Genomic DNA, 115343 nt, shown 5'->3' on the forward strand with positions numbered 1-115343 from the left:
AGCCGAACGCAGCCTCGCCGGGGCTCGACAGCTGCTACAAGCCGAACGCAGCCTCGCCGGGGCTCGACAGCTGCTACAAGCCGAACGCAGCCTCGCTGGAGCTCGACAGCTGCTACAAAGAGTGCGTCGCGGCTTAACTGGCTAGCGGTGGCTAAAACTGTGCAGGGCTTTTTCGATGCATTGCGCGGTTTTGCCGAACGCCTGCACGGTGATTTCCGAGAACGGCCCGCCGCCCTGATCCGCCACCACGATCATGATCACCCGACCATTGTTGACCAGGGAGCGCAGCAGCAGGTGTTCACCGCTGAACTGCGAACGCAGGCTGGCCGGCAACAGGGCCGAGAATTGGGCGTTGTTGGCCGGCGTCAGGCGCACCTGAGCCTGTTGTGCGAGCAGACGCTGCAGCACAGCACTCTGGCTGACCACCAGGTTCAGGCCGGCCACTTCTTTGGGCAGCCCGGCAATCTGGTGCACACGCAGACTGGCGTGTGTGCGATCGGCCATCAGGATCATCACTCGCCGCATACCACACGCCACCAAGGCATCTCGGGCCGATGTGGTCAAGTGCATGGCATTGGTAAACCGGCTCGGCTCCAGCAGCAACTCGGCACATTGTTTACGCCACTTCGCCAGGTCTTCGGCGGTCGGCGCCGGGGCCGGCAGCAAACCAGCGTGAACGCGGTTCATGCCCGCCGGCCAGATCAACGCTTCGGCCGGGTGCCAGAGGTCCGGCATGGCATGTTGCCGGGCGCTGTTGGCGGCCTGTTGGTGCAACTGTTGCTGCACTTCATCCATCGGCATTTGCAGATAAAGGCTGGTCAGGTACTGCCAGCGTTCACAGTGAGGACTGTCCCAGGCCTGTTGTGCCGACAACGCCAGACCATTGGCCAGCAGCACGGTGTTGGCGGGCTGGTTGAGCCAACGCCGTAGCGTCGGGTCGTCATCAAGACGATTCTGCTGGCGTAGCGGGTGATCATCGTCCCGTGCGATGCGCAGGACTTTCACCAGTTCGCGTTGTTCATTGAGCAGCAGCCGATAACCCTGCTGGACCCAGATCGGCAAACGCCAGATATCCACCAGCGCCAGACAGATTTCCAGCAGACGCACGCCGAACAATTGCTTTTCGACTTTGCGCGCCGACTCGCCTTTATGGATGACCCGCAGTTCCCATTCTTCAAGCATCTGCGGATGGGTCAACGCCATGGGCCACAGTGGCGAAAGAAACAGCAGGCTGCCCCAGTGGATGTCCTGCCACAACCGCGCCAGGCGACTGGCAAAAAAACCATTAGCCTGTTGAGTGGCGTGCTGACTGATCAGCTGAAGCTGGCGCAGGGCAACGGGGATCTGCGATTGGGGTTCGGCGTGCAAGCGCTCGAGCAATTCTTCGGTGCGTTTCAAACCGAGGCGATTAATTGCCACTTCAAGATTTTCAGCAGGCGTGGCCATGCTGCCATGAGTGTGGCGATTGGCTTCGCGAATCACACTCAAGGCCAGGGCCGGGCTGTCCTGCATCATTTCGGCAATGTCGCGCAGCGAGCTGCGGCTATCGCGGATGGCTTTGCAGACGCGGTCGTGACTGGCTTGCGGAACCGGCAGGCGCACACCATCGAGCAGCTTGACCCAGCCTTCGAGCGTGGTCGGTTTTGGCGTTGGGACGTTCGTTTCGTTAGCCATGTCTGGACGCTGCTTTACCTATCCCTGCGTGGGCCAAATTGGCTTTTCGCCTTAACTGGCTATAGTCTGGCGCAGTTTTGCCGATAAGGAGAAGAAGAGATTTTTTAACTTCCGAATATGACCTTGAACCCGACTCAGTAAGTGCTCTCCTACCTATGGCTAAAATTATCGGCATCATCGTCGTATTCGCGAGCGTGCTCGGCGGATACGTGCTTTCCCACGGCAAGATTGCCGCCCTCATTCAGCCTTTCGAGGTGATGATTATCGGTGGCGCGGCCCTTGGTGCATTCCTGCAAGCCAACCCCGGTCATATGACGATGCACGTGCTCAAGAAGTCTTTGGGCATGTTCAGTTCGCGTTTCAACCACACCTTCTACCTTGAAGTGTTGGGGCTGATTTACGAGATTCTTAACAAGAGCCGTCGCGAAGGCATGATGGCAATCGAAGGCGACATCGAAGATGCCGCCGCGAGCCCGATTTTCGCCAAGTACCCGGCAGTCCTGAAAGATGACCGCATGACTGCGTACATCTGCGATTACCTGCGCATCATGTCCTCCGGCAACATGGCTCCCCATGAGCTTGAAGGCTTGTTCGACATGGAACTGACCAGCCTCAAGGAAGACCTGGATCACCCCTCCCACGCAGTCAACGGCATCGCCGATGCCATGCCGGGTTTCGGTATCGTTGCGGCGGTATTGGGTATCGTGGTGACGATGGCTTCGCTGGGTGAAAGCGACCAGAAAATGATTGGCTTGCACGTAGGTGCGGCTCTGGTAGGTACCTTCTTCGGTATTCTCGCGGCCTATGGTTTCTTTGGCCCGCTGGCCCACGCTCTGGGCCACGATGCCAAGGAAGAACTGAACGTCTACGAAGCCATCAAGGCCTCGCTGGTGGCTTCGGCTTCCGGCATGCCGCCATCGCTGGCAGTGGAATTCGGTCGCAAGGTTCTGTACCCGGCGCACCGTCCTAGCTTCGCTGAGCTGGAACAAGCGGTTCGCGGTCGCTAAGTCATGGAAAATAACCAGCCGATAATCATCAAACGCGTCAAAAAGTACGCGGGCGGGCATCACGGGGGCTCCTGGAAAATCGCCTTCGCGGACTTCGCGACGGCGATGATGGCGTTCTTCCTGGTGTTGTGGCTGTTGTCCACGGCAACGCCGGAACAGAAGATCGCCATTGCCGGTTACTTCAAGGATCCGGTCGGTTTCAGCGAAAGCGGCACGCCATACATCATCGATCTGGGCGGCTCGCCGACCCTGGCACCGGAGAACACTCTCAACCCCGAGGTGAAATCCCAGCCTCAGCCGGACAAGGTGACTATCGATTCCGAACAGGTCGAAGGCATGGCCGAGCAGGTTGAGAAAGAGCGCCTGGAATTGCTGCTGCAAGAGTTGCAGAACAAGGTCGAAGAAAACCCGCAACTGCAGAAGTTCAAGGATCAGATCCTCTTCGAGATCACCCAGGACGGTTTGCGCATCCAGATTGTGGACGCCGAAAACCGCCCGATGTTCGACTCCGGCAGTGCGCGTCTGAAGCCGTATTTCGAAGACATTCTGCTGGCCATGGCCGACACCATCAAAGCGGTGCCGAACAAGATCAGCATCAGCGGCCACACCGATGCCAAGCCGTACTCGGGCACCGGCGACTTCGGCAACTGGGAACTCTCGGCCAACCGTGCGAACGCGGCTCGCCGTGCATTGATCGCCGGCAGCTATCCGGACGCTCAAGTAGCGCGAGTCGTGGGTTATGCCTCGTCGGCGCTGTTCGACCGGGAAAACCCGTTCAACCCGGTCAACCGCCGCATCGATATCATCGTGCTGACCAAGAAAGCCCAGCGTGCCATCGAAGGTTCGCAAGGTGCCGAACCTGCGCCAGTGCCGACGCAAGGGCAGGGCGGCCCGGGCGAAGTGCCTGCGCCGCCAGCCGATCCGAACGCATTGCCGGCGGATAAGGAGCCGCTGCCGGCACATGAGCTTCGGGAGCGTTTGAATCTGTTTGATGATCCGGTGCCGAAACCGGCAGCGTCAGCCAAGCAGTGATCACAAAAAGCCGACAGAGATGTCGGCTTTTTGTCTCTGCTGTCTCGTCCTGAATAAGGTTTACACCTTCCGACTTCTTATCAGGAAGTCGTTATGGGCCATCAATCCCGGCCACAGCTGCAATGGCGAAACCGCTGCAATGGATGCCGCTAATCATTTTCGTGGCGTCACGAAAATGATCGAGGTCGGCAAAGGCGACCAGCGATTGTCGATCTGGAACGCTGAGATTGCGTCAAACCCTCAAGGTTACAAAAGGGTGGATGGCCACCGCTTGATCAAGACCATTCAAGAAGCCTTTGGCCTCAATTAATTCATTTTTTTTTCGCACAGTATCACTAGCGTTGATAGCGCGCGTAAATCCTGTTTCTTGGCCGTTAGGAGGGCACTTAAGAGTCTCGTTTAAGTGAACAGCATTGCAATCATCGCGGCTTTTTTGCGCCTGTCAGAAACCGCGTCGGATGCGGCTCTTGAGTTGGTCGTGGAACAACTCGGCGTTGCCTCTGTAGGTGCGGTAAAGGGATTCATTGATCGAACCCAGCGTCATTGAGCGCTTGGTCGCCACTTCTTCACGATAGGCATCAATGAAAAACTCCAGATCCTTGTCGGTGCTGAGCTTTGGCCATTTATCGAGATACAGCGGCAGTTCCGCCGGTCCGGTCTTGAATGAGCATATCCGCCGGTTGCTGATGGTCGCTTCACCGATTTCGAACGGCACCCACCACGACAGCGCGGTCTTGTCCGAGACTATCGCCAGCAGATGCGTGCACTCGGTGATGTTGCGGGTGATGACCCCGGTGATGTCGTCAGTGGTCTGTGATTCCGGATCCAGCACGTCGAAGTAGGTCTTGATGTTGGCCCGAATCAGACGGGTGCTGATGGCGATGGCGTGGGACCGATCGGTATGGCGGTAACTGATAAACACAGGCATCAGAAATGTCCCTTGATCGCGAGTTCGCGGTAATAGGCGCCGAGGGCGGTAAGACGGCATCCGGTGGAGTGGATGGCGGCGTAGTACATGTGCTCGGCGTCCACCGGTTCGATCAGGCTGTGGCGATTGCACTTTTGCAGTTGGGCGAAGACTTCGCCGTGTTCCGGGTCGAACGTGGCTTCGGTAGGTTCGTAGCTCGGATCGAGGGCAAACATTGACTCCGCCTCTTCGAACCAATCAGGCAGTTTGCGCAGGATCTCTTTGGGTATTAGCGGCGAGACTTCTCGCAATGAAATGAACTGCGACACATTGGTCTTGAACACGGGGCGCTGTTCCCACGCGTCGAGAGCGTTGTCGACGAATGAATAGAGGCTGCCGGGGGTAATCTTTCCCAATATGTTTGCGGCGCCGCCGTGCAGTGCTTGCAGCAACAGCCCCGTGAAGACGCCGTGGTTGGCGCCTTCCATGGCCGGCTCTGCCTTTTTGCACGCGGTGAGGATGGTCATGCCTTCGCACACCATGCTGCTTTCGCTGCGTAGCGCCCGCACTTCGCCCGCCGAGCCCGCCTGGCAGCAGTCGAGAATAATCACTTTGTTTTTGATTTTTACCGCTTTGGTCGCCCAGTTCAGGATGTCGCTGATGCGAATTCCATCCTTGGCGGACTTGTAGTCCTGGGGGATCAGCATGCCTTCGTCCGTATCGACGTCGAAGTTGCCGTGACCGGCGAAGTACAACAGTGCAACGCTGCAATCGCCTGAAAACAACTCCTGGATATGCCCTTCGAGCTTTTCGCGGCTCAGATAATCTTCGGCGGAGGTCAGGACCAGGTTCTTGAAATTCGGATCGCCATTGGCGTCGGTTTTCAGCACCGAAGCCATGGCCATTGCGTCGTTGTTGCAACCACTCAATTGCGAAACATGGCTGTAGTTATTAATGCCGATGAACAATCCCTTGCGCATGGTTCAGCCCGCCGCGTGAGTGCGAATGGCATCGATGATGCTGTTGGTGTTCCACGCACACTCCGCGTGCGCCGCCCGGCGTACCACCGTGGAAATCCGTTCGGCGCCAAACGGCTTTATCGCAATGATGACCTTGCCCATTCGCCTGGCGATCTCGATTTCCTTGTTGATCCACTTGCTGTAGGTCGAATACATCCCCGCCATGATCAGCACTGCCGAGCAGAGCCGAATCTTGTTTTCGATGGCTTCTTCAAGTTGTTTGTCGGTTTGCGCGCCGATGATCGGGTTGTCCGGTGGCACCGAAAAATTCTTGAACGTGAAGCCGGGTTTGGCGTTGAGCAACCGCACGAGGTTGTCATGGGCGTGGGGGTAGTTCCACGAATGGCTGATGAACAGATGATAGGTTTGCATGGGTATCCCTCGGTATCGCCAAAATGCGAAGAGGGCTCGAATGTATGCACTTGCGTGGTCGCAACAAGACCTGCGCTGATAAAGAGAATTTGCCTACAAACAGGCGCGCAGAAGCCTTACAGAAGTTTCTGACGTTTAAAGGGTGAGGATATTTGTAGGATGCTACAAGCGGCGCGCCGCCCCGTCAGTGTCGAGGCAGCGGGCGCGTCTGTTTAGTAGCTGGTTTCGGGCAAACTGGCGATGATCGAGCGGTAGCTGTTCATCCGTTGCTGCTGCACGCGACCCTCTTCCAGGGCCTTGAGCAGGGCGCAACCCGGTTCGCGGTCGTGCTTGCAATCGCGGAAGCGGCAGGTGCCGATCAGGTCGTTGAACTCGATGAAACCTGCTTCGACGTCGGCACGGCTGACGTGACCCAGGCCGAATTCCCGAATACCCGGGGAGTCGATCAACTCACCGCCACCGGGGAAGTGGAACAACCGCGCGGTGGTGGTGGTGTGGGTGCCTTGGCCCGACAGCTCGGACAGTGGGCCGACGCGGGTGTCGACTTCCGGCAGCAGGCTGTTGACCAGCGACGACTTGCCGACGCCGGATTGGCCGACGAATACGCTGATGTGCCCGTCCAGCTGCTTTTGCAACTGTTCCATGCCATTGCCGTGGTGGGCCGACACTTCCAGCACCGGGTAACCCAGCGTGCGGTAAACCGCCAGCAAGGCATTCAGCGCCGGGGCGTTCTGCTCGTCGATCAGGTCGAATTTGTTCAACAGCAGTAACGGCCGAATACCGGCGTGTTCCGCAGCGACCAGATAACGGTCGATCAGGTTGGCGTGAGGCTCGGGCAGCGGCGCGAAGACGATCACGATCAAGTCGACGTTGGCCGCCACCGGCTTGAGCTGGCCACGGCTGTCGGGACGGCAGAGCTCGGTTTTGCGCGGCAGTTGCGCCACGATCACGCCGATGCCCTGGTTGCCGGCACGCCATACCACCTGATCGCCAGTCACCAGCGCTGGCAGGTTGGCGCGCAAATGGCAGCGGAACACCTGGCCGGCCAATTCGCCATCGAGGGCCTCGACTTCGACCTGCACACCGAAGTGCGCGATCACCAGGCCCGTCTGTTCCGGACCCAGGTCGCCGCCTTCGAGAGCCTCGACAGCCGAGGACTCGCGTTTGGCGGCGCGGGCAGCGCGCTCGCCCTGAATCTTTTCGATGCGCCAGTTTTGACGACGATTGAGTTGGCGTTTGGCCATGGGTGTTCCGTATCGAGAATGCAGCGATTAGGTAAAACGGCCGCGAGTTTAGCACGCCCGGTGGCCTCCCTAGGCTAAACTGCGCACCTACGCCGAGGAGCCGACTCATGCAAAACCCGCTGAACCTGATCTGGATCGACCTGGAAATGACCGGTCTGAACCCTGATACCGACGTCATCATCGAGATGGCCACCATCGTCACCGACAGTAATTTGAACACCTTGGCCGAAGGTCCGGTGATCGCCATTCATCACAGCGACGAGATCCTCGCCGGCATGGATGAGTGGAATACCCGTCAGCACGGCGGCTCCGGGCTGACACAACGGGTTCGCGACAGCCGCATCAGCATGGCCGAAGCCGAAGCCGAGACCATCGCTTTCCTGGAAAAATGGGTGCCGAAGGGCAAGTCGCCGATCTGTGGCAACAGCATCTGCCAGGACCGTCGCTTCCTTTATACCCACATGAAATCGCTGGAAAGCTACTTCCATTACCGCAACCTTGACGTGTCGACCCTCAAAGAGCTGGCCGCGCGCTGGGCACCGGACGTACGCGACAGCTTCAAGAAGGGCAGCACCCACCTGGCCCTGGACGACATCCGCGAATCGATCGCCGAGCTGCAGCACTACCGCAAGAATTTCATCAAGTTCTGATTGGGTGGTGTGTCTGTTCTGACGCCTTCGCAGGCAAGCCTCGCTCCTACGGGGCCTGCGTTGTACCTGTAGGAGCGAGGCTTGCCCGCGAAGAAGGCGACGCGGTCTATTTGAATGAGCGCCCCCTTTTGGTGCCGGCCCTAAATGGCTAGACTGCGCGCCTTTCTGCCAGGACCGCCACCATGTTGCTGATGCTCTATCTGATCGCCATCACTGCCGAAGCCATGACGGGCGCCCTGTCGGCGGGCCGTCGCGGCATGGACTGGTTTGGTGTGGTGCTGATCGCGTGCGTCACGGCGTTGGGCGGCGGTTCGGTACGCGACGTGCTGCTCGGCCACTACCCGCTGACTTGGGTCAAACACCCGGAATACCTGGTGCTGACCTCCGTCGCGGCGATGTTGACGATCTTCATCGCCCGCTGGATGCGTCATTTGCGTTCGCTGTTTCTGGTGCTCGACGCGGTGGGCCTGGTGGCGTTCACCCTGATCGGCTGCATGACTGCCCTGGAAATGGGCCACGGCATGCTAGTGGCCTCGGTCAGCGGCGTGATCACAGGGGTGTTCGGCGGCATCCTGCGGGACATCTTCTGCAACGACATCCCGCTGATATTCCGCCGCGAGCTCTACGCCAGCGTCTCGTTTGCCGCGGCGTGGTGCTATCTGCTCTGCATCTACCTGCAATTACCCGGCGAACAGTCGATCCTGATCACCCTGTTCGGCGGCTTCCTGCTGCGCTTGCTGGCGATCCGTTTCCACTGGGAAATGCCCAAGTTCGTTTACAACGACGAAGCTTGACACGGTCTCTGTAGCAGCTGCCGAAGGCTGCGTTCGAGGCCGCAGGACTCGCTTTGCGGAATGACGACTGCTGCGCAGCCGAACGCAGCCTTCGGCAGCTGCTACAGGAGTCCGTGTTGTTTCAAGGCCCATTCGACGTGTTCGCGCACCAGTTCCGACGGATAGTCCCGGCGAGCCTTGAGCGCTTCCAGCACCGGAATGCTTGACGGCGCATTACCCAGGCCGACCGCCAGATTGCGCAACCAGCGCTCGTAACCCGCGCGTCTGAGCGGTGAGCCTTCGGTGCTGCTGAGGAACTTCTCTTCGTCCCACATGAACAGTTCGGCCAGTTCGGCGTTGTCGAGGTTGTGCCTGGGTTTGAAGTCACTTTCGCCGGAAGGTCGGGCGAAGCGGTTCCACGGGCAGACGATCTGGCAGTCATCGCAACCGAACACCCGGTTACCGATCAATGGCCGCAAATCTTCAGGGATCGCACTCTTCAATTCGATGGTCAGGTACGAAATGCAGCGTCGGGCGTCCAGTACATACGGGCCGACAAAGGCGTTGGTCGGGCAGATGTCCAGACAGGCGGTGCAGCGACCGCAGTGTTCGGTGGCGTGAGGCGGGTCCACTGGCAGCGGCAGGTCGACGAACAGTTCGCTGAGGAAGAAGTAGCTGCCGGCCTTGCGATTCAAGACCAGGGTGTTTTTGCCGATCCAGCCTAGGCCAGCCTGTTCTGCGATGGCTTTTTCCAGTACCGGGGCGCTGTCGACAAAGGCGCGGTAGCCGAACGGGCCGATTACCGCCTGAATTTTTTCCGCCAGTTGTTGCACGCGTTTACGGATTAATTTGTGGTAATCGCGGCCCAAGGCATAACGCGACACGTAGGCTTTTTCCGGTTGGGCCAGGCGTTTGGCCATTTCGGTGTCGCCCGGCAGGTAGTCCATGCGCAGGGAAACGACTCGCAAGGTGCCAGGCACCAGTTCTTCCGGATGCGAACGTTTGCTGCCGTGGGCGCCCATATACTCCATTTCGCCGTGGTAGCCGGCCGCGAGCCAGCGCTCCAGGTGCTGCTCATGCTCGGCCAGGTCGAGGCCGCTGATGCCGACTTGCTGAAAGCCCAGCTCGCGGCCCCAGTCCTTGATGGATTGGGCGAGGGCGGGCAGGTCTGTGGTAATAGCGGGCATGAGACGAGAGAAACCGGAGCTGAGGTGCGTATAATTCTGCCAGACATCGGAGCCTGAAGACGCATGCCGCACACTAAAGATGAATTACCCGACGCGCTGTATAGCGCCGCGCAAGTCCGAGGGCTCGATGCGAGCCTGATTGCGGCCGGTACACCGGGCTTCGAATTGATGCAACGTGCGGCGCGGGCGACCTGGCGTGCGCTGGTCCGTCATTGGCCCACGGCCCACGAATTGAGCGTGGTGGCCGGCCACGGCAATAATGCCGGCGACGGTTACCTGGTGGCCGTGTTGGCCCGACGTGCCGGTTGGCACGTGCGGGTGCTGGCCGCCGGGGATCCCGGGCGTTTGCAGGGCGATGCCGCGTCGGCCCATGCCGAGGCAGTAGCCGAAGGCGTCGCCATTCAAAACTGGAATGCGCATTCAGAATTGCGTGGCATTGTGCTGGATGCCTTGCTCGGCACCGGCCTGACCGGTGAAGTGCGCGAGCCATACGCCAGCGTCATCGCCGCGATCAACGCCAGTGGGCTACCGGTTGCGGCGGTGGATATCCCCTCGGGGCTGTGCGCCGATACGGGGCGCCAGCTCGGCATTGCGGTTCGAGCGGACCTCACGGTGACGTTCATTGGCTTGAAGCTGGGCCTGTTCACCGGTGACGCTGCGGATGTGGTTGGCGATTTGGTCTTCAATGATCTGCTAGCCGCCCCCGAGACGTTTATCGGGGCCACGGTCAGCGCTCGTCGCCTGACGGCCGATAACGTGCCGCGTCTGACCGGTCGCGCTCCAACTTCCCACAAAGGCAAATTTGGCCACGTATTGCTGATCGGCGGTGATCGCGGTTTTGGTGGAGCCATCCTGCTCGGTGCACAAAGTGCTTTGCGCAGCGGTGCCGGCATGGTGTCTGTGGCCACCCGCAACGAACATGTTCCAGCCGCCTTGGCACGTTTGCCAGAAGCTATGGTGCTAGGCACTTCGTCGGCCAATCAATTGATGGGGCTGCTTGAGAAGGTCACGGTGCTGGTCGTCGGCCCAGGGCTGGGGCAGGCCGCTTGGGGGCGCAGTCTGCTGTCGGCCGCGGCCAATGCGCCGTTGCCGCAAGTCTGGGACGCCGATGCGTTGAACCTGTTGGCCGAAGGTGGCGTGAGCTTGCCCGCCCATTGTGTTATCACGCCGCACCCTGGCGAGGCGGCGCGATTGCTGGGGCTGTCGACGGCCGAAGTTCAGGCCGATCGTCCGGCCGCTGCCCATGCATTGAGCAGAAAATATACAGCGGTAGTGGTGCTCAAAGGCGCCGGCAGCCTGATCGCCAGCCCCGACGGGCGCCTGGCGTTGTGTCATCAAGGCCATCCGGCCATGGCATCTGCCGGTTTGGGCGATGTGCTGGCCGGGCTGGTCGGCGCCTTGCTCGCTCAGGGTATGGATGCGTATGACGCGGCATGCCTGGCGGTCTGGCTGCACGCCAATGCCGGCGAGCAACAAGGTAAATTCGGCCGCGGGCTGGCGGCCAGTGATCTGATTCCAGCCATTCGTCAGTTGTTGGAGGAGCAAGCACCGTGTCTGAAGTAACCCTGTACCTGGCTGATGAAGAGGCGATGACCGCGTTTGGTGCGCGCATTGCACAAACCACTGAAGGGCACGGTCTGATTTTTCTCGAGGGAGATCTGGGCGCCGGGAAAACCACGCTGTCCCGGGGCATTATTCGTGGCCTGGGGCATACGGGCGCGGTAAAAAGTCCGACCTTCACCCTGGTCGAGCCCTACGAGATCGGGGAGGTCCGCGCCTTCCATTTCGACCTGTATCGATTGGTCGATCCAGAGGAGCTGGAGTACCTCGGCATCCGCGACTATTTCGAAGACGACGCGTTGTGCCTGATCGAATGGCCCCGTAACGGTGCAGGCTTTTTGCCAAAGCCCGACCTGACCATTACCATTAGCCCGCAAGACAGCGGGCGTTCGCTGAAAATTTCGCCACAAGGCTCGCGTGGCGAGTCGTGGTGTGCCGCTTTGGCATTGGAATCCAAATAAATGATGGGGTTAGGTATGCGCTTTCGCGCGTTGGTTGCTGCCGTAGGATTGTTGTTTCTGGCGGTGACCGTCGACGCTGTGGCCGAGACAAAGGTCAACAGTGTTCGCCTGTGGCGGGCGCCGGACAACACGCGACTGGTGTTTGACCTGACAGGGTCTGTCCAGCACAGCGTTTTTACCCTGACCTCCCCGGATCGGCTGGTGATCGACATTAATGGTGCAACTCTCGGCGCACCACTGAACGTTAATACCTCGAACACCCCGATTACCGCGATGCGCTCGGCTCAGCGCACGCCGACCGACCTGCGGGTGGTCATCGACCTGAAAAAAGCCGTCACGCCAAAAAGCTTCACCCTGGCGCCAAACGCCCAATATGGCAATCGCCTGGTCGTCGACCTGTTCGACAATGCGGCCGATGCCGCGCCACCGCCTGCGCCAACGCCGTCCGTGGCGACGTTGCCTGCGGTCCCTGTCGCACCCTCCGAGCCCTCGATCAAATTGCCGCCCGCCCCAGCCGGCAAGCGCGACATCATTGTGGTGATCGATGCCGGCCACGGTGGTGAAGACCCGGGCGCCTCGGGCTCTCGCGGTCAGCGGGAAAAAGACGTGGTACTGGCCATCGCCCGTGAACTGCAGCGTCAGGTCAATGGCATGAAAGGCTTCCGCGCCGAACTGACTCGCACCGGCGACTACTTCATTCCGTTGCGCGGTCGTACCGAAATCGCTCGTAAGAAGGGTGCTGACCTGTTCGTTTCGATCCACGCTGACGCCGCACCTTCGGCTGCTGCGTTTGGTGCCTCGGTGTTCGCCTTGTCTGACCGTGGTGCGACGTCGGAGACTGCCCGTTGGCTGGCCGACAGCGAAAACCGTTCCGACTTGATCGGCGGTGCCGGCAACGTCAGCCTCGACGACAAGGACCGCATGCTGGCTGGCGTGCTGCTCGATTTGTCGATGACCGCTTCCCTGACGTCGAGCCTCAACGTTGGCCAGAAAGTCTTGAGCAACATCGGCCGCGTCACGCCGCTACACAAACAGCGCGTAGAGCAAGCCGGGTTCATGGTGCTGAAGTCGCCGGACATCCCGTCGATTCTGGTGGAAACCGGGTTTATCTCCAACGCCAATGAAGCGTCCAAGCTTGCCGCAGCGAACCACCAGCAAGCGCTGGCGCGTTCTATCAGCAGCGGCGTGCGGCAATTCTTTCAGCAGAATCCACCGCCGGGTACCTACATTGCCTGGCTGCGCGATTCCGGCAAAATCGCCCAGGGTCCACGTGACCATCGCGTGAATCCTGGCGAAACCCTGGCGATGATCGCCGTGCGTTATCAGGTGTCCCCGGCCACCTTGCGTAACGCAAACAACTTGAAAAGTGACGAGCTGAAGATTGGTCAGACTCTGACCATCCCTGGCACTGAACTGGCGGCCAAAGAATGAACCAGGTGCTGACCAACGCTGCGCGCATCGAACTGCTCAGCCCGCGGCTGGCGAACCAGATTGCCGCCGGTGAAGTGGTTGAGCGCCCGGCCTCGGTGATCAAGGAGTTGCTGGAAAACAGCCTCGACTCCGGTGCCAAACGCATTGACGTCGATGTGGAGCAGGGCGGCGTCAAGTTGCTGCGGGTGCGCGACGATGGCAGCGGCATTTCTGCCGATGACCTGCCCCTGGCCCTGGCCCGTCACGCCACCAGCAAGATTCGTAACCTGGAAGACCTTGAACAGGTGATGAGCCTGGGGTTTCGTGGTGAGGCGCTGGCGTCCATCAGCTCCGTGGCGCGTCTGACCCTGACGTCCCGCACTCGCGATGCCGATCAGGCCTGGCAAGTGGAAACCGAAGGCCGGGACATGGCGCCGCGGGTGCAGCCGGCCGCCCATCCGGTGGGCACTTCGGTGGAAGTGCGTGATTTGTTCTTCAATACGCCGGCGCGCCGCAAGTTTCTCAAGACCGAAAAAACCGAATTCGATCACCTGCAAGAAGTGATCAAACGTCTGGCGCTGGCGCGGTTCGACGTGGCGTTCCACCTGCGCCACAACGGCAAAACCATCCTCAGCCTGCACGAAGCCCACGATGACGCGGCCCGCGCCCGGCGTGTGGCGGCGATCTGCGGGGCGGGTTTCCTGGAGCAGGCGCTGCCGATCGAGATCGAGCGCAATGGCCTGCATTTGTGGGGTTGGGTCGGGTTGCCGACCTTTAATCGCAGCCAGGCGGACTTGCAGTATTTCTTTGTGAACGGCCGTGCCGTGCGCGACAAACTGGTGGCCCACGCGGTGCGCCAGGCTTATCGCGACGTGCTGTTCAACGGTCGGCACCCGACGTTCGTGCTGTTTTTCGAAGTCGATCCGGCGGGCGTCGACGTCAACGTGCACCCGACCAAGCACGAAGTACGCTTCCGTGACGGGCGCATGGTTCACGATTTCCTCTATGGCACTTTGCACCGCGCCCTCGGCGATGTGCGGCCGGAGGATCATCTGGCCGCACCTGTCGCGACCGCCATTGTCCGGCCCACCGGGCTCGACGCCGGTGAGTTCGGTCCGCAGGGCGAAATGCGTCTGGCGGCCAATGCGCTGCTGGAACAGCCTCAGGCACAACCGTCGTTCAACACGCCGGCTGGCTCGGGCGCTGGCGCCGGTTATCAGTATCAATACACGCCGCGGCCTCAGTCCGGCGTGCCCGTCGCCGAAGCTCAAGCGGCCTACCGTGAGTTCTTCGCGCCACTGCCCGAAGCCAACGCGGTCGCGCTGCCAGCCGGGCAGGACGACATTCCACCGCTGGGTTATGCGTTGGCGCAGCTCAAGGGCATCTATATTCTTTCGGAAAACGCCCAAGGCCTGGTGCTGGTGGACATGCACGCCGCCCACGAGCGGATCATGTACGAACGCCTGAAAATCGCCATGGCCAGCGAAGGCCTGAGTGGTCAGCCGCTGTTGGTGCCGGAGTCCCTGGCGGTCAGTCAGCGCGAAGCCGATTGCGCCGAAGAACACGTCGCGTGGTTCCAGCGGTTGGGCTTTGAGTTGCAGCGTCTTGGCCCGGAGTCGCTGGCGATCCGGCAAATCCCCGCGCTTCTGAAACAGGCGGAAGCCAATCGATTGGTCAGCGACGTTCTGGCGGATTTGATGGAATACGGCACCAGCGACCGGATTCAGGCACACCTGAACGAACTGCTCGGCACCATGGCCTGCCACGGCGCAATTCGCGCGAATCGGCGTCTGGCCTTGCCGGAAATGAACGGTCTGCTGCGGGACATGGAAAACACCGAACGCAGCGGTCAATGCAACCATGGCCGACCGACCTGGACCCAATTGGGCCTGGACGATCTGGACAAACTGTTTTTGCGCGGTCGTTGATGAGCCAGCTCCCTCCTGCGATTTTCCTGATGGGGCCGACGGCTGCCGGCAAGACCGACCTGGCCATCGAACTCACCAAAGTTTTGCCCTGCGAGCTGATCAGCGTCGATTCGGCGCTGGTTTACCGTGGCATGGACATTGGCACCGCCAAGCCTTCCAAAGAGTTGTTGGCCGAATTTCCGCATCGGTTGATCGATATTCTCGACCCGGCCGAGAGTTATTCCGCTGCGGATTTTCGTCGTGATGCGCTTGAGGCCATGGCAGAGATCACCGCTCGGGGCAAAATTCCGCTGCTGGTAGGCGGCACAATGCTCTACTACAAGGCTTTGCTCGAAGGTCTGGCCGACATGCCGGCGGCCGATCCGCAGGTGCGCGCGCAAATCGAAGAAGAGGCTGCACGCCTTGGCTGGCAAGCCCTGCACGATCAATTGGCGGTCATCGATCCGCAATCGGCCGCGCGAATTCATCCGAACGATCCGCAGCGCCTCAGTCGCGCGCTGGAAGTTTATCGCGTCAGTGGTCAGAGCATGACTGAGCTACGCTTGCGACAATCTGCGCAAAGTACTGAAGCAGCCGCTTCGGGACTGCAACAATTGCCCTATACTGTCGCGAACTTGGCTATCGCCCCGGCAAATCGCCAGGTACTGCACGAGCGTATTAAACAAAGATTCACAAATATGTTGGAACAGGGATTCATCGACGAGGTCGTAGCCCTGCGAGATAGAGGTGACCTGCATTCGGGGATGCCGTCTATACGTGCTGTAGGTTATCGACAAGTCTGGGATTACCTGGATGGCAAGCTGACGCAAGCCGAGATGCAGGAACGTGGAATCATTGCCACGCGCCAATTGGCAAAGCGCCAGTTCACCTGGCTACGCAGTTGGGCTGATTTACACTGGTTGGACAGCCTCGATTGCGACAATCTGCCGCGCGCCTTGAAATACCTTGGGACCATCTCCATATTGAGCTGAGTCCTTGCAATTGCCGTCTATCCTTGGGGGTGTGACGGCCCCAAGCCATCTGTTTACCTATTTTTTATATTGAATCCTTAAAGGAGTGCGGCACATGTCAAAAGGGCATTCGCTACAAGACCCTTACTTGAATACTTTACGTAAAGAGAAAGTGGGGGTTTCCATCTACCTGGTCAACGGGATCAAACTGCAAGGCACGATCGAGTCTTTCGACCAGTTCGTAATCCTGCTGAAAAACACCGTTAGCCAAATGGTTTACAAACACGCTATCTCTACAGTGGTGCCGGTTCGTCCAATTCGTCTGCCTAGCGCAACCGAATCCGAAGCAGGTGACGCTGAGCCAGGTAACGCCTGATAGGAGTCTCCTTTGTTCTTTGAGCGCCACGGTGGTGGTGAACGGGCAATTCTCGTTCACTTGGATGGTCAGGACCCTGAGGCGCGCGAAGATCCGCAGGAGTTTCAGGAGTTGGCAATTTCGGCTGGCGCCGAGACCGTCGCGTTTTTTAACGTGCCGCGTCATCGGCCAACCGCCAAAACCCTGATCAGCAGCGGCAAGGTCGAAGAGTTACGCGATCTGGTCAGCGCCGAACAGGTCGATCTGGTGATTTTCAATCACATCCTCACGCCCAGTCAGGAACGTAACCTCGAACGTATTTTCGAGTGCCGCGTGATTGACCGCACGGGTTTGATTCTCGATATCTTCGCCCAACGCGCCCGCACCCATGAAGGCAAGCTCCAGGTTGAACTGGCTCAGCTTGAACACATGAGTACGCGGCTGGTTCGTGGCTGGACTCACCTTGAGCGGCAGAAGGGCGGTATCGGTCTGCGCGGCCCGGGTGAAACCCAGCTGGAAACCGACCGGCGCCTGTTGCGGATTCGCCTGCGGCAGATCAAGGGGCGCCTGGAAAAGGTCCGCAGCCAACGCGAGCAATCTCGTCGCGGGCGCAAACGTGCTGACATTCCGACGGTTTCACTGGTGGGTTACACCAACGCCGGCAAATCGACGCTGTTCAACTCGGTCACCGATTCCGACGTCTTCGCCGCCGACCAGTTATTCGCTACCCTCGACCCGACCTTGCGCCGACTCGAACTCGACGACCTCGGGCCGATCGTGCTGGCCGACACCGTAGGCTTCATTCGCCACCTGCCGCACAAACTGGTCGAGGCATTTCGGGCTACGCTCGAAGAGTCGAGCAACTCCGACCTGCTGCTGCATGTGATCGATGCGCATGAGCCTGAGCGTATGGCCCAGATTGAACAGGTCATGGTGGTGCTCGGGGAGATCGGGGCACAAGACTTGCCGATCCTTGAGGTATACAACAAACTCGATTTGCTCGAGGGTGTCGAGCCGCAGATCCAGCGCGATGCCGAAGGCAAACCGCAGCGGGTCTGGTTATCGGCCAAGGATGGTACCGGTCTTGACCTGCTCAAGCAGGCCGTGGCCGAACTGTTAGGCAGTGATTTGTTTGTTGGCACCTTGCGCTTGCCGCAACGTTTTGCTCGACTGCGTGCGCAGTTTTTCGAACTGGGTGCGGTGCAAAAAGAAGAACACGACGAAGAAGGCATCAGCTTGCTGGCCGTTCGCTTGCCACGGATCGAACTGAATCGACTCGTGAGCCGCGAAGGTCTGCAACCGATGGAATTCATCGAGCAACACACTTTGCAATAAAAGCCTGAGAAAGCGGTTGTGCCGCGGTGACAGGCATTCTGTAGCATTGGTCGGCGCGCCGTGGGTGCGTCTTTGCTTTATCAGATGGAGAGCGCTATGGCTTGGAATGAGCCGGGTGGCAACTCGAATAATCAGGATCCTTGGGGTGGCAAGCGCCGCAATAACGGCGACCGCAAGGGACCACCGGATCTCGACGAGGCCTTCCGAAAGCTGCAGGAAAGCCTGAACGGGTTGTTCGGTGGTGGTAAAAAACGCGGTGACGAGGGCGGTCGCCCGGGCAAGAGTGGCGGCTTCGGCGGCCTGCTCGGCATCGGCCTGGTCGTGCTGGCGGCTGTGTGGCTGTACAGCGCTGTCTACGTGGTCGACGAGCAGGAGCAAGCCGTAGTGCTGCGCTTCGGCAAATACTATGAAACCGTCGGCCCGGGCCTGAACATCTATTTCCCGCCGATCGATCGCAAGTACATGGAAAACGTCACGCGTGAGCGTGCCTATACCAAGCAGGGTCAAATGCTGACTGAAGACGAAAACATCGTCGAAGTGCCGCTGACCGTGCAGTACAAGATCAGCAACCTGCAAGACTTCGTACTGAACGTCGATCAGCCGGAAATCAGCCTGCAGCATGCAACCGACAGTGCCTTGCGTCACGTGGTGGGTTCTACCGCCATGGATCAGGTGCTGACCGAAGGTCGTGAGTTGATGGCCAGCGAAATCAAGGAGCGTCTGCAACGCTTCCTCGATACCTACCGCACCGGTATCACCGTCACCCAGGTCAACGTACAGAGCGCAGCTGCACCGCGTGAAGTCCAGGAAGCCTTCGATGACGTGATCCGCGCCCGTGAAGACGAGCAGCGTTCGCGAAACCAGGCTGAAACCTACGCCAACGGTGTCGTGCCGGAAGCCCGTGGTCAGGCCCAGCGCATCCTCGAGGATGCCAACGGTTACCGCGACGAGACCGTCTCCCGCGCCAAGGGTGAGGCCGATCGCTTCACCAAGCTGGTGGCCGAGTATCGCAAGGCCCCTGAAGTCACCCGCCAGCGTCTGTATCTGGACACCATGCAGGAAATCTTCAGCAACACCAGCAAGGTTCTCGTGACCGGCAACAAGGATGGCCAGAACAATCTGCTCTACTTGCCGCTGGACAAGATGATCGACAGTGGTCGCAGTCCCGGCGCTCCGGTGACCGGTGCGGCAGCCAGCAGCAATGAAGTGAATGCGCGTGCGGCAGCTGATCTGCAGCAACAGCAAGCACGTACCAGGGAGAGTCGCTGATGAGCAATAAATCGCTGATCGCCCTTATTATCGGCGTCGTCGTGGCGATCGTTGCCTGGAACTGCTTCTACATCGTGGCTCAGACCGAGCGTGCGGTGTTGCTGCAGTTCGGTCGCGTGGTCCAGGCCGATGTTCAGCCGGGCCTGCATGTGAAAGTGCCTTACGTGAACAAGGTGCGCAAATTCGACGCGCGCCTGATGACACTGGATGCACCGACACAACGCTTCCTGACGCTGGAAAAGAAAGCCGTAATGGTCGATGCCTACGCCAAGTGGCGCGTGAAAGATGCCGAGCGCTTCTACACCGCGACTTCCGGCCTCAAGCAGATTGCCGACGAGCGTCTTTCCCGTCGTCTGGAATCGGGCCTGCGTGACCAGTTCGGTAAGCGCACCCTGCACGAAGTAGTGTCCGGTGAGCGTGATGCGCTGATGGCTGACATCACCAACTCGCTGAACAAGATGGCGGAAAAAGAGCTGGGCATCGAAGTTGTCGATGTCCGGGTCAAAACCATCGACCTGCCGAAGGAAGTGAACCGCAGCGTGTTCGAACGTATGAGCACCGAGCGTGAGCGTGAAGCTCGCGAGCACCGCGCCAAGGGTAACGAGCTGGCTGAAGGCATCCGTGCCGACGCCGACCGTCAACGCCGTGTGCTGCTGGCTGAAGCCTATCGTGAATCTGAAGAGGTTCGCGGTGACGGTGATGCCCAGGCTGCTGCGATCTACTCCAAGGCCTACGGTCAGGATCAGGAGTTCTACGCGTTCTACCGTAGCCTGCGTGCCTACCGTGAAAGCTTCGCGAACAAATCCGACGTCATGGTCCTGGACCCGGGCAGCGACTTCTTCCGTTACCTGGAAAAAGCCAAGCCTTGATACGGCGTTGACCTGAATCATCCCCCGCCTGGCGGCTAAAACCTCGGGCGGGGTGATCCTTTGGGAAAACGTGTGTATGATGCGGCAGCCGGGAAATTCCCGGCTTTTTTGCGTCTGCACGTTTGATTGCTGTTTTTATGCAGGCACCCGAGTTGAATGACTCGACAGGTTTTTCGAGGAAAGTGGTTGGCGAAGCCGGTTTAAGGCTTTTCGCCCCGTTGTCCATGCGCGCGGTTTGTGCGCATGGGCCGATCATTTTCTGCTTCACTCAAGGCTCGCCCAAAGGCTTGTCGCCCGGATCATAGGGGAATGGCGTAATGGCAACGGTAGACCGCTGGCTGCTGCCAGATGGCATCGAAGAAGTACTGCCACCAGAAGCTGCGCGCATCGAAATAGCGCGTCGCCAGGTGTTGGATCTGTTCCAGAGCTGGGGTTACGAGTTTGTCGTGACTCCCCATATCGAGTACCTGGAATCCCTGCTGACCGGCGCGGGTTCGGACCTCGATCTGCGTACCTTCAAGGTCATCGACCCGCAGTCGGGCCGGCAGATGGGTTTCCGTGCCGACATCACGCCGCAAGTGGCGCGCATCGATGCGCATACCCTGCGTCGCGAAGGGCCGAGCCGTCTGTGTTATGCCGGTAGCGTGCTGCATGCTCAGCCGCGTGCCTTGTCGTCCTCGCGTAGCCCGATTCAACTGGGCGCCGAGTTGTACGGCGATGCCAGCCCGAGCAGTGACGTGGAAGTCATCAGCCTGATGCTGGCCATGCTGCAACTGGCCGATGTGCCGGATGTGCACATGGACCTCGGCCATGTCGGCATCTATCGCGGCCTGGCCCGCGCCGCCGGTTTGTCCGGCGAAGTCGAGCAACAGTTGTTCGATGCATTGCAACGTAAAGCCATCGACGAGGTCATTACCTTGACCGAAGGCCTGCCTGCGGATCTGTCGGGCATGCTGCGAGCGCTGGTCGACCTGTGTGGCGGTCGTGAAGTGTTGAGCGCCGCGCGTGAGCGTCTGGCCAATGCGCCGGCGCCCGTGCTGGCGGCCCTGGACGATTTGCTGGCAATTGCCGAGCGTCTGTCCACGCGTTTCCCGGAATTACCGCTGTATTTCGACCTGGGCGAGTTGCGCGGCTACCACTACCACACCGGTGTAGTGTTCGCCGTGTTCGTACCGGGTGTTGGCCAGTCCATTGCTCAGGGCGGTCGTTACGACGACATCGGTGCCGACTTCGGTCGTGCCCGTCCGGCAACTGGTTTCTCTACCGATTTGAAAACCCTGGTGACCCTGGGGCGTGCTGAAATCGAGCTACCGTCTGGCGGTATCTGGATGCCTGACAGTACGGATGCAGCACTCTGGCAGCAGGTTTGCCAGTTGCGCAGTGAGGGTCAGCGTGTCGTTCAGGCATTGCCTGGGCAGCTTTTGGCCGCCGCCCGTGAAGCGGACTGCGACCGGCAATTGATTCAGCAGAACGGGCTTTGGCAAGTATTGCCGCTGGCTTCTTGAGTTTTCCTGCCGGCCGCCGCCGGCACCAAGTTTGCGCGAATGAGGACAAGTGTTATGGGTAAGAATGTCGTAGTCCTGGGCACCCAATGGGGTGATGAGGGCAAAGGCAAGATCGTTGATCTGCTGACCGAACATGCTGCCGCCGTAGTGCGCTACCAAGGTGGCCACAACGCTGGCCACACCCTGGTGATCGACGGCGAAAAAACCGTCTTGCACCTGATCCCGTCGGGCGTACTGCGCGAAGGCGTGCAGTGCCTGATCGGTAACGGCGTGGTGGTTGCACCCGACGCCCTGCTGCGGGAAATCATCAAGCTGGAAGAGAAAGGCGTACCGGTGCGTGAGCGCCTGCGTATCAGCCCGTCCTGCCCGCTGATCCTGTCTTACCACGTAGCGCTGGACCAGGCCCGTGAAAAGGCCCGTGGCGAGCTGAAGATCGGTACTACCGGTCGCGGCATCGGTCCGGCTTACGAGGACAAGGTTGCCCGTCGCGGTCTGCGTATCGGTGACCTGTTCCACCGCGAGCGTTTCGCCGCCAAGCTGGGCGAGTTGCTGGATTACCACAACTTCGTACTGGTCAATTACTACAAAGAGCCAGCAATCGATTTCCAGAAGACACTCGACGAGTGCATGGAATACGCCGAGCTGCTCAAGCCGATGATGGTCGACGTCACCGCTGAATTGCACGAGCTGCGTCGCGCAGGCAAAGACATCATGTTCGAAGGCGCCCAAGGCTCCCTGCTGGACATCGACCACGGTACTTACCCGTACGTCACCAGCTCCAACACCACCGCGGGCGGCATCGCCACCGGTTCGGGTTTTGGCCCGATGTACCTGGATTACATCCTCGGCATCACCAAGGCTTACACCACTCGTGTGGGTTCGGGTCCGTTCCCGACTGAGCTGTTTGACGACGTCGGTGCTTTCCTGGCCAAGCGTGGTCATGAGTTCGGCGCTACTACCGGCCGTGCCCGTCGTTGCGGCTGGTTCGACGCCGTCATCCTGCGTCGCGCCATCGACGTCAACAGCATTTCGGGCCTGTGCCTGACCAAGCTGGACGTACTGGACGGCCTGGAAACCATCAACATCTGCGTGGGCTACAAGAACCAGGACGGTGCAGTGATCGATGCACCGACGGACGCCGACAGCTACATTGGTCTGGAGCCGGTGTACGAGCAAATGCCAGGCTGGACCGAATCCACCGTCGGTGCCAAGACCCTGGAAGAGCTGCCTCAGGCTGCACGCAACTACATCAAACGCGTCGAAGAGTTGGTCGGTGCTCCGATCGACATTATTTCGACGGGCCCGGACCGCAACGAAACCATCGTTCTGCGTCACCCGTTCGCTTAATAAGTCGTTGATGTAAAACACAAAGGCCCCTTAATTGGGGCCTTTGTCGTTTATGCCTGTCGAACGGCATGACCTTTGCTGTGAACATTGAAAAAGCATCGTTTCTGACGTGCTATCAATTTGATGGCGTCAAAGCAGAGGGATTTTCAGTGTCGGCCGTTCTCTCACTGTTACAAAGCCGTCTCTTGCGGCCCGTGTTCGTTACCCTGGGTATCGCCCTTTTGGTGCAGGTGCTGGTAGCTGTCGCTCTGACCCGGAGCACAGTGACTGCGCTGGAAGCTGATTTGGGTATGCGGTTGGACGCCGATAGCCAAAAGCTCTCTGGTGAGCTTGAGCAGGCAGGGCGTGAAGTCACGTCGAGCCTGGATAGCCTGTCCACCAGTACCCGTCAGCGCCTGACGGCCGGGCTGTCTTCGCGTCTGAAGGACGAGCAAGCGCAACTGCGTGCGACGTTGGAGAAGGACCTGAAGGATTCGGCCAACGACATGGCGCAGCTTCTGGCCTCGGTCGCACCCCGCGCCATGTGGGACAGCGACATCCCCACCCTTTCCGAATTCGCTCGCCGTGCCCAGCGCAATCCCAATGTGTTGTTCGTGGTCTACGACGACGCCACGGGCCAGCACCTGACGCGCTACCTCAACCGGGAGAACCCGATCAACAAGGCGCTTCTGGAAAAAGGCCAGGGCGAGCGGGCGCTGGACAAGGTGCTGGATGCGGCGAAGAACGATCCGTCGGTCTACTACCTTGAAGCCTCGATCAATCCCAATGGGGTGGAGATCGGCAAGGTGTTGATGGGCGTCTCGACCGCCTCCGTGGAAACCGATGTGGCGGCGCTGGACAAGCGATTCTCGGCGCTGATCGCCAGCAGTGATCAACTGGTGGGTGACAGCCTCAAAGGCGCGGCGGCTGACAGCGCAGCGGCGATGCGCGGGCGCTTGCAATCGGCGCAATCTACCGCCACTGAAATGAAAGCCAATACCACCACTGCCGTGCAGGAAGCTGCGGGGACTTTACGCTGGCGCATCGGCATGGGCCTGGCGCTGGTAGGTTTTGGTGTGCTGCTGTTGCTGGCGGTGGTGCTGGGCCGTCGAGTGGTCAACCGCTTGAAGCTGCTGATCGCTGCCATGGATGACCTGGCGGCGGGTGAGGGCGATCTGACCAAGCGTGTGCAGATCAACAGCCAGGATGAGATTGGCGACATGGCCTCGGCGGTCAATCGCTTTGTGGATAAGTTGCAGCCGATCGTGCGGGAGGCAGGCGATGTGGCCCAGCGGACCGGCGTGGAAATCGGCGCCATGACCCTGCGCAATGCCGGCGCCGATGCCGCGGCGGGCATGCAGCGCGATGAAGTGGCCGAAAGCTTGCGCGCGTTGTCGCAAATGGCTGATGAAGCCCAGTCTGAAAGTCACGCCATGCAGGCCGCTTTGCAGCAGGTGGTGGGCATTCGTCAGGCTACGGATGAAAACACTCGGACCTCGGCGAAAGTTGGCAGTCTCATTGAGGCATTGGCCGGACAAGTCGACACCGGTGCGAAAGTCATCGAGCGCCTGGCGCAGCAGAGTGAGCAGATTGAAGTGGTGTTGACGGTGATTCACGGGATCGCCGAACAAACCAACTTGCTGGCGTTGAACGCGGCCATTGAGGCGGCGCGTGCCGGTGAGACCGGTCGCGGGTTTGCCGTGGTGGCGGATGAGGTGCGGGCACTGGCGAGCAAGACTCAGAGCTCAACCGGCGACATTCAGGCCCACATCGTTGCGTTGCAGCAGGGCGCGCGAGAGGCTGTTGCGGCAATCGGACAGGCCGGACGTCAGGCCAGCGAAGGTTTGCTGGTGTTGCGCGACAGTGCGCGGTTGCAGCAGTCGGTGCAGGTGTCGGTCGAGCAGGTGCATGCGGCGATCGGTCTGGCGACACAGGCTGCGGCGCATCAGGCGCAAGGTGCGCAGGCCGTGCGTGGGCGGGTTGAGACCATTCATGCTCAAGCTGAAAAGGCTGCTCAGGCGGTGGTGGAAACCACGGCCAGTGGCAAGGTGCTGGATGGTTTGGCGGCGCAATTGAAGGCGAGCCTGGGGCAGTTCAGGGCTTGATGGGATGTCAGGGATGGCCCCTTCGCGAGCAAGCCCGCTCCCACATTTGATCTCTGGTGTTCACCAATGGTGTGATCACGGCAGATCAAGTGTGGGAGCGGGCTTGCTCGCGAAGACTATCTCAGCGGCTCAAATACATCCGGGTCGTTAACAGGTAGACCGGCAACCCCGACACCAGTATCAACAGCGCCGCATAAGGCGCCGCCGCCGCAAACTCCACATTCGCAGTATGCGCCCAGACTTCCGTCGCCAGCGTATTGAGCCCGGTCGGACTCAGCAACAGCGTCGCCGTCAGCTCCTTCATCGCATCCAGAAACACCAGTGCAAAGGCTGCCCCCAAGGCGGGGAAGATGATCGGCAGCGTCACTCGACAAAACGCGCTGAAGGACGACGCTCCCAGCGTGCGTGCGGCCTCTTCCAGTTGTGGTGCTGCCTTGTTCAGCGCCGTACGAATCGGTGCCTGCGCCAGCGGCAGAAACAATAGCGCGTAAGCAATCAGCAGCAGCGCCGAGGTCTGGTACAGCACTGGCACATAATGCAGGGCGAAATACACCAGAGTCAGCGCAATCACCAATCCCGGCAGCGCATGCAGCAGATACGGCAGGCGCTCGGCCCAGATTGCCAGTCGGCCTTTATGGCGCACCACCAATAATCCCACCGGTACCGCCAGCACCAGGCACAGCGCCGCACCACCGAGAGACAGCGCCAGAGACGACAACAACGCCTCGCTGATCGCGGCGACCGGGAACGCCGCCGACGAACCCACCATCAGCCAGTACGCCAGCATCCCCAGCGGAATGCCGCTGCCGATGATCGCCAGCAGCAGGCAGTAAAGCTGTCCGACAGTCGTCCATGGCCCCAGGCGAACCTGTTGCGCCTGCCTCGCCGCGCCTTGGCCGGTGCGCACATGTCGGCCCTTGCCACGCACGCGTAGCTCCAGCCATAGCAGCACCAGACACAGCGCCAACAGCACCGCCGAGAGCATCGCTGCGTTAGCGTTGCTGAATTCCAGTTCGAACTGTTGGTAGATCGCTGTCGTGAAAGTCTGCAGCCCGATGATCGACAGCGCGCCGAACTCCACCAGCATGTGCAGCGCAATCAGCAGCGAACCGGCCAGCAGTGACGGCCAGAGCAAAGGCAGGGTGATTTTGAAGAACACGCCCCAGCGATTCTGCCCCAGGGTTCGTGCAGACTCCTCCAGGGACGGATCGAGATTGCGCAGGGTTGCCGCCACTGGCAGAAAAATCAGCGGGTATTTGGACAGGGTCATCACCAGAATCGCGCCGCCTAGCCCTTCGAAGTGAGCGCTCAGGGAGACCCAGGTGAAGCTGCTGACAAATGCCGGCACCGCGAACGGCAGGCACAGGATCACGCCCCATAGCCGTCGACCTGGCAGAGTGCTGCGTTCCAGTAACCAGGCGAGCGACAAGCCAATCACGCCGCAGGCCAGCGTGACGCCCACCATCAGCGCCAGCGTATTACGCAGCAGGCCAAGCACGTAAGGTCGCCACAACAGATGCAGCGCCTCGGCCAAGCCTGCTTGCCAGGTCTTGAGGCCAACATAAGCCAGTGGCAACAGGCTGAGCACCACCAGCAGCAAAACCGGCAGCAACAACCAGATCGACGGCCGCTTGCGCCGTGGCACGTAGCCCCCACGCAAGGCGGGGGCAGATAACGATGCGCTCATCAGTTCAGGCCAACGTCACGTTCCAGGTCCAGGGCTTCTTCGGCGTTGCCGAGATCGGCGGGCGTGACGTTCGGTGCTTGCAGTTCGCTGAACGGCTTGAGGCCGCGATCCGATTCCATGCCTTTGTGCAGCGGGTATTCGGCGGTGGTCTGGGTGATCACGCGCTGACCTTCTTCGCTGGCCATGTAGGCGAGGAATTGCTGGGCTTCTTCTGGATGTTTGCTGGATTTCAGTACGGCGGCGCTGGAAACAGTGATCAACCCGCCGACGTCGCCGCCGGTAAAGTAATGCAGTTTCGAATCGAGCTGGCCTTTTTCACGCTGCAAGGCGAACCAGTAGTAATTGTTCACCAGTACGGTGGCGACTTCGCCGTTTTCCACAGCCTTCAGCGCGACCATGTTGTTGCTGTAGGTCTTGCCGAATGCACGCAGGCCGGTGAGCCATTCTTCGGCGGCGTCCATGCCGTGGACTTTAATGATCGCCACGGCCTGTTCCTGGAATGCGCCGCTGGTGGGCACGAAGCCGACTTTGCCTTGCCATTTCGGATCGGAGAACTCCATTACCGACTTGGGCAGGTCTTTTTCATCGATCAACTTGGGGTTGAACGCAACCACGCGGACTCGCGCAGTGATACCGATCCAGGTGCCGTTGCCGGCGACGTAGTCCTTTGGCAGAACGGCGAGGGTGGTGGCGTCGGTTTTCGCCAGCAGGCCTTGTTCGCCGAGTTTGTTCAGTGGTGGGGATTCTTCGGTGTAGATCACATCGGCGGGGGATCGATCGCCTTCTTCGACGATCTGGCTGGCGAGCTGGTTGCTGCTGCCCTTGCGCACATTGACGTGAATCCCGGTCTTGGCTTCGAAGGCTTTGGCGACGGCATCGCCGACTTCCTTGTGTTGGCCGTTATAGAGTGTCAGGGAAACCGGATCGGCGGCTTGGGTGAGGGGAGTGGCGAGTGTCAGGCCGAGCAGGGTGATGGTCAGGCCGCGGCGCAGGGTATTTCGAAACATCATTCGCAGGGTTCCTCACTGTCGCATTGCAAAAACTTGTAACAATGATAAACGATATTGTTTCTCATGTGCGTCTTGCGGGTCTGAGGAGTGTTTGCTAGAAGGGCGGGGGCGAGTTTTGTGGCGAGGGAGCTTGCTCCCGCTCGGCTGCGAAGCAGTCGTAAACCCTGAGAGTGCGGTGTAACTGTTGGAATGATGAGGAGCGCTTCGCACTCCAGCGGGAGCAAGCTCCCTCGCCACAGGGAAGTATTGGCTTTGCAAAAACCCGCTTTCGCGGGTTTCTGTGAAATTCAAGATCGTGACCTTGAATTTGAATTGGTGCCCAGAAGAAGACTCGAACTTCCACGACCTTGCGGTCACCAGCACCTGAAGCTGGCGTGTCTACCAATTTCACCATCTGGGCATAATCGCAAGCGTTGCCGCTGTTGATGTGGCGCACTATACGGAGAGCATTTTGATCTGTAAACCCCTGATTTAATTTTAATAAACCGGAAGCCTTAAATGCAAAAACCCGCTTTCGCGGGTTTTTGTGTGAGCCCTGAAATTGATCTAATCTCAAGCTCGAAATTGGTGCCCAGAAGAAGACTCGAACTTCCACGACCTTGCGGTCACCAGCACCTGAAGCTGGCGTGTCTACCAATTTCACCATCTGGGCAGTATCGGCAGCGCGTGTGCGTCGTCGATGGCGCGCACTATACGGAGCGTCTTTTTAACTGTAAACCCCCGGCATCGAAAAAACCTGGAAAATTTCTCCAGTGGTATTCAAATCAGCTTTGCGATGTCGATAAAGGGCTTTAGATGGGCTGTCATAGCCTGAAATTTCCCGTTTCATTACGCCTATGCCAAACTAACCCGCATATAGACAAGGTGAAAACTCTCTAATGGCCGATTGGCAGTCCCTCGATCCCGAGGCCGCTCGTGAAGCGGAAAAATATGAAAACCCTATTCCTAGCCGCGAACTGATCCTTCAGCACCTTGCTGATCGAGGTTCGCCTGCTAACCGCGAGCAGCTGGTCGAAGAGTTTGGTCTGACCACAGAAGACCAGATCGAAGCCCTGCGTCGTCGCCTGCGCGCCATGGAGCGCGACGCTCAACTCATCTATACCCGTCGCGGCACTTATGCGCCGGTGGACAAGCTCGACCTGATCCTGGGCCGCATCAGCGGTCACCGTGACGGCTTCGGCTTTCTGGTCCCGGACGACGGCAGTGACGACCTGTTCATGAGTCCGGCGCAAATGCGTCTGGTGTTCGATGGCGACCGTGCCCTGGCGCGTGTTTCCGGCCTCGACCGTCGCGGTCGCCGTGAAGGCATGATCGTCGAAGTGGTGTCCCGTGCCCACGAGACCATCGTCGGTCGTTACTTCGAAGAGGGCGGTATCGGTTTCGTCGTCGCGGACAATCCGAAGATCCAGCAAGAAGTGCTGGTGACGCCGGGCCGTAACGCCAATGCCCAGATCGGTCAATTCGTCGAAGTGAAGATCACTCACTGGCCGACGCCACGCTTCCAGCCGCAAGGCGACGTGGTCGAAGTCGTGGGTAACTACATGGCGCCGGGCATGGAAATCGATGTCGCCCTGCGCACTTACGATATCCCTCACGTCTGGCCTGAAGCGGTGCTCAAGGAAGCCGCCAAGCTCAAGCCTGAAGTCGAAGAGAAAGACAAAGAGAAGCGCATCGACCTGCGCCATCTGCCGTTCGTGACCATCGACGGCGAAGATGCACGCGACTTCGATGACGCGGTCTACTGCGAAGCCAAACCGGGCAAGCTGCGCCTGTTCTCCGGTGGCTGGAAGTTGTATGTGGCGATCGCCGACGTTTCCAGCTACGTGAAAATCGGTTCGGCGCTGGATAACGAATCCCAGGTTCGTGGCAACTCGGTGTACTTCCCCGAGCGCGTCGTGCCAATGCTGCCTGAGCAGCTGTCCAACGGCCTGTGCTCGCTCAACCCGCACGTCGATCGCCTGGCCATGGTCTGCGAGATGACCATCTCCAAATCCGGCGAAATGACCGACTACTGCTTCTACGAAGCGGTGATTCACTCCCACGCCCGCCTGACCTATAACAAGGTCAGTGCCATGCTGGAGACGCCGAAAGCTACCGAAGCGCGTCAGCTTCGTGGTGAGTACACCGACGTCCTGCCGCACCTCAAGCAGTTGTATGCGCTGTACAAGGTTCTGCTGGCGGCCCGTCACGTGCGTGGCGCGATTGATTTCGAAACGCAGGAAACCCGGATCATCTTCGGCTCCGAGCGCAAAATCGCCGAAATCCGTCCGACCGTTCGCAACGACGCCCACAAGCTGATCGAGGAATGCATGCTGGCGGCCAACGTGGCCACTGCAGAGTTCCTGAAGAAGCACGAAATCCCTGCGCTGTATCGCGTCCACGACGGTCCGCCACCGGAGCGTCTGGAAAAACTGCGCGCCTTCCTTGGCGAGCTAGGTCTGTCCCTGCACAAAGGCAAGGATGGTCCGTCGCCGAAGGATTACCAGGCTTTGCTGGCAGGCATCAAGGACCGTCCGGATTTCCACCTGATCCAGACCGTCATGCTGCGTTCGTTGAGCCAAGCGGTGTACAGCGCTGATAATCAGGGCCACTTCGGCCTGAATTACGAAGCCTATACCCACTTCACTTCGCCGATTCGCCGCTACCCGGACTTGCTCACGCACCGGGCGATTCGCAGCGTCATCCATTCGAAAATGGACACCCCGCACGTTCGACGTGCCGGTGCTATGACCATTCCGAAAGCGCGCATCTATCCGTACGACGAAGCGATTCTGGAGCAGCTCGGCGAGCAGTGCTCGATGAGCGAGCGCCGGGCCGACGAAGCGACCCGCGATGTCGTGAACTGGCTCAAGTGCGAGTTCATGAAAGACCGCGTGGGCGAATCGTTCCCGGGTGTGATCACCGCCGTGACCGGTTTTGGTCTGTTCGTCGAACTGACCGATATCTACGTCGAAGGCCTGGTGCACGTCACCGCGCTGCCGGGCGATTACTACCACTTCGATCCTGTACACCACCGCCTCGCCGGTGAGCGTACCGGTCGCAGCTTCCGCCTTGGCGACACCGTTGAAGTTCGCGTCATGCGCGTCGACCTCGACGAGCGCAAGATCGACTTCGAGATGGCTGAAAAAACCATCAGCGCGCCGATCGGCCGCAAGAAGCGTGGGACTGAAACCGCTGCTCCGGCTGTCAAATCCGCCGCAGAACCGGCACCGGCGAAAACCGGCCGTCGTCCTGCCAAGGAAAAAGTCGTCGAGGCCTATCGCCCGAGCGATGCCGCGGCAAAAAATGCCGAGTTGCGCAAAAGTCGTGAATTGAAACAGGCGTTGCTGTCTGAAGCGAAAAGCGGCGGTAAAGCGGCGTCTGGGGGAAAGACCGGGCGGTCGGCGCCTGACAAGGCCTCCGGCGGCAAGCCAGCGAAACCGAGCAAACACCGTAAAGGCCCGCCAAAAGCGGGTTCCGCTCCAGCCGCCAGAAGCGGCGGGGCGCGCAAACCTAAGGCCAAGTCATGAGTCAGTTGGAAAAGATCTATGGCGTGCACGCGGTAGAAGCGTTGCTGCGTCACCACCCAAAACGCGTCAAGCAGATCTGGCTGGCCGAAGGCCGCAGTGATCCGCGGGTTCAGGCGCTGATCGAGTTGGCGAACGAAAATCGCGTGGCCGTCGGCAACGCCGAGCGTCGTGAGCTGGATGCCTGGGTTGAAGGCGTGCACCAGGGCGTGGTGGCGGAGGTGAGTCCGAGCCAGGTCTGGGGCGAGGCGATGCTCGACGAACTGCTTGATCGCACCGAAGGCGCGCCGCTGTTGCTGGTGCTCGACGGTGTGACCGATCCGCACAACCTCGGCGCTTGCCTGCGTTCGGCCGATGCGGCCGGCGCGCTGGCGGTGATCGTTCCAAAGGACAAGTCGGCGACGTTGACCCCGACGGTGCGTAAAGTGGCCTGCGGCGCGGCGGAAGTGATTCCGTTGGTTGCGGTGACCAATCTGGCGCGCACCCTGGAGAAGCTCAAGCAGCGTGGCTTGTGGGTTGTCGGTACGGCTGGCGAGGCTGAACAGAGTCTGTATCAGCAAGACATGACCGGCCCGACCATCCTGATCATGGGGGCTGAAGGCAGCGGCATGCGTCGCCTGACCCGCGATCTGTGCGACTACCTGGTGCACCTGCCGATGGCTGGTAGCGTCAGCAGTCTCAACGTTTCCGTGGCGACCGGCGTCTGTCTGTTTGAAGCCCGGCGCCAGCGCAGCGTCAAGGCTGTCAGCAAAAAGTCCTGATCCGACGCAGTTCTAATGTGGGAGCGGGCTTGCTCGCGAATACGGCCTGACATTCAACACTTGTGCTGAATGACACTCCGCTTTCGCGAGCAAGCCCGCTCCCACAATGATTTATGCCTGGCGAACATTGGTGGTTGTTCAAATAATCACCAATTGCCTTGCGCCTCTCTTGTCCCTTCTCTACAATTGCGCCCCTTGCTGTGACGGCAGGCACGCATGTGTCTATCGCAAGCAAGTCCATAAGTGTCATTCACTCCTTGTCTGACCGCTTTTGAGCGGCAGGCTACAACCCGTAAGGAGCATTCATGCGTCATTACGAAATCATCTTTTTGGTCCACCCGGATCAAAGCGAGCAAGTCGGCGGCATGGTTGAGCGTTACACCAAGCTGATCGAAGAAGACGGCGGCAAAATCCACCGTCTGGAAGATTGGGGCCGTCGTCAACTGGCCTACGCAATCAACAATGTTCACAAGGCTCACTACGTGATGCTGAACGTTGAGTGCACTGGCAAGGCCCTGGCCGAGCTGGAAGACAACTTCCGCTACAACGATGCAGTGATCCGTAACCTGGTCATCCGTCGCGAAGAAGCCGTTACCGGCCAATCCGAGATGCTCAAGGCTGAAGAAAACCGCAGTGAGCGCCGTGAGCGTCGCGACCGTCCTGAGCACTCCGACGCCGAAGGCGTTGATGGTGATGACAGCGACGCCAGCGATAACGCTGACGAGTAATCCACGGACCTTTTGAGGAGCCTATTACATGGCACGTTTCTTCCGTCGTCGTAAATTCTGCCGCTTCACCGCTGAAGACGTGAAAGAGATCGATTACAAAGATCTCAACACTCTGAAAGCTTACGTATCCGAGACCGGCAAAATCGTTCCAAGCCGCATCACCGGTACCAAAGCTCGTTATCAGCGTCAGCTGGCCACCGCTATCAAGCGCGCCCGCTTCCTGGCCCTGCTGGCCTACACCGACAGCCACGGCCGCTGAGACCGGGCAGTCGACACGTAGCAAAGGATTGAATGCATGCGCGCCTTAGCTGAGTTCATCATGCGCGGCCGTATGCAGGCCACTCTGGTAGTGGCCGGATGCGCAACGTTGCCGTTGTTGTATTGGTTGGGTGCTGCCGCAGGATGCCTTGTGCTCCTGCGGCGCGGATTGAAGGACGCCTTGGGCGTTCTTGCTCTGGGACTGCTGCCAGCGTTGATCTGGTGGCTTTATTCCGACGACCCACGGGCACTTCTGGTGCTGCTGGGGTCTTCGAGCCTTGCGTTGGTTTTGCGCGCAAGCGAGTCCTGGAACCGCGTGCTGCTGGTCAGCATAGCGATGGGATTGGTGTTTTCAGTGGTGCTGGGAGCGGCTTTTGCGCCCCAGATCGAGATGCTGGCGCAGGCTTTGATAAAAGTCATGCCGTCGCTACTCGGTGATGTCTACCAGCAATTGTCGGTAGACGAGCAAGCGCGTTTCGCGTCCCTGATTGCACCGGTCCTGACCGGCCTGATTGCGGCCTTGTTGCAAATCGTCAGTGTGCTGAGCCTGATTGTCGGGCGCTACTGGCAGGCGTTGTTGTACAACCCGGGTGGTTTTGGTCGCGAGTTTCGCGCCATCCGAATCCCGCTTTTACCGGCGATGTTGCTGCTGGTGTTGATGCTTCTGGGGCCTAACTTAGGCTCGCAGATGGCCATGTTGACACCGTTGTGCAGCGTACCGCTGGTGTTCGCCGGGCTGGCCCTGATTCACGGGCTGGTGGCGCAAAAGCGACTGGCCAAATTCTGGCTGGTGGGGTTGTACGTCACGCTGTTGCTGTTCATGCAACTGATCTATCCGTTGCTGGTGGTCTTGGCCATCGTCGACAGCCTGATTGATTTTCGCGGTCGTTCGGCACCGAAAGATGCCGATAACGCGAACGGTGAAGGTTAAAAGTTAAGAGGATTTTCACATGCAACTGATCCTTCTGGAAAAAGTCACCAACCTGGGCAACCTGGGTGACAAAGTGAACGTTAAGGCTGGTTACGGTCGTAACTACCTGCTGCCTTACGGCAAAGCTACCGCTGCGACCGCTGCCAACCTGGCTGCGTTCGAAGAGCGTCGCGCTGAGCTGGAAAAAGCCGCAGCAGACCGTAAAACTTCGGCTGAAAGCCGTGCCGCCCAACTGGCTGAGCTGGAAGTGACTATCACTGCCACCGCTGGTGACGAAGGCAAGCTGTTCGGTTCGATCGGCACCCACGACATCGCTGATGCACTGACCGCCTCTGGCGTTGAAGTTGCAAAAAGCGAAGTTCGTCTGCCGAACGGCACCATCCGCAACGTAGGCGAATTCGACGTAGCCGTGCACCTGCACGCCGAAGTTGAAGCCACCGTACGCGTTGTCGTGGTAGCAGCTTAAGCAGCACTTGTCGGCTGGCACCCTCGGGTGCTTGCCGGTAACATCGGGCACGATCCTGTTTACAGGTCGTGCCCTTTGTCTTTCTGCGGTTCCTGATTTTCTACAAACTAATTCCAAGTGGCCATGAACGATATTTCCGCTCCCGAGCAATACGATCTGCAAACCGCTGCCCTGAAGGTGCCGCCGCATTCCATCGAGGCCGAACAGGCTGTGCTCGGTGGTTTGATGCTGGACAACAACGCCTGGGAACGCGTGTTGGATCAAGTCTCCGACGGCGATTTCTATCGGCATGACCACCGCCTGATCTTCCGTGCGATCGCCAAGCTCGCCGACCAGAACTCCCCCATCGACGTCGTGACCCTCGCCGAGCAATTGGACAAGGAAGGTCAGACCTCGCAAGTCGGTGGTCTCGGCTACCTGGGTGAGCTGGCGAAAAACACGCCGTCCGTCGCCAACATCAAGGCCTATGCGCAAATCGTTCGTGCGCGGGCGACCTTACGGCAACTGATCGGCATCGCCACCGAAATTGCCGACAGCGCTTTCAATCCGGAAGGCCGCACGGCTGAAGAGATTCTCGACGAAGCTGAGCGGCAAATCTTCCAGATCGCCGAGGCCCGGCCAAAAACCGGCGGCCCGGTGAGTGTGAATGACCTGCTGACCAAGGCTATCGACCGCATCGATACCTTGTTCAACACCGACAACGCCATCACTGGCCTGTCCACCGGTTACACCGACCTCGACGAGAAGACCAGCGGCTTACAGCCTGCCGACCTGATCATCGTCGCCGGCCGTCCGTCCATGGGTAAAACCACCTTCGCAATGAACCTGGTGGAAAACGCCGTGTTGCGCAGCGACAAGTGCGTGCTGGTTTACTCGCTGGAGATGCCAGGCGAATCGCTGATCATGCGTATGCTGTCGTCCCTTGGGCGTATCGACCAGACCAAGGTCCGGGCCGGTCGGCTGGACGACGACGATTGGCCGCGCCTGACCTCGGCGGTCAACCTGCTGAACGATCGCAAGCTGTTCATCGACGACACGGCCGGTATCAGCCCGTCGGAGATGCGCGCGCGGACCCGGCGTCTGGTGCGTGAGCACGGCGACATCGCCCTGATCATGATCGACTACCTGCAGTTGATGCAGATTCCAGGTTCCGGTGGCGACAACCGGACCAACGAGATTTCCGAGATCTCCCGTTCCTTGAAAGCCCTCGCCAAGGAATTCAACTGCCCGGTGGTGGCGCTGTCCCAGCTCAACCGCTCCCTGGAGCAACGACCGAACAAACGCCCGATCAACTCCGACCTCCGGGAATCCGGAGCGATCGAGCAGGATGCTGACGTGATCATGTTCGTGTACCGGGATGAGGTCTATCACCCGGAAACCGAGCATAAAGGCATCGCCGAGATCATCATCGGCAAACAGCGGAACGGCCCGATCGGCACGTCACGACTGGCGTTCATCGGTAAGTACACCCGCTTCGAAAACCTGGCGCCGGGCAGCTACAATTTCGACGACGAATAAGTTGTGTTGCGCCTGAGAGGGCCCCATCGCGGGCAAGCCCGCTCCCACAAGGATCACACCGAACCTGTGGGAGGGGCTTGCCCGCGATGGGGTCGCCGTAATTTCCGACCATAGCCGTCGGAATTGGTCAAATTTTGTGCTATATTCCGCGCCCGCGAAATTCAATGAAAGCCAACACCGGTTATCGACATGCAAGCAGCCAAGCCGTTATTTGACTATCCCAAGTACTGGGCCGAATGTTTCGGGCCAGCGCCATTCCTGCCGATGAGCAGGGAGGAGATGGATCAGCTTGGCTGGGATTCCTGCGACATCATCATCGTTACCGGTGATGCCTACGTCGACCACCCGTCGTTCGGCATGGCGATCATCGGCCGACTGCTGGAGGCTCAGGGCTTCCGCGTCGGGATCATTGCCCAGCCTAACTGGCAGTCCAAAGACGACTTCATGAAGCTCGGCGAGCCGAACCTGTTCTTCGGTGTCGCGGCCGGCAACATGGACTCGATGATCAACCGCTACACCGCCGACAAAAAAATCCGTTCCGATGACGCCTACACCCCCGGTGGCCTGGCGGGCAAACGTCCGGATCGCGCGAGCCTGGTTTACAGCCAGCGCTGCAAGGAAGCCTACAAGCACGTGCCGATCGTTCTCGGTGGCATCGAAGCCTCCCTGCGCCGCATCGCCCACTACGATTACTGGCAGGACCGGGTGCGCAACTCGATCCTGATCGACGCCTGCGCCGACATCCTGCTCTACGGCAACGCCGAGCGTGCGATTGTCGAAGTCGCCCAGCGTCTGTCGTTCGGTCACAAGATCGAAGACATCACCGATGTGCGTGGTACCGCGTTCATTCGTCGTGACACGCCAAAAGACTGGTTCGAGATCGACTCCACGCGCATTGACCGTCCGGGCAAGGTCGACAAGATCATCAACCCATACGTGAACACCCAAGACACCCAGGCTTGTGCCATCGAGCAGGAAAAGGGGCCGGTTGAAGACCCGAACGAAGCGAAGGTCGTGCAATTGCTGCCGAACCCGCGCCTTACCCGCGAGAAAACGGTCATCCGTTTGCCATCGATGGAAAAAGTCCGTGGCGACTCGGTGCTCTACGCCCACGCCAACCGCGTGCTTCACCTGGAAACCAACCCGGGCAACGCCCGTGCGCTGGTGCAGAAGCATGGCGAAGTGGACGTCTGGTTCAACCCGCCTCCGATTCCCATGACCACCGAAGAAATGGACTACGTGTTCGGCATGCCTTACGCACGGGTTCCGCACCCGGCGTACGGCAAGGAAAAGATTCCTGCCTACGACATGATCCGCTTCTCGGTGAACATCATGCGCGGCTGCTTCGGCGGCTGTACGTTCTGCTCGATCACCGAGCACGAAGGCCGGATCATCCAGAACCGTTCCGAAGAGTCGATCATTCGCGAAATCGAAGAGATCCGCGACAAGGTGCCAGGCTTCACCGGAGTGATTTCCGACCTCGGCGGCCCGACCGCGAACATGTACCGCATCGCCTGCAAGAGCCCGGTCATCGAGTCCGCGTGCCGCAAGCCGTCCTGCGTGTTCCCGGGCATCTGTGAAAACCTCAACACCGATCACTCGTCGCTGATCCAGCTCTATCGCAGCGCCCGTGCCTTGCCGGGTGTGAAGAAGATCCTGATCGCGTCCGGCCTGCGTTACGACCTCGCGGTCGAGTCGCCGGAGTACGTCAAGGAACTGGTGACTCACCACGTCGGTGGTTACCTGAAGATCGCCCCGGAACACACCGAGGAAGGTCCGCTCAACCAGATGATGAAACCGGGCATCGGCAGCTATGACAAGTTCAAGCGCATGTTCGAGAAGTACACCAAGGAAGCCGGGAAAGAGCAGTACCTGATTCCGTACTTCATCGCCGCTCACCCGGGCACCACCGACGAAGACATGATGAACCTGGCCCTGTGGCTCAAGGGCAACGGTTTCCGTGCCGACCAGGTGCAGGCGTTCTACCCGTCGCCGATGGCTACCGCCACCGCGATGTACCATTCGGGCAAGAACCCGTTGCGCAAGGTCACTTACAAGAGTGACGGCGTGACCATCGTCAAGAGCGAAGAGCAGCGTCGTCTGCACAAGGCGTTCTTGCGTTATCACGACCCCAAAGGCTGGCCGATGCTGCGCGAAGCGCTGACCCGCATGGGCCGCGCCGACCTGATCGGGCCGGGCAAGAACCAGTTGATCCCGCTGCATCAGCCGGCGACCGACAGCTACCAGAGCGCCCGTCGCAAGAACTCGACACCGGCCGGCAGCCACAAAGTGGCCGGGGAAAAGACCACCAAAATCCTGACCCAGCACACCGGCCTGCCACCGCGTGCCAGTGATGGCGGTAACCCGTGGGACAAGCGTGAACAGGCCAAGGCTGCGGCATTCGCCCGCAACCAGCAGGCGGCCAAGGAGCGTAAGGACGCGGCCAAAGGCAAGGGACCCAAACCGGCCCGCAAGCCAGTCGTGCCGCGTTAAACTTCGCGCTCTATCGCAAAACGCCAGCCTCAGTGCTGGCGTTTTGTTTTCTAGCGAGGGTGTGGCCTGTTTGCTAAGGTGACGCGCACTTCAATGGCTGCCCGGGAAACTGATTTCCCTATACGACGCCAAACCCTGTGGGAGCCGGGCTCGCTCGTGATGATGGCGGCACAGGCAATAAAGATCTCTCCCCCCGATCTTCAAGGACGATTCACATGAGCAACCCCTTACCGGGCATCGGCATGGACTACAGCCCTTCCCGGTTCATGGCCCGCCAACGCATCGAAAGCCAGATCAACCTGCCACGCCTGTTTGCTGCCATCGACGCCGACCCCGGAATCGTCGGCGCGGGCGTGGTGTACATCGATGCCGAGTTCAACGTAGTGACCCTGCGCGAGTTCAAGCCGATTTGCAGTATCAAGCCCAAGCGAATCATTTTGCGCGAGGCGCAGAAGTACATTGCGCCTGCGCAATTCGCTGATCAGGTAAAGAACAACCCGCGTGAGTCTCGTTTAGTAGGGGAGGCGGTCAATACGACGTTATCCTGTGCCGGTGCCATTCTGGGCTGGATCGTGGTTTTCAGTGGCACGATTGCAGTTCCATTTACAGCAGGTGCCAGTTTGGTTGTAACAGCAATTGGAGCAACAGCTGCTGCCGCGAGTACTGCGCAGTGTGTGGTGGGAGGCATGAGGGCGTACAACGAACTCAACGACCCATCAGCCAATGATGATATGGACAGCGAGGACTGGTATCGCTATGCAATGCCGGTACTGGATGCCGCATCATTGCTGGGAGCCGGTGCGTCTACTTTAACCACCCTGAGGCTCTTGCAGGCCAGGAAGGTCTCGACCGGCAGGAGTTGGTACGAGCTTTCTAAAGGTCTGACACGCCAGCAAAGAAAGGCGTTGACCAAAGAATTGTTAACATTAAAAGACCCGAGCCTGACAAATAAATTGTTGAAGCTTCGCCAGCGTTCGGGGACGCTTGCAAAGCGTTATACGGCCACTCAAATCAACCACGCGACTGTCACTCAGATTCGCGACTCTCTGGGGGCGGCCATAGGTTTAACAGGAAGTAGCTTAGCCGGGAACCTCCGAACAATTGCTGTTGGTCTGTATGAGGAGATTGAGTAATGGATCGCAAGTATTCACTGAACGCTTTCCTTGCTCACTATTTTCCAATCTTTATCTGCGCCTTTTTTCTAGCTTGCTTTGCTCTTTCTGCTTCGATTTCATTAGTCTCAAGTACTTACTTTCGAGGAGATCCTGAACGGGGCAAGTATTCTTTTCTTCTGGCGCTGGTGTTGTCTTTGCTCTTGGCATTGAGCCATTTTGTCATGATCAGGGGACGGTCCTGGGGTGTGCGGGCCATCGTCGTGTTCTATTTGGTGTGTTTCCTCACAGTCCTTCCCACCTATGGTTATAAGCCGCATCCCGTCGCCTATGTGACTGGGTTGTTATTTCCGATGCTGGGTTTGCTACTGCTTAATAGCAAACGCCATCGAGAAATGCGCCAGAAGTTGCTTGAGTTACGTCATGAGCGTATCGCAGCAAAATCTGCCGTCGGGCTTCAGAAAAACAAGAAGGGACGCTAGATGGAGAACTATCCGTTTTTTCTCAATTTTATGAAGCGCTATTTCCCAACCTTTATCGCCGCGATCTTCGTGGCGAAAATATCGTGTTTGCTTGCTCTCTTTGCTCTTGTTGATAGCTTCTTTGTGAACGCTCCGCTGGCGGACGAAGCGAAATTTTTCGCCTTATGCACTGTGATTTGCACTGCGGTTCTGGTCCATAGCAACTTTATGGTCGTGCGCGGCAGACCTGGTTGGGTCTGGGTGTTCGCCGGGCTTTTTGTGGTCTGTCTGTTGTCTGTATTACCGACTATTGCCTATCGCCCAAATCGATTCGTTTACGCGGTAGGCCTCCTCTTTCCATTGCTAGGCCTGTTGCTACTCAACAGCAAACGCCACCGCGAAATGCGCACCCAACTGGTTGAAATCCGCCGCCAGCGAGAGTTGATCAGGCAAGCCTTCAAGGCATCGCGCCGCCGTTAAGTCGACTCGCCCATCGATCCGCCACATTTATGTGCGCCCCTGTGTGCACGAAAGCGAGCAATGCGCGCTTTTAGTGCTCTACTGCCTTGAGTAACCGAAGAAAGGGGCCGACCTGCCGGTATGGCATAAGTCTTGCGCCGCTTTCGATAACGTCCAGGCTCGCAGGAGGCACGCCGTGTCGATTCATGTCGCATTGCACCACGTCACGCATTACCGCTACGACCGCGCTGTCGAGCTCGGTCCGCAGATCGTTCGCCTGCGCCCGGCTGCCCATAGCCGCACGCGGATACTGTCCTATGCGCTGAAAGTCTCGCCCGAGCAGCATTTCATCAACTGGCAGCAGGATCCCCAGGGCAACTACCTGGCGCGGTTGGTGTTCCCGGAGAAAACCGATGAGCTGCGGATCGAGGTCGACTTGCTGGCGGAGATGGCGGTCTTCAATCCGTTCGACTTTTTCCTCGAGCCTTACGCCGAAAAGATCCCTTTCGTCTACGCCGCGGATGAGCGCAAAGAGCTGGCGCCATACCTGGAAACATTGCCCCTGACGCCGAAATTCAAGGCCTATCTGGACGGCATTGATCGCACGCCGCTACCGAGCGTGGATTTCCTGGTTGCGCTCAATCAGCGCCTCAGCGAAGACATCGGCTACCTGATTCGCATGGAACCGGGTGTACAGACCCCGGAATACACCATCGAACATGCCTCCGGCTCCTGTCGCGACTCCGCGTGGTTGCTGGTGCAATTGCTGCGCAATCTCGGCCTGGCGGCGCGTTTCGTGTCCGGTTACCTGATTCAGTTGACCGCCGATGTCAAAAGCCTCGACGGCCCCTCGGGCACCGAAGTGGACTTCACTGACCTGCACGCCTGGTGCGAGGTCTATTTGCCTGGTGCTGGCTGGATCGGCCTGGACGCAACCTCTGGGCTGTTTGCCGGTGAAGGGCACATTCCGTTGGCGTGTAGTCCTGATCCGTCCTCTGCGGCACCGATCAGTGGCTTGGTGGAACCGTGCGAGTGCGAATTTACCCACGAGATGTCCGTGGAACGGATTTGGGAAGCACCGCGGGTAACAAAACCCTACACCGAAGATCAATGGCTGGCGATTCAGGCATTGGGTCGGCAGATCGATGCCGACCTGCTCGAAGGCGATGTGCGCCTGACCATGGGCGGCGAGCCGACGTTCGTTTCCATCGATGATCCGGACGGCGCCGAATGGAATACCGCCGCGCTCGGCCCGAATAAACGTCGCCTGTCCGCCGAACTGTTCCAGCGCATGCGCAAGCATTACGCGCCCAAAGGCCTGGTGCATTTCGGTCAGGGCAAGTGGTACCCGGGCGAGCAACTGCCACGCTGGTCGCTGAACTGCTACTGGCGCCGCGATGGCGTACCGATCTGGCACAACAGCGCGCTGATCGCCGATGAGCAGGAAGACTACGGCGCCGATGGCGAGTTGGCCGGGCGTTTTCTGGCGAGTGTCGCCGAACGCTTGAAAATTCCGACACGCTTTGTGTTCCCAGCCTACGAAGACAATTTCTATTACCTCTGGCGCGAAGGCGCTTTGCCGCAGAACGTCAGCGCCGAAGACTCACGGCTGGAAGAACCTTTGGAGCGGGCGCGCCTGCGCAAAGTCTTCAGTCAGGGCCTGGACAAGGTGATCGGCCAGGTCCTGCCGCTGGCGCGCACAGCCAAGGGCGATCAGTGGCAGAGCGGTCGCTGGTATCTGCGGGAAGAGCATTGCCGATTGGTGCCGGGGGATTCGCCGCTGGGGTATCGCTTGCCACTCGGTTCGCAGCCCTGGGTGAAGGCAGCGGAGTATCCGTTCATTCATCCAGTCGACCCGAATCAGGATTTCCCTGAGCTGCCGGGCACCGACCAGCTACAGAATCACGCTCAACCGCAAACCGCCGACGAGCGTGCGCCAAAGATCGACGAGTCCGCCGACTGGCTGACCCGCACCGCCTTCTGCGCCGAAGCGCGAGAAGGCCGGTTGTACCTGTTCATGCCGCCATTGGAGCGGGTCGAGGACTATCTGGAACTGGTCGCGGCCATCGAAGCCACCGCCGAGGAGCTGCATTGCCCGGTGTTGCTGGAAGGCTATGAACCGCCGAGTGACCCGCGTCTGAGCAACTTTCGCATTACTCCAGACCCCGGCGTGATCGAGGTCAACGTCCAGCCGTCCGCCACCTGGGATGAATTGGTGGAGCGCACCGAGTTTCTTTACGAAGAGGCGCGCCAGACGCGACTGACCACCGAGAAGTTCATGATCGACGGCCGGCACACCGGGACCGGCGGCGGCAACCATTTCGTCTTGGGTGGTGCGACTCCGGCTGACTCACCATTTCTGCGCCGTCCCGATCTGCTGCGCAGCCTGATCAGTTACTGGCACAACCATCCGTCCTTGTCCTACCTGTTTTCCGGATTGTTCATCGGCCCGACGTCCCAGGCGCCGCGCGTCGATGAAGCGCGCAACGATTCGTTGTATGAGCTGGAAATCGCCTTCGCACAGATGCCGAAGCCGGGCGAGGAGTGTCCACCCTGGTTGGTGGATCGCTTGCTGCGCAATTTGCTGATCGACGTGACCGGCAACACCCACCGCGCCGAGTTTTGCATCGACAAACTCTATTCGCCGGACGGCGCCACCGGGCGCCTCGGATTACTGGAACTGCGAGCCTTTGAAATGCCGCCCCATGCGCGTATGAGCCTGGCTCAGCAATTGTTGCTGCGGGCGCTGGTGGCTCGGTTCTGGCGCGAGCCTTATGCGCCGCCGAAACTGGCGCGCTGGGGTACAGAGTTGCACGACCGGTTCCTGTTGCCGCACTTTATCGAGCAGGATTTTGCTGACGTCATCGTCGACCTCAATGCCGCCGGTTACCCCGTGCGGGCCGAGTGGTTCGCGGCGCATCTGGAATTCCGTTTCCCCAAGGTCGGCGACTACGCCGTCAGCGGCATCCAGCTGGAATTGCGTCAGGCGCTGGAGCCTTGGCATGTACTGGGCGAGGAAGGCGCTGCAGGTGGCACGGTGCGTTACGTGGATTCGTCGCTGGAGCGTTTGCAGGTCAAGCTCAGCGGTCTGCCGCCCCAGCGTTATCTACTGACCTGCAACGGCATCCCGGTGCCATTGCAACCCACGGGTCGGGTCGGTGAGTTCGTCGCCGGCGTACGCTTTCGGGCCTGGCAACCGGCCAATTGCCTGCAACCGACCATCCCGGTCCACGCGCCGCTGGTGTTCGACCTGCTCGACACCTGGATGGGGCGTTCGCTGGGCGGTTGTCAGTACCACGTCGCCCACCCGGGCGGGCGCAACTACGACAGCCTGCCGGTGAACGCCAATGAGGCCGAGAGCCGGCGGATGGCGCGTTTCTTCCGTCTCGGACACACGCCGGGGAAACTTCCTACACCGAATCTGGAAATTAACGACGAGCTGCCGATGACTCTCGATTTGCGACGTTTCTAAACCGTACGCGACGCTCGGATTTTTCGTATATCCGGGCGTCATGAGCCTGCGTTAGTCTGACCGTTCTTTGCTGTCTGCCGAGCTTTCCATGCCTGACCTGCTTGACCGCTACCCGCTGACCGCGGGCACTTACCACGAACTGCTCGACGACAGCGGCGCCGTGCGCCCGCACTGGCGGCGGCTGTTCGATCAATTGCAACGCAGCACGCCAGCGCAACTGGTGCAGCGTCAGGCGCTGCTGACCCGACAGATCCAGGAAAACGGCGTGACCTATAACGTCTACGCCGACCCCAAGGGCGCTGACCGACCATGGGAGCTGGACCTGCTGCCTCATGTGATTGACGCCGATGAGTGGGAACAGTTATCGGCCGGGATCGCCCAGCGGGCGCGCTTGCTCAATGCTGTGCTGGCGGATTTGTACGGCCCTCAGCGCTTGATCGCCGAAGGCCTGCTGCCGGCTGAGCTGGTGTTCGGTCACAACAACTTTCTCTGGCCCTGTCAGGGCATTTCGCCGCCCGACGGGGCCTTCCTGCATCTGTACGCCGTGGATCTGGCGCGCACGCCCGACGGTCGCTGGTGGGTGACGGCGGACCGGACTCAGGCGCCATCCGGTGCCGGTTACGCGCTGGAAAACCGCACCATCGTGTCCCGAGCCTTTCCCGAGTTGTACCGCGATTTGAAGGTGCAGCACCTGGCCGGATTCTTCCGCACACTTCAGGAAACTCTGGCCCGTCAGGCGCCGAGCGATGACGAAGCGCCACTGGTGGTGGTGCTGACGCCGGGGCGTTTCAACGAAAGCTATTTCGAACATCTGTACCTGGCTCGCCAGCTCGGTTATCCGTTGGTGGAGGGCGGCGACCTGACCGTGCGGGATGCCACGGTCTACCTGAAAACCTTGAGCGGCCTGCGTCGGGTTCACGCGATCATGCGCCGGCTCGATGATGATTTCTGCGACCCGCTGGAGCTGCGCACCGACTCGGCCCTCGGCGTGCCGGGGCTACTCGAAGCCGTTCGCCAGGGCCGGGTGCTGGTGGCCAACGCACTCGGCAGCGGCGTGCTGGAGTCGCCGGGTTTACTGGGCTTCCTGCCGAAGATTAATCAGTATCTGTTCGGTGAAGAGCTGATCCTGCCGTCCATCGCGACCTGGTGGTGCGGTGAAGCGCCGGTGTTGGCCCAGGCCTTGGAGAAGCTGCCGGAGCTGCTGATCAAACCGGCGTTCCCGTCGCAAAGCTTCGCCCCGGTGTTTGGTCGTGACTTGAGTGAAAAACAGCGCCAGGCACTGGCCGAGCGCATGCAGGCACGGCCTTACGCCTATGTTGCGCAAGAATTGGCGCAACTGTCTCAGGCGCCGATCTGGCAGGCCGAAGACGGCCAGTTGCAACCACGGGCCATTGGCATGCGCGTGTATGCGGTGGCCAGTCGGGATGGCTATCGGGTACTGCCCGGCGGGCTGACCCGGGTTGCCGCCGAAGCCGACGCCGAAGTGGTGTCGATGCAGCGCGGCGGTGCAAGCAAGGACACTTGGGTGTTGGGCGATCGCCCGCCCAGCGGCGAACAATGGAAAGCCCAGCGCAATATTGGCGTTCACGATCTGGTGCGACGCGATCCGTATCTGCCGTCGCGGGTGGTCGAGAACCTGTTCTGGTTCGGCCGTTACTGCGAGCGCTGCGATGACAGCGCGCGACTGCTGCGCATCATGCTCGCGCGCTATGTCGATGGCGATGATCCGCAAGCCCTGGAGGCGGCGGTCGATCTCGGTGAACGCTTGAATCTGTTGCCGGAGGAGGGCGAGTTACCGGAGCGGTTGCTGGCGGCGCTGCTCGGCGATGATTGGCCGTTCAGCCTGCGCTCCAACCTGCAACGCTTGCAGTGGGCGGCGTCGCAAGTACGCGGCAAGCTCTCGCGAGAGAACTGGCAAGCGCTGGTGGAATTGCAGCGCGAGGCCATGGAACTGGAAACCGAAGAGCCGGATTTCGGCGAGCTGCTGGATTTCCTCAACCGACTGGTGATGTCGCTGGCGGCGCTGTCCGGTTTTGCCCTCGACGACATGACCCGGGACGAAGGTTGGCGTTTCCTGATGATCGGTCGGCGGATCGAGCGGCTGCAATTTCTCAGCGGCAGTCTGGCGGCGTTTCTGCGTGGCGCCGGGACTTTCGATCAGGCCGGGCTGGAATGGCTGCTGGAGCTGGGCAACAGCAGCATCACTTACCGCTCGCGGTATCTGGCGGTGGCGCAATTGATCCCGGTGCTGGACCTGTTGTTGCTCGACGAGCAGAACCCTCACGCGGTGCTGTTCCAGTTGAAACTGGTGACCCGCACGTTGAAGCGCTTGAACGACGAGTTTGGCGCGCCGCGCGAAACAGGTCTGCCGCAGTTGGTGGAGCGGTTGGCGCGCTTCGATCTGGGTTGCCTGGAAAACTCACTGTTTGGCGAGGCCAGTGTTCGCGCCGCCATAGAGGGGTTAGCCGATCTGTTGCAGGAGATCGCCGATGCCAGCGGACAAGTATCGGATCGCCTGGCCTTGCGCCATTTCGCCCATGTCGATGATGTCAGCCAACGCACGGTGTCCGTCTGATGAATGCCCGTTACCAGATTTTCCACGACACCCATTATCACTATGACAGCCCGGTGTCCCTGGCCCAGCAACTGGCGCACCTGTGGCCGCGGGCTTGTGTTTGGCAGCGCTGCACCGATCAGCAATTGCAGATCAGTCCCGATCCGACCTCGCGCCGGGATGAGCTGGACGTGTTTGGTAATCCGCTGACCCGGTTGGCATTCGAGCGGCCGCACGATGAGTTGCTGGTCAATGCCAGCCTGACGGTCGAAGTGCTGGCCCGACCATCGCTGGACTTCAATCAATCGCCAGCCTGGGAAGCGACCTGCAACGCACTGACCTACAGCAGTCAGCCGCTCTCTCCTGAACTGCTGGAAGCCTGTCGTTACCGGTTCGAATCACCTTACGTGCACTTGAAGCGCAACTTCGTCGAGTTCTCCGAAAGTTGTTTTCCTCCTGGCCGGCCATTGCTGCTGGGGGTTCAGGCGTTGATGGAGAAGATTTTCAGCGAATTCACCTTCGACGCCGAAGCGACCCAAGTGGCAACGCCGCTGGTGGAAGTGCTGGAGAGGCGGCGCGGCGTTTGCCAGGACTTTGCGCATTTGATGCTCGCTTGTGTGCGCTCCCGGGGATTGGCGGCGCGGTACATCAGCGGTTACCTGCTGACCCAGCCACCACCGGGCCAGCCACGGCTGATCGGCGCCGATGCGTCTCATGCCTGGGTGTCGGTATTTTGCCCAGTGCTGGGTTGGGTGGATTTTGACCCGACCAATAATGTGCAGCCGGCGCTGGAGCACATCACCCTGGCCTGGGGCCGGGATTTTTCCGATGTGTCGCCGTTGCGTGGGGTGATTTTGGGCGGTGGCAGCCACGATCCGGAGGTTCGGGTCACAGTAATGCCATTGGAGTAACCGACATCCAGTGTGGGAGCGGGCTTGCTCGCGTAAACGGTTGAACATTCAATATTGACGTCGACTGACCCGCCGCTTTCGCGAGCAAGCCCGCTCCCACAGGGAATGTGCAATTTTTTTGGAGAGGGATTTCAGATGGGACTGTGAGGGTCAGCAACATCGTTGCTGACCCTGGACACAGATCCGGTGGGCCTGATCAGATCATCGGGCCCTGAGGGTCTCAGGCGTCGGGCGCCTGATCTTTCGGTGCTTCAGTTTCGTCTGTAGCCACTTCGCCTTCGGTATCCGGGTTCAGTGCTGCTGCTTCTTCTTCAGCTGTAGCTTTCTTGCGCTGAAGCTTTTCCTCTTTCTTCTGCTCCTTGGCCAAGTCTCTCTGACGTTTGGCGAAGGAATAATTAGGTTTAGCCATGGGCGATCCTCTGGGGTCGAAGGTGAGGTTGAGCGGCGCATATTCTGCCCTGTATCGGCACCGAGCCGTTAGCTGGGTTTTTGCTCGGTCCATTTTGGCGGTACCGAGGGTTGCCAGGCGTCCAGTGCATCGAGCAGGGTTTGCGGCGATTCGCTCATTTGCAGCATGTCACGGTGCGCTTCGCGAACGAAGCCTTCGCCGACGATATGATCAAGAAAAGTCGTCAACTTGCTATAGAAACCGTTCACTTCCAGCAAACCCAGCGGTTTTCCGTGATAGCCGAGCTGGCCCCAGGTCCAGACTTCGAACAGCTCTTCCAGCGTGCCCAGGCCGCCGGGCAGAGCGATGAAGGCATCGCTGAGCTCGGCCATTCGCGCCTTGCGCGCGTGCATGCCGTCCACCACTTCCAGGCGGGTCAGGCCGCTGTGGCCGATTTCCTTGTCTTTGAGGCTCTGCGGGATGATCCCGATCACTTCACCGCCGGCCGCCAGCGCGGCATCGGCAACGATCCCCATCAGCCCGACGGCGCCGCCGCCATAGACCAGGGTCAGCTTGCGCTCGGCCAATGCTCGCCCCAGGGCGACAGCCGCTTCACGATAAGCCGGGTTAGTGCCAGTGCTGGCACCGCAAAATACACAAACGGACGCTAAAGACATGCCTTACTCCATGGTCATCAGGGCCACAGAGTAAAGGCAGGCTTGCCTCGTTCCAAGGGTTAAACCTCGCGTTTTGGTGTTTCACAGGTGCCACTGGCGCCGCAGGCGTAGGCGGCGAGCAAACTGCACAACAAGCTGTTGAAAGGCATGACAGACGCTCCAGATGAGAGATGACGGCCCTGATGATAGGGCCGTGCCAGACGTCTGGCTGGTAGATTGTTTCGATGAGTGTCATAGCCCGAAAGTTGTATACAATTTTTGATTCAGGTCATAGGAACTTGCGAAGATTTCAGGCAGTCTTCTGTCCATTAGCACTTTTGTTAACCCTGCCTTGGAGATTCACCATGTTTGCCAAACTTGTTGCGGTATCCCTGCTGACACTGGCCAGCAGCCAATTGATGGCCGCCGAATGCAAGGTCACTGTCGACTCCACTGACCAGATGTCCTTCGATACCAAGGACATCACCATCGACAAGAGCTGCAAGACGTTCACCGTGGAACTGAAACATTCTGGCAGCCTGCCGAAAAACGTCATGGGTCATAACTGGGTGCTGAGCAAAGAAGCCGACATGCAGCCGATCGCCACTGACGGCCTGTCGGCTGGCATCGACAAGAACTACCTGAAAGACGGCGATACCCGCGTCATCGCCCACACCAAAGTCATCGGCGCGAAGGAAACCGACTCGGTAACTTTCGACGTGTCGAAGCTCAATGCTGCTGAAAAATACGGTTTCTTCTGCTCGTTCCCAGGCCACATCTCGATGATGAAAGGCACTGTTACCCTGAAGTGATTAAATTGCGTTCATAAAAAAAGCGTCCTGCGAGGGACGCTTTTTTTGTGCCTGACGATAGACCGAGTCATCGTTTTTCGCGGGCAAGCCTCGCTCCTACAGGATTTGCGTCGTGCCCATTACCGGGGGCCGACACAAAATCTGTGGGAGCGTGGCTTGCCCGCGAAGGCGTCGGTACAGACGCCGACGTCCTCAAGGCGCGAACGGCATCACGCGCTTGTGATGGGTCTTTTTGTACGTGTCGCAGATGATCTTGAACGCTTCCTCGCGGACCGACTCACCATGCAGGAAGGCGTCGATCTCGGCGTAGGTCACGCCGTGGGATGCTTCGTCCGGTTTGCCCGGTGACAGGTCTTCAAGGTCGGCGGTCGGGATTTTTTCCACCAGCGACTCCGGCGCGCCGAAGCTGCGGGCAATCGCCCGGACCTGATTTTTCACCAGGCCGCTCAGCGGTGCGAGGTCGCAGGCGCCGTCACCGAATTTGGTGAAGAAGCCCATCACCGCTTCTGCCGCGTGATCGGTGCCGATCACCAGGCCATGAGCCGCGCCAGCGATGGTGTATTGCGCGACCATGCGCATCCGCGCCTTGGTATTGCCCAACACGAAGTCCACCGAGACCGCGTGCTTGCCTTCGAAGGCCGCCACTTCACTGGCCAGGGATTTGACTGCAGGGCCGATGTTCACCGTGTGGCGCTCATCCGGGGCAATGAAGTCCACCGAAGCCTGGGCGTCGTGTTCATCGAACTGCGTTTCGTATGGCAGGCGCACGGCGATGAACTTGTAGTTGCTGTCCCCGGTGCGTTCGCGCAGTTCACGCATGGCACGCTGGGCAAGCAGGCCGGCGGTCAGGGAATCGACGCCACCGCTGATGCCGAGCACCAGGGTCTTGAGCCCGGAATCGACCAGGCAGTCCTGGATGAAGGTGATCCGCCGGGCGACTTCAGCCTCAAGGGCGAGTTGGTCCGCGAAGGGCGGCTGGACCTTGAGCTGTTCAGCAATCTCACGCTGTACGGCTTGCATGAATTCACTCCTTGCTTGATGTACTGGAAAGGGTGGCAGGTACTTGGAAAACATGTCGCAAGTAGGCGACGAAATTCGGGTCTTTGCAGTGAGTCTTGCCAGGCTCATCAGAAATCTTGGCCACCGGCTGGCCGTTGCAGGCCGTCATTTTAAGCACGATGCTCATCGGTTCGACACCCGCAATGTCACACGTCAGGTTGGTGCCGATACCGAAGCTGACATTGATCCGACCGCGCAATGCCCGAAAAATCTCCAGAGATTTGGGTAGCGTCAGGCTGTCGGAAAACACCAGGGTTTTGCTCATCGGGTCGATGCCAAGCTTGTGGTAGTGGGCAATGGCTTTTTCCGCCCACTGTACCGGGTCACCGGAGTCGTGGCGCAAGCCGTCGAAGAGCTTGGCAAAGAACAGGTCGAAATCGTTGAGGAAGGCATCGGAGGTGATGCAGTCGGTCAAGGCGATCCCCAGCAAACCCCGGTATTCGCGGACCCAACAGTCGAGGGCGGCAATCTGGCTGTCGATCAGCCGTGGACCGAGTTGCTGGTGGGCCATGATCCATTCGTGAGCCATGGTGCCCAGCGGCTTCATGTCCAGCTCCCGGGACAGGTGCACGTTGCTGGTACCGACGAAGCGACCGGGGAAGTCATGCTTGAGCACGTTCACCACTTCTTCCTGTACACGGTACGAAAAGCGACGGCGGGTGCCGAAATCGGCTACCTGCAACTCGGACAATTCGTCCGCGCTGGCGTTGGCGCTCAGCCAGTCGAACTTGCGATAGAGCTGTTCACGGGCCTGCTCCAGAATGATTTCCCGGTAGCGATAACGGTTGCGTACTTCGCTGACCATGGCCAGTAGCGGCACTTCGAAAAGAATCACGTGCAGCCACGGCCCGCGCAGACGGATGAACAACTCGCCGTTTTCAATGCCGGTATGGATATAGCGAAGATTGAAACGGAACAGACCGAGAAAACGCAGGAAGTCCGGTTTCAGGAAGCTGATGCGCTCCAGGAAACTCAATTGATCGGCACTCAGGCTCAACTCAGCCAGGCGCTCAATCTGGAAACGGATCTCCGCCAGGTATGGGCGCAGATCCTCACTGTTACGGCAACGAAACTCCCATTCGACTTCCACGTTCGGGTAGTTGTGCAGCACCGCCTGCATCATCGTCAGTTTGTAGAAGTCGGTGTCGAGCAGGTTCTGCACGATGCGATCGGCAAACACACTCTCGCTCATAACGGGGTTCTCCAGGCTGGCCGCGGCCCGTGGCAGCGACGTTGCAGCTGTTTCAATGAATGGGGCTAGTGGCGCATATCAGCGGTGAGGATTGCCAGCGATTTTTTAGATCTCAGCAGATCCCTGTGGGAGCGGGCTTGCTCGCGAAAGCGTAATGCCAGTCAACATTGATGTTGAATGTGCCGGCCCCTTCGCGAGCAAGCCCCCTCCCACAGGTATTGGGTGCAACCCTAAATTTGCGGTATGTCTGGATTATCGATCTGCTCCAGCATCCACTTCACAAAATCCCGCACCTTGGGCACTTCCGCCGAATGCTCCGGATACGCCAGGTAATAGGCGTCGGTGCTGGGCATCGCATGCTTCCAGGGAATGACCAGTTTGCCGTCGGCCAATTCCTCTTCCACCAGAAACTTCGGCAGCAGCGCCACGCCGCAGCCGACCTGCGCGGCGCGGATGCACATGTAGAAGGTTTCGAAACGCGGGCCGTGGTAGCTGTGTTCGGTGTGGTAGCCCTGACTGTCGAACCAGTCGTGCCAGGCTTGAGGCCGGGAAGCGTTTTGCAGCAGGACCAGGTCGGTGAGTTGCGTAGGGTCGGTGAACGGCGTATTCGGCAGGCTGCCCGGTGCGCAGACCGGCACCAGTTCCTCGCCGAACAGCTTCAGGCATTCGGTGCCGGGTCGAGAGCCCTGGCCAAAGTAGAACGCCAGGTCGCTGCGACCTTGTAGCAGATCATCCGCTTCCTGTTCGCTGCACAGGTCCAGATGGATGGAGGGATGGCGCAGGCGCCAGCCTTTCAGGCGCGGCACCAGCCAGCGTGCACCGAAGGTCGGAGGTGTCGAGACGCGCAAGACTTCGGTATCACCGCCGTAGGAGCGCAGGTAATGGGTCGACATTTCGACTTGGGTGAGAATTTTTCGCACTTCCACCAAGTACAAATCGCCGGCGGGGGTCATTTGCAGGCGTCGGCGCACCCGGCGGAACAACAAGTGTTGCAACAACTCTTCGAGTTGCGCGACCTGTTTGCTCACGGCGCTCTGCGTCAGGTTCAGCTCTTCGGCGGCACGGGTGAAGCTCAAATGCCGGGTCACGGCCTCGAAGCACTGCAACGCGGTGATCGACGGCAAGTAGCGTTTATTCAGCATGGGTGGTCCTTTTTCTTGTTTCTCTGTGCTCTTTTTTTACCGGCAGATTCGCAGCATGAATAAACGGAATGATATCTCTCTTAAAGGTCGTTTGTTGGGTAACCTCCGGGGAGCTAAAACTACAGGTCTGATCAGCCGAATAAATCCGGCTGCACGTTTTCTGTTTTTTGCTTGAGGAGTGACCCATGGTTGCCGCATTGCTTGATCGTCTTGGTGTGAACCCGGCCCTGTACCAGAACGGCAAAGTGCCGGTGCATTCGCCTGTCGATGGCAGCCGTATCGCTGCCGTGAACTGGGAAGGCGCCGCTGAAGTCGAGCAGCACATCAGTCGCGCAGATCATGCGTTCGAACTGTGGCGCAAGGTTCCGGCGCCGCGCCGTGGCGAATTGGTGCGCCAATTGGGCGACATCTTGCGCGAGTACAAGGCCGACCTCGGTGAGCTGGTTTCCTGGGAAGCTGGCAAGATCACTCAGGAAGGGTTGGGTGAAGTTCAGGAAATGATCGACATCTGCGACTTCGCGGTCGGTCTGTCCCGTCAGCTGTACGGTTTGACCATCGCCTCCGAGCGTCCTGGCCACCATATGCGCGAAACCTGGCACCCGCTGGGCATCGTTGGCGTGATCAGTGCGTTCAACTTCCCGGTCGCCGTTTGGGCCTGGAATGCCACGCTGGCGCTGGTCTGCGGTAACCCGGTGATCTGGAAACCGTCGGAGAAAACCCCGCTGACCGCGTTGGCCTGCCAGGCGTTGTTCGACCGCGTCCTGAAAAATTTCAGCGACGCACCACCGCACCTGAGCCAAGTGATTATCGGCGGCCGTGATGCCGGCGAAGCGCTGGTCGATGACCCACGTGTCGCGCTGGTCAGCGCCACCGGCAGCACCCGCATGGGCCGCGAAGTGGCGCCGAAAATCGCGGCACGTTTCGCGCGTAGCATTCTGGAGCTGGGCGGCAACAACGCGATGATCCTCGGCCCAAGCGCCGATCTGGACATGGCCGTACGGGCGATTCTGTTCAGCGCCGTCGGCACCGCCGGTCAGCGTTGCACCACGTTGCGTCGCCTGATCGCCCATGAATCGGTGAAGGAGGAAATCGTCACCCGCCTCAAAGCCGCTTACTCCAAGGTGCGCATCGGCCATCCGCTGGAAGGCAATCTGGTTGGTCCGCTGATCGACAAACACAGCTTCGAAAACATGCAGGACGCGCTGGAACAGGCCTTGAGCGAAGGCGGCCGGGTGTTCGGCGGCGAGCGTCAGCTGGAAGACAAATTCCCCAACGCTTACTACGTTTCGCCAGCCATCGTTGAAATGCCGGAGCAGAGCGATGTGGTGTGCAGCGAAACCTTCGCGCCGATTCTGTACGTGATCGGTTACAACGATTTCGAAGAGGCATTGCGCCTGAACAACGCCGTGCCACAAGGCCTGTCGTCGTGCATCTTCACCACCGACGTACGTGAAGCCGAGCGGTTCATGTCGGCGGTGGGCAGCGATTGCGGGATCGCCAACGTCAACATCGGCCCGAGCGGCGCGGAGATTGGCGGTGCGTTTGGCGGCGAGAAGGAGACGGGCGGTGGTCGTGAGTCCGGTTCGGATGCATGGCGCGGCTACATGCGCCGTCAGACCAATACCGTTAACTATTCGCTGGAGTTGCCGTTGGCTCAGGGGATTACGTTCGACTGAGATGAGCTCAGATCTTTGATCCAATGAAAATCCAATGTGGGAGCGGGCTTGCTCGCGAAAGCGGTCTTTCAGTCACATAGATACTGAATACACGGACGCCTTCGCGAGCAAGCCCGCTCCCACATTGAATGGTGTGTTGGTTAGGTTTCTGTTGGAGTCTGGCAATGCCGTTACGCGAAGAGTGTCTGTGGGAAAAACTGACGCCGCAAAGGCCCGACAACGCGGCCCTCAAGGGCGAGGTGACGGTGGATGTCTGCGTCATCGGTGCCGGTTTCACCGGTTTGTCGGCGGCGGTGCATCTGCTGGAACAAGGTAAAAGTGTCTGTGTGCTGGAAGCGCATCGCGCCGGTCATGGCGGTTCGGGGCGTAACGTCGGGCTGGTCAACGCCGGGATGTGGATTGCACCGGATGAAATCGAAGCCGGTTTCGGCGAGGCGGTCGGCAGTCAGCTCAACCGCATGCTGGGTGCGGCGCCATCGCTGGTATTCAGCCTGGTCGATAAATACAACATCGATTGCCAGTTACGCCGCGAAGGCACGCTGCACATGGCGCACAACGCGCGTGGCGAAGCGGATCTGCGCAGTCGCGAAGAACAATGGAAACGTCGTGGTGCACCGGTGGAACTGTTAACCGGTCAAGCCTGCGAACAAGCCACCGGCACAAAAAAGATCGCCGCCGCCTTGCTCGATCGGCGCGCCGGCACGATTAACCCGATGGCTTACACCACGGGGCTGGCCAACGCGGCCATCAGCCTCGGCGGTCAGCTGTTCGATCATTCCCCGGTCACCCGACTCGAACGTCAGGGCCAGCGTTGGTCGGTACAAACCGCCCAGGGGTCGGTGCTGGCCGAGCAGGTGGTCATCGCCTCCAACGCCTATACCGAAGGTGACTGGACGGAGCTGCGGCGCAATTTCTTCCCCGGTTATTACTATCAAGTGGCCTCGGTGCCGCTGACTGAAGACGCCGCGCAGCAGATTCTGCCCGGCGGCCAGGGTTCCTGGGATACCCGACAAGTGCTCAGCAGCATCCGTCGCGATGCCGAAGGGCGTTTGTTACTCGGCAGTCTCGGTAATGGCAACCAGAAACCGACCTGGTTCCTGAAAGCCTGGGCCGACCGGGTTCAGCAGCATTACTTTCCGTACTTGAAGCCGGTGGAGTGGGAGTGCACCTGGACCGGTTGTATCGCCTTCACTCCCGATCATTTGATGCGCCTGTTTGAGCCTGCACCGGGTCTGGTGGCCGTCACCGGCTACAACGGGCGAGGCGTGACCACCGGTACAGTCGTCGGCAAAGCCTTTGCCGATTATTTGTGTAATGGAAATCCTCAGGCCTTGCCGATTCCTTTCGCGCCCATGCAGCCATTGGCGGGTGTGGGGCTGCGAAGCTGCCTGTATGAGGCTGGATTTTCGCTGTATCACGCGGGCCAGTGCCTGCGGATCGTCATCTGATTGTTGAAATATGTTGCTGGAAGCGGCGCTTTTCAGCGAAGCGGCTAGCCTGTAATGGTGCGGGTTGTAGCAGTCCCCGCACCAGCAGTGTGCAGTTCGGTGACGCGGGCTGTTACAGGCTGGTTGCACATCGTTTGGCGCTGCGGTTGCAATGATGGCGCGTGCGGGTTGCGCCTTTAAAAATAAATGGTTTCACCTCCCGCGGTTTAGACGGTTGCACGCCCAATGAAAATGGGCCCGAAACAGTCGAAAAAACAATAAGGCAGCGACTTTTCCCAGAATAAAAAACCGATGGCACGGCCCTTGCTCTGAGCATTCAGTGAAGTCGCAGTGCCAACTAAAAAAAACCTTGGAGCACCACCTCATGTCCCAGACGTTTTACAAGAAAGGCTTTCTGGCCCTCGCAGTGGCAACTGCGTTGGGTGTTTCTGCGTTTGCTCAGGCTGACATCAAGATCGGCGTAGCGGGTCCAATGACGGGCGCCAACGCGGCATTTGGCGAGCAGTACATGAAGGGTGCGCAGGCAGCGGCTGATGCAGTCAACGCCGCTGGCGGTGTCAACGGGGAAAAAATCGTACTGGTCAAAGGCGATGACGCCTGCGAACCGAAACAGGCTGTGACGGTCGCCAAGGACCTGACCAACCAGAAAGTCGCTGGCGTAGTCGGTCACTTCTGCTCCTCGTCGACCATCCCGGCCTCCGAGATCTACGACGAAGCGGGCATCATCGCGATCACTCCAGGTTCCACTAACCCGGCTGTCACCGAACGCGGTCTGAGCGCCATGTTCCGTATGTGCGGGCGTGACGACCAGCAAGGCATCGTCGCCGGCGACTATATCGTTGACGTGCTCAAGGGTAAGAAAGTGGTGGTCTTGCACGACAAGGACACCTACGGTCAAGGTCTGGCGGATGCTACCAAGGCCCAGCTGGAGAAACGCGGCGTGAAGCCGGTGCTGTATGAAGGCCTGACCCGTGGCGAAAAAGATTTCAGCACCATCGTCACCAAAATCCGCGGCGCTGGCGCCGACGTCGTTTACTTCGGTGGCCTGCACCCGGAAGCCGGTCCTCTGGTTCGTCAACTGCGTGAGCAAGGCCTCAAGGACGTCAAGTTCATGTCCGACGACGGCATCGTAACCGACGAGCTGGTGACCACCGCTGGCGGTCCGCAATTCGTCGACGGCGTGCTGATGACCTTTGGCGCCGACCCACGCCTGCTGCCAGACAGCAAGACCGTGGTGGACGATTTCCGCAAGAAAGGCACCGAGCCTGAAGGCTACACCCTGTACGCCTATGCTTCGGTCCAGACCCTGGCTGCAGCCTTCAACGGCGCCAAGTCCAACAAGGGCGAAGAAGCGGCTGCATGGCTGAAGAAGAACCCGGTCAAGACCGTCATGGGCGAGAAGACCTGGGACAGCAAGGGCGACCTGAAAATCTCCGACTACGTGGTTTACCAGTGGGACAAGGATGGCAAATACCACCAGCTGGAAAAACAGAAGTGATATGACTTGCTGATTGCCCGGCGCCTTGTGCGCCGGGCAATCAAAAAACATGTCCGTGCAGTACCTGTCTTTTCTCGTAGAGCTGCATATCACCGTGTTGCGTCGGCGGCTGAACCCCGGTCCGGCGCACCCGGTTTTTGTGCAGTCTCTCAAATGCGTGAGATTGCGTTATGGATGGTATTTTCCTGCAGCAACTGGTCAACGGCCTGACCCTCGGGTCGGTCTATGGCCTGATCGCCATCGGCTACACAATGGTCTATGGCATCATCGGCATGATCAACTTCGCCCACGGCGAGGTTTACATGATTTCCGCTTACCTCGCGGCAATCAGTCTGGCTCTGCTGGCATACTTCGGTATTGAATCCTTCCCCCTGCTGATGCTTGGCACACTGGTCTTCACCATCATCGTCACGGCGGTGTATGGCTGGGTCATCGAGCGCGTCGCCTACAAACCGCTGCGCAACTCCACCCGACTGGCACCGCTGATCAGCGCCATCGGTATTTCGCTAATCCTGCAAAACTATGCACAGATTTCCCAAGGCGCCCGTCAACAGGGAGTACCGACGCTACTGACCGGTGCATGGCGAGTTGAAGTCGGGACCGGCTTCGTCCAGCTGACCTACACCAAGATCTTCATTCTGGTTGCCGCGTTCGTCGGGATGGCCCTGCTGACCTACGTCATCAAGTACACCAAGCTCGGTCGTATGTGCCGCGCCACCCAGCAAGACCGCAAGATGGCCTCGATCCTGGGGATCAACACCGATCGCGTCATTTCCTACGTGTTCATCATCGGTGCGGCGATGGCGGCCCTGGCCGGCGTGCTGATCACCATGAACTACGGCACATTCGACTTCTACGCGGGCTTCATCATTGGCATCAAGGCGTTCACCGCCGCGGTACTTGGCGGGATCGGCTCTCTGCCAGGGGCAATGCTTGGCGGGATCATTCTCGGGATCTCCGAGTCGCTGTTCTCCGGATTGGTCAACTCGGACTACAAAGACGTTTTCAGCTTCTCGCTGCTCGTTCTCGTTCTGGTCTTTCGGCCCCAAGGCCTGCTCGGCCGTCCTCTTGTGTCGAAGGTGTAAGCGATGTCTTCAACCACTAAAAAAACCATTGATCTCAAAAGAAGCCTGGTTGACGCGATTCTTGCCGGCCTGGTGGCCCTGATTGTGTTCGGCCCGATTGTTGGCGTGGTCCTCGACGGCTACGGCTTCAACCTGGAAGCGACCCGGGTGGCATGGATTGTCGCCATCGTCATGGCTGGCCGCTTTGCCTTGAGCCTGTTCCTGCAAACCCCCAAGGGCCTGAGAATTCTCGAAGGCTTTGAAAGCACTGGCTCCGGGGTTCATGTACTGCCACCTGATTACAAATCCCGCTTGCGCTGGATCATTCCGGTGATGATCGTCATCGCCGTGGTGTTCCCGTTTTTCTCCAACTCCTACCTGCTGGGCGTGGTCATTCTCGGGCTGATCTACGTTCTGTTGGGCCTGGGGCTGAACATCGTGGTCGGCCTGGCCGGCCTGCTCGACCTCGGTTATGTGGCGTTCTACGCCATTGGTGCCTACGGCCTGGCGCTCGGTTATCAATACCTGGGGCTGGGTTTCTGGACGGTGCTGCCGCTGGCGGCAATCACTGCCGGGTTAGCCGGTTGCATCCTGGGTTTTCCAGTACTGCGCCTGCACGGTGACTACCTGGCGATCGTGACGCTGGGGTTCGGTGAAATCATCCGGTTGATCCTCAATAACTGGCTGTCCCTGACCGGTGGCCCGAACGGTATGGCGGCTCCGTTGCCAACGTTCTTTGGCCTTGAGTTCGGCAAAAGGGCGAAAGAGGGTGGGGTGCCGTTCCATGAGTTTTTCGGCATCGCCTATAACCCGGACGTGAAGTATTACTTCATCTACGCGGTGTTGTTCCTGGTGGTACTGGCCGTGCTGCATATCAAGCACCGCTTGACCCGGATGCCGGTCGGCCGGGCGTGGGAAGCGTTGCGTGAAGACGAAATCGCCTGCCGTTCCATGGGCCTGAACCATGTACTGGTCAAGCTCTCGGCGTTCACTATCGGCGCATCGACTGCCGGTCTGGCGGGTGTGTTCTTTGCTACTTATCAGGGGTTCGTCAACCCGACCTCGTTCACCTTCTTCGAATCGGCCCTGATCCTCGCCATCGTCGTCCTCGGCGGCATGGGCTCGACCATCGGCGTGGTAATTGCCGCGTTCGTGCTGACTGTAGCCCCGGAACTGCTGCGCGGCTTCGCTGAGTATCGCGTGCTGCTGTTCGGCATCCTGATGGTATTGATGATGATCTGGCGACCGCGCGGCCTGATTCGGATCAGCCGCACCGGTGTGACCCCGCGTAAAGGAGTAGCGCCATGAGCGAAGTCGTACTCTCGGTAGACAAACTGATGATGCACTTTGGCGGCATCAAGGCTCTGAGCGATGTCAGCCTGAAGGTCAAGCGCAACTCGATCTTCGCCCTGATCGGCCCCAACGGCGCTGGCAAGACCACCGTGTTCAACTGCTTGACCGGGTTTTACAAAGCGTCCGGCGGGCATATCGAACTCAACACCCGCGGTGTGAAAACCGACGTCATCAAAATGCTCGGGGAACCGTTCAAGGCCGTCGATTTCGTTTCACCCAAAAGCTTTATCAACCGACTCCGCTACAAGATGTTCGGCGGCACGCACCTGATCAACCGTGCCGGTCTGGCGCGGACTTTCCAGAACATTCGCCTGTTCAGGGAAATGTCGGTGCTGGAAAACCTGCTGGTGGCCCAGCATATGTGGGTCAACCGCGGCATGCTGGCCGGCATCCTCAACACCAAGGGTTACCGCAAGGCCGAAAGCGATGCGCTGGACCATGCGTTCTACTGGCTGGAAGTGGTGGATCTGGTGGACTGCGCCAACCGCCTGGCCGGTGAGCTGTCCTACGGTCAGCAACGCCGTCTGGAGATCGCCCGGGCCATGTGTACACGGCCGCAGATCATCTGCCTCGACGAACCGGCCGCCGGCCTCAACCCTCAGGAAACCGAAGCGCTGAGCGCGATGATCCGGCTGCTGCGCGACGAGCACGATCTGACCGTGGTGCTGATCGAACACGACATGGGCATGGTAATGAGTATTTCCGACCACATCGTTGTACTGGACCACGGCGTTGTCATTGCCGAGGGCGGGCCTGAAGCGATTCGACACGATCCGAAAGTGATTGCCGCCTACCTGGGCGCCGAAGAAGAGGAAGTGGTATGAGTAAACCCATCCTCGAACTCAAGGATCTGGACGTGTTCTACGGGCCGATCCAGGCCTTGAAAAAAGTCTCGTTGCACATCAATGAAGGTGAAACCGTCAGCCTGATCGGCTCCAACGGTGCCGGCAAATCGACCCTGCTGATGTCGATCTTCGGCCAGCCGCGGGCGGCTGACGGGCAAATCGTCTATCAGGGTGTGGATATCACCCACAAGTCGTCCCACTACATTGCGTCCAACGGTATTGCTCAATCGCCGGAAGGCCGGCGGGTGTTCCCTGACATGACCGTCGAGGAAAACCTGTTGATGGGTACGATTCCAATCGGTGACAAGTACGCCAAGGAAGACATGCAGCGCATGTTCGAGTTGTTTCCACGGCTCGAAGAGCGGCGTACCCAACGCGCCATGACCATGTCTGGCGGCGAGCAGCAAATGCTCGCCATCGCCCGGGCGCTCATGAGCCGGCCAAAGCTGTTGCTGCTCGATGAGCCGAGCCTGGGGCTGGCGCCGATAGTGGTGAAACAGATCTTCGCGACCCTGCGGGAACTGGCCAGCACCGGTATGACCATCTTCCTGGTGGAGCAGAACGCCAACCACGCCCTCAAGCTGTCGGACCGGGCCTACGTGATGGTCAACGGCGAGATCCGCCTCAGCGGCACCGGCAAGGAGCTGCTGGTGAACGATGAGGTGCGTAACGCCTACCTCGGCGGCCACTGAGTTCTGCGTTGCAACAACGAGCCCCGACGAGCAATCGCCGGGGCTTTTTTCTATCCATAAAACACCACAAACCCTGTGGGAGCGGGCTTGCTCGCGAAGGCGGCGTTCCAGTCACTTTGATGCTGAATGTGCCACCGCTTTCGCGAGCAAGCCCGCTCCCACAAGGAGGGTGGGTTTTTTTTGGGGAATTGTGGAAAACAATATTCACGACCTCTCAAAGCGCGACATAAAGCCGCTGCAAATTGCTGTTTTATCAAGGTTTTGACTTGTCCCCGTTTGCTGTGGAGCTGGCTGTGAATAACGTGGGAGTAGCTGCCTGCAAGCCTTTTAATACGTGGCTTGCAGCGATGTGGTTGTTTTTTGATCAGGAGTTTTTGCTGGACCTCGAGCCGTCTTTGTCAACCTTTTTGTTAGGGGCAACCCAGGTATGAATCGAGGTGGACAAGCCTGTGGATAAGTCTGTGGTTAAACTCTGGAAAGAGTCGGCTGAGGGCCGTAGTTACTGGCTTGGAGCCATCGTCGGTTTGACCGCCCGGTCGTGCAAATTGCCCGGGGGTACACAGCAGGCACCTGAGGGTCAAGCAAAAAACTTTCTAATCTGCCCGCAAAGCCTTATAGGCAGCGGCTTGCAGCTTTTGCACTTGCCCCCGGAAACTGTGGACCGGCCTGTGGATAAGGTGCGCGTACATGGCTGCAAGCCACAGCCCATATGGCGTTGCCGGTGTTGATTGTTTTTTGTACGGTTTTTGCGATGGTTGCCGCTGTGGACAAGGCCGGGCATGCTGGCAACTGATTTTCTATTCCAAGGGCTGTCGATCAGCCGAAGCAAGGAGAACACGATGTCCAACACCCTGTTTATTACCGGCGCGACTTCCGGTTTTGGTGAAGCCTGCGCCCGTCGTTTTGCTGAAGCCGGCTGGAAACTGGTGCTGACAGGTCGTCGTGAAGAGCGCCTCAATGCCCTGTGCGCCGAGTTGTCGAAGCAGACCGAGGTTCATGGCCTGGTGCTCGACGTACGGGATCGCAAGGCCATGGAGGAGGCAATTGCCAACCTGCCGCCGTCCTTCGCCAAGCTGCGCGGGCTGATCAACAACGCCGGCCTGGCCTTGGGCGTGGACCCGGCTCCCAAGTGCGATCTCGATGATTGGGACACCATGGTCGACACCAACATCAAAGGCCTGATGTACAGCACTCGCCTGTTGTTGCCGCGTTTGATCGCTCACGGTCGTGGCGCCAGCATCGTCAACCTCGGTTCCATCGCCGGCAACTATCCGTACCCGGGCAGCCATGTGTATGGCGCAAGCAAGGCGTTCGTCAAACAGTTCTCCCTGAACCTGCGTTGCGACCTGCAAGGGACTGGCGTGCGGGTCAGCAACATCGAGCCGGGCCTGTGCGAGAGCGAGTTCTCGCTGGTGCGTTTCGCCGGTGACCAGGAGCGTTACAACGCCACTTACGCTGGCGCCGAGCCGATCCAGCCGCAAGACATCGCCGAGACCATCTTCTGGGTGCTCAACGCACCGGCCCACATCAACATCAACAGCCTTGAGCTGATGCCGGTGAGCCAGACCTGGAGCGGGTTTGCGATTGAGCGCAATACGAAGGCTTAAGACCGCGTAACGGCCATCGCGGGCAAGCCACGCTCCCACAGGGTTTGTGTTGAATCGCTATTTCGCGAACGACACAAACCCTGTGGGAGCGGGCTTGCCCGCGATAGCTATCTATCCTTCAGCGAAGATACTCGGCCAACCCGCGATAGCAGGTTGCCAAGTGATAAGGCGTGGTCGAAGGCATGTCCTTGCGGCTCACTTCGCCCTGCTCATCGCGACACTCATACCAGCCGCCCGCATGTAAAAAGCGCTGTTGCAGCGCCTGCAATTGGCGCTGCACAGAGGCGTCGCTGCCCGGGCGCAAGGTCAGGGCACGCAGGTATTCGGCCTGGGCCCAGATGCGTTGGGTCGCATCACGAGGATGGTCATCCAGTTCCAGCATCGCGCTCACAGCCCCGGTCTGCTGATCCACGCCCGCTTGTTCGGTGAACGTAAAGGCACGGTCCAGCGACGCATGCAGTCTGGAGCCGCGCAGCAAGGGTGAGGACTCCAGCAGGAAATACCATTCGAACTGATGGCCCGGCTCGAACCAGTTATCCACAGCCCCAAGCGGCTTTTCCATCAACACCGCATGTTGCGGATCGATGAAGCGCTTCTGCATGGCTGTGCATAACTCGACAAGCGCACTCTGCACAGCTACGTCCTCGCGCACCGAAAGGATGGCGAGGAAGGCTTCGGCCAAATGCATCAATGGATTCTGCAGCGGCCCGGAGTTGAGCGACGACCAATCACGGTCCAGGCTGGCTTCGTACAGGCCGTCGCCTGTGGCGAAGCGCTGCGCCAACACTTCCAGCGTGGCGTTGAGCACCGACTCCACCAATGGTTCGCGAACCTTGCCCCAGTAATGGGCGCAGGCGAACAGGATGAAGGCGTGGGTGTAGAGGTCTTTGCGCTGATCCAGCGGCTCACCTTGCGGGTCGATGCTGTAGAACCAGCCGCCATGCTCGGCATCGTGGAAATGCTGCTGCAAGGAGCGGAACAGCGCCGCCGCCCGTTCTTCGGCCTGAGGCACTTGGCCGATCAGGCTGGAAAACAGGTACAGCTGCCGCGCGCAAGCCATGGCCCGATAGCGCTGCGGTGGCAGCGGCTGATGCTCGGCGTCCAGCGCTTCATAAGGCAATGCCATGTCGGCATTCCAGCCGGGACCTTGCCAGAGCGGCACGATCACGTCCTGGAAGTGCTGTTGCACCGAGGCGAACAGGGCGGTCAATTCAGGCTGGGAAGCGGAGCGGGAAACAGAGGGCATTGGCTGGCGTCGTCACGGCAGGGGCGATTGCGCGACATGGTAGCAGAGAGGCAGGCCCTAGAGACGCGGTGTCTGTCAGGCCGTCTTCGCGAGCAAGCCCGCTCCCACACTCGATCTGGGTACGCAGGACGAGTGTGGGAGCGGGCTTGCTCGCGAAGAGGCCGGAACAGACGATAAAAAGGTCAGCCTGCCAGCAACCACACCCCAGTCGCCGCCGAAGCCGCCCCCGCCAACCGAACCAGTGGTGCGGCAGCCTGAGGCAAGACGCGAACCACCGCATAACCCGCTGCATGCAAAGCCGCCGTCGCCACCACAAACCCTGCGGCATACGCCCAAGGACTGGACATCTCCGGCAGCTCCAGGCCATGCGCCACGCCATGAAACAGCGCGAACAACGCAGTCGTACCCACCGCCACGCTCAACGGCGGACGCACCGCCAAAGCCACTGCCAGACCCAACGCCAATACCGATGCCGCAATCCCGCCCTCCAGCGCCGGCAGGTTCAACCCTTCAAAGCCCAGCAGCCCGCCGATCAGCATAGTGCCCACGAACGTGCAGGGCAGCGCCCAGCGCGCGGCACCTTTCTGCTGCGCAGCCCACAACCCCACGGCAACCATTGCCAGCAAGTGATCGAGGCCGCCGATCGGGTGGCTGATGCCGGCCATCAAGCCATTATCGCCGTGGCCCGGATGTGCAAAGGCGATGGCCGGGGTCAGCAGCAGGGCCATGGCGCCCAGAATGCGTTTCAGTGTCATGGATAAGCTTCCTTGTTGATAAATGTGATCAGGCCGCAGTCAGCAAGCCCTGGCGTTCGATGAAGGCGATGATTGCTTCCAGACCCTGGCCGGTTTTCTGGTTGCTGAAGACGAACGGTTTGCCGTTGCGCATGCGTTGGGTGTCGCTGTCCATCAGCTCTAGCGAGGCGCCTACCAGCGGCGCGAGGTCGATCTTGTTGATCACCAGCAAATCGGATTTGCAGATCCCCGGCCCGCCCTTGCGCGGCAGCTTGTCGCCGGCCGAGACGTCGATCACGTAAATGGTCAGGTCGGACAGTTCCGGGCTGAAGGTTGCCGAGAGGTTGTCGCCACCGGACTCCACCAGGATCAGGTCCAGCCCCGGGAAGCGCCGGTTCAACTGATCCACGGCTTCGAGGTTGATCGAGGCGTCTTCGCGGATCGCGGTGTGCGGGCAGCCGCCGGTTTCCACGCCGATGATCCGCTCGGGCGCCAGGGCTTCGTTGCGCACCAGGAAGTCGGCGTCTTCGCGGGTGTAGATGTCGTTGGTCACGACGGCCAGGTTGTAGCGGTCGCGCAGGGCCAGGCACAGGGCCAGGGTCAGGGCTGTTTTGCCGGAGCCGACCGGGCCGCCGATGCCGACGCGCAGAGGTTGTGTGTTCATGTGGTTCTCCAAAATAAAAGGCCCAAATAACAGGCCCTAGGAACGGAACAGACGGCTGTACTGGCGCTCATGGGCCATGCACGCCAGGGACAGGCCGAAAGCGGCGCTGCCAGAGTGTTCGGGGTTGATTCGGGTGGCGTCTTGCTGCGCCTGTTGCAACAGCGGCAGCAGTTCGCTGGTCAGGCGCTGGGCGGCTTGCTGGCCCAGAGGCAGGGTTTTCATCAGCACCGCCAATTGGTTTTCCAGCCAGCTCCAGAGCCAGGCGGCCAGCGCATCTTGCGGGCTGATCTGCCAGGCGCGGGCCGCCAGCGCCCAGCCAAGGGCCAGGTGTGGTTCAGGGCATTGGTCGAGAAAGGTCCGGGCCGGCGCATCCAGTTCCGGTAAACCGTTGAGCAGTTGCTTCAACGAATAGCCCATCTGCCGGCTTTCCTGATGCAGCTCACGGGTTTCCCGGCTGGCGCGATGTTCTTCGCAGCGTTGCAGCAGTTCGGCCCAGTTTTCTTCGGCCGCAGCGGTGCAATGGGCGAGCAGTAGCGGCGCTTCGAAACGCGCCAGGTTCAGCAGCAACTGATCGCTGATCCAGCGCCGCGCGCTGTCGGGATCGTCCACTCGGCCGTTATCCACAGCCATCTCCAAACCCTGGGAATAGCTGTAGCCGCCAATCGGCAGCTGCGGGCTGGCCAGACGCAGCAGCGCCCAGGCCGGGTTCATAAGCGCACGCCGAACTGGTGCAGTTTCGGCGGGTAGTTGAAATCCTCGTCACCGTGCCGCGAATGGTGATGGCCGCCGCCGTAGGCACCGTGTTCCGGCTGGAACGGCGCTTCGATGTTCTCGGCGTTGGCGCCCAGTTGCTCGAGCATGGCCTTGAGCACGTAATCGTCGAGCAGGCGCAACCAGCCATCGCCGACCTGCAGGGCCACATGGCGGTTGCCCAGGTGATAGGCGGCGCGGGTCAGTTCGAAAGCGTTGGCGCAGGTGACGTGCAGCAGTTGTTCGGGGCGAGCACAGACGCGCACTACGCGCCCGTCTTCGGCTTGTAGGCATTCGCCGTCATACAGCGGCGGCTGGCCGCGCTCCAAAAACAACCCGACGTCTTCACCCTCGGCACTGAAACAGCGCAAGCGGCTTTTGCTCCGGGCTTCGAAGGTCAGGTGCAACTCGGCGGCCCAGACGGGTTGAGGGTCGATTCTGCGATGAATCACCAGCATCGGAAGGCTTCCAGCAATGGACAATGCTCAGGGACAGAGCAAGGGGCTTGCCAATCGGGTGAGACGTGGGAAATGCCTGTCGGAGCGGAGTGGGAAGGGCGGGAAGCCGGATTAACTTGGTGCGAATTATTGTTGAGCGCACCAAATTGCAGCGAAGTAGAGGGTCCATGTGGGAGCGGGCTTGCTCGCGAAGGCAGTCTTCCAGTCACATAGATGCTGGATGTACCGACGCCTTCGCGAGCAAGCCCGCTCCCACAGGGATTACTCGGTGCTGCCCAAGCCCTGCCAATGCTTGAGACCAATAAAAATAAACCGCAGCTGCTGAGTGATTTTCGCTTGAGGCGTCAGATGATCCGGCAACGCCTGCGCCGGCGGATCGATAATGTCCGGCAAGGTGGCGAACACGCTTTTGACGATCAGATCAGCCATGACACTCAGGCCTGCGATGTCCAGATGCTGCAGTTTGGGCATCAGCGACAAGTCCGCCGCCAGGTCCGAGCTGATGTCTTCGCGCAAGCGGCCAATGGCCTGGCGCACCGGCAGTGAGCCGCCGTACTGCTCGCGGGCAAGAAACAGGAACTGCGAGCGATTGGCGGTGACCACGTCGAGAAAGATCCGCACCGAGGCGTCGATGATGCCGCCCATGACGAACTCGTTATGGCGCACCAGGCGGATGGTTTCACGAAAGGTCTGACCGACTTCGCTCACCAGCACCAGGCCCAGTTCATCCATGTCGGCGAAGTGCCGGTAGAAACCGGTGGGTACGATCCCGGCGGTTCTGGTCACTTCGCGCAGGCTCAGGCTGCCGAATCCTCGGCCGCTTTCCATCAAGTGGCGGGCAGCGTCCATCAGGGCGTTGCGGGTCTGTTGTTTCTGTTCGGCGCGGGGCAGCATCGCAAGGGTGTTTTCTGGACAAGACAGCGGCGCACTCTAGCAAATCGGCTTCGCTGGCGTCGAACGACTATCGGGAGATCACGCGGGGAAATGCAGCGTCTATAAAGTCAAAAGCCCAATCCGCAGATTGGGCTTTTTTTCGGGGCCGCCATGGGCTTAGCTCACAGCGCTGTTGCGTTCGATCACACGGTCACCACCACCTTCAGCAAGGGTTTGTCCTTGTGGAGTGCGATCGGAACCACCTTCAGCAAGAGTTTGGCCTTGTGGCGTGCGGTCGGAACCACCTTCAGCAAGGGTTTGACCTTGTGGCGTGCGATCGGAGCCACCTTCAGCCAGGGTTTGGCCTTGTGGAGTACGGTTGGAACCGTCAGCGGCCAGCGTTTGACCTTGTGGAGTGCGATCCGAGCCATCTTGAGTGATCAGGCCTTTTTCTTTCAGGCGATCATTACCACCTTCGGCCAGGGTCTGACCTTGTGGAGTGCGGTCGGAACCATCAGCGGCAACGGTCTGGCTGAACACCGAGTGGCTGTCTTTGACTTGTGGTGTGGCCTGATCAGCAGCCGGCAAAGCAAAAGCGGTGCTGGCTAACATTGAGAGGGTCAGGCTAAGCAGTAATTCGCGTTTCATGATGGGTTGCTCCTTGGGAGGGCGATAAAGTGGGTACGAGGGCAATGCTACTCTCGAGAAATCGATATAAAAGTTCATAAACGCAATGGTAATAATCAACAGAATTGATTGTTCGGCCGCAGCGCTCTAGAACGGTTGTTTCCGGCGAGCTTTTTTGCACTGAGGTGGGGGTTTTCGACCCACTCTCGCCTCGCAAAAGTGCGGGTGCGGTAACGCCGGATGAGGGGGCAGGATGTCCCCGGCCGATTATTTGAGTGTTAAGTGCCTATTCGGTTAAACCTGCGCGCCATTTCCCAGTCCTAGATTTCATGGCAGGCCGGTTCTGGCCTAACGTTTCATCAGTGCGTCGCTGTCGGGGCGCTGAGTCGTATTCAGGAGCCCTGTGCAATGACGCGCACTCGTAAAATTCTTGCCTGGACCTTCGCCAGCTTCGTCGTCCTGCTGGCCGTCCTGGTGCTGATCATCGCGTTCTTCGATTGGAACCGGATCAAACCGCCCCTGAACGCCAAAGTGTCCGAAGAGCTGCATCGTCCGTTCGCCATCAATGGCAACCTTGCGGTGGTCTGGCAGCGCGAGTCTGATGAGGGCGGCTGGCGGGCCTGGGTGCCGTGGCCGCATGTGGTGGCTGAGGACCTGACCCTGGGCAATCCGGACTGGTCGAAGCAACCGCAGATGGCCACCCTCAAACGCGTTGAACTGCGCATTTCGCCGCTGGCCCTGCTGGCGCAGCGGGTGGTGATCCCGCGTATTGACCTGAGCGAACCCAATGCAAATCTGCAGCGTCTGGCCGACGGTCGCGCCAACTGGACGTTCAAGTTCGACCCCAAAGACCCGAACGCCGAACCTTCGAACTGGGTGCTGGACATCGGGGCCATCGGCTTCGACAAGGGCCACGTCACGCTCGACGACCAGAAGCTGAAGACTCAGCTTGATCTGCTTATCGATCCGTTGGGCAAGCCGATTCCATTCAGCGACATTGTCGGAGACAAAGCGGCAAAAAAAGCGGTTGAAAAGGGTGGTTCACCTCAGGATTACGCCTTCGCACTGAAGGTCAAAGGCCAATACCACGGTCAGAATCTCGCGGGCGAGGGCAAGACCGGCGGTTTGCTGGCTTTACAGGACGCCTCCAAGCCGTTTCCGCTTCAGGCGCAAGCGAAGATCGCCGACACCAGCGTCGAGCTGGCCGGTACGCTCACCGATCCATTGCACCTCGGCGCCCTGGATCTGCGCCTGAAACTGGCCGGTGCCAGCCTGGGTAATCTCTATCCGCTGATCGGCGTAACCCTGCCGGATACTCCGCCTTACGCCACCGACGGACACTTGATTGCCAAGCTGCAAGAGCCGGGCGGGGCGGTGTACCGCTATGAGGCGTTCAACGGCAAGATCGGCGAGAGCGACATCCATGGCAACCTGACCTACGTGGCGAGCCAGCCGAGGCCCAAACTCAGTGGGGCGCTGGAGTCCAATCAACTGCTGTTTACCGACCTGGCCCCATTGATCGGTGCCGATTCCAACGCCAGGCAAGAGGCCCGCGGCGGTGAAAGCAAGCAGCCGGCGGACAAGCTGCTACCGGTCGAGGAGTTCAGGACTGAACGTTGGCGCGACATGGACGCTGATGTGGAATTCACCGGCAAACGCATCGTCCACAGCGCAAAACTGCCGTTCAACGATCTCTATACCCATGTGGTGCTGACCGATGGTGTGCTCAGCCTCGAGCCCCTGCGTTTCGGCGTGGCCGGTGGCAATCTGGATGCGCAGATTCGTCTGGACGGACGCGCCGAGCCCTTGGAAGGCCGGGCCAAGCTGACGGCGCGCAAGTTCAAGCTCAAGCAGCTATTCCCCACCCTGGAGCGGATGAAAACCAGTTTCGGTGAGCTTAATGGCGACGCCGATCTTGTCGGTCGGGGCAACTCGGTAGCCAAACTGCTGGGCACTGCCGACGGCAATTTGAAGATGCTGATCAATGACGGCGCGATCAGTCGTGAGTTGATGGAGTTGGCGGGGCTCAACGTCGGCAACTATGTGGTGGGCAAGATTTTTGGCGACAAGGAAGTGAAGATCAACTGCGCGGCGGCCGATTTCGAGATCAAGGCCGGTCTGGCGACCACGCGGCTGTTCGTCTTCGATACCGAGAATGCAATCGTCTATGTCGACGGCACGGCGAACATGGCGACCGAGCAACTGGACCTGACTATCAGCCCGGAATCGAAAGGCTGGCGCGTGATTTCATTGCGCTCGCCGCTGTACGTGCGGGGCAAATTCATCAAGCCGGATGCGGGGGTGAAACCTGTGCCGTTGATGCTGCGTGGCGCCGGGATGGTTGCGCTGGGTGTGATTGCCGCGCCGGCGGCGGGCTTGCTGGCGCTGATAGCGCCCAGCGCTGGCGAGCCGAATCAGTGTGCGCCGTTGCTGGAGCAGATGAAGGCCGGGAAGGCGCCGGTGACGGTCAAGCCCACCAAGTAATTGGGTGTCTGCGATGACGCCTTCGCGAGCAAGCCCGCTCCCACATTAGACCGCGTTCAGACAGGCAACGCGGTCTAATGTGGGAGCGGGCTTGCTCGCGAAAGCGCTCTGGCAGGCGCTGCCGCAGGCTGCGATCTTGGCAATAGACCAGACAACCTGGCTTCCTCCTGCAACCACGCAAAAAACGCACGCACCGGCGGGTGCCGTTCACGGCCCGGTACGCACAGCGCGCTGTATCCGGCCCCGTCGACCTGAATGTCCCCCCGATAAGGCAACAGCAAGCCGCTGGCCACACTTTCCGATACCAGAATGTTGCTCGCCAGCACCAGGCCTTGTCCGGCGATGGCGGCTTGCAGGGCGTAATGCTCTTCGTCGTACTCACGCACCGCCGGTTGTTCGGTCAGCCAGGTTTCGCCGGACTGCGCACACCAGACCTCCCAGCCATGGGCGTACAGCTTGGAGTTGTGCCAGTGCACGCTGATCAGGGTCGGTACCCGATTGGCCGCCAGAGCCACTTGTTCAGGCGAGCCATAGACCCCGAAGGATTCGTCGAACAGGCACAAACCATACAGGTTCGGGTAATCGTCGAGGCTGTAACGCAGCGCCAGATCGACGCTGGCGTCCTGATGCAAATCGATCACTTCGCAGTGAGTGTCCAGGCGCAGGCTGATGTTTGGATGGCGGGCGTAAAAACGTCCCAGCCGCGGTACCAGCCAGAGGGCGGCGAAGGCGGCTGTGGTGGAAATTGTCAGGTTCGTGCCGCTGCGTTGCGGGCGCAAGGTATCGACGCTTTGCGCCACTTCCAGCAGGGCGCCGTGCAGGCTGCGGAACAGCCGTTCGCCGCACTCGGTGAGGCGCACCTGCCGTGGCAGTCGCTCGAACAACGGCACGCCGAGCCAGCTTTCCAGGGAGCGGATCTGGTGCGAGACCGCCGTCGGCGTCACGGAGAGTTCTTCGGCGGCGGCTTTGAAGCTCAGCAGGCGCGAGGCGGATTCGAAGGCACGCAGGGCGGTCAGCGGCAACGAGGCAAACATTTTAGAACTCCATGGGTGAAATGGATTCATCCAGACTGATTTTTGTTCATTTGAAGATAGACAGCCACGCGCTTCAAGCTGCAAGCACAAGCCGTTTCAGTCTAGCCCTTCAAGGAGATTCAGATGAACAGAATTCTTGCCATTCACGCCAGCCCCCGTGGCGATCGTTCACATTCGCGGCGTCTGGCCGAGGTGTTTCTTTCCGCCTGGCAGGTCCGCAACCCACAGTCGCAATTGACCCGCCGTGAAGTCGGTCGGGCGTTGATCCCGGCCGTCAACGAAGCGTTTGTGGCGGCCGCTTTTCATCCGGAACCTGAAGCGCGACCGCTGTCGATGCAGGCCGACCTGGCACTGAGCGATGAATTGGTGGGGGAGTTGCTCGGCCATGATCTGTTGGTGATCTCCACCCCGATGTACAACTTCAGCGTGCCCAGCGGCCTCAAGGCCTGGGTCGACCAGATTGTGCGACTCGGGCTGACGTTCAATCACACCCTGGACAACGGCATCGCGCAGTACGAACCGCTGGTGCGGGGCAAGAAGGCGTTGATCGTCACCAGTCGCGGTGGGTTCGGCTTCGGGCCGGGTGGTGAACTTGAGGCGATGAACCATGCCGATCCGTTTTTGCGCACGGCACTGGGGTTCATTGGCATCACCAACGTCACGGTCGTTGCCGCCGAGGGCGAAGAGTCCGCCGAACGCACCTTCCAGGTGTCCGTGGCCGAGGCCGAGCAGCGATTGCTGGCGCTGGCCAGGGAGTTCTAGATGGCTTGGTTGTTCTTGCTGATCGCCGCCGGGTTCGAGGTCACTTTCGCCATGGGCATGAAGTACACCGAAGGCTTCACCCGGCTTTGGCCTTCAGTGATTACCGTAGTGGCGGCGGTGGGCGGGATTTATTTTCTGACGCTGGCCATGCGCGAATTGCCGGTGAGCATCGCCTACCCGATCTGGACCGCCATCGGTTCACTGGGCACGGTGTTTCTCGGCTTTGCGCTGCTTGGCGAAAGCCTGACCGCGCTCAAGCTGGTGTCGGTCGGGCTGATTGTGGCGGGTGTGGTGGGGTTGAAGTAAGCGATGTCATAGACTGGTCGTTGAGTTGTCATCTTGGGTGGCGATGCTTGGCTGATGCCTTGCATCCGGCCTTGCTTCATCTCACCGATCACAAGGATGTTCATCCATGTCGCAAGGTTCTGCCACGCGTTACCCCTTGGTGCTGGTCCCGGGAATGCTCGGTTTTATCCGTCTGCTGCTCTATCCCTATTGGTACGGAATCATTTCGGCGCTGCGCCGGGATGGGGCGACCGTAATCGCGGTGCAGGTCTCGCCGCTCAATTCAACCGAGGTGCGCGGTGAGCAATTGCTGGCGCGGATCGACGAGATTCTGCGCGACACCGGGGCCGAGAAAGTCAACCTGATCGGTCACAGCCAGGGCTCGCTGACCGCCCGTTACGCTGCGGCTAAACGCCCGGACCGGGTGGCTTCAGTCACTTCAGTAGCCGGGCCGAATCACGGCTCGGAGCTGGCGGACTATCTGCATACTCATTATCCGGCAGACAGCGCCAAGGGCCGGCTCCTGAGCTTTTTACTGTGGCTGATCAGCGCGCTGATGTGCCTGCTGGAAACCGGCTATCGCGGGCCGAGACTGCCGGTGGATATCCCGGCGTCGCACCAATCGCTGACCACGGCAGGCGTGGCGCTGTTCAATCAGCGTTATCCACAGGGGCTGCCTGAAACCTGGGGCGGGCACGGCCCGGAAGTGGTCAATGGCGTGCGGTATTACTCCTGGTCCGGGACTTTACAACCGGGCAAGACCGATCGCGGGTGCAACCTGTTCGACGGGACCAATCGCAGTTGCCGGTTGTTTGCCAGGACCTTCGTGCGTGAGGCGGGGCATTGCGACGGGATGGTCGGGCGTTACAGCTCGCATTTGGGGACGGTGATCGGTGATGAATACCCGATGGATCACTTCGATATCGTCAACCAATCGCTGGGGTTGGTGGGCAAGGGTGCAGAGCCGGTGCGGTTGTTTGTCGAGCATGCGGCGCGGTTGAAAGCGGCGGGAGTTTAGACCGCGTTATCGTTCTTCGCGGGCAAGCCACGCTCCCACAGGTTTGGCGTCGTGCTCATTGCCGGCGTCCGACACAAAACCTGTGGGAGCGTGGCTTGCCCGCGAAGGCGTCATATCAGGCAACGCAGATATTACGGCCCAACACAGTGGTCCAGCGCTCTGAAAGAATCACCCCACCCAACGTCAACACCCCACCCACCAGGTGATACAGCGCCAACTGCTCATGCAGCACCACCGCCGCAATCAGCGCGGTGATCAACGGCAGCAGATTGAAAAACAGCGTGGTCCGGCTTGGTCCCAGGCGCACCACGGCCTGCATCCACGCCAGCGGCGCAAGCATCGAGGCCAGCAGGCAAGCGTAGAGCACCAGCGGAATGTTGTGCAGGGTCGGGCCGATTTTCGGTGAGGCGAGGAACAGCGGAAACAGCACCACCACCGCGACCAACACCTGCAAATACAACAACACCAGCGGCGGCAAACGCAGCTGCCATTTTTTCAGCAGGGTGCTGTAAATCGCATACGCCAGCGTGGCGATCAGCATCATCGCATCACCCAGGTTCACCCCGTGTTCCAGCAATGCACCAAGGCTGCCGGACGACACCACCACCAAAACACCGGCAAACGACAACACCGCACCGGCCAGTGCTCCGGCGGTCAGGCGTTGGCCGAGGCTGACAATCGCCATGGCCAGCGACATCAACGGCATCAGCGACAGAATGATCCCCATGTTGGTGGCTGAGGTCAGCGTCGCAGCGAAGTAGGCCAGGCTTTGATAAACCGCCATACCGAGTACGCCGAGGATGAAAATCCTGCCCAGATTCGGGCGGATCAACGGCCAGTGAGCGATCACCGGTTTAAGCATGAAAGGCGTGAACAGCATTGCGGCCAGCAACCAGCGGTAGAAGCCGATTTCGGCGGGAAAGATCGCGCCGACCGCGAGTTTATTGATCACGGTGTTGCCGGCCCAAATGAAAATGGCCAGCAGGGGATAAGCGTATTGCATCGGGAAAAACCAGAACGTTAATGAAGGGTGATTATCCGCTTGTCTGAATCAATGCCTATACTTCGATCCAGACAACCTGCCTCTGATTCCGGACAGCATGAACAGCAAACACATCGACCTGCTGGATTTCAGCGAGCTGCCGGCCCCGGTCTATTTCCGTTATGCCGATTTCAACACCCATGAATACGCCTCGGCCCACCATCACCCTTGGGGCACTCTCGAGTACTCGGCCAATGGGGTCTTGCACATGGAAATCGGCAGCCGCCGCTTCATGTCGCCGCCGCAATACGCAGTGTGGGTGCCGCCCGGGACCGAGCACAGTTTCTATAGCAATCAGCCGATCAACTATCGCGCGGTCTGCCTTGCGCCGGCGCTGTGCCGTGATCTGCCGCAGCAGGCTTGCACCCTGGCGATCAGCGACATCCTCAAGGCGATCCTGAAAGACTTCGCCGCCCGCGATGTGAAAATTCCCGAGCACGATGCTGACAAGCGTCTGGCTCAAGTGCTGGTGGACCAACTGCAACAGGCGCCGATGCATGAATGTTATTTGCCTTACGCCAGCAGTCCCGGGTTGCTTGGAATTCTTGAGGCCTTGCAGGCCGAGCCTGGGGATAACCGACCATTGGCGCACTGGGCCGCGCAAATTCACGTCAGCGAACGCACGTTGGCCCGGCAGTTTGTCCGCGAGTTGGGCATGAGTTTCGGGGAGTGGCGGCAACGGTTGCGGTTTCTGGCGGCGATCGAAGCGCTCGATAGCCAGCGCAGCATTCAGGAAATCGCCTTCGACATGGGGTACAGCACCGGCTCGGCATTCATCGCGATGTTTCAGCGTCAGGCCGGGTGCACACCTGAGCAATATCGACGCAGCCACCTCGATAGCAGGTGAACGTGTAACAGGCTTTGTCTACACTCCGAAACAAGGCCGCATCCATCGGTGCGGTAACAAGGAGAACACTCCATGAAGATGTTGCGTGCCCCGTTGTTGATGGTCGGTTTGCTGCTCTGCTCCCAGGGTTTCGCCGCCACTGCCCAGCAGAACAAAATGACCACCTGCAATGCCGACGCTACCGCAAAAAGCCTCAAGGGCGACGAGCGCAAAGCCTTCATGAGCACCTGCCTCAAAGCCGCGCCGGCCGCCGATGCCGCCAAGCCCATGACCCCTCAACAAGAAAAGATGAAAACCTGCAACGCCACCGCCACCACCCAGGCCCTCACGGGTGATGCACGCAAAACCTTCATGAGCGATTGCCTGAAGAAAAAATAAACAGCGCGGTCAGCTCGGGAGGCTTTGTGGCGGTTGTGCTGGCCCCTTCGCGAGCAAGCCCGCTCCCACATTTATTCTCAGGCGTGCACAGATGGTGTGTTCACAGGAGATCCAGTGTGGGAGCGGGCTTGCTCGCGAAGGGGCCGGTAAGGTCGACCGACACAATCCCTAGTGCTCGCCCCGGATCGCTGGCAGACTGCCAATCCTTTTACGTCGTTCGTTTTGAGGCTGTATGTCAGCGTTTTCTCAGCGTCAGGTCTTGTTGCTTATCAGCTGGGTCATCATTTTTGGTGGTTTGCTGCTGGTGCTCCCTCTGCGATTACTGCCCAGCCTGCTGGCCGGGTTGTTGGTGTTCGAACTGGTCAACATGCTCACGCCGCAATTGCAGCGGCTGATCGAAGGCCGCCGTGCGCGCTGGCTGGCGGTGGCGTTGCTGGGGACATTAGTCGTCAGCGTGCTGGCGCTGATCTTTGCCGGTGCGATCAGTTTTCTGCTGCACGAGGCGGAAAACCCTGGTGCTTCTCTCGACAAATTCATGGTCGTGGTCGACCGCGCACGCGGGCAGTTGCCGCCGTTCATCGACGCTTATTTGCCGGCCAGTGCCGCCGAGTTTCGCGTGGCCATCGGTCAGTGGATGAGCAAGCACCTCAGTGATTTGCAACTGGTGGGCAAGGACGCGGCGCACATGTTCGTGACGCTGCTGATCGGCATGGTGCTGGGGGCGATCATTGCCTTGCAGCGAGCGCCGGATGTGACCAAGCGCAGACCGTTGGCCGCGGCGCTGTTCGACCGTTTGCACCTGTTGGTCCAGGCGTTTCGCAACATCGTTTTCGCCCAGATCAAGATTTCCCTGCTCAACACCTTCTTCACCGGGATTTTCCTCGCGGTGGTCTTGCCGATGTTCGGGATCAAGCTGCCGCTGACCAAAACCCTGATCGTGCTGACCTTCCTGCTCGGCCTGCTGCCGGTGATCGGCAACCTGATCTCCAACACCTTGATCACCATCGTCGGCTTGTCGCTGTCGATCTGGGTGGCGGTGGCGGCGCTGGGTTACCTGATCGTTATCCACAAGCTCGAATACTTCCTCAACGCGCGCATCGTAGGCGGGCAGATCAGTGCCAAGTCGTGGGAGTTGCTGCTGGCAATGCTGGTGTTCGAAGCCGCATTCGGCCTGCCGGGGGTGGTGGCGGGGCCGATTTATTACGCGTATCTGAAGAGTGAGTTGAAGCAGGTGGGGATGGTTTGATCAGGTCGATATGCATTGCCTGATCTGACGCCTTCGCGAGCAAGCCCGCTCCCACATTCGACCGGGTTCCTCCAGATGGAATGCGGTCGAGTGTGGGAGCGGGCTTGCTCGCGAAGCAGGCGCCGCGGTCTTTCAGGTCAATCCATCGGGCCGTAACGCTTGGCCGCCTCAATCGCCAACCCACTGCCGATGCTGCCGAAGATGTTCCCTTCCACATGCCGCGCATTCGGCAACATCGCCGAGACGCTGTTGCGCAGCGCCGGGATTCCGCTCGAACCGCCGGTGAAGAACACGGTGTCCACCTGATCGACCCGCACATTGGCGTCTGCCAGCAATTGGGTCACGCTGTTGCGCACCCGCTCCAGCAGATTGTCGATGGCCGATTCGAACAGTACCCGGCTCAGTTCCACGCTCAAACCCGGCTCGATCCGATCCAGTGGCACATGGCGGCTGTCGGCGTGGGTCAATTGAATCTTGGTTTCTTCCACTTCCATGGCCAGCCAATGCCCGGCGCGCTGGTCGATCAGCTTGAACAGGCGATCGATGCCGCCGGTGTCTTCGATGTCGTAACGCATGCTGCCCAGGGCCAGGGTCGACTTCTGCGAGTACACCGAGTTGATGGTGTGCCAGGTCGCCAGGTTCATGTGGTGGCTGGTCGGCATATAGGCGCCGCTCTTCATCCGGCTGCCGTAGCCAAACAGCGGCATCAGGCCTTGCAGGCTCAGCTGCTTGTCGAAATCGGTCCCGCCGATATGCACGCCACCGGTGGCGAGAATGTCGTCGTGACGGTTGTCGTGGTTGCGGCGCTCAGGCGACAGGCGCACCAGCGAGAAGTCCGAGGTACCACCGCCGATGTCGACGATCAGTACCAGCTCTTCCTTTTCGATGGTCGACTCGTAGTCGAATGCCGCCGCAATCGGTTCGTACTGGAACGAGACGTCCTTGAAACCAATGGCGCGGGCCACATCCACCAGGGTGTTTTCCGCTTCCTGGTCGGCCATTTCATCGTCATCGACAAAGAACACCGGCCGGCCCAGCACCACTTCCTCGAATTCCCGACCGGCAGCGGCTTCGGCACGCTTCTTCAACTGGCCGATGAACAGGCCGAGCAGGTCCTTGAACGGCATCGCCGTGCCGAGGACGCTAGTATCGTGCTTGATCAGTTTGGAACCCAGCAGGCTCTTGAGCGAGCGCATCAGCCGGCCTTCGTAGCCTTCCAGGTACTCGTGCAGCGCCAGCCGACCGTACACCGGGCGGCGTTCTTCCATATTGAAGAAGACCACCGAGGGCAGGGTGATCTTGTCGTCCTCCAGCGCGATCAGCGTTTCCATGCCGGGGCGCAGCCAGCCGACGGTGGAGTTGGATGTGCCGAAGTCGATACCACAGGCACGGGCTGGAGATGCGTTTTTCATGTCTTTCAAGTTCCGGTTAAAAAACGGCCGCGCAGTGTATGTCAGTGCGGCGAAGATTCGTAGGCCGACTATCCGTTAAATCGCAGTGCTCAGCGCTTGAAAGATGCCCAATCACCCCCAAACTTCCCTGCATAGACTTGGCAACCCCTGGGGCGACTGCAAGAACCGCGCCCTGCTGCCGATAAACTTCTGATGCGCTGCCCGGTCACAACCTTGAGATCGGTCAATCCAAACGCTGCAAACAAGAGCATGCTGTGCCTGGCTGCGCGATTTCGATAATGGATGGTGATTCCCTCGATGGACTTCAAAGACTATTACAAGATTCTCGGTGTGGAGCCGACCGCGGACGATAAGGCGATCAAGGCCGCCTATCGAAAGCTGGCGCGCAAATACCACCCCGACGTCAGCAAGGAAAAGGACGCCGAGGCCAAATTCAAGGACGCTTCGGAAGCCTATGAAGCGCTGAAAAGCGCCGACAAGCGCGCCGAATACGACGACTTGCGCAAATACGGCCACCACGGTCAGCCCTTTCAGGGCCCACCGGGTTGGCAGAGCCGCGGTGGTTTCGGGGGTGGTGGTCAGGACACGGGCGATTTCTCGGACTTTTTCAGTTCGATCTTCGGCAACCGTGGTCCGGGTTTCGGTGGTGGTGGACGGTCGGGCCATAGCGCCGGGCGTCGAGGGCAAGACGTGGAAATGGAATTACCGGTTTTTCTGGAAGAAACCCTCTCGACCGAATCGAAGAAGGTCAGCTTCCAGGTGCCGCATTACAACGCTGCCGGCCAGCATGTCAGCAACACCAGTAAAAGCCTGAACGTGAAGATCCCCGCTGGCGTGACCGACGGTGAGCGCATCCGCCTCAAGGGCCAGGGTGCTCCGGGCATCGGTGGCGGAGCCAATGGCGACTTGTACCTGACCATCCGTTTTGCGCCGCACCCCAAATTCGACGTCGAAGGCGAGAACCTGATCATCACCTTGCCGCTGGCTCCGTGGGAGCTGGCGCTGGGGACCGAAGTCGCGGTGCCGACCCTGACCGGCAAGATCAACCTCAAGGTTCCGGCCGGCAGCCAGAATGGCCAGCGCATGCGCGCCAAGGGCCACGGCCTGCTGCACAAGCATGGTCACCGCGGCTACCTGTTCGTGCAGCTCAAGGCAGTGATGCCGAAAAAACTCGACCATGACGTCAAAGAATTGTGGGAGGAGCTGGCGAAAAAAGCCGCTTTCGATCCGCGAGAGAACTTTTGATTTTGAGATAAGGAGTAGCCAATCATGAGCGAGCCCGTGATCGTTCTATTGGACCTGGCGGAATTCTGCGAGGCGACCGAACTGTCGGACGTGCATGTGATCGAGATCGTCGAACACGGCATCCTCGAACCTCAGGGAGCACAGCCCAAGGATTGGCGTTTCACCGATTATGAACTGGCACTGGGCAAGCGCGCCGCCAAGCTGCGGCGCGACCTGGAGCTGGAATGGGAAGGCGTCGCCCTGGCGCTGGACCTGCTGGAAGAAGTCCAGCAACTGCGGGCCGAGAACCGCATGCTCAAGCAGCGGTTGGGGCGGTTGGTGGTTGAGTAGTCGTTCTGGTGTTTTTGTGTTGCCCTAGAGGACGCTTTCGCGAGCAAGCCCGCTCCCACAGGGGATTTGCGGCGTACACAAATCAAATGTGGGAGCGGGCTTGCTCGCGAAGAACGATAACGCGGTCTACCGCCGTCAGAGCTTTCTTGGCAACACCACGGTAAACATCGTGCCATCAGCCTCATTGGAGCTGACGTCGATCGTCCCTTGATGGGCCTTGACCACTTCCTTGACGATGAACAGTCCCAGACCAAGGCTGGTGGTTGGCCCGTTAAGCGCTTCGTCGGCATTGCGTACCAGCGGATCGAAGATCGTGGGGAGCACCTCGGGTGGAATCGGCGCACCGTCGTTGTGCACGGTGAGCCGAACGCTGTCCGCTTCGCCCCTGAGGGTGAGCTTGACCGCGCTGTTGTTCGAACCGTGTTGCAAGGCATTGCCGATCAGGTTCTGCAGCATCTGATCCAGCCTTCGGCCATCCCACACACCTTGGGTATCGCCTTCGACGCTCAACGTCAGATCGCATTGCGGCTGAGCGGCGCAGGCCTGGGCAATCGCTTCACGCGCCGTATCGGCCAGATCCATGGGCGCCGGTTCGATCGGCAGGCTCTTGCCCAGGCGACTGCGGACCAGCTCCAGCAAATCGCCGACCATCACCGCCATGTGGCGGGTGCCACGCTTGATGTGGAGCGCGCAGGTCAATGCGTCGCCCTCAAGGTTGGTTTTACGCATCAGTATTTCGGTGGACATGCTTACCGCTTGCAGCGGTGCGCGCAGGTCATGGCCAAGAATTGCCAGAAAAATGTCCCGGGAATGATTGACCTGCTCGGCATAGGCCGCCGTAGATTCGGCCAGGGCTTCGTCGATGGCTTCGTTGAAACGGATCATGTCCTGGAAATAGGCGATGTCGGGGGTGTCCAGGCTGTTGACCCACAAGCGGATCACGCAGGCGCGCAGATGGCGGAACTCGCTGGTCATCTGTACCAGGTCAAACCCCACGGTATGCCGCAGCTCGCCATGGCTGGCGCCGGCTTCGTCCAGGCTCGGGGTCTTTTCCGGGCCTTCGCCACGGGCTTTGGCCAGCTGCTCGCTGGCGCTCTGGGGCTTGGTCATGTCCCGCGCAGCCGCCAGCAGGATCGACCTTGAATGGTCACGCAGTGCGGTGCGGTCCATGGATTCGGCGGCAGGGGTGATGGTTTTGGCGAATTGCTCCCATTCATCGACGATGCGGTCAACGTGTAACACGATGAATTCGGAAAGGCGCATGGCGGTTACCTGAGTGCGAGACAGCGAGTCGCATAGTAGCGCTTTTGATTGCGAAAAGAAGACCGCTCACCGGTTGGCATAGGCCCGCGGCTGCGTGGTGGTATCTGTGTATTTTCGGCCACATGATTTTCGAAGGTTCCAGTGCCTTTTCAAGGAGGGCTTACCCGATATTTCGTCTTTTGTTTTTGCCGAGGGTGAATAAAGCTGTTGATTCCCAACCTGACAGCAAGGTGATTGAACAGTGGCTGATTTGCATGGAAGCAATTCGCTGGAAACGTCTGAAGCGTCTCAAATCGAAAACAACGGCAGGCACTACAGTCGCGTACTCGGTGTTATCCCGGACTCGATCAAGCGTGCATCGGCGCCAAGGTTGAAAGCCCTTACGGAACTGGATCCACAGATTCCCGATTGGTATGGCGACGCGCGAGCCATTGACCGCCAACAGCTTAAAGCACTGATTGAACGACGCTGGCGCTTGCAGGCCGTGCTGGACAAGACGCTGGCTAATTTGCAACAGGAGATAAAGGCATTCGCCGAGCCTCTGCTCGGTGCGTTATTAAAAGCAAACTTTAATGTGGTCGAAAACGTTGATGATTGGGTCGTGCAACTTGAAGTGCCGAGCAAGATTATCTTTGGCATCGATACCGGTGCCAGTCGCGTCCGCTCATCTACCTTGTTGGAGGCGGCATTACATAATTTCGAAACGTCTGAAACCGGGCAAGATGCATGGCGCAGCAGCTCGGGTATCTATCGCAAGGATGCCCGTGGCGTTCTTATGCGGGTCCCGCAGATCACGTTGCCAAGGTTTGCGTCGTTATGCCGACGTCTGAATATTGGTGAGCAGTACCAGCAACACATCAAATCCATCCTGTTGCCCGCAACACCCATAGCGCAGCGAACCTTGCAGCAAGATTCAATCGCCAGCGAGAAGGCAGCCTTTCAGGTGGCGGCGCTGGTTGCCCGATTGAAGGGCGATATCAGCGATCACGCCTACGCCAAACTGTGCGATGTCTGTGAGAACCGCGCGGGTATCACGTTGTACGACCGCCCGTTGCACGCTCATCGTTTATCGCTGATGGGTTTCAGGTTGACCGGCATCGTGTTGTTCAGCGCGGTCAGCGAACCGTCGCAGATCAAACGCGCCATCGATGCCCTGACCCCCGTCACCTTGAAGTTCTGGCTGGACTGGTCGCAGCGCATTCCAGTGTTGCAAGGGCGAGAATACGAGCAATACAAACTGTTGCAGGCGTTCTTTGCCAATGGTGCGCAGGGTGTGGACGATGAACTGTTGCGCAGAGAAGATATTTACCGGCAGAGCCGTTTATCCGGTCCGCTGATCGCTTATGTGCCAGAGGATCCGCAACAGCCGTTGAAGGAATACCCATCGCTGGCCGCGTTCATGACAACCCTGCTCGGGCAGTTGCGAGATACCGGGTACCAGACCTTTTTCAGCCGATTTGTGGCACACAAAGATAAAGGGCCCTTTTTTGCCCGGGTCAACGAGCGCCTCACGACCTTCACCTGGCAGCAGCGCGAACCTCTCGACATGGGCCCGTGGTGGCGCGAAACGGCGGTCGAGAACCCCAACGCAGAACCATTCACCAATCTCATTACCGGTGAGTTGTGGCAGACACTGTTTCTCGAACGCCGCGACAAGGCCATTGCCGATGCGCGATGCATCGCCGTGCCGACCGACGACGAAGACGCCACCGCCCGCTTCAAACGCTTGACCAGCTATCTGTCGGTTGGCTGGAACCTCTTCAATTTCACCGCGATGCTGGTGCCCGGTCTTGGCGAAGCCATGCTGGGAATCATGGTCGCGCAAATGCTCGCGGAACTGGCCGAGGGCATCGAAGACTGGAGTAAGGGTGATAAGGCGCAGGCCTCGGCGTACATCAACGGCGTGTTGATCAACTTTGCGCAGTTGGCGCTCATGGGCGCCGGGCACGTTTTGCCCAGCGGCAGGCTGGCCCCGATCAACATCTCGCCATTTGTCGAAGATCTCAAACCGGTGGAGGTGGCCGGCAAGGAGCGGTTGTGGAACCCGGACCTGAAACCCTATGAACAAGCGATGGTCTTGCCGGTGGATGCACCGGTCAGCGAAGAGGGCCTGTTGCGGTATCAAGAACAGGACCTGCTGCGGCTCGACGACAAATGCTATGCGTTGATGCAGGATCCGGAGACCGGGCAGCATCGCCTCCAGCATCCGAGCCGGCCCGATGCTTATCAGCCGCTGCTGGAGCACAACGGCGCCGGCAGCTGGAAGACCGAACTCGATCAACCGCTTGAATGGGACAAGAGCCGGTTGCTCCGGCGTCTGGGGGCTTCAGTGGATAGGTTCTCCGATGAAACCCTGGAACACATATCGGTCGTCAGCGGCGTGCATGAGGATATGCTGCGCTGGCTCCACGTGGAGCACGAAACGCCGCCCGCCTCATTACGCGACACGCTCAAGCGCTTTAACGCGTATGCCGATGCCGAGGATTGCGCAGGACGAATTCTCGGCAACCGGATCGATGACGAATGGGCTGAGCTTGTACCGCGGTTCATGACTGAGGTGCGGGGCTGGCCCGAGGGCAAGGCCATCGAGGTTTTCGACGCAGCGAATCTGTCAGGCTCGTCGATCAAGGAGGGTTTTGCCAGTGCGTTACCGGCGCATACATTGCGCATGAGCCGACAAGAGCTTGTCGCCGGCATGTTACCTGAGCGGGTTGTCGAGTTCCTTGATGAGCATGAGCTTCGTGAACTCCTTGGCGAATGGCTGGGCGGTGACCGCCAGGCGCGTATCAAGGCCACCCGAGAGCTGCTTGGCAGGCAGGCGCGACAATCGCAAAGACGACTTTTCGATTACCTGTATTCGCGTCGCGAACGCTCGGACAATCTGTTGGTGCGACGGCTCAAAAGCGACTATCCGGATCTCTCGATCAGCATGGCCGAGGATCTGTTGCGTCATGCAGATCCCGCGGACTTGCAACATTTGAACGAGAAACAACGCACACCCCTGAACCTGGCGCAACAGGCCCGACACGCGGAGCAGCAAATACGCTTGGCTCGCGCTTATGAAGGGCTATACCTCAAAGAACTGTACAGCACCGACACGACCCGGCTGGCCTTGCACTCGCTTGAGACCCTGCCAGGCTGGCCGAGTGATCTGCGGCTGGAAATTCGCGAATACTCGGCTCAAGGCCGGTTATTCGACAGTATCGGCCCGGTGGACGCACCGATGCGCAAGCTGTTGATTCTCGGGGAAGGCGGCCAATACCAGGCACGGGATGCGCTCGATCAGCACCTGCATGGTGACGACACACTGTATGCCGCGGTGCTGCACGCGTTACCCGATACCCAGCGCACGACCCTGGGCTTTGATATCCACGAGGCGCAACGGCTGGAAAACAGGATCCAGACACATCCGCTGGTGCGCGACCAATTTGAGCCTGTATTGCTGGAAAACCCTGTTCTCAAGCCTTTTTATGATCCGTCCATCATGCGTCTTCGTGGCGGTATGCGAAGTTACGCACAGCAAGCACCGCACGGTTTGGGGTTGCGTCGTCGAGCCTGTTCGCTATATCCGGGGTTCACACAAGAGCAGGTCGAGACCTTGCTGGCGGGGTTCACTCAGAATGGCGGCTCGGCGCATGAGCGTCTTGCAGCGCTGGAGGCTGAGTTCAATCAGTTGAACCGGGCGCTGCAACGCTGGCTGAAATCGCCCACCGCCTCGTTTCGATTCAGCTCGGCGGGTCTGGCTGAGGGGCGGTCGCGAAACCTGCTCTATAAAACGATCAGGCAGTGCTGGCGCCGAGCCGGGCTACCGGGACCCGAGGCAGCGGGTGTGGTCCTGCCCCAGGCATTGCTGCTGGATAACATTCCAATGATGGGTCGCCACCTGGCGACCCTGCCGAAGCTGGAAGCCAACTTTGACCATGTCACCATGCTGAGCCTGAGCAATGGCGAGCTCACTGCGCAGGCTGAGCCTTTTTTGGAGGCGTTCCATCGGGTCAGGCAGCTCAACCTGCAAGGCAATCGGCTGACCACCATTCCTCAGGCGGTCAGTGACATGAGCCATCTCACCGATCTGTACCTCAATGACAACCGCATCGAACTGGATGTGCTGGCGGTCGCACGTCTGAAGAGGTTGACCCGCCTGAGGTCTTTAGACTTGAGCGGCAACCCGTTGAAGCTCAACCCTGACGTCAGTCGGATGCCAGGCCTGCAGACACTGTTGCTAAGCGAGACGGGTCTGGACAGTTGGCCTGTGGGTCTGTTTTCTCACCCGCGCCCACACAATATTCATCTGGATTTGCGCTATAACCCGATCACTCGGGTACCGGATGTCGCTCCCGGCTCATTTCGCGCCGAATTGTTGGCGCGCACTTTGATCAGTCAAGAGCCGCGCTGGATCTCGCCGGACAACCTGAACACCCTCAGGTTATACATCGAGTCGGTCGGCCTGGACCCCGAACGTCTGTATCCGCCCCGAGGCACGCTGGACAGTTTGGAGTGGTCTCAGGGGCTGACGGAGTCGCAATGGCTGGCCGGGCAGGAAGTCTGGTACGACGTTGAGGATGAGTTCGACTCGCTACCGTTCTTCAATGAAATCCGCAGGCTCACCCAGTCCGCCGACTTCACGGCCGGCGGCGCCTATCGGGTGGACTTGACCGCCAAGGTCTGGCGGATGCTCGAGGCCATGGCACAGAACAGCGAACTGCGGGTCAGGTTATTCGCCGAAGCCGCCGCGCCCACCGAATGCGTGGACGGTGGGACGCAACTGTTCAACGCCATGGGGGTGCAGGTGTTGATCCATGAGGCCTATGCCCTGGGTCGTCTGGACCTGATCGAACCACAATTGCTGGAACTGGCGCTGGGCAAATCTCGCCTCGATGAGATCGGCGCCATCGCCCGTCACCGAGTCGCCGCGCGGGTGGCGGCAGGCGAGCAGTTCCGACGGGTTGACGAACATGGCGATGTCACCGGCACGATCGATGAAGTGGAAGTCCACTTGGCCTACATGACCGACCTGGCCGAGCGTCTGTCTCTGCCATGGCAGGCCCGGGGCATGCAGTTTCGCAAGATCGCCGGGGTGACCCGGCAGATGATCGACGCGGCGTTCGAGCGGATCGTGGCGCTGGAGGAAGGTGATCTGCTGCCGGATCGGTTGCTTGAGCAACCTGTCTGGAAAACCTGGCTGGAGACTTCGTACTCTGATGAACTGAATGGCTTGAAACGACGGATTGACGCCATCACCGAATTACAGGAGGCGTTGATACGTCGGGCCGAGGCGGTTACCCCGAAGGCGAAGTCTGCCCTGGATGTGCAGGTCAACCAGCTGTGTCGCGAGTTGGGCAACGACGAAAACGACTTCGCCGAGGGTCAGCTCATGAGTGACGATGACTACACCCAGGCGCTGGAGGACATCGATCAGCAAATCAGGCAACGGTTGAGAATACTTACCCGGCAAGCGATGGATCGGGCCCACTTAGCGCTGCTTGGGGTTGCACACCGTTAGCAATGCGGGCAAAACCAAAGGCCTCGACACAGATGTTCGAGGCCTTTGCTTGTGACGTATCAGCGACTCAAAACAGGAAGTAGCGCTGAGCCATCGGCAGGGTTTCTGCCGGTTCACACCACAGCAACACCCCATCGGCCTTGACCTGATAGGTCTGCGGATCGACATCGATGTTTGGCAGGTAATCGTTGTGGATCAGATCGGTTTTCTGCACGTCACGGCAACCTTTGACCACCGCGATTTTCTTTTTCAGGCCCAACGTTTCGGGCAAACCGGCTTCCTGCGCCGCCTGGCTGATAAACGTCAGGCTTGTGGCGTGCAGCGAGCCGCCGTAGCTGGCGAACATCGGGCGGTAGTGCACCGGTTGCGGCGTCGGGATCGAAGCGTTGGCGTCACCCATCAGGCTTGCCGCAATCGCACCGCCCTTGAGGATCAGCGTCGGTTTTACGCCAAAGAACGCCGGGCGCCACAGCACCAGATCCGCCCATTTACCCACTTCCACCGAGCCCACTTCATGGCTGATGCCGTGGGTGATCGCCGGGTTGATGGTGTACTTGGCGATGTAGCGTTTGGCGCGGAAGTTGTCGTTGCCTTCGCCATCTTGAGGCAGCGGGCCGCGCTGCTTTTTCATTTTGTCGGCGGTCTGCCAGGTGCGCGTGATGACTTCACCGACCCGGCCCATGGCCTGGCTATCGGAGCTGATCATCGAGAAGGCGCCGAGGTCGTGAAGGATGTCTTCGGCGGCAATGGTTTCGCGGCGAATGCGGCTTTCGGCGAAGGCCACGTCTTCGGCAATGCTCGGGTCCAGGTGGTGACAGACCATCAGCATGTCGAGGTGTTCGTCGATGGTGTTGCGGGTGAACGGCCGGGTCGGGTTGGTCGAGCTCGGCAATACGTTGGCGAAACCACAGGCCTTGATGATGTCCGGGGCATGGCCGCCGCCGGCACCTTCGGTGTGGTAGGTATGAATGGTGCGGCCCTTGAAGGCGGCGAGGGTGGTTTCGACGAAGCCCGACTCGTTGAGGGTGTCGGTGTGGATCGCCACTTGAACGTCGTACTGGTCGGCGACGTTCAGGCAGTTGTCGATGCTCGCCGGGGTGGTGCCCCAGTCTTCGTGCAGCTTGAGGCCAATGGCGCCGGCCTTGACCTGCTCGATCAGCGGTTCCGGCAGGCTGGCGTTGCCCTTGCCGGTGAGGCCGATGTTCATAGGGAATGCATCGGCGGCCTGAAGCATGCGCGCCAGGTGCCATGGACCGGAAGTGCAAGTGGTGGCATTGGTGCCGGTGGCCGGGCCAGTGCCGCCGCCGATCATGGTGGTGACGCCGCTCATCAATGCTTCTTCGATCTGCTGCGGGCAGATGAAGTGGATATGCGTGTCGATGCCGCCGGCGGTGAGGATCATGCCTTCACCGGCAATGACTTCGGTGCTGGCGCCGACGGCGATGGTGACGTTCGGCTGGATGTCCGGGTTGCCGGCCTTGCCGATGGCGGCGATGCGCCCGTCCTTGAGGCCGACGTCGGCCTTGACGATGCCCCAGTGGTCGATGATCAGGGCGTTGGTGATCAGGGTGTCAACGACCTCTGCGGCCAATAACTGGCTCTGGCCCTGGCCGTCGCGAATGACTTTGCCGCCGCCGAATTTCACTTCTTCGCCGTAGGTGGTGAAGTCCTGTTCCACTTCGATCCACAGCTCGGTGTCGGCCAGACGGACCTTGTCACCGACGGTGGGGCCGAACATGTCGGCGTAGGCTTGTCTTGAGATTTTCATGCGCTTGCCTTGGGATTCAATTGTGTTTGAGACCGCTCGCGTCGCTCGCTATCGCAGCCTCGCTCCGCTCGACAGCTCCTACAGGGGAATCGTGTTTCCCCGTATATCGCGTTTTCCTGTAGGAGCTGTCGAGCGAAGCGAGGCTGCGATCTTTTGATCTTCAATCGAGGTCGCCCATGACCCGCCCGGCAAACCCGAACACCCGGCGATGCCCGGCCAGGTCCACCAACTCGACCTCGCGGCTCTGCCCCGGCTCGAAGCGCACGGCGGTGCCGGCGGGGATGTTCAGGCGCATGCCGCGGCTGGCGGCGCGGTCGAAGGTCAGGGCGTCGTTGGTTTCGAAAAAATGATAATGCGAGCCGACCTGGATCGGCCGGTCACCGCTGTTGGCCACCTTCAGGCTGAGGGTGCGGCGGCCGACGTTGAGTTCGATGTCGCCGGGCTGGACCTGGTATTCGCCGGGAATCATCAATGGGCTCCTTGGAGAATCTTGTAATAGAGGGCGGTCGGTTTGTAGCGGCCATTCGGGTCGCAGGCGTAGTCGGGGATTTCGCCGGCGCGGGTGTAACCCAAAGCCTTGTAGAAGTCTTCGGCGGGGGAGCCGGCTTCGGTGTCGAGGTAGAGCATGCCGCGTTTGTGTTGGCGGGCCGCGAGCTCAACGGCATGCATCATCTGTTGGCCCAGGCCACGACGACGGGCGTGTTCACGCACCAGCAGTTTCTGCACTTCGGCGCGGTTCAGCCCATTGGCTTTCTGGCACAACGTCAGTTGCACGCTGGCCTGTACCTGTTCGTCCTTGACCACCACCCAGAGCAGCACGTTGCCTTTGTTCAGGTTCTCCTGGACTTCATCGAAATAAGCTCGGGCCTGGGTCGCATCCAGATCCGCCATGAACCCGACGCTGGCGCCATAGCCGACGGCGTCGAGCAGCAAATCAATCAAACCCTGACGATAGTGCGCAAAGCTTTCAACGTTGACGCGGCGCAGTTGGGCGGCGTTCATGGGGCATCACTCCTTGTGGGGACCGGGCGGCATTGCGCCCGGGTCGAGAATCAGTTGCATGAAGGTCAGGTCCAGCCAGCGGCCGAACTTGGTGCCCACCTGCGGCATTTGGCCGGTGACGACAAAACCGGCCCGGTCGTGCAGCCGGATCGAGGCGCCGTTACCGCTTTCAATGGCGGCGACCATCACGTGTTTGTTGCAGCCTTTGGCGCGTTCGATCAGTGCTTCCATCAGTCGCGGCCCGAGGCCATTGCCCCGCTGGTCGTTGCGCACGTACACCGAGTGCTCGACCGTGTGGCGGAACCCGTCGAACGGGCGCCAGTCACCGAATGAAGCGTAGCCGAGTACGCTGTTGTCGCCGTCGACGATCACCAGGATCGGATAGCCCTGATCTTGCCGGGCGCTGAACCAGGCCTGGCGGTTGCCCAGGTCCACGGCCTGTTCGTTCCAGATCGCCGTGGTGTTGAGCACGGCGTCGTTGTAGATGTCGCGGATCGCTGGCAGGTCGGCGAGCAGCGCATCGCGGATGTGGTAAGTCATGGCGCGGCCTCAGGCGATCGGTTGGTGAACGGTGACCAGTTTGGTGCCGTCGGGAAACGTCGCTTCGACCTGGATCTCCGGGATCATTTCCGGGATGCCTTCCATCACTTGTTCGCGGCTGAGCAGGGTGGTGCCGAAATGCATCAGCTCGGCCACGGTCTGGCCGTCACGCGCGCCTTCGAGCAACGCCGCGGAAATGTAGGCCATGGCCTCCGGGTAATTGAGCTTCACGCCGCGAGCCAAACGCCGCTCGGCCACGAGGCCGGCGGTGAAGATCAGCAGCTTGTCTTTTTCGCGTGGGGTCAGGTCCATCGTTTGGAATCCATCTGGGCAGATAAAAAGGTATTCGGATTTGTGAATAAAAAACCTGTGGGAGCGCACTTGCTCGCGAAGGCGGCGGGTCAGTCAGCATCATTGTCGAATGCCACACCGCTTTCGCGAGCAAGCCCGCTCCCACATTGAATCGCATTTCAGGTACTCCAGATTCGCGGTGGTATGGCTTCGCGGCCTAATAGCGCCGGGCGCAACAACCGCCACAAATCGATCAGCCAACCACGAGCCAACAGCGCTTCACTGGCCAGGCAACGAGCCACCAAAAGCCCCGGCAACTGCGACAGATCCCCGCGCACGTCATTGCTCAGCGAGCGGCACTTCTCCAGCAATTCGCTATCAATGTCGCCCGTCACCAGCAACGTCGCAAACACCGGTTGGCCATCCAGCCCTATCGGCGAATCCAGCAAACCATCATTGCCGACAATGCGCTGGCGTTCGTGCCAGAGCAACTGGCCGTCGCGCCGGATATCCAGATGCGCCTGAAAATGTCCGAGATCGAAACGCTCGCCACTGGCCGGGCGACCCAGCGCCACCACGTCCCAGTAGAACAACCGCGCATCGCCCTCAAGGTCGATGCGGGTGCTGAGTTCCGCCTGAGCGTCGCTGAAGATAATCGTCTCTTGCGGCAGCCACTCCAACGTAGCACCGGCGGCCACGCGCAGGTCGAGTTTCTGATAAGCCGGCCCGGCCGCGCGATACCACTTGGCGGCGCCGGGGCTGGTGATTTGCGCCCAGGCATGCGTGCCGACGCTGGCCGAGATGTCCAGCCGATCACCCCCGGCAATCCCGCCCGGCGGGTGGACGATGATGTGCTGACACACCTCGGGGCCTTCGGCGTACAGATGCTTCTGCACCCGCAGCGGGCCTTTGTGGCGACGCTGCACCGGGCGTGTGCTGTCGCCGAAACGGGCGTAGCCGAGTTCCAGCTCGGCATGCCAGCTGGGGGTGAACAGCGTGATGGGGGCAGGTAAATTCATGATTTCTAATGATCGTCAGGAGGTTGCAGGTTAGATCGTAACCAGACCACGGACACCTTCGGCTTCCATATTTTCGCCGCGCCCTTGTTGCACGATCTCGCCTCGGGACATGACCAGGTACTGATCGGCCAGTTCGGCGGCGAAATCATAGAACTGCTCCACCAGCAGAATCGCCATGTCACCGCGAGCCGCGAGCTGCTTGATCACCGCGCCGATTTCCTTGATCACCGACGGCTGGATGCCTTCGGTGGGTTCGTCGAGAATCAGCAAGCGTGGACGACTGGCCAATGCTCTGCCGATGGCAAGCTGCTGTTGTTGACCACCAGACAAGTCACCGCCGCGCCGTTGTTTCATTTGCAGCAATACCGGGAACAGCTCGTAGATGAACGCCGGGACTTCCTTGGCTTCGGAGCCGGGAAAGCGCGACAGGCCCATCAGCAGGTTTTCTTCCACGGTCAGCCGGCCGAAGATTTCCCGGCCCTGAGGCACGTAAGCGATGCCGGCATGTACCCGTTGGTGCGGCTTGAACGTGGTGATCGGTTTGCCTTCCCAGTTCACCGCGCCTTCTTTGGCTGGCAGCAAACCCATCAGGCATTTGAGCAGGGTGGTCTTGCCCACACCGTTGCGCCCGAGCAGGCAGGTGACTTCGCCGACCTTCACCTCAAACGTCAGGCCCCGCAGGATATGGCTACCGCCGTAGTACTGGTGCAGCTTGTCGACTTGCAGCATTCTCAAATTCCCCTCAATCCCCTGTGGGAGCAGGCTTGCTCGCGAAGACGGATTCATATTCAACATTTGAGTCGCCTGACATACCGCCTTCGCGAGCAAGCCCGCTCCCACATTGGAATGTGTTTGCAATTTACCGACCGAGGTACACCTCGATCACCCGCTCGTTATCCTGCACCTGTTCCAGCGACCCTTCGGCCAGCACGCTGCCTTGGTGCAACACGGTGACGTGGTCGGCGATCGAGCCGACGAAGCCCATGTCGTGTTCCACCACCATCAGCGAATGCTTGCCCGCCAGGCTCTTGAACAGTTCGGCAGTGAATTCGGTTTCGGCGTCGGTCATGCCCGCCACCGGTTCGTCGAGCAGCAGCAGTTGCGGGTCTTGCATCAGCAGCATGCCGATTTCCAGAAACTGCTTCTGACCGTGGGACAACAAACCCGCCGGGCGATTGACCGAGGCGGTCAGGCGAATGGTTTCCAGCACCTCGCTAATGCGATCTTTCTGCTCGCCACTGAGACGAGCCCGCAGGCTGGCCCATACCGACTTGTCGGTTTTCTGCGCCAGTTCCAGGTTTTCAAACACGCTCAAGGCCTCGAACACCGTCGGCTTCTGGAATTTTCGACCGATGCCGGCCTGGGCAATCTGCACTTCACTCATCTGCGTCAGATCGAGGGTTTCACCGAACCAGGCTTTGCCATGACTTGGGCGAGTCTTGCCGGTGATCACGTCCATCAGCGTGGTCTTGCCCGCGCCGTTGGGGCCGATGATGCAGCGCAATTCGCCGACGCCGATGTACAGGTTCAGATCGTTCAGCGCCTTGAAACCATCGAAGCTGACGCTGATGTCTTCCAGGGTCAGGATGGTGCCGTGACGGGTATTCAGGCCGGGACCGACGCGTTGGCCGAGGCCGATGGCGTCGCGGCTGCTACCCGCATCTTTGTTGGGCTCTACGGGGAAAAACGCCGGTTCGAGCATGAATTCAGCCGTTGCAGTCACTCTCATTGCTCACCCCTTTTTTTCAGCAACCCGATCACGCCTTTGGGCAGGTACAACGTCACGACGATGAACAGCGCGCCGAGGAAAAACAGCCAGTACTCCGGAAACGCCACGGTGAACCAGCTCTTCATCCCGTTGACCACACCAGCGCCGAGCAGCGGGCCGATCAGCGTGCCGCGACCACCCAGCGCCACCCACACGGCGGCTTCGATGGAGTTGGTCGGCGACATTTCACTCGGGTTGATAATCCCGACTTGCGGCACATACAGCGCACCGGCCAAGCCGCACAGCACCGCACTCAACACCCAGACGAACAGCTTGAAACCGCGCGGGTCGTAGCCGCAGAACATCAGGCGATTTTCCGCATCGCGCAACGCGGTCAGCACCCGGCCAAACTTGCTTTGCGCCAGCCGCCAACCGATGAACAGGCTCGCCACCAGCAGCAACACCGTGGCGAAAAACAACACCGCACGCGTCCCCGGTTCAGTGATGCCAAACCCGAGAATGGTGCGGAAGTTGGTGAAGCCGTTGTTGCCGCCAAACCCGGTTTCGTTGCGGAAAAACAGCAGCATCCCGGCGAAGGTCAGGGCCTGGGTCATGATCGAGAAATACACGCCTTTGATCCGCGAGCGGAAGGCGAAGAAACCGAACACCAGCGCCAGCAGGCCCGGCGCCAACACCACCAGACACATGGCCCAGAGGAAGCTGCTGGTGCCGGTCCAGTACCACGGCAATTCGGTCCACGAGAGGAAGGTCATGAACGCCGGCAAGCCATCGCCCGAGGCCTGACGCATCAGGTACATGCCCATCGCGTAACCGCCGAGGGCGAAGAACAGACCGTGGCCCAGCGACAACAGGCCGGCGTAACCCCAGACCAGATCGAGCGCCAGGGCGACGATGGCGTAGCAAAGGATCTTTCCCACCAAGGTCAGCGTATAAGCCGAGACATGAAAAGTGCTGTCCGCCGGCAACAACGACAGCAATGGCAACGCCATCAGCAGAACGAGGATTACCGCACCGACAGCAATCGTGACTTTGGGGCCGGCCTTTTGTGTGGCCGTGAGCATCAGAGGCTGGTTCATCAGTCGATCACCCGTCCTTTCAGTGCGAAGAGGCCTTGCGGACGTTTCTGAATGAACAGAATGATCAGCGCGAGGATCAGGATTTTGCCCAGCACCGCACCGATCTGCGGTTCGAGAATTTTGTTGGCGATGCCCAGACCGAAGGCAGCCAGCACGCTACCGGCCAATTGACCGACACCGCCGAGCACGACCACCAGGAACGAGTCGATGATGTAACTCTGACCGAGGTCCGGGCCGACGTTGCCGATCTGGCTCAGCGCCACGCCACCGAGGCCGGCGATGCCAGAGCCGAGGCCGAAGGCGAGCATGTCCACACGCCCGGTCGGTACGCCGCAGCACGCGGCCATGTTGCGGTTTTGGGTGACGGCGCGCACGTTGAGGCCCAGTCGCGTCTTGTTCAGCAGCAGCCAGGTCAGCACCACCACAAACAAGGCGAACGCGATGATCACGATGCGGTTGTACGGCAGCACCAGATTCGGCAACACCTGAATCCCGCCCGACAACCACGCCGGGTTGGCCACTTCAACGTTCTGCGCGCCGAACACCAGGCGCACCAACTGAATCAGCATCAGGCTGATGCCCCACGTGGCGAGCAGGGTTTCCAATGGGCGGCCGTAGAGGTGACGAATCACCGTGCGTTCCAGTGCCATGCCGATCCCGGCGGTGACGAAAAACGCCACCGGCAAGGCAATCAGCGGGTAGAACTCAATGGCTTGCGGGGCGAAGCGCTGGAACATCAGCTGCACCACGTAAGTCGAGTAGGCACCGAGCATCAGCACCTCGCCGTGGGCCATGTTGATCACGCCGAGCAGGCCGAAGGTGATCGCCAGTCCTAGCGCCGCGAGTAGCAGGATCGAACCGAGGGACATACCACTGAACGCCTGCCCGAGCATCTCGCCGATCAGCAATTTGCGTTTGACCTGAGCCAGGCTGGTTTCGGCGGCGGTGCGCACGTTGGCATCGGCTTCGACGCCGGGTTCGAGCAACCCTTCGAGGCGGGTACGGGCCAGCGGGTCGCCGGTTTCACCGAGCAAGCGCACAGCGGCGAGGCGCACGGCGGGATCGGTGTCGACCAGTTGCAGATTGGCCAACGCCAGGCTCAGGGCGGCGTGAACGGTTTCATCTTTTTCGCCAGCCAGTTGCTGGTCGAGGAATTTCAACTGCGCCGGTTTGGCGCTTTTCTGCAATTGCTGCGCGGCGGCCAAGCGGATTTTGGCGTCGGCGGCGAGCAATTGGTGGCTGGCCAGCGCGGTATCGATCAGACCGCGCAGGCGATTGTTCAGGCGCAGGGTTTTTGGTTGGCCATCGATGGTCAACTCACCTTGTTGCAGGGCGTTGATCAATTCGATACGAACCGGATCGGGCTGCGCGGCCCAGGTTTCCAGGAGTTTGGCTTGCTGCACGGGATTGGCCGCGACGAAGTCTTCGGCGTCGCCGGCGTGGGTGGCCATCGGCAATAACAGCGCGAGGGCGAGGATCAAGCGGTAAAGGGCAGTGGGCATAGAGAGTCGCCTTGACGCGGACATTGTGGGAGCGGGCTTGCTCGCGAATGCGGACTCACATTCAACATGTCAGTCGCCTGGCACACCGCTTTCGCGAGCAAGCCCGCTCCCACAGGGGATTTTGCCTGGCCGGAGAGTTAATCCGGCCCGACATCCAGTGGCTTAGTTGCTCTTCACCGCATAGTCCGGCTTCTTGTCGTTACCCTGAATGAACGGGCTCCACGGCTGGGCGCGGATCGGTCCTTCGGTCTGCCACACAACGTTGAACTGACCGTCGGCCTGAATCTCGCCGATCATCACCGGTTTGTGCAGGTGGTGGTTGGTCTTGTCCATGGTCAGGGTGTAGCCGGACGGCGCGGCAAAAGTCTGGCCGGCCAGGGCTTCGCGGACTTTGTTGACGTCGGTGGACTTGGCTTTCTCCGCCGCTTGCGCCCACATATGGATACCGACATAGGTGGCTTCCATCGGGTCGTTGGTCACCGCTTTGTCGGCGCCCGGCAGGTTGTGTTTCTTGGCGTAGGCCTTCCAGTCGGCGACGAATTTCTTGTTCTGCGGGTTCTCGACCGACTCGAAGTAGTTCCACGCCGCGAGGTTGCCCACCAGCGGTTTGGTGTCGATGCCGCGCAGTTCTTCTTCACCCACGGAGAACGCCACGACCGGAACGTCGGTGGCTTTCAGGCCCTGGTTGGCCAGCTCTTTATAGAACGGCACGTTGGAGTCGCCGTTGACCGTGGAGATGACCGCCGTCTTGCCACCGGCGGAGAATTTTTTGATGTTGGCGACGATGGTTTGATAGTCGCTGTGACCGAACGGGGTGTAGACCTCTTCGATGTCCTTGTCCGCCACACCTTTGGAGTGCAGGAACGAGCGCAGAATCTTGTTGGTGGTGCGCGGGTACACGTAGTCGGTGCCGAGCAGGAAGTAACGCTTGGCGCTGCCGCCTTCTTCGCTCATCAGGTATTCCACCGCCGGGATCGCCTGCTGGTTCGGCGCGGCGCCGGTGTAGAACACGTTCGGCGACATTTCTTCGCCTTCGTACTGCACCGGGTAGAACAGCAGGCCGTTGAGCTCTTCGAACACCGGCAATACCGATTTACGCGACACCGACGTCCAGCAACCGAACACTACGGCGACTTTGTCCTGCGTCAGCAACTGCCGGCCCTTTTCGGCGAACAGCGGCCAGTTCGATGCCGGGTCTACCACCACCGGTTCAAGCATCTTGCCGTTGACGCCGCCCTTGGCGTTGATTTCGTCGATGGTCATCAACGCCATGTCTTTGAGCGAGGTTTCGGAAATCGCCATGGTGCCGGACAACGAATGCAGAATACCGACCTTGATGGTCTCGGCGGCCTGGACCGTCCAGGCCATGCCCATCGCGGCAATGCTTGCCGATAGTGTGAAAGCCTTGATCAAACTGCGACGCTTCATTGTGCGATCTCCATGAACGTTAAAGTTTTTTATGGTTGGCAGATGCGGACGACTGAAGGGTCTTTAGCAAGGGCTGTGCCCGGTCGGGGAAGGGCAAGGAAATGTCGTATTAGAGCGGTTGCGGGGTGTGGGCGACGCACCATGAAGGATCGCGTCTGGCGCGTTGGTGCGAGAAGATGCGCCACATTGGGGCGCAAGCATTACGGACGCCGCAGATCAAATGTGGGAGCGGGCTTGCTCGCGAAGGCGGTGTGTCAGTCACAGTGATGTTGGATGTGCCGCCGTCTTCGCGAGCAAGCCCGCTCCCACAGTAGATGTATGTCGTGCGCGGAGTCTGTGAATGACGTTGAACCCATGTGGGAGCGGGCTTGCTCGCGAAAGCGGTGTGTAAGTCACAGTGATGTTGGATGTGCTGCCGTCTTCGCGAGCAAGCCCGCTCCCACAGGGATTACGTCGGATCGACGTTGTCCAGCGCTCGGTTCACCGCCAGTTCCGCCAGCATGATGACCTGTTGGATTGCCATCGCCGTATGGCGCTGCGGGCCGATCAGATTGTTGGCGAAATCGCTGGCCAGGACACTCGCTGAGGCCAACGATTCACAGGCGTGGGCCAGCAGGCTTTCGGTGCCGACATCCGGGGCAACCAGGAACAGGGTGCTGGGGCGGCGGGGTTTTTCGGTGTATTGCGTCGGGGGATCGAGGTAGTAGTCGAGGGCGCGTTTTATGGCTTCGCGGTCTTTGAGCAGGTCGTCGTCGCGCGTTTTTTCTGCTTCGGCAGTGGTGATATCGATGGGTGGGTCGGGAACTATCTTCTTGCTCATCGGGGGTTGTCTCTCAATTGGTGCCATCCTTTGTCGTTCTCACGCGACGAAGGGGTGGCAGCTATGTGCGGAGTGAGAAACCGGTCAACACCCAAACCCGGCCGGACCGAAGTCCGCCCGCACACAGCCGCCATAGTGCATTGCAGACAGCGGATAAGCTGGTGGCAATTATGGTGGTACTGATGTTGGATTAACAGGGCTACCGGGTTCTCACACCCGATCGCTGAGTTGTCAGCGACAGCCCAAGACTAGAGGGCTCGCTTCCGACGAACAACCTGAAAAAGGCGTGGGAAAGTTCCCTGTTTTGACACATCCGTTAAACATTCAAAAGCAGCATTCAGCCCCCAATCCCACGTCTGACACCGAATGCTCGTCTGACTCGGATTACCGTAGGAGCTGTCGAGTGAAACGAGGCTGCGATCTTTTGATCTTAAAAAATCAAAATCAAAAGATCGCAGCCTCGTTTCACTCGGCAGCTCCTACAGGGGGCTGTGCACATCTGGTAGAGAAGGGGTCAGCGGCGGCGCATCAGGCCGATGAAGAACAATCCGCCAATCGCGGCGGTGGCGACGCCGATGGGCAGGTCTTCGGGGGCGATCAGGGTGCGGGCGGCGACGTCGACCCAGACGAGGAATAGACTGCCAAGCAACACGCACACCGGCAGCAGTCGCCGATGCTCGGCCCCGACCAGTCGCCGCGCAATGTGCGGCACCATCAGCCCGACAAAACCAATCGAGCCACTGATCGACACCAACACCCCAGTCATCAACGACGCAATCAGAAACACCCGCAACCGCACGGTGCGAGCATTCAAGCCAAGCGTCACAGCAGTCTGCTCACCCGCCATCAACGCGTTCAACGGCCGGGCCATCCCCAGTAACAACACCAACCCAAGCAGCACACTCGCCGCCGGCACCGCGAGCAATTCCCAACGCGCCAATCCGAGCCCGCCAAGCATCCAGAACATCACCGCCGAACTGGCGCGATGGTCGCCCAGAAACAGCAGCAGGTTGGCAATCGCCATCATCACGAACGACACTGCCACGCCGCACAGTAACAGCCGATCACTGTCCAGCCGCCCATGACGGTTAGCGATCATCAGCACAATCAACATGCTCAACAACGCGCCAATAAATGCCGCAATCGGCAAGGTCAGCAGCCCGACGATTTCACCGACATGCAGCACCACAATCACCGCGCCGAGGGTGGCGCCGGAGGTCACCCCGAGCAGGTGCGGATCCGCCAACGGATTGCGCGTCACCGCTTGCAGCACCGCACCGATCAACGCCAGGCCGGCGCCCACCAGCGCGCCGAGCAACATGCGCGGCACGCGAATCAGCCAGACGATGTGTTCCTGCCCGGCGCTCCAGTTCTGCTCGCCGATACCGAACGCCTTGTGCAGCAGAATCTGCCACCCCACGTCCACCGGCACCCGCGCCGGGCCGAAGCCCAGCGACACTACGCACGACACCAGCAACAGCGCGCCGAGGACGGTCAGCAACAAGGCATAGCGACGATCGATCATTCGCCGTGGAAACCCTTGGCCAGGGTTTCGACCGCCAGCACGTTATCGATCCCCGGCGTGGCCTGCACGTAAGGGATGACGATGAAACGCTGGTTCTTGATCGCATCCACCGATTGCAGCGCCTGGTTATTGAGCAGGAATTGCTCTTTCTGCTCCGCGGTAACTTCGCCGTAATCAACGATCACGATCACCTGCGGATTGCGCTCGACCACGTTCTCCCAATTGACCCGCGTCCAACTCGCCTCGACATCATCGAGAATATTACGCCCGCCCGCCGCGTCGATCAGCGCCTGCGGCATGCCGAGTCGCCCGGAAGTCATGGCCCGATCTTCACCACTGTCGTAGAGAAACACCCGAGGTTTGTCCGTCGGCAGATCCTTGCGCACCTCGGCGACTTGCGCCTGCATCTGGGCAATCACGGCATTGGCGCGATCCTGCACGTCGAAGATTTCCCCAAGGTTGCGCAGGTCGTTGTAGGTATCTTCCAGGCTGGCCGGTGGACGCTTCATCACAAACGCGCAGGACTCGGTCAACTCGTAGACGTTGATGCCCAGCGGTTGCAGGGTTTGCGGCGTGAGATCGCCGCCGACGCGCATGCCGTAATCCCAACCGGCGAAGAAGAAATCGACGTTGGCGTTGAGCAGGGTTTCCACCGACGGGTACTTGGCCGCCAGTTCCGGCAGGCCATCGAGGATGGTCTGCATCTCGGGCGTCACTGACTTCCAGCCGGTCACGCCGCTGTAGCCGGCCATCTGTGGTTTGAGGCCAAGGGCGAGCATCATCTGGGTCATGTTGATGTCATGGCTGACTGCATGTTTAGGCGCTTGCTTGAACGTCACTTCGCGGTTGCAGCTCTGGACGGTCAGCGGGTATTTCGTGGCCTCGGCGAAAGCTTGGGCACTGCCCAGCAACAGAGTGAGACACAGCAGGGAACGCAAAGTCATGGTTGGGTTATCCAGGTGATTCGTGGGTAGCCGTGCAAGGGATGGTCGTCGATCAGGGCGTCGACGCCGAACACGTTGTGCAAAAGTTGCGCGGTCAGGACTTCTTTGGGTGGACCGCTGGCGACGATGCGCCCGTGATTGATCACGTACAGCCGGTCGCAAAAAGCTGCCGCCAGATTGAGATCGTGAATGCTCGCCAGCGTGCCGATCTGCAGACGCTTGACCAGTTGCAACAGCTCCAGCTGATAGCGCGGGTCGAGGTGATTGGTCGGTTCGTCGAGGATCAGCAATTGCGGTTGCTGGGCCAGGGCGCGGGCGAGGATTACCCGCTGTTTTTCACCGCCGGAGAGGGTGGCGAAGGCGTGGTCTTCGAAGCCCTTGAGGCCGACCGATTCGAGGGCGTGGGTCGCGAGTTTTCGGTCTTCAAGGGTGTCGCCATCAAACAACCCTTTGTGCGGCGTGCGGCCCATGGCGACCACTTCATCCACGGTCAGGCCGAAGGCGTCGGGGAACTCCTGCAACACCACGGCGATGCGTTGCGCGCACCAGCGTGAGGATTGCTTCCAGACGTTGTTGTGGTCGAGTTTGACCTCACCGCTTTCCGGTTTGCTGAAACGATAGGCGCAACGCAGCAGGCTGGTCTTGCCGCTGCCATTGGGGCCGATCAACCCGACGAACTCGCCAGCAGCCACGTGCAACGATGCGTCACGCAGCTGGAACTGGTGATGGCAATGGCCGTGGCCCAGGGGTGTCCAGGCGAGGTTGGTGAGGTTCAGCGAGGTCATTTCATTCCTGATGATCGTTCAAGTCAGCACACACCTGTGGCGAGGGAGCTTACTCCCGCTCGGCTGCGCAGCAGTCGCAAAACCAGACAATGCGCAGTGTCAGAGAAAACCGGGGCGCCTGGTTTTGGGGTCGCTTCGCAACCCAGCGGGAGCAAGCTCCCTCGCCACAAGAGCTTGGCGGTTTGCCAAGGATTCCACTGCCGGCCGTCATTGTATTGGCTTTACGCGTATGCGTATCTCGCCTGTTTCATGTTGAAGGTGAGGTGGATTCAGTTTGTCTCTGTGGATGCCTTTTAATCGCAAGAGCGCATCGGGGAACTATCAGTTATGAGAGTAGGCAGCCTCACTGAACAACGTTACCGTGACATATCCAGATGCAAAGGACTGCCCCTATGCTCAGGTTCATGTCGCTGATGGTTTCGGTGACAATTATTGCCAGTGTGCAATGCGCTCGCGCTCTGGCAGAGGAGCAATCCTGCTCATCTGCCTGGGAGCAAAGCGCTGCCCGTGCCAGTTGCAAGCCTCTAAAGACGGCGTCGTTGCCAGAGACACCACCAATGGCCGTATCCGAACCGCAAGGATGCCGGATCAGGGTCATCTGCCGGAACCAATTCGGAGGTGGTTCACCGGTCGATTATCCCAACCTTGATCGTCTCAGCGTCCAACGCCTGCATAACTGCTATGGCGAGCTGAAGATCGATGGCTGCCAATGATGAGGGGCTGACCCAGGCCAGCCCCCGCACATTCTGAGTCAAGCCGCCGGGCCGGTTTCAGCCAGGCCATTCAGGCGAGAAAGCAGCACTCGATCCAACACCCACACCACAATCAACGAAGCCCCCACCAACGGAAACATCACCGCCAGCCCGAACATGATGACCATCGCGGTTTTCCATTTCGGCAGGTCGTGGCGCAACGGCGGTACACCGAACTTGCCCTGTGGCCGGCGCTTCCACCAGATCACTACACCGCTGACGGCGCTGAGCAGAATCATCAGGCAGATCAGCAGCACGATGATCTGATTGAACGGGCCGAACATCTTGCCTTCGTGCAGCATCACGCCGACTTCCGTGGCCCGGGCGACATTGCTGTAATGCGTCCAGCGCACGTCGGCGAGGACGTCGCCGGTGTACTGATCCACATGCAGGGTGGCGTCGTTGCGCGGGTCGTCGGCGAACAAGGCGATGGTGAACACGCCCGTCGCGGTGGTCGGGAAGGTGATGCTGTAGCCGGGCTTGACCTTGCGCTGCACGGCGATGTTTTGCACGTCTTGCAGGCTGATGGTCGGCGCTGCCGGGCCGGCTTTAGTGCCGGTGTGCGCCATGTGTTCGGCGTGGTCGCCGGACATCGGCATCGGCGTGTTTTCCATGGCCCACGGCACGGTCTGGCGCGTGGCGCTGTTGAGGCTGCGGGCCTCGACGTCGGATTTGGGCACCTCATTCCACATGGCTACCGGGAAGCGGTTCCAGAGGTCGGCATATTGCTTGCCCCAGAACCCGGTCCAGGTCATGCCGCTGAGCAGCATCACCAGCAGCAATGCCGCGCCCCAGAACCCGGTCACCGCGTGCAGGTCACGCCAGAGTACCCGGCCGCGACTGTTCAAGCGTGGCCAGAGAATCCCGGCGGACTGTCCGCGCGGCCACCACAAAAATACCCCGGAGACCACCAGCACCACGCCCCAACCGGCGGCCAATTCAACCAGCCGATCACCGACGGTGCCGATCATCAACTCGCCGTGAATCGAGCGAGCAATCGCTTGCAGATTCTTCTTCGCGTCTTGCTCGCCAAGGATGTCGCCGTGGTATGGATCGATGAACACATTCAGTTCATGACCCTTATCGATGACGACAAACTGCGCACTGCGTTCGGCGTTGGCCGGTGGCAGGTATTGTTTGATCTGGCCTTGTGGGTATGCCTCTTTCACCCGTTTGAGCAGGTCATCGGCGGAGACTTTGTGATGAGCGGCCGGGACGTTCAGCAGGCTGCCGTACATCAACGGATCGAGTTGCGGTTTGAACAGGTAGATGATGCCGGTCAGGGCCAGCATCACCATGAATGGCGCGACGAACAGGCCGGCATAGAAATGCCAGCGCCAGGCCAGGTTGTAGAAATTCGGTTTGGGCTGTTTCATTCGAGTGCTCCGCTAGGCTTGGGTCTTTTAATTGTTTGGTAATTGATCGCAGTCAAGGGGGTGAACACCGGAACCCCTGTGGGAGCGGGCTTGCTCGCGAAAGCGGTGAGTCAGTCGACATCATTGTTGAATGTCAGTCTGCCTTCGCGAGCAAGCCCGCTCCCACATGGCCGGTGTTGAACCTGCCCGCGAAGCTCTTAAAAGCTCATATCCACCTTGGTCCAGAGCGTGCGCCCCGGTTCGTTGATGGCTTGCGGATCATTGGCCGGGAAGCCAAAACCGGCGTTGCCCGCCAGGTTCAAGTGCTCGGCGTAAGCCTTGCCGAACAAATTGTCGACGCCGCTGCTGACCTTCCAGTTCTTGTTGATCCGGTACGCGCCGTTGAGCGAGAACACGCCGAACCCAGAGCTCGTGTCGAAGTCTTTGCCAACCACGTTGCCCTTGTTCTGGTCGATACGGTTTTGCGCCGCAACCAGCCGCCACAAGGCGCCAGCGCTCCAGTTGTCTTCGCTGTAGGTCAGGCCGAAACGGGCATCCAGCGGTGGCATTTGCGGCAGGGCGCTGCCGTCGCTGCTGTTCTTGCCCCAGGCGTAGGCCAGGGTCGCGTCGGCTTTCCAGTTGGCCGTCAGCTTGTAGGCCGCCCCGAGTTCGCCGCCCATGATTCGCGCGTCGATGTTCTCGGCTTGCGAGGTCATGCCCATCATCCCCGGCGTGTAGTTGAACAGGATGTAGTCGCGCACCTGTCCGACATAACCTGAGGCCCAGGCTTCGAGGTCTTCGGTCTTGTATTGCAGGCCGAAGTCGAGCTGGGTGGTTTTCTCCGGTTTGATCGAATCGAATGCATTCACCGAACCGGCGGGGCCGGACTTGGGCGAAAACAGCTCCCAGTAATCCGGGAAACGTTGGGAGTGACCGAGGCCTGCGTACAACGTGGTCGGGCTGTCAGCCAGGTCATGTTCGTAACGGACGAAACCGCTGGGCAAGGTGTCGGCGCGGGTGTCGTCGGCCGTCGGGTTCGGGCGGGCCATCATCCCGGAGCCAATGGTCTGCCGATAATCCTTGGCCGACGCGCGATCCAGTCGTGCACCGGTGATCAACCGATCATGGTCGGCGGCGTACCAGGTCAGTTCGCTGAACACGCCGTAGTTGTGGAAGTCGGCGTCCTTGTTGCGCGGCACATCCTTGTAGGCGTCGACGCCCATTGCGCTACGTTGGCGATGTTCGTTGGTCTGCGCATCCAGGCCGCTGATCAGTTGCACATCGGCCCAGCGCCAGGTGGCTTTGATCCGCGCGCCGAGGGTCCGGCGGTCAACGTTGGAGGCCATGGGGCCGGCCATCATCCCGGTGCCGGACGGCGTGCGCAGGGTGTAGTTGTCCATCACGTGGTCGGCGTAGTTGTAGTAGACCTGCGCCTCGACCTTATCCAGCACCTCACCGATATTTGACTGTTCGAAACGCAGGCCCAGGCTTTCGCGCAAGAACTGCGAACCGTCCATGCCGCGCCCGGCGTAACGGGCTTCGCCATCGCCCTTGCCGGCGGTCAGTTCCAGCAGCGTATCGGCGCTCGGGGTCCAGCCGACAGCGACGTCGCCGTTCCACTTGTCATAGCGCGAGGGCACGGTGTCATTGTTGCCGTCCTTGTAGTCGTCGGAATGGGCGGTGTTGCCGATCACGCGCACGTAGCCCAGCGGCCCGCCGGCAGCGGCGTCCACCACTTTGTCGAAGCGCCCGTTGGAACCGGCCAGTACGCTGGCGTTCACCCGGGTGCCGAGTTCGCCGAAGCTCTCCGGCTCACGGTCGAACAGGACGGTGCCGGCCGATGCGCCGGGGCCCCAGAGTACGGTTTGCGGGCCTTTGATCACGGTGAGTTTGTCGTAGGTTTCCGGCGAGATGTATGAGGTTGGCGCATCCATGCGGCCGGGGCAGGCGCCGAGCATCATGCTGCCGTTGGTGAGGATATTCAGTCGCGAGCCGAACATGCCGCGCAGCACCGGATCGCCGTTGGTGCCACCGTTGCGTACCAGGGCGAAGCCGGGGATGGTTTTCAGATAGTCGCCACCGTCGCTGGCCGGCACTGGTTGGCGCGGATCCTTGGGGTTGGTGACGATGGTCAGCGGCGAACTCGGCGCGATGGCGGTGATCACCGTCGGGCTCAGTTCTTCGGTGTGCTCGGCGTGTTCATCGGCCAGCACCATCGGTGTCAGCAGCAAGCCACAAAGAACGGCGGTGGCGTGCCTGAAGCGAACGCGAGATTCGTTCAGGGCAAAAGAAGCCTGGGCAGCGCCCAAACGTGTGTCAGCAGAAAACCTGGACATGACAATTTCCATCGAACAGTCGTAAACGACACGGCCGGCAGCCTGCGCAAATCTCTGTGGGAGCGAGTTCCTGTGGCGAGGGGGCTCGCCCCCGTTGGGCCGCGAAGCGGCCCCAAAACCTGCGATCGCCGTGTATCAGGTACACGGCGTGCAACGTTTTACGACTGCTACGCAGCCGAACGGGGGCAAGCCCCCTCACCACACAGCTCGCTCCCACAGGTTGCGGCCATCTTGCGGACCGTGTGAGATCGGAGGTGGGTGTTTACGCGACGATGGGCGGGGCGCGGGTGCGGGCACCGGGGAAGAAGGTTTGCCGGGCGTGGCCCAGGCGGGTGGCGGGAGTACTAAAAGTAGTTGTCTGTGGACTGTCGAAGGCGACGAAGGACTGACCGCCAGTGAGCGCCGGGCAATTGAACAGCAGGCTGCAATAGCCGCATTTTTCCCAGAGTGCGTGATGGTCGGCTTTGGGTGGGCAGTGCTCGGCGGCGGGTTGCGCGCCATGCTCCATGGCCGACATGTCCATGGGCATGTCCATCGACATGCTCATGGATACTTTCATCAAAGCCGAGGCGCGTTGATCCATCGGCATCGACTGAGAAATCAGCGGGCCGATAAAGATCATCAGCATGGCGAACAGGCTGATCCAGCTGCCGCGCGTCAGGCTCATTGGCTGACGGCGGTGCACGGATGGCCGGGTGCCAAGCGGGCGCATGGGCGTTTTCAACGTGGGCGATTACTGAGCGTGCATATGCTCTTGCATGCCGTCAGGCGCCTTTTTCTGCACCGCGACCTCGACCGTCACATCGCCGGCTTTTTCGAAGTGCATCGTCAGCGGGAAGCGCTTGCCGTCGCTCAACAGGCTGCGGTCCTTCAGCTCCAGCAGCATTACGTGATAGGCCATCGGTGCGAAGGTGACTTCGCCGCCAGCCGGAATCTCGACGCTCGGCACTTGCTGCATTTTCATCAGGTCATTTTGCTTCACGTGCTCGTGCAATTCGGCCTTTCCCGAAATTGGCGAGTCAACGCTCAGCAGTCGGTCAGCCGTTTTGCCCTTGTTGTGAATCACGAAATACGCTGCGACGGTGGGCGCGTTGGGCGGCAACTCTTGGGACCACGGATGGGCGATCTCAAGCTCGCCAGCCTTGTATTCGTGAGCATTGGCAAAACAGGCAGGCAGCAGCAATACAGCCAGAACGATGAGTTTGTTCAACATGGCAGTTCTCCAGAACGATTCAAAACGCAGGTCGATTGCGAGAAGGAATCACACCAGAGGGGATGCGCGGGGGTTGAGACTCGGCCATTGCTGGCGCGGTGTCGGAGTGTCGAGCGCGGCAGGCGGCAGGCTTCGATTGGCCTCGAAACGCGCGTAATACAACTGCGGAGCATGCCCTGGCAACGCCACCAATGGCGCAGAACCCGAGCAGCACCAGCAATGCTGCATGTTGGAATGATCGTCGCTCTGCGGAGCTTTCTGCTCGATATCGCCCAGGGAAATCGCCACCAGCCTGGTGCCGTTGGAAGAGCAGAAACTGCCCCACAGCAACTGTTCGGCCGGCGATTTCGCCGTCTGCCCCATCGCTCCGGACATCGGCATGGCGAGCATGTTGAACAGCACTGCAAAGCAGGCGATCCAGGCAAATGCGAGCCGTTGTCGGGACATGAGGGCAGATCCGGTTGAGTGGGCAATCAGGCGCGGCTATTTAGCCTGATCAGGGGCGATAAGTAAAAAGGCCGCGTGCGGTGTGGTGTCGCAGTGCTTCAGTCAGCAGATCGAGTAGCCGATGTGCGAGTTCAGCCTCGCCGTTTTGAAAGAGTGTAGCGACTTCGACTCTTAATGCCTGAGCGAATTGAGGATCGCTTTGGATTCTTGCCCGGATTGTGTGTTTGACATCTCTGAACGCCACACGATTGAGGCACCCATCGCCTGGGTCTTCCTCTTCGCAGGCCTTGATGTAGTTCCACAAGTCGGCAGGTGTCAGGAGAAACTCAGTGATATCGAAGCGTGTGAATTTTTCAGACATCGGGGCCTCTGAGCGAAGCGTTAGCGGATGCTCAGGAATATAGGCTTGGAATTCGGGCTCAACCAGTCAGCCACTTTTGAGGGTGACGTGAGTTCGGTCTGCTCAACTTGTAGGAATTAGTTCGTCACCGAGATCCTTCCAGTGTGTTCGCTATCGCCAAGATCGCAGCCTTCGGCAGCTCCTACAGTTGGAATGCGTACTCCTGTAGGAGCTGCCGAAGGCTGCGATCTTTTGGGGCCAGTAAAAGTTAATTACTTCAGCGCTTCCAATACCTGTACGACCGAACAAAACTCCCGCTCAACCCCCGGCAACACCGGCCGCTTCAACACCAGCACCGGTACTCCACGTTCCCGCGCCACTTCCAGCTTCGGCTCGGTGGCGGTGCTGCCGCTGTTCTTGCTGATCAGTACGTCGATCTGCCGACGCTCGAACAGTTCACGTTCATCCTCGATCAGAAACGGCCCGCGCGCGCCAATGACTTCGCAGCGTTCGTTGCCGGGATAAACGTCCAGTGCACGCAACGTCCAGAATTGCTCCGGCGGGATTTCGTGCAGGTGCTGCAGCGGTTCGCGACCGAGGGTGAACAGCGGTCGGCGGAACGGTTTCAACGCTTCGATCAACTCGGCCCAATCGCTGACCTCGCGCCAGTCATCCCCGGCTTGTGGTTGCCAGGCCGGACGCCGCAAAGCCCAGCACGCAATGCCGTTCAACTTCGCGGCGGTGGCAGCGTTCTGGCTGATTTGCGCTGCGTAGGGATGGGTCGCATCCAGCAGCAGGTCGATGCCTTCATCCCGAATGAACTGCGCCAGACCTTCAGCGCCGCCATAGCCGCCAACCCGAACCTGGCAGTTCAGATCCGTCGGCACGCGACCGACACCGGCCAGGCTATAGATGTGTTCCGGTCCCAGGGTTCGGGCGATGGCCAGGGCCTCAGTGACGCCGCCGAGCAACAACACGCGCTTCATTGAAAAACTCCTGCATGGCCGACAATCCCGCCCTGGCGATCGATGGCGAACACTTCGATCTGAACCTGCGCTGGCGCCACGCTGCGGGCAAAGTCCAGAGCGTGCTGACACACCGCGTCGCCGAGGGCGATCCCGGCAGCACTGGCCATGGCCAATGCCTGTTGACTGGTATTGGCTTGGCGGATCGCCTGTTGCAACGTCTCATCGGCGCCGACCGCTGCTGCCCATTCGGCCAGTTGCGGCAGGTCGATGCTTGAGTGCCGACTGTGCAAATCCATGTGCCCGGCCGCCAGTTTGCTGATTTTGCCGAAACCGCCGCACAGGCTGAGTTTATCCACAGGCACTTTGCGCAAGTGCTTGAGTACCGCGCCGACGAAGTCGCCCATTTCGATCAGGGCGATTTCCGGCAAGTCGTAGACCCGGCGCATGGTGTCTTCGCTGGCGTTGCCGGTGCACGCGGCGATATGCAGGTAGCCATTGGTTTTGGCGACGTCGATGCCTTGGTGGATCGAGGCGATGTAGGCCGCGCAGGAGAAGGGCCGGACGATGCCGCTGGTGCCGAGGATCGACAGACCGCCGAGAATTCCCAGTCGCGGGTTCATGGTTTTCAGTGCCAGGGCTTCGCCGTCTTCGACGTTCACCGTGACCTCGAAGCCGCCCTGATAATCCAGTTCTTCGGCCAGCAGCGTCAGGTGCTCGCTGATCATCTTGCGCGGCACCGGGTTGATCGCCGGTTCGCCGACGTTCAGCACCAGCCCAGGCCGTGTGACGGTGCCCACCCCACGACCGGCGCTGAAGCGAATGCCCGGCTCACTGTGCAGGCGCACCTGGGAGAAGAGCAGGGCGCCGTGGGTCACGTCCGGGTCGTCGCCGGCGTCCTTGATCGTTCCGGCTTCGGCGCCGTCGTTCATCATCCGACAGAATTCCAGGCGCATTTGCACCCGTTTGCCTTTGGGCAGAATGATCTCGACGGCGTCTGCTTCCACGCCACTGAGCAGCAGGCGTGCCGCCGCAAGGCTGGTGGCGGTGGCGCAGCTGCCGGTGGTCAGGCCGCTGCGCAGCGGGGCGGGTTGTTCGGCGGTTTCGTCACGCATCGAGGGGCTTCGTCACGTCCAGCAAAGTAATCGGCAGCGCCTGACGCCAGGTATCGAACTCACCCAGCGGCTGCGCCTGAGCGACATGGATGCGGGTCAATTCACCGCCATGCCGTTCGCGCCAGGCCATCAGGGTCACTTCGCTTTGCAGGGTGACGGCGTTGGCGATTAGCCGACCACCGGGTTTGAGTTGCGCCCAGCAAGTATCGAGTATGCCTTCGCGGGTGACGCCGCCACCGATGAAAATCGCGTCCGGGCGTTCCAGCCCATCCAGGGCTTGGGGCGCGCTGCCGCGAATCAATTGCAGGCCGGGGACGCCCAAGGCATCGCGGTTGTGTTCGATCAACAACTGCCGACCTTCATCCGCTTCGATGGCCAGCGCCCGGCAGCTCGGATGAGCGCGCATCCACTCTATGCCGATCGAACCGCTGCCAGCGCCGACGTCCCACAGCAGTTCACCGGGAATCGGGGCCAGGCGCGCGAGGGTAATGGCACGCACATCTCGCTTGGTCAGTTGGCCGTCATGCTTGAAGGCAGAGTCTGGCAATCCGGCGAGTCGGGACAGCCGCGGCGTGTTCGGTTCGGCGATGCATTCGATGGCGATCAGGTTCAGATCGGCAATCAGCGGGTCGTTCCAGTCGTTGGCAACACCCTCGATGCGTCGTTCGGCGTCGCCGCCCAGATGTTCCAGCACGGTGAGGCGACTGGGCCCGAAACCGCGCTCACGCAGCAGCGCCGCGATGGCCGCCGGACTCTGGCCGTCGTTGCTCAACACCAGCAAGCGCACACCACTGGACAGATGGGCGTTGAGTGCGGCGATGGGGCGGGCGACCACCGACAGTGTTACCACGTCCTGCAACGGCCAGCCCAGGCGAGCTGCCGCCAGCGACACGGAAGACGGAGCGGGCAGAATCAGCATTTCCGCGCCGGGCAGTTGCCGCGCAAGGCTGGCGCCGACGCCAAAGAACATCGGGTCGCCGCTGGCCAGTACACAAACCGGCTCGCCACGCAGCGCCAGTAACGGCTCAAGGGTAAACGGACTGGGCCACAACTGGCGTTCGCCGCGAATGCACACCGGCAGCAAGTCCAGTTGGCGTTGGCCGCCGAAGATTCGCGAGGCGCCCAACAGGGCGCGCCGGGCATTTTTGCCCAGGCCCTTGAAGCCGTCTTCACCGATTCCCACAACCGTTAGCCAGGGTGTCATGCCGTTCCTTAATCCAGGGTTGATCTTCAAGGGCGGCATGATAACGCGGCTGCCGGTATCTGACGCGGGTCGGTTGTCGGAGAATGTTTAACCGATAGCGGAAACTTAATGTTGTGCAAAAGCGGTTTGCTTAATGCGTGTTTTTGCTAGTTTGGGTCCAGCTTAAGTCGGGCTTAATAAAAGTTTTGATTTAACGACGAAGCATTTTATTTTTTAATGATTGCCAGGTTGGCAGGAGAGATATGGATATCAATTCAAACACAGATAACATCCGCAGCAATGCAATCGCTGTGAACAATATGTTGTTCACAGGCATCGGAGGCCAGACTGCAGCCGACAACAATTTTGTAAAGAACTGCGTTCTACTCGCGCAGATCAAGGCGGACGAACTTTATAACAGCAGTACCCAGCCTGCTGAATGGTTCGATCACTTTGCCGGCATTCTCTGGTCATTTGGCTGGAATCTTGAGGAGCAGCCCGTCGTTCTGGTCCAGCGCGAATTCTCCGGAAGCGTGCAGGAGGCATGGCGAAAGTTGGCGGCTCCGTTGCTCGCGCGTTCCCAGCTGGCACAAGTTGAAGCAGGACTTGCAGCGCTGGAAAACGATGCGGCGATCCTGAAAAAGTTTACGGCCCTGAGTGGCAAGACTTTCAACTCGCATATTTTGCCGATCAGTTATAACGCCAGCGGCGAGTTGGTCGTGGTGCTCAGTCACATCCGGTTTATCAAGATGGTCCTCAATACCACCTATCTGTTTTGGCAGATCCATCAGCCGATGTCGCAACTGGATATTCGCGCCAGAAAACTGGTGATCAAGCGCCGGACGATGGAGGCCCATCGAGCGAGCGTTGAGCAGGCCCTTCGCGAGCTCCCTTTCAAGCTCGAAGAGTACGAACTCTGAACAGCGCCAGGCTGCGTAATTTGTAGCCTTGGCGGTTTCCGACCGGCAGGCATTTTCATGCGCTCGGGCAAAGCAGGCATAATGGCGACCTTTCGCCCACCACAGCGCTGCCAGCCAGCCGGTCACCCCTTTGAACGAACGCCCGATGTCCACCGCTTTACGCCCCTCGGCCTGCCCGGGGTTGCTGCGTATCGTCCAGGCACTGGATGGCGGCATCTGTCGGATCAAATTGAACGGCGGCTCGATCAGCACTGCCCAGGCTGAAGCGGTGGCCAGCGCGGCCGAACGGTTTGCCGGGGGCGTGATCGAGGCGACCAATCGGGCCAACCTGCAGATTCGCGGGATCGGCAGCGAGCAGACGGCACTGATCGACAGCCTGCTCGTCGCTGGATTGGGCCCGCGTACCGCCGCTGGCGACGATGTGCGCAACCTGATGCTCAGCCCGGCTGCCGGGATTGATCGGCAAATGCTGTTCGACACGCGCCCGCTGGCTGAACAGATTCTCGCCACCCTGCAAAGCCACGAACGCTTTCACGAGCTCAGCGCCAAGTTTGCCGTGCAACTCGACGGCGGCGAGGCGTTGGCAATGCTCGAACATCCCCATGACCTGTGGTTGTCTGCTGCTGAGCGAGAGGGCGAACGGTTGCTGGCATTCGGTCTGGCGGGTTGCCCCACGGACACGCCCGCAGGTTCAGTGGCACTTGAGCAAGGACACGCGTTGGTCGTTGCAGTGCTGGAGTTGTTTCTCGATTTGGCGCGGCCCGATCAAACACGGATGCGTCATGTGCTGGCCGAAATCCCGGTCGCAGAATTTCTCGCTCGCCTGGCCGAGCGTGTGCCGTTGAAGTCGATCACCGATTGGCGGCGTTCATCGGGCCCGGACACTCTGCACATCGGCGCCCATCGGCAACGTGAAGTCGAGCATGTCTATATCGGTGCCGTGCCGCCTTTGGGGCGGCTCGATCCCGTCATGCTCAGAGGCGCGGCGCAATTGGCGCATGAGTACGGCGACGCGAGCCTGCGTTTCACCCCGTGGCAGAGTCTGTTGCTGCCCAATGTTCGAAAAGAGCAGGCGCCCGAAGTCATTCGGCGCCTGGAGCAACTAGGGCTGCTGTGTGAGCCCGATCAGCCCTTGTCACGGTTAATCGCCTGCACCGGCTCCGCTGGCTGCGGCAAAGGCCTGGCCGATACCAAGAGCGACGCCTTGCAATTGGCTGCGCTGTTGCAACGCCACGATCAAACAGTGCATTTGTCCGGTTGCCAGCGTTCCTGCGCCGCCGCCCATGGGGTGCCGGTCACGTTACTGGCCGTCGCCCCCGGTCGCTACGACCTCTATTTTCGCGATGCGGGGCAGTCGGGTTTCGGCGCCCTGCACGCACGCAATCTTACTATTGAAGCGGTCGGCGGCTTGCTCGACGCCCGCCCACGGAGTTCCCTTGATGCTTGATTACATCCGCGACGGTCAGGAGATCTATCGCAACTCCTTCGCGATCATTCGCGCCGAGGCCAACCTTGCGCGAATCCCGGCCGATCTGGAGAAACTCGCCGTGCGGGTGATCCACGCCTGCGGCATGGTCGAGGCCATCGACGGGCTGCAATTTTCCGAAGGTGCGGGCAAGGCCGGGCGTGATGCGCTGGCGGCTGGCGCGCCGATCCTGTGCGATGCGCGGATGGTCAGTGAAGGCGTGACCCGTGCGCGTTTGCCCGCTAACAATCAGGTGATTTGCACTCTGCGCGACGACAGCGTCCCGGAGCTTGCCCGTGAGTTGGGCAATACCCGTTCCGCCGCCGCGCTGGAACTGTGGCGCCCGCACCTGGAAGGCAGCGTGGTGGTGATCGGCAATGCGCCGACGGCGCTGTTTTATCTGCTGGAAATGCTCGACGCCGGCGCCCCGAAACCGGCGCTGATCCTTGGCTTCCCGGTGGGCTTCGTCGGCGCCGCCGAATCCAAGGCGATGCTCGCGGCGGACAGCCGTGGCGTGCCTTTTGTCATCATGCAAGGCCGGTTGGGCGGTAGCGCCATGGCCGCCGCCGCCGTCAACGCCCTCGCCACGGAGATCGAATGATGCAGCAACCTGGACGTTTGATTGGCCTGGGTGTCGGCCCCGGTGATCCGGAACTGATTACCGTCAAAGCCTTGCGCCTGTTGCGCGAATCGCCAGTGGTGGCGTACTTCGTCGCCAAGGGCAAAAAGGGCAACGCCTTCGGCATCATCGAAGCGCATTTGCAGGACGCACAAACCCTGCTGCCGCTGGTTTATCCGGTGACCACCGAAGCGCTGCCGGCGCCGTTGTCGTACGAACAAGTGATCAGCGATTTCTACGATGCGGCTGGCGAACAACTCGCTGCGCACCTGGACGCTGGCCGTGACGTGGCGGTGATCTGCGAAGGCGATCCATTCTTCTACGGCTCCTACATGTACCTGCACGATCGTCTGGCTGAACGCTATGAAGCCGAAGTGGTGCCGGGCGTCTGCTCGATGCTCGGCGGTGCGTCGGTACTCGGTGCACCGCTGGTGTATCGCAATCAGAGCCTGTCGGTGTTGTCGGGCGTGTTGCCCCACGAAGACCTCAAGCGTCGACTGGCCGATGCCGATGCGGCGGTGATCATGAAACTGGGGCGCAACTTTCCCAAGGTCCGTCAGGTACTCGAAGAACTCGGTCTGGCCGAGCGTGCGCTGTACGTGGAGCGCGCGACCATGGCCAATCAGAAAATCGTGCCGCTGGATCAGGTCGAGCCGATGTCCTCGCCGTATTTCTCGCTGATCATCGTTCCCGGTGAAAGGTGGCAAGGCTGATGGCCCATTCCGCTCCGGCGATTGTCATCCTCGGTAATGGCAGCCTCGCGACCGCACGCAAAATTCAGCAGGTGTATCCGGGCGCATTGATCCATGGATTGGCCGAACGGGTCGATGGCGCGGACCGTGTTTATCACGAGTTCGGCGCGACCCTGCGCGAACTTTATCAACAGGACACGCCGATCATCGCGCTGTGCGCCGCCGGAATTGTGATCCGCACCCTGGCGCCGTTGCTGCTGGAAAAAGGTGCTGAGCCACCGGTGCTGGCCGTGGCCGAAGACGGCAGCGCCGTGGTGCCGCTGCTCGGCGGCCTCGGTGGGGTGAATGTCATGGCGCGCGAGATTGCCGCCGGCCTCGACGTCGCGGCGGCGATTACCACCAGCGGTGAGCTGCGTTTCGGCACGTGCCTGCTCAATCCCCCCAGCGGCTATGCCTTGGGCGATCTGGAGCTGGGCAAGCGCTTTGTCTCGGACTTGCTGGCTGGCGAACACGTGCGCATCGAAGGCGCTGCGCCCTGGTTGGCGCAAGCACAGTTACCGCAGGATCCCGAGGCGCATTTGTCGATCCATGTCGGCAGCGCCGAACGGACGCCG

General features: G+C 60.0%; 103 protein-coding genes and 2 tRNA genes (1 of these 105 running past the window's edge). 55 read left to right on the plus strand and 50 right to left on the minus strand.

What is annotated here, in order from left to right:
* Nucleotides 1-141 precede the first annotated feature (141 nt).
* Nucleotides 142-1674: an HDOD domain-containing protein gene (locus tag PMI36_RS23420; RefSeq protein ID WP_008068850.1), complete on the minus strand. Its 1533-nt coding sequence runs from the start codon at nt 1672-1674 to the stop codon at nt 142-144.
* 155 nt (nt 1675-1829) lie between these two features.
* Here PMI36_RS23420 and motA point away from each other — a divergent pair, with 155 nt between their 5' ends.
* From motA to PMI36_RS31385, 3 genes are read left to right on the plus strand one after another with little or no spacing between them, the layout of a single operon-like run.
* A complete protein-coding gene (gene motA, locus PMI36_RS23415) occupies nt 1830-2681 on the plus strand; it encodes a flagellar motor stator protein MotA (protein WP_008009851.1) in 852 nt (283 codons plus the stop codon).
* A 3-nt stretch (nt 2682-2684) separates the two neighbouring features.
* Nucleotides 2685-3713: a flagellar motor protein MotB gene (motB, locus tag PMI36_RS23410; protein ID WP_008068851.1), complete on the plus strand. Its 1029-nt coding sequence runs from the start codon at nt 2685-2687 to the stop codon at nt 3711-3713.
* A gap of 19 nt (nt 3714-3732) precedes the next feature.
* Nucleotides 3733-4023, plus strand: a complete 291-nt coding sequence (locus PMI36_RS31385; protein WP_157214933.1) for a hypothetical protein — start codon at nt 3733-3735, stop codon at nt 4021-4023.
* A 132-nt stretch (nt 4024-4155) separates the two neighbouring features.
* On the opposite strand, the gene PMI36_RS23405 is transcribed toward PMI36_RS31385, so the two are convergent.
* The 4 genes from PMI36_RS23405 to rsgA all read right to left on the minus strand — a co-directional run bounded on the left by PMI36_RS23405 (nt 4156) and on the right by rsgA (nt 7255).
* Nucleotides 4156-4641 (minus strand): toll/interleukin-1 receptor domain-containing protein, encoded by a 486-nt coding sequence (locus PMI36_RS23405; protein ID WP_007902631.1) that lies wholly within the window; start codon nt 4639-4641, stop codon nt 4156-4158.
* Nucleotides 4641-5600, minus strand: a complete 960-nt coding sequence (locus tag PMI36_RS23400; RefSeq protein ID WP_008068852.1) for a caspase family protein — start codon at nt 5598-5600, stop codon at nt 4641-4643. The genes PMI36_RS23405 and PMI36_RS23400 overlap by 1 nt, the downstream gene beginning before the upstream one ends.
* Nucleotides 5601-5603: 3 nt before the next feature.
* Nucleotides 5604-6011 (minus strand): TIR domain-containing protein, encoded by a 408-nt coding sequence (locus PMI36_RS23395; RefSeq protein ID WP_008068853.1) that lies wholly within the window; start codon nt 6009-6011, stop codon nt 5604-5606.
* A gap of 212 nt (nt 6012-6223) precedes the next feature.
* On the minus strand, nt 6224-7255 hold the full coding sequence (rsgA, locus tag PMI36_RS23390) for a small ribosomal subunit biogenesis GTPase RsgA (protein WP_008068855.1): 1032 nt from the start codon (nt 7253-7255) through the stop codon (nt 6224-6226).
* Between the two features lie 107 nt (nt 7256-7362).
* Here rsgA and orn point away from each other — a divergent pair, with 107 nt between their 5' ends.
* Entirely contained in the window at nt 7363-7905 is a 543-nt protein-coding gene (gene orn, locus PMI36_RS23385; protein WP_008068863.1) for an oligoribonuclease, read from the plus strand.
* A 182-nt stretch (nt 7906-8087) separates the two neighbouring features.
* Nucleotides 8088-8699, plus strand: coding sequence for a trimeric intracellular cation channel family protein (locus PMI36_RS23380; RefSeq protein ID WP_007902638.1), 612 nt, complete (start codon nt 8088-8090; stop codon nt 8697-8699).
* A 101-nt stretch (nt 8700-8800) separates the two neighbouring features.
* Here the strand turns inward: PMI36_RS23380 and queG are convergent, their stop codons facing one another.
* Nucleotides 8801-9865 carry a tRNA epoxyqueuosine(34) reductase QueG gene (gene queG / locus PMI36_RS23375; protein ID WP_008068866.1) on the minus strand — a complete coding sequence of 355 codons (1065 nt, stop codon included), beginning with the start codon at nt 9863-9865 and terminating at the stop codon, nt 8801-8803.
* Nucleotides 9866-9928: 63 nt separating this feature from the next.
* Here queG and PMI36_RS23370 point away from each other — a divergent pair, with 63 nt between their 5' ends.
* From PMI36_RS23370 to PMI36_RS23315, 12 genes are all read left to right on the plus strand, one after another.
* The gene (locus PMI36_RS23370) at nt 9929-11428 is read left to right on the plus strand and encodes a bifunctional ADP-dependent NAD(P)H-hydrate dehydratase/NAD(P)H-hydrate epimerase (RefSeq protein WP_008068868.1); all 1500 of its coding nucleotides are present in this window, start codon (nt 9929-9931) and stop codon (nt 11426-11428) included.
* Nucleotides 11416-11886 carry a tRNA (adenosine(37)-N6)-threonylcarbamoyltransferase complex ATPase subunit type 1 TsaE gene (tsaE, locus tag PMI36_RS23365; RefSeq protein ID WP_007902643.1) on the plus strand — a complete coding sequence of 157 codons (471 nt, stop codon included), beginning with the start codon at nt 11416-11418 and terminating at the stop codon, nt 11884-11886. Before PMI36_RS23370 ends, tsaE begins: the two co-directional genes overlap by 13 nt.
* Complete coding sequence (locus PMI36_RS23360; protein WP_007902646.1) at nt 11887-13317, plus strand: N-acetylmuramoyl-L-alanine amidase; 1431 nt, start codon at nt 11887-11889, stop codon at nt 13315-13317.
* A gap of 8 nt (nt 13318-13325) precedes the next feature.
* Entirely contained in the window at nt 13326-15224 is a 1899-nt protein-coding gene (gene mutL / locus PMI36_RS23355; RefSeq protein ID WP_177319481.1) for a DNA mismatch repair endonuclease MutL, read from the plus strand.
* On the plus strand, nt 15224-16195 hold the full coding sequence (miaA, locus tag PMI36_RS23350; protein ID WP_007902653.1) for a tRNA (adenosine(37)-N6)-dimethylallyltransferase MiaA: 972 nt from the start codon (nt 15224-15226) through the stop codon (nt 16193-16195). Before mutL ends, miaA begins: the two co-directional genes overlap by 1 nt.
* Before the next feature lie 94 nt (nt 16196-16289).
* Nucleotides 16290-16550, plus strand: coding sequence for an RNA chaperone Hfq (hfq, locus tag PMI36_RS23345; RefSeq protein WP_007902656.1), 261 nt, complete (start codon nt 16290-16292; stop codon nt 16548-16550).
* 12 nt (nt 16551-16562) lie between these two features.
* Complete coding sequence (hflX, locus tag PMI36_RS23340; RefSeq protein ID WP_008068873.1) at nt 16563-17864, plus strand: ribosome rescue GTPase HflX; 1302 nt, start codon at nt 16563-16565, stop codon at nt 17862-17864.
* Between the two features lie 96 nt (nt 17865-17960).
* Nucleotides 17961-19133, plus strand: a complete 1173-nt coding sequence (gene hflK, locus PMI36_RS23335) for an FtsH protease activity modulator HflK (protein ID WP_007902662.1) — start codon at nt 17961-17963, stop codon at nt 19131-19133.
* Complete coding sequence (gene hflC, locus PMI36_RS23330; RefSeq protein ID WP_008068875.1) at nt 19133-20002, plus strand: protease modulator HflC; 870 nt, start codon at nt 19133-19135, stop codon at nt 20000-20002. Before hflK ends, hflC begins: the two co-directional genes overlap by 1 nt.
* A gap of 317 nt (nt 20003-20319) precedes the next feature.
* Nucleotides 20320-21507 (plus strand): ATP phosphoribosyltransferase regulatory subunit, encoded by a 1188-nt coding sequence (locus PMI36_RS23325; protein WP_008068877.1) that lies wholly within the window; start codon nt 20320-20322, stop codon nt 21505-21507.
* Between the two features lie 54 nt (nt 21508-21561).
* Nucleotides 21562-22854 carry an adenylosuccinate synthase gene (locus PMI36_RS23320; protein ID WP_008068879.1) on the plus strand — a complete coding sequence of 431 codons (1293 nt, stop codon included), beginning with the start codon at nt 21562-21564 and terminating at the stop codon, nt 22852-22854.
* 149 nt (nt 22855-23003) lie between these two features.
* The gene (locus PMI36_RS23315) at nt 23004-24938 is read left to right on the plus strand and encodes a methyl-accepting chemotaxis protein (RefSeq protein ID WP_008068880.1); all 1935 of its coding nucleotides are present in this window, start codon (nt 23004-23006) and stop codon (nt 24936-24938) included.
* 121 nt (nt 24939-25059) lie between these two features.
* On the opposite strand, the gene PMI36_RS23310 is transcribed toward PMI36_RS23315, so the two are convergent.
* From PMI36_RS23310 to PMI36_RS23295, 4 genes are all read right to left on the minus strand, one after another.
* Nucleotides 25060-26625 carry an ABC transporter permease gene (locus PMI36_RS23310; protein ID WP_008068881.1) on the minus strand — a complete coding sequence of 522 codons (1566 nt, stop codon included), beginning with the start codon at nt 26623-26625 and terminating at the stop codon, nt 25060-25062.
* Nucleotides 26625-27635 (minus strand): iron ABC transporter substrate-binding protein, encoded by a 1011-nt coding sequence (locus tag PMI36_RS23305; protein ID WP_008068882.1) that lies wholly within the window; start codon nt 27633-27635, stop codon nt 26625-26627. The genes PMI36_RS23310 and PMI36_RS23305 overlap by 1 nt, the downstream gene beginning before the upstream one ends.
* A gap of 313 nt (nt 27636-27948) precedes the next feature.
* Nucleotides 27949-28035: transfer RNA gene (locus tag PMI36_RS23300), tRNA-Leu, on the minus strand.
* A 165-nt stretch (nt 28036-28200) separates the two neighbouring features.
* Nucleotides 28201-28287, minus strand: a tRNA-Leu gene (locus PMI36_RS23295).
* A 226-nt stretch (nt 28288-28513) separates the two neighbouring features.
* Between PMI36_RS23295 and rnr the strand changes: the two genes are divergently transcribed.
* From rnr to PMI36_RS23225, 14 genes are all read left to right on the plus strand, one after another.
* The gene (gene rnr / locus PMI36_RS23290) at nt 28514-31144 is read left to right on the plus strand and encodes a ribonuclease R (RefSeq protein WP_008068883.1); all 2631 of its coding nucleotides are present in this window, start codon (nt 28514-28516) and stop codon (nt 31142-31144) included.
* Nucleotides 31141-31902, plus strand: a complete 762-nt coding sequence (rlmB, locus tag PMI36_RS23285) for a 23S rRNA (guanosine(2251)-2'-O)-methyltransferase RlmB (protein ID WP_008068884.1) — start codon at nt 31141-31143, stop codon at nt 31900-31902. The genes rnr and rlmB overlap by 4 nt, the downstream gene beginning before the upstream one ends.
* A 305-nt stretch (nt 31903-32207) precedes the next feature.
* Nucleotides 32208-32630 carry a 30S ribosomal protein S6 gene (gene rpsF, locus PMI36_RS23280; RefSeq protein WP_007902678.1) on the plus strand — a complete coding sequence of 141 codons (423 nt, stop codon included), beginning with the start codon at nt 32208-32210 and terminating at the stop codon, nt 32628-32630.
* A 28-nt stretch (nt 32631-32658) separates the two neighbouring features.
* Nucleotides 32659-32889: a 30S ribosomal protein S18 gene (gene rpsR, locus PMI36_RS23275; RefSeq protein ID WP_002551829.1), complete on the plus strand. Its 231-nt coding sequence runs from the start codon at nt 32659-32661 to the stop codon at nt 32887-32889.
* 36 nt (nt 32890-32925) lie between these two features.
* Nucleotides 32926-33819 carry a hypothetical protein gene (locus PMI36_RS23270; protein WP_007902692.1) on the plus strand — a complete coding sequence of 298 codons (894 nt, stop codon included), beginning with the start codon at nt 32926-32928 and terminating at the stop codon, nt 33817-33819.
* A 19-nt stretch (nt 33820-33838) separates the two neighbouring features.
* Nucleotides 33839-34285 (plus strand): 50S ribosomal protein L9, encoded by a 447-nt coding sequence (gene rplI / locus PMI36_RS23265; protein ID WP_003197251.1) that lies wholly within the window; start codon nt 33839-33841, stop codon nt 34283-34285.
* A gap of 123 nt (nt 34286-34408) precedes the next feature.
* Nucleotides 34409-35803, plus strand: a complete 1395-nt coding sequence (dnaB, locus tag PMI36_RS23260) for a replicative DNA helicase (protein ID WP_008068885.1) — start codon at nt 34409-34411, stop codon at nt 35801-35803.
* A gap of 189 nt (nt 35804-35992) precedes the next feature.
* A complete protein-coding gene (locus PMI36_RS23255; protein WP_008068886.1) occupies nt 35993-38296 on the plus strand; it encodes a YgiQ family radical SAM protein in 2304 nt (767 codons plus the stop codon).
* 215 nt (nt 38297-38511) lie between these two features.
* Complete coding sequence (locus tag PMI36_RS23250) at nt 38512-39429, plus strand: hypothetical protein (protein ID WP_008068887.1); 918 nt, start codon at nt 38512-38514, stop codon at nt 39427-39429.
* Nucleotides 39429-39890 (plus strand): hypothetical protein, encoded by a 462-nt coding sequence (locus tag PMI36_RS23245; protein ID WP_008068888.1) that lies wholly within the window; start codon nt 39429-39431, stop codon nt 39888-39890. The genes PMI36_RS23250 and PMI36_RS23245 overlap by 1 nt, the downstream gene beginning before the upstream one ends.
* On the plus strand, nt 39891-40349 hold the full coding sequence (locus tag PMI36_RS23240; RefSeq protein ID WP_008068889.1) for a hypothetical protein: 459 nt from the start codon (nt 39891-39893) through the stop codon (nt 40347-40349). It abuts the gene before it with no gap.
* 175 nt (nt 40350-40524) lie between these two features.
* Nucleotides 40525-43800, plus strand: coding sequence for a transglutaminase family protein (locus tag PMI36_RS23235; RefSeq protein WP_008068891.1), 3276 nt, complete (start codon nt 40525-40527; stop codon nt 43798-43800).
* 88 nt (nt 43801-43888) lie between these two features.
* Nucleotides 43889-46375, plus strand: a complete 2487-nt coding sequence (locus tag PMI36_RS23230) for a circularly permuted type 2 ATP-grasp protein (protein WP_008068893.1) — start codon at nt 43889-43891, stop codon at nt 46373-46375.
* Entirely contained in the window at nt 46375-47265 is an 891-nt protein-coding gene (locus PMI36_RS23225) for a transglutaminase family protein (RefSeq protein ID WP_007902704.1), read from the plus strand. The genes PMI36_RS23230 and PMI36_RS23225 overlap by 1 nt, the downstream gene beginning before the upstream one ends.
* A 220-nt stretch (nt 47266-47485) precedes the next feature.
* Here PMI36_RS23225 and PMI36_RS23220 read toward each other — a convergent pair whose 3' ends face one another.
* A complete protein-coding gene (locus PMI36_RS23220) occupies nt 47486-47674 on the minus strand; it encodes a hypothetical protein (RefSeq protein ID WP_007902706.1) in 189 nt (62 codons plus the stop codon).
* Nucleotides 47675-47742: 68 nt separating this feature from the next.
* Nucleotides 47743-48330 (minus strand): TIGR00730 family Rossman fold protein, encoded by a 588-nt coding sequence (locus PMI36_RS23215; protein ID WP_008068895.1) that lies wholly within the window; start codon nt 48328-48330, stop codon nt 47743-47745.
* A 344-nt stretch (nt 48331-48674) separates the two neighbouring features.
* Here PMI36_RS23215 and azu point away from each other — a divergent pair, with 344 nt between their 5' ends.
* Nucleotides 48675-49121, plus strand: a complete 447-nt coding sequence (gene azu / locus PMI36_RS23210; RefSeq protein ID WP_008068899.1) for an azurin — start codon at nt 48675-48677, stop codon at nt 49119-49121.
* 192 nt (nt 49122-49313) lie between these two features.
* Here azu and nadE read toward each other — a convergent pair whose 3' ends face one another.
* The 3 genes from nadE to PMI36_RS23195 form a co-directional block, all read right to left on the minus strand.
* The gene (gene nadE, locus PMI36_RS23205) at nt 49314-50141 is read right to left on the minus strand and encodes an ammonia-dependent NAD(+) synthetase (protein WP_008068906.1); all 828 of its coding nucleotides are present in this window, start codon (nt 50139-50141) and stop codon (nt 49314-49316) included.
* A gap of 4 nt (nt 50142-50145) precedes the next feature.
* Nucleotides 50146-51372: a nicotinate phosphoribosyltransferase gene (pncB, locus tag PMI36_RS23200; RefSeq protein ID WP_008068907.1), complete on the minus strand. Its 1227-nt coding sequence runs from the start codon at nt 51370-51372 to the stop codon at nt 50146-50148.
* Between the two features lie 230 nt (nt 51373-51602).
* Nucleotides 51603-52514 carry a LysR family transcriptional regulator gene (locus PMI36_RS23195; RefSeq protein ID WP_008068908.1) on the minus strand — a complete coding sequence of 304 codons (912 nt, stop codon included), beginning with the start codon at nt 52512-52514 and terminating at the stop codon, nt 51603-51605.
* 185 nt (nt 52515-52699) lie between these two features.
* Here PMI36_RS23195 and amaB point away from each other — a divergent pair, with 185 nt between their 5' ends.
* The 8 genes from amaB to PMI36_RS23155 all read left to right on the plus strand — a co-directional run bounded on the left by amaB (nt 52700) and on the right by PMI36_RS23155 (nt 62697).
* On the plus strand, nt 52700-54190 hold the full coding sequence (amaB, locus tag PMI36_RS23190) for an L-piperidine-6-carboxylate dehydrogenase (RefSeq protein WP_008068909.1): 1491 nt from the start codon (nt 52700-52702) through the stop codon (nt 54188-54190).
* Nucleotides 54191-54354: 164 nt separating this feature from the next.
* Nucleotides 54355-55638, plus strand: coding sequence for an L-pipecolate oxidase (amaA, locus tag PMI36_RS23185; RefSeq protein WP_008068910.1), 1284 nt, complete (start codon nt 54355-54357; stop codon nt 55636-55638).
* 364 nt (nt 55639-56002) lie between these two features.
* Nucleotides 56003-57136, plus strand: coding sequence for an ABC transporter substrate-binding protein (locus PMI36_RS23180; RefSeq protein WP_008068912.1), 1134 nt, complete (start codon nt 56003-56005; stop codon nt 57134-57136).
* 170 nt (nt 57137-57306) lie between these two features.
* Nucleotides 57307-58221 (plus strand): ABC transporter permease subunit, encoded by a 915-nt coding sequence (locus tag PMI36_RS23175; RefSeq protein ID WP_008068915.1) that lies wholly within the window; start codon nt 57307-57309, stop codon nt 58219-58221.
* Nucleotides 58222-58224: 3 nt separating this feature from the next.
* Entirely contained in the window at nt 58225-59508 is a 1284-nt protein-coding gene (gene livM / locus PMI36_RS23170) for a high-affinity branched-chain amino acid ABC transporter permease LivM (RefSeq protein ID WP_008009773.1), read from the plus strand.
* Nucleotides 59505-60377, plus strand: a complete 873-nt coding sequence (locus tag PMI36_RS23165; RefSeq protein ID WP_008009771.1) for an ABC transporter ATP-binding protein — start codon at nt 59505-59507, stop codon at nt 60375-60377. Before livM ends, PMI36_RS23165 begins: the two co-directional genes overlap by 4 nt.
* Nucleotides 60374-61090, plus strand: a complete 717-nt coding sequence (locus PMI36_RS23160) for an ABC transporter ATP-binding protein (protein WP_007902726.1) — start codon at nt 60374-60376, stop codon at nt 61088-61090. Before PMI36_RS23165 ends, PMI36_RS23160 begins: the two co-directional genes overlap by 4 nt.
* Before the next feature lie 839 nt (nt 61091-61929).
* Nucleotides 61930-62697, plus strand: coding sequence for an SDR family oxidoreductase (locus tag PMI36_RS23155; protein ID WP_008068917.1), 768 nt, complete (start codon nt 61930-61932; stop codon nt 62695-62697).
* A 118-nt stretch (nt 62698-62815) separates the two neighbouring features.
* Here the strand turns inward: PMI36_RS23155 and PMI36_RS23150 are convergent, their stop codons facing one another.
* The 7 genes from PMI36_RS23150 to PMI36_RS23120 all read right to left on the minus strand — a co-directional run bounded on the left by PMI36_RS23150 (nt 62816) and on the right by PMI36_RS23120 (nt 68070).
* Nucleotides 62816-63943 (minus strand): AGE family epimerase/isomerase, encoded by a 1128-nt coding sequence (locus PMI36_RS23150; protein WP_008068919.1) that lies wholly within the window; start codon nt 63941-63943, stop codon nt 62816-62818.
* A 182-nt stretch (nt 63944-64125) separates the two neighbouring features.
* The gene (locus PMI36_RS23145; RefSeq protein ID WP_008068921.1) at nt 64126-64698 is read right to left on the minus strand and encodes a HupE/UreJ family protein; all 573 of its coding nucleotides are present in this window, start codon (nt 64696-64698) and stop codon (nt 64126-64128) included.
* A 28-nt stretch (nt 64699-64726) separates the two neighbouring features.
* Nucleotides 64727-65341 (minus strand): urease accessory protein UreG, encoded by a 615-nt coding sequence (gene ureG / locus PMI36_RS23140; protein ID WP_007902730.1) that lies wholly within the window; start codon nt 65339-65341, stop codon nt 64727-64729.
* A 36-nt stretch (nt 65342-65377) separates the two neighbouring features.
* A complete protein-coding gene (locus PMI36_RS23135) occupies nt 65378-66052 on the minus strand; it encodes an urease accessory protein UreF (protein ID WP_008068923.1) in 675 nt (224 codons plus the stop codon).
* A complete protein-coding gene (gene ureE / locus PMI36_RS23130; RefSeq protein WP_007902732.1) occupies nt 66049-66549 on the minus strand; it encodes an urease accessory protein UreE in 501 nt (166 codons plus the stop codon). Before ureE ends, PMI36_RS23135 begins: the two co-directional genes overlap by 4 nt.
* A gap of 261 nt (nt 66550-66810) precedes the next feature.
* The gene (locus tag PMI36_RS23125; protein WP_007902733.1) at nt 66811-67443 is read right to left on the minus strand and encodes a TetR family transcriptional regulator; all 633 of its coding nucleotides are present in this window, start codon (nt 67441-67443) and stop codon (nt 66811-66813) included.
* Between the two features lie 156 nt (nt 67444-67599).
* Entirely contained in the window at nt 67600-68070 is a 471-nt protein-coding gene (locus PMI36_RS23120; RefSeq protein ID WP_008068925.1) for a hypothetical protein, read from the minus strand.
* Nucleotides 68071-68457: 387 nt separating this feature from the next.
* On the opposite strand from PMI36_RS23120, the gene PMI36_RS23115 reads away from it, so the two are divergent.
* Nucleotides 68458-70533, plus strand: a complete 2076-nt coding sequence (locus PMI36_RS23115) for an AsmA family protein (RefSeq protein WP_008068928.1) — start codon at nt 68458-68460, stop codon at nt 70531-70533.
* 74 nt (nt 70534-70607) lie between these two features.
* Here the strand turns inward: PMI36_RS23115 and PMI36_RS23110 are convergent, their stop codons facing one another.
* Nucleotides 70608-71567 (minus strand): LysR substrate-binding domain-containing protein, encoded by a 960-nt coding sequence (locus PMI36_RS23110; protein WP_008068930.1) that lies wholly within the window; start codon nt 71565-71567, stop codon nt 70608-70610.
* Nucleotides 71568-71690: 123 nt separating this feature from the next.
* On the opposite strand from PMI36_RS23110, the gene PMI36_RS23105 reads away from it, so the two are divergent.
* The 3 genes from PMI36_RS23105 (at nt 71691) to PMI36_RS23095 (ending at nt 73632) form a co-directional block, all read left to right on the plus strand.
* Nucleotides 71691-72329 carry an FMN-dependent NADH-azoreductase gene (locus PMI36_RS23105; RefSeq protein WP_008068931.1) on the plus strand — a complete coding sequence of 213 codons (639 nt, stop codon included), beginning with the start codon at nt 71691-71693 and terminating at the stop codon, nt 72327-72329.
* Nucleotides 72330-72635, plus strand: coding sequence for a DMT family transporter (locus PMI36_RS23100; RefSeq protein ID WP_008068934.1), 306 nt, complete (start codon nt 72330-72332; stop codon nt 72633-72635).
* 106 nt (nt 72636-72741) lie between these two features.
* The gene (locus tag PMI36_RS23095) at nt 72742-73632 is read left to right on the plus strand and encodes an esterase/lipase family protein (protein ID WP_008068936.1); all 891 of its coding nucleotides are present in this window, start codon (nt 72742-72744) and stop codon (nt 73630-73632) included.
* Between the two features lie 115 nt (nt 73633-73747).
* Here the strand turns inward: PMI36_RS23095 and PMI36_RS23090 are convergent, their stop codons facing one another.
* Nucleotides 73748-74635, minus strand: a complete 888-nt coding sequence (locus PMI36_RS23090; RefSeq protein ID WP_008068938.1) for a DMT family transporter — start codon at nt 74633-74635, stop codon at nt 73748-73750.
* A gap of 97 nt (nt 74636-74732) precedes the next feature.
* Here PMI36_RS23090 and PMI36_RS23085 point away from each other — a divergent pair, with 97 nt between their 5' ends.
* The 3 genes from PMI36_RS23085 to PMI36_RS23075 all read left to right on the plus strand — a co-directional run bounded on the left by PMI36_RS23085 (nt 74733) and on the right by PMI36_RS23075 (nt 77145).
* Nucleotides 74733-75521, plus strand: coding sequence for an AraC family transcriptional regulator (locus PMI36_RS23085; protein WP_008068941.1), 789 nt, complete (start codon nt 74733-74735; stop codon nt 75519-75521).
* Nucleotides 75522-75593: 72 nt separating this feature from the next.
* Nucleotides 75594-75899: a PsiF family protein gene (locus tag PMI36_RS23080; RefSeq protein WP_008068943.1), complete on the plus strand. Its 306-nt coding sequence runs from the start codon at nt 75594-75596 to the stop codon at nt 75897-75899.
* 232 nt (nt 75900-76131) lie between these two features.
* Nucleotides 76132-77145 (plus strand): AI-2E family transporter, encoded by a 1014-nt coding sequence (locus PMI36_RS23075; RefSeq protein WP_008068945.1) that lies wholly within the window; start codon nt 76132-76134, stop codon nt 77143-77145.
* Between the two features lie 137 nt (nt 77146-77282).
* On the opposite strand, the gene PMI36_RS23070 is transcribed toward PMI36_RS23075, so the two are convergent.
* Entirely contained in the window at nt 77283-78557 is a 1275-nt protein-coding gene (locus PMI36_RS23070; RefSeq protein WP_008068947.1) for an Hsp70 family protein, read from the minus strand.
* A 297-nt stretch (nt 78558-78854) separates the two neighbouring features.
* Here PMI36_RS23070 and PMI36_RS23065 point away from each other — a divergent pair, with 297 nt between their 5' ends.
* Complete coding sequence (locus tag PMI36_RS23065; RefSeq protein ID WP_008068955.1) at nt 78855-79802, plus strand: DnaJ C-terminal domain-containing protein; 948 nt, start codon at nt 78855-78857, stop codon at nt 79800-79802.
* Between the two features lie 24 nt (nt 79803-79826).
* Nucleotides 79827-80132, plus strand: coding sequence for a chaperone modulator CbpM (locus tag PMI36_RS23060; protein WP_008068957.1), 306 nt, complete (start codon nt 79827-79829; stop codon nt 80130-80132).
* A 135-nt stretch (nt 80133-80267) separates the two neighbouring features.
* Here the strand turns inward: PMI36_RS23060 and PMI36_RS23055 are convergent, their stop codons facing one another.
* On the minus strand, nt 80268-81395 hold the full coding sequence (locus PMI36_RS23055; protein ID WP_008068959.1) for a sensor histidine kinase: 1128 nt from the start codon (nt 81393-81395) through the stop codon (nt 80268-80270).
* Between the two features lie 241 nt (nt 81396-81636).
* Here PMI36_RS23055 and PMI36_RS23050 point away from each other — a divergent pair, with 241 nt between their 5' ends.
* Nucleotides 81637-86898, plus strand: coding sequence for a dermonecrotic toxin domain-containing protein (locus tag PMI36_RS23050; RefSeq protein WP_008068960.1), 5262 nt, complete (start codon nt 81637-81639; stop codon nt 86896-86898).
* Between the two features lie 67 nt (nt 86899-86965).
* On the opposite strand, the gene ureC is transcribed toward PMI36_RS23050, so the two are convergent.
* The 24 genes from ureC to PMI36_RS22930 form a co-directional block, all read right to left on the minus strand.
* Nucleotides 86966-88666: an urease subunit alpha gene (ureC, locus tag PMI36_RS23045; protein ID WP_008068962.1), complete on the minus strand. Its 1701-nt coding sequence runs from the start codon at nt 88664-88666 to the stop codon at nt 86966-86968.
* Nucleotides 88667-88826: 160 nt separating this feature from the next.
* On the minus strand, nt 88827-89135 hold the full coding sequence (locus tag PMI36_RS23040; protein WP_008068963.1) for an urease subunit beta: 309 nt from the start codon (nt 89133-89135) through the stop codon (nt 88827-88829).
* On the minus strand, nt 89135-89668 hold the full coding sequence (locus PMI36_RS23035) for a GNAT family N-acetyltransferase (RefSeq protein WP_007907362.1): 534 nt from the start codon (nt 89666-89668) through the stop codon (nt 89135-89137). Before PMI36_RS23035 ends, PMI36_RS23040 begins: the two co-directional genes overlap by 1 nt.
* A gap of 6 nt (nt 89669-89674) precedes the next feature.
* Entirely contained in the window at nt 89675-90208 is a 534-nt protein-coding gene (locus tag PMI36_RS23030) for a GNAT family N-acetyltransferase (RefSeq protein WP_008068964.1), read from the minus strand.
* Nucleotides 90209-90217: 9 nt separating this feature from the next.
* A complete protein-coding gene (gene ureA, locus PMI36_RS23025) occupies nt 90218-90520 on the minus strand; it encodes an urease subunit gamma (protein ID WP_007907366.1) in 303 nt (100 codons plus the stop codon).
* Nucleotides 90521-90678: 158 nt separating this feature from the next.
* On the minus strand, nt 90679-91518 hold the full coding sequence (locus PMI36_RS23020) for an urease accessory protein UreD (protein ID WP_008068965.1): 840 nt from the start codon (nt 91516-91518) through the stop codon (nt 90679-90681).
* A 30-nt stretch (nt 91519-91548) separates the two neighbouring features.
* Nucleotides 91549-92247 (minus strand): urea ABC transporter ATP-binding subunit UrtE, encoded by a 699-nt coding sequence (gene urtE, locus PMI36_RS23015; protein WP_007907370.1) that lies wholly within the window; start codon nt 92245-92247, stop codon nt 91549-91551.
* A 130-nt stretch (nt 92248-92377) separates the two neighbouring features.
* Nucleotides 92378-93247 carry an urea ABC transporter ATP-binding protein UrtD gene (gene urtD / locus PMI36_RS23010; RefSeq protein ID WP_007907372.1) on the minus strand — a complete coding sequence of 290 codons (870 nt, stop codon included), beginning with the start codon at nt 93245-93247 and terminating at the stop codon, nt 92378-92380.
* The gene (urtC, locus tag PMI36_RS23005; RefSeq protein ID WP_008068969.1) at nt 93244-94323 is read right to left on the minus strand and encodes an urea ABC transporter permease subunit UrtC; all 1080 of its coding nucleotides are present in this window, start codon (nt 94321-94323) and stop codon (nt 93244-93246) included. Before urtC ends, urtD begins: the two co-directional genes overlap by 4 nt.
* On the minus strand, nt 94323-95825 hold the full coding sequence (gene urtB / locus PMI36_RS23000) for an urea ABC transporter permease subunit UrtB (RefSeq protein WP_008068971.1): 1503 nt from the start codon (nt 95823-95825) through the stop codon (nt 94323-94325). The genes urtC and urtB overlap by 1 nt, the downstream gene beginning before the upstream one ends.
* A 162-nt stretch (nt 95826-95987) precedes the next feature.
* On the minus strand, nt 95988-97253 hold the full coding sequence (gene urtA, locus PMI36_RS22995; RefSeq protein ID WP_007907378.1) for an urea ABC transporter substrate-binding protein: 1266 nt from the start codon (nt 97251-97253) through the stop codon (nt 95988-95990).
* A gap of 448 nt (nt 97254-97701) precedes the next feature.
* Nucleotides 97702-98073, minus strand: a complete 372-nt coding sequence (locus PMI36_RS22990; protein WP_008068974.1) for a DUF6124 family protein — start codon at nt 98071-98073, stop codon at nt 97702-97704.
* A gap of 514 nt (nt 98074-98587) precedes the next feature.
* The gene (locus tag PMI36_RS22985; RefSeq protein ID WP_008068976.1) at nt 98588-99598 is read right to left on the minus strand and encodes a FecCD family ABC transporter permease; all 1011 of its coding nucleotides are present in this window, start codon (nt 99596-99598) and stop codon (nt 98588-98590) included.
* A complete protein-coding gene (locus PMI36_RS22980) occupies nt 99595-100542 on the minus strand; it encodes an ABC transporter substrate-binding protein (RefSeq protein ID WP_008068978.1) in 948 nt (315 codons plus the stop codon). Before PMI36_RS22980 ends, PMI36_RS22985 begins: the two co-directional genes overlap by 4 nt.
* A complete protein-coding gene (locus PMI36_RS22975; protein WP_008068980.1) occupies nt 100539-101327 on the minus strand; it encodes an ABC transporter ATP-binding protein in 789 nt (262 codons plus the stop codon). Before PMI36_RS22975 ends, PMI36_RS22980 begins: the two co-directional genes overlap by 4 nt.
* 751 nt (nt 101328-102078) lie before the next feature.
* Entirely contained in the window at nt 102079-103455 is a 1377-nt protein-coding gene (locus PMI36_RS22970; protein ID WP_008068984.1) for a PepSY-associated TM helix domain-containing protein, read from the minus strand.
* A 197-nt stretch (nt 103456-103652) separates the two neighbouring features.
* The gene (locus PMI36_RS22965; protein ID WP_008068986.1) at nt 103653-105770 is read right to left on the minus strand and encodes a TonB-dependent copper receptor; all 2118 of its coding nucleotides are present in this window, start codon (nt 105768-105770) and stop codon (nt 103653-103655) included.
* A 262-nt stretch (nt 105771-106032) separates the two neighbouring features.
* Complete coding sequence (locus tag PMI36_RS22960; RefSeq protein WP_008068987.1) at nt 106033-106482, minus strand: DUF2946 domain-containing protein; 450 nt, start codon at nt 106480-106482, stop codon at nt 106033-106035.
* Nucleotides 106483-106503: 21 nt separating this feature from the next.
* A complete protein-coding gene (locus PMI36_RS22955) occupies nt 106504-106983 on the minus strand; it encodes a copper chaperone PCu(A)C (protein ID WP_008068989.1) in 480 nt (159 codons plus the stop codon).
* Between the two features lie 48 nt (nt 106984-107031).
* The gene (locus PMI36_RS22950; protein ID WP_008068995.1) at nt 107032-107430 is read right to left on the minus strand and encodes a DUF2946 domain-containing protein; all 399 of its coding nucleotides are present in this window, start codon (nt 107428-107430) and stop codon (nt 107032-107034) included.
* Between the two features lie 49 nt (nt 107431-107479).
* Complete coding sequence (locus tag PMI36_RS22945) at nt 107480-107791, minus strand: hypothetical protein (RefSeq protein WP_008068996.1); 312 nt, start codon at nt 107789-107791, stop codon at nt 107480-107482.
* Nucleotides 107792-108042: 251 nt separating this feature from the next.
* Nucleotides 108043-108756 carry a cobalt-precorrin-6A reductase gene (locus tag PMI36_RS22940; RefSeq protein ID WP_008068997.1) on the minus strand — a complete coding sequence of 238 codons (714 nt, stop codon included), beginning with the start codon at nt 108754-108756 and terminating at the stop codon, nt 108043-108045.
* Nucleotides 108753-109850 carry a cobalt-precorrin-5B (C(1))-methyltransferase gene (locus PMI36_RS22935; RefSeq protein WP_008068998.1) on the minus strand — a complete coding sequence of 366 codons (1098 nt, stop codon included), beginning with the start codon at nt 109848-109850 and terminating at the stop codon, nt 108753-108755. Before PMI36_RS22935 ends, PMI36_RS22940 begins: the two co-directional genes overlap by 4 nt.
* On the minus strand, nt 109843-111054 hold the full coding sequence (locus tag PMI36_RS22930) for a bifunctional cobalt-precorrin-7 (C(5))-methyltransferase/cobalt-precorrin-6B (C(15))-methyltransferase (RefSeq protein ID WP_008068999.1): 1212 nt from the start codon (nt 111052-111054) through the stop codon (nt 109843-109845). Before PMI36_RS22930 ends, PMI36_RS22935 begins: the two co-directional genes overlap by 8 nt.
* Nucleotides 111055-111296: 242 nt before the next feature.
* Here PMI36_RS22930 and PMI36_RS22925 point away from each other — a divergent pair, with 242 nt between their 5' ends.
* From PMI36_RS22925 to cobJ, 5 genes are all read left to right on the plus strand, one after another.
* Nucleotides 111297-111953 carry a hypothetical protein gene (locus PMI36_RS22925; protein ID WP_008069001.1) on the plus strand — a complete coding sequence of 219 codons (657 nt, stop codon included), beginning with the start codon at nt 111297-111299 and terminating at the stop codon, nt 111951-111953.
* 145 nt (nt 111954-112098) lie between these two features.
* The gene (gene cobG, locus PMI36_RS22920) at nt 112099-113400 is read left to right on the plus strand and encodes a precorrin-3B synthase (RefSeq protein WP_008069008.1); all 1302 of its coding nucleotides are present in this window, start codon (nt 112099-112101) and stop codon (nt 113398-113400) included.
* The gene (locus tag PMI36_RS22915; RefSeq protein WP_008069015.1) at nt 113393-114019 is read left to right on the plus strand and encodes a precorrin-8X methylmutase; all 627 of its coding nucleotides are present in this window, start codon (nt 113393-113395) and stop codon (nt 114017-114019) included. The genes cobG and PMI36_RS22915 overlap by 8 nt, the downstream gene beginning before the upstream one ends.
* On the plus strand, nt 114019-114750 hold the full coding sequence (locus PMI36_RS22910) for a precorrin-2 C(20)-methyltransferase (protein WP_030128260.1): 732 nt from the start codon (nt 114019-114021) through the stop codon (nt 114748-114750). Before PMI36_RS22915 ends, PMI36_RS22910 begins: the two co-directional genes overlap by 1 nt.
* Nucleotides 114750-115343 carry the 5' end (the start) of a precorrin-3B C(17)-methyltransferase gene (gene cobJ, locus PMI36_RS22905; RefSeq protein ID WP_008069017.1) on the plus strand. It continues 1110 nt past the right edge of the window, so only the first 594 of its 1704 coding nucleotides appear in the window; the start codon lies at nt 114750-114752; its stop codon lies beyond the right edge, outside the window. The genes PMI36_RS22910 and cobJ overlap by 1 nt, the downstream gene beginning before the upstream one ends.

Origin of the sequence: Pseudomonas sp. GM79 (assembly GCF_000282495.1) — a bacterium.
Lineage (GTDB): Bacteria > Pseudomonadota > Gammaproteobacteria > Pseudomonadales > Pseudomonadaceae > Aquipseudomonas.

Coding starts and splice junctions, on each gene's coding strand:
- PMI36_RS23420 (WP_008068850.1), bottom strand. CDS start 1,674: ATGGCTAACGAAACGAACGTCCCAACGCCAAAACCGACCACGCTCGAA.
- motA (WP_008009851.1), top strand. CDS start 1,830: ATGGCTAAAATTATCGGCATCATCGTCGTATTCGCGAGCGTGCTCGGC.
- motB (WP_008068851.1), top strand. CDS start 2,685: ATGGAAAATAACCAGCCGATAATCATCAAACGCGTCAAAAAGTACGCG.
- PMI36_RS31385 (WP_157214933.1), top strand. CDS start 3,733: ATGTCGGCTTTTTGTCTCTGCTGTCTCGTCCTGAATAAGGTTTACACC.
- PMI36_RS23405 (WP_007902631.1), bottom strand. CDS start 4,641: ATGCCTGTGTTTATCAGTTACCGCCATACCGATCGGTCCCACGCCATC.
- PMI36_RS23400 (WP_008068852.1), bottom strand. CDS start 5,600: ATGCGCAAGGGATTGTTCATCGGCATTAATAACTACAGCCATGTTTCG.
- PMI36_RS23395 (WP_008068853.1), bottom strand. CDS start 6,011: ATGCAAACCTATCATCTGTTCATCAGCCATTCGTGGAACTACCCCCAC.
- rsgA (WP_008068855.1), bottom strand. CDS start 7,255: ATGGCCAAACGCCAACTCAATCGTCGTCAAAACTGGCGCATCGAAAAG.
- orn (WP_008068863.1), top strand. CDS start 7,363: ATGCAAAACCCGCTGAACCTGATCTGGATCGACCTGGAAATGACCGGT.
- PMI36_RS23380 (WP_007902638.1), top strand. CDS start 8,088: ATGTTGCTGATGCTCTATCTGATCGCCATCACTGCCGAAGCCATGACG.
- queG (WP_008068866.1), bottom strand. CDS start 9,865: ATGCCCGCTATTACCACAGACCTGCCCGCCCTCGCCCAATCCATCAAG.
- PMI36_RS23370 (WP_008068868.1), top strand. CDS start 9,929: ATGCCGCACACTAAAGATGAATTACCCGACGCGCTGTATAGCGCCGCG.
- PMI36_RS23360 (WP_007902646.1), top strand. CDS start 11,887: ATGATGGGGTTAGGTATGCGCTTTCGCGCGTTGGTTGCTGCCGTAGGA.
- miaA (WP_007902653.1), top strand. CDS start 15,224: ATGAGCCAGCTCCCTCCTGCGATTTTCCTGATGGGGCCGACGGCTGCC.
- hfq (WP_007902656.1), top strand. CDS start 16,290: ATGTCAAAAGGGCATTCGCTACAAGACCCTTACTTGAATACTTTACGT.
- hflK (WP_007902662.1), top strand. CDS start 17,961: ATGGCTTGGAATGAGCCGGGTGGCAACTCGAATAATCAGGATCCTTGG.
- hflC (WP_008068875.1), top strand. CDS start 19,133: ATGAGCAATAAATCGCTGATCGCCCTTATTATCGGCGTCGTCGTGGCG.
- PMI36_RS23325 (WP_008068877.1), top strand. CDS start 20,320: ATGGCAACGGTAGACCGCTGGCTGCTGCCAGATGGCATCGAAGAAGTA.
- PMI36_RS23320 (WP_008068879.1), top strand. CDS start 21,562: ATGGGTAAGAATGTCGTAGTCCTGGGCACCCAATGGGGTGATGAGGGC.
- PMI36_RS23310 (WP_008068881.1), bottom strand. CDS start 26,625: ATGAGCGCATCGTTATCTGCCCCCGCCTTGCGTGGGGGCTACGTGCCA.
- PMI36_RS23305 (WP_008068882.1), bottom strand. CDS start 27,635: ATGATGTTTCGAAATACCCTGCGCCGCGGCCTGACCATCACCCTGCTC.
- rnr (WP_008068883.1), top strand. CDS start 28,514: ATGGCCGATTGGCAGTCCCTCGATCCCGAGGCCGCTCGTGAAGCGGAA.
- rlmB (WP_008068884.1), top strand. CDS start 31,141: ATGAGTCAGTTGGAAAAGATCTATGGCGTGCACGCGGTAGAAGCGTTG.
- rpsF (WP_007902678.1), top strand. CDS start 32,208: ATGCGTCATTACGAAATCATCTTTTTGGTCCACCCGGATCAAAGCGAG.
- rpsR (WP_002551829.1), top strand. CDS start 32,659: ATGGCACGTTTCTTCCGTCGTCGTAAATTCTGCCGCTTCACCGCTGAA.
- PMI36_RS23270 (WP_007902692.1), top strand. CDS start 32,926: ATGCGCGCCTTAGCTGAGTTCATCATGCGCGGCCGTATGCAGGCCACT.
- rplI (WP_003197251.1), top strand. CDS start 33,839: ATGCAACTGATCCTTCTGGAAAAAGTCACCAACCTGGGCAACCTGGGT.
- dnaB (WP_008068885.1), top strand. CDS start 34,409: ATGAACGATATTTCCGCTCCCGAGCAATACGATCTGCAAACCGCTGCC.
- PMI36_RS23255 (WP_008068886.1), top strand. CDS start 35,993: ATGCAAGCAGCCAAGCCGTTATTTGACTATCCCAAGTACTGGGCCGAA.
- PMI36_RS23250 (WP_008068887.1), top strand. CDS start 38,512: ATGAGCAACCCCTTACCGGGCATCGGCATGGACTACAGCCCTTCCCGG.
- PMI36_RS23245 (WP_008068888.1), top strand. CDS start 39,429: ATGGATCGCAAGTATTCACTGAACGCTTTCCTTGCTCACTATTTTCCA.
- PMI36_RS23240 (WP_008068889.1), top strand. CDS start 39,891: ATGGAGAACTATCCGTTTTTTCTCAATTTTATGAAGCGCTATTTCCCA.
- PMI36_RS23230 (WP_008068893.1), top strand. CDS start 43,889: ATGCCTGACCTGCTTGACCGCTACCCGCTGACCGCGGGCACTTACCAC.
- PMI36_RS23225 (WP_007902704.1), top strand. CDS start 46,375: ATGAATGCCCGTTACCAGATTTTCCACGACACCCATTATCACTATGAC.
- PMI36_RS23220 (WP_007902706.1), bottom strand. CDS start 47,674: ATGGCTAAACCTAATTATTCCTTCGCCAAACGTCAGAGAGACTTGGCC.
- PMI36_RS23215 (WP_008068895.1), bottom strand. CDS start 48,330: ATGTCTTTAGCGTCCGTTTGTGTATTTTGCGGTGCCAGCACTGGCACT.
- azu (WP_008068899.1), top strand. CDS start 48,675: ATGTTTGCCAAACTTGTTGCGGTATCCCTGCTGACACTGGCCAGCAGC.
- nadE (WP_008068906.1), bottom strand. CDS start 50,141: ATGCAAGCCGTACAGCGTGAGATTGCTGAACAGCTCAAGGTCCAGCCG.
- pncB (WP_008068907.1), bottom strand. CDS start 51,372: ATGAGCGAGAGTGTGTTTGCCGATCGCATCGTGCAGAACCTGCTCGAC.
- PMI36_RS23195 (WP_008068908.1), bottom strand. CDS start 52,514: ATGCTGAATAAACGCTACTTGCCGTCGATCACCGCGTTGCAGTGCTTC.
- amaB (WP_008068909.1), top strand. CDS start 52,700: ATGGTTGCCGCATTGCTTGATCGTCTTGGTGTGAACCCGGCCCTGTAC.
- amaA (WP_008068910.1), top strand. CDS start 54,355: ATGCCGTTACGCGAAGAGTGTCTGTGGGAAAAACTGACGCCGCAAAGG.
- PMI36_RS23180 (WP_008068912.1), top strand. CDS start 56,003: ATGTCCCAGACGTTTTACAAGAAAGGCTTTCTGGCCCTCGCAGTGGCA.
- PMI36_RS23175 (WP_008068915.1), top strand. CDS start 57,307: ATGGATGGTATTTTCCTGCAGCAACTGGTCAACGGCCTGACCCTCGGG.
- livM (WP_008009773.1), top strand. CDS start 58,225: ATGTCTTCAACCACTAAAAAAACCATTGATCTCAAAAGAAGCCTGGTT.
- PMI36_RS23165 (WP_008009771.1), top strand. CDS start 59,505: ATGAGCGAAGTCGTACTCTCGGTAGACAAACTGATGATGCACTTTGGC.
- PMI36_RS23160 (WP_007902726.1), top strand. CDS start 60,374: ATGAGTAAACCCATCCTCGAACTCAAGGATCTGGACGTGTTCTACGGG.
- PMI36_RS23155 (WP_008068917.1), top strand. CDS start 61,930: ATGTCCAACACCCTGTTTATTACCGGCGCGACTTCCGGTTTTGGTGAA.
- PMI36_RS23150 (WP_008068919.1), bottom strand. CDS start 63,943: ATGCCCTCTGTTTCCCGCTCCGCTTCCCAGCCTGAATTGACCGCCCTG.
- PMI36_RS23145 (WP_008068921.1), bottom strand. CDS start 64,698: ATGACACTGAAACGCATTCTGGGCGCCATGGCCCTGCTGCTGACCCCG.
- ureG (WP_007902730.1), bottom strand. CDS start 65,341: ATGAACACACAACCTCTGCGCGTCGGCATCGGCGGCCCGGTCGGCTCC.
- PMI36_RS23135 (WP_008068923.1), bottom strand. CDS start 66,052: ATGAACCCGGCCTGGGCGCTGCTGCGTCTGGCCAGCCCGCAGCTGCCG.
- ureE (WP_007902732.1), bottom strand. CDS start 66,549: ATGCTGGTGATTCATCGCAGAATCGACCCTCAACCCGTCTGGGCCGCC.
- PMI36_RS23125 (WP_007902733.1), bottom strand. CDS start 67,443: ATGCTGCCCCGCGCCGAACAGAAACAACAGACCCGCAACGCCCTGATG.
- PMI36_RS23120 (WP_008068925.1), bottom strand. CDS start 68,070: ATGAAACGCGAATTACTGCTTAGCCTGACCCTCTCAATGTTAGCCAGC.
- PMI36_RS23115 (WP_008068928.1), top strand. CDS start 68,458: ATGACGCGCACTCGTAAAATTCTTGCCTGGACCTTCGCCAGCTTCGTC.
- PMI36_RS23110 (WP_008068930.1), bottom strand. CDS start 71,567: ATGTTTGCCTCGTTGCCGCTGACCGCCCTGCGTGCCTTCGAATCCGCC.
- PMI36_RS23105 (WP_008068931.1), top strand. CDS start 71,691: ATGAACAGAATTCTTGCCATTCACGCCAGCCCCCGTGGCGATCGTTCA.
- PMI36_RS23100 (WP_008068934.1), top strand. CDS start 72,330: ATGGCTTGGTTGTTCTTGCTGATCGCCGCCGGGTTCGAGGTCACTTTC.
- PMI36_RS23095 (WP_008068936.1), top strand. CDS start 72,742: ATGTCGCAAGGTTCTGCCACGCGTTACCCCTTGGTGCTGGTCCCGGGA.
- PMI36_RS23090 (WP_008068938.1), bottom strand. CDS start 74,635: ATGCAATACGCTTATCCCCTGCTGGCCATTTTCATTTGGGCCGGCAAC.
- PMI36_RS23085 (WP_008068941.1), top strand. CDS start 74,733: ATGAACAGCAAACACATCGACCTGCTGGATTTCAGCGAGCTGCCGGCC.
- PMI36_RS23080 (WP_008068943.1), top strand. CDS start 75,594: ATGAAGATGTTGCGTGCCCCGTTGTTGATGGTCGGTTTGCTGCTCTGC.
- PMI36_RS23075 (WP_008068945.1), top strand. CDS start 76,132: ATGTCAGCGTTTTCTCAGCGTCAGGTCTTGTTGCTTATCAGCTGGGTC.
- PMI36_RS23070 (WP_008068947.1), bottom strand. CDS start 78,557: ATGAAAAACGCATCTCCAGCCCGTGCCTGTGGTATCGACTTCGGCACA.
- PMI36_RS23065 (WP_008068955.1), top strand. CDS start 78,855: ATGGACTTCAAAGACTATTACAAGATTCTCGGTGTGGAGCCGACCGCG.
- PMI36_RS23060 (WP_008068957.1), top strand. CDS start 79,827: ATGAGCGAGCCCGTGATCGTTCTATTGGACCTGGCGGAATTCTGCGAG.
- PMI36_RS23055 (WP_008068959.1), bottom strand. CDS start 81,395: ATGCGCCTTTCCGAATTCATCGTGTTACACGTTGACCGCATCGTCGAT.
- ureC (WP_008068962.1), bottom strand. CDS start 88,666: ATGAAAATCTCAAGACAAGCCTACGCCGACATGTTCGGCCCCACCGTC.
- PMI36_RS23040 (WP_008068963.1), bottom strand. CDS start 89,135: ATGATTCCCGGCGAATACCAGGTCCAGCCCGGCGACATCGAACTCAAC.
- PMI36_RS23035 (WP_007907362.1), bottom strand. CDS start 89,668: ATGAACGCCGCCCAACTGCGCCGCGTCAACGTTGAAAGCTTTGCGCAC.
- PMI36_RS23030 (WP_008068964.1), bottom strand. CDS start 90,208: ATGACTTACCACATCCGCGATGCGCTGCTCGCCGACCTGCCAGCGATC.
- ureA (WP_007907366.1), bottom strand. CDS start 90,520: ATGGACCTGACCCCACGCGAAAAAGACAAGCTGCTGATCTTCACCGCC.
- PMI36_RS23020 (WP_008068965.1), bottom strand. CDS start 91,518: ATGAATTTACCTGCCCCCATCACGCTGTTCACCCCCAGCTGGCATGCC.
- urtE (WP_007907370.1), bottom strand. CDS start 92,247: ATGCTGCAAGTCGACAAGCTGCACCAGTACTACGGCGGTAGCCATATC.
- urtD (WP_007907372.1), bottom strand. CDS start 93,247: ATGAGAGTGACTGCAACGGCTGAATTCATGCTCGAACCGGCGTTTTTC.
- urtC (WP_008068969.1), bottom strand. CDS start 94,323: ATGAACCAGCCTCTGATGCTCACGGCCACACAAAAGGCCGGCCCCAAA.
- urtB (WP_008068971.1), bottom strand. CDS start 95,825: ATGCCCACTGCCCTTTACCGCTTGATCCTCGCCCTCGCGCTGTTATTG.
- urtA (WP_007907378.1), bottom strand. CDS start 97,253: ATGAAGCGTCGCAGTTTGATCAAGGCTTTCACACTATCGGCAAGCATT.
- PMI36_RS22990 (WP_008068974.1), bottom strand. CDS start 98,073: ATGAGCAAGAAGATAGTTCCCGACCCACCCATCGATATCACCACTGCC.
- PMI36_RS22985 (WP_008068976.1), bottom strand. CDS start 99,598: ATGATCGATCGTCGCTATGCCTTGTTGCTGACCGTCCTCGGCGCGCTG.
- PMI36_RS22980 (WP_008068978.1), bottom strand. CDS start 100,542: ATGACTTTGCGTTCCCTGCTGTGTCTCACTCTGTTGCTGGGCAGTGCC.
- PMI36_RS22975 (WP_008068980.1), bottom strand. CDS start 101,327: ATGACCTCGCTGAACCTCACCAACCTCGCCTGGACACCCCTGGGCCAC.
- PMI36_RS22970 (WP_008068984.1), bottom strand. CDS start 103,455: ATGAAACAGCCCAAACCGAATTTCTACAACCTGGCCTGGCGCTGGCAT.
- PMI36_RS22965 (WP_008068986.1), bottom strand. CDS start 105,770: ATGTCCAGGTTTTCTGCTGACACACGTTTGGGCGCTGCCCAGGCTTCT.
- PMI36_RS22960 (WP_008068987.1), bottom strand. CDS start 106,482: ATGCGCCCGCTTGGCACCCGGCCATCCGTGCACCGCCGTCAGCCAATG.
- PMI36_RS22955 (WP_008068989.1), bottom strand. CDS start 106,983: ATGTTGAACAAACTCATCGTTCTGGCTGTATTGCTGCTGCCTGCCTGT.
- PMI36_RS22950 (WP_008068995.1), bottom strand. CDS start 107,430: ATGTCCCGACAACGGCTCGCATTTGCCTGGATCGCCTGCTTTGCAGTG.
- PMI36_RS22945 (WP_008068996.1), bottom strand. CDS start 107,791: ATGTCTGAAAAATTCACACGCTTCGATATCACTGAGTTTCTCCTGACA.
- PMI36_RS22940 (WP_008068997.1), bottom strand. CDS start 108,756: ATGAAGCGCGTGTTGTTGCTCGGCGGCGTCACTGAGGCCCTGGCCATC.
- PMI36_RS22935 (WP_008068998.1), bottom strand. CDS start 109,850: ATGCGTGACGAAACCGCCGAACAACCCGCCCCGCTGCGCAGCGGCCTG.
- PMI36_RS22930 (WP_008068999.1), bottom strand. CDS start 111,054: ATGACACCCTGGCTAACGGTTGTGGGAATCGGTGAAGACGGCTTCAAG.
- PMI36_RS22925 (WP_008069001.1), top strand. CDS start 111,297: ATGGATATCAATTCAAACACAGATAACATCCGCAGCAATGCAATCGCT.
- cobG (WP_008069008.1), top strand. CDS start 112,099: ATGTCCACCGCTTTACGCCCCTCGGCCTGCCCGGGGTTGCTGCGTATC.
- PMI36_RS22915 (WP_008069015.1), top strand. CDS start 113,393: ATGCTTGATTACATCCGCGACGGTCAGGAGATCTATCGCAACTCCTTC.
- PMI36_RS22910 (WP_030128260.1), top strand. CDS start 114,019: ATGCAGCAACCTGGACGTTTGATTGGCCTGGGTGTCGGCCCCGGTGAT.